Annotated in this window: 83 protein-coding genes (2 of these 83 cut by a window edge); 29 read left to right on the top strand and 54 right to left on the bottom strand. The window is 59.8% G+C overall.

Features of this window, described 5'->3' with window-relative positions:
- The 3 genes from Enr13x_RS00655 to Enr13x_RS00645 all read right to left on the bottom strand — a co-directional run.
- Positions 1–1,159, bottom strand: partial view of a glycosyltransferase gene (locus Enr13x_RS00655; protein WP_145384171.1) — the 5' portion only. It extends 179 nt beyond the left edge of the window; only the first 1,159 of its 1,338 coding nucleotides appear in the window; it begins with the start codon at positions 1,157–1,159; the stop codon falls past the left edge of the window.
- Between the two features lie 224 nt (positions 1,160–1,383).
- Positions 1,384–4,104 carry a DEAD/DEAH box helicase gene (locus tag Enr13x_RS00650; protein WP_145384170.1) on the bottom strand — a complete coding sequence of 907 codons (2,721 nt, stop codon included), beginning with the start codon at positions 4,102–4,104 and terminating at the stop codon, positions 1,384–1,386.
- Positions 4,105–4,446: 342 nt separating this feature from the next.
- A complete protein-coding gene (locus tag Enr13x_RS00645) occupies positions 4,447–6,771 on the bottom strand; it encodes an FAD-dependent oxidoreductase (protein WP_231744022.1) in 2,325 nt (774 codons plus the stop codon).
- A gap of 465 nt (positions 6,772–7,236) precedes the next feature.
- On the opposite strand from Enr13x_RS00645, the gene accD reads away from it, so the two are divergent.
- The 3 genes from accD to speA all read left to right on the top strand — a co-directional run bounded on the left by accD (position 7,237) and on the right by speA (position 11,150).
- On the top strand, positions 7,237–8,073 hold the full coding sequence (accD, locus tag Enr13x_RS00640) for an acetyl-CoA carboxylase, carboxyltransferase subunit beta (RefSeq protein WP_231744021.1): 837 nt from the start codon (positions 7,237–7,239) through the stop codon (positions 8,071–8,073).
- A gap of 7 nt (positions 8,074–8,080) precedes the next feature.
- Entirely contained in the window at positions 8,081–9,007 is a 927-nt protein-coding gene (locus tag Enr13x_RS00635) for a serine/threonine protein kinase (RefSeq protein WP_145384167.1), read from the top strand.
- 94 nt (positions 9,008–9,101) lie between these two features.
- Entirely contained in the window at positions 9,102–11,150 is a 2,049-nt protein-coding gene (speA, locus tag Enr13x_RS00630; protein WP_145384166.1) for a biosynthetic arginine decarboxylase, read from the top strand.
- 108 nt (positions 11,151–11,258) lie between these two features.
- Here the strand turns inward: speA and mtaB are convergent, their stop codons facing one another.
- Both mtaB and Enr13x_RS00620 read right to left on the bottom strand, forming a co-directional pair.
- Positions 11,259–12,563 (bottom strand): tRNA (N(6)-L-threonylcarbamoyladenosine(37)-C(2))-methylthiotransferase MtaB, encoded by a 1,305-nt coding sequence (gene mtaB / locus Enr13x_RS00625; RefSeq protein ID WP_145384165.1) that lies wholly within the window; start codon positions 12,561–12,563, stop codon positions 11,259–11,261.
- A gap of 3 nt (positions 12,564–12,566) precedes the next feature.
- Positions 12,567–12,902: an ATP-dependent Clp protease adaptor ClpS gene (locus Enr13x_RS00620; RefSeq protein ID WP_145384164.1), complete on the bottom strand. Its 336-nt coding sequence runs from the start codon at positions 12,900–12,902 to the stop codon at positions 12,567–12,569.
- 209 nt (positions 12,903–13,111) lie between these two features.
- Between Enr13x_RS00620 and Enr13x_RS00615 the strand changes: the two genes are divergently transcribed.
- Both Enr13x_RS00615 and serS read left to right on the top strand, forming a co-directional pair.
- Positions 13,112–14,482 (top strand): dipeptidase, encoded by a 1,371-nt coding sequence (locus Enr13x_RS00615; protein WP_145392033.1) that lies wholly within the window; start codon positions 13,112–13,114, stop codon positions 14,480–14,482.
- A 163-nt stretch (positions 14,483–14,645) separates the two neighbouring features.
- Complete coding sequence (gene serS, locus Enr13x_RS00610) at positions 14,646–15,920, top strand: serine--tRNA ligase (RefSeq protein ID WP_145384163.1); 1,275 nt, start codon at positions 14,646–14,648, stop codon at positions 15,918–15,920.
- A gap of 332 nt (positions 15,921–16,252) precedes the next feature.
- On the opposite strand, the gene Enr13x_RS00605 is transcribed toward serS, so the two are convergent.
- The gene (locus Enr13x_RS00605; RefSeq protein WP_145384162.1) at positions 16,253–16,876 is read right to left on the bottom strand and encodes a response regulator transcription factor; all 624 of its coding nucleotides are present in this window, start codon (positions 16,874–16,876) and stop codon (positions 16,253–16,255) included.
- Positions 16,877–17,016: 140 nt separating this feature from the next.
- Here Enr13x_RS00605 and Enr13x_RS00600 point away from each other — a divergent pair, with 140 nt between their 5' ends.
- Together Enr13x_RS00600 and Enr13x_RS00595 are read left to right on the top strand one after the other, a co-directional pair.
- Positions 17,017–17,592: an ECF-type sigma factor gene (locus Enr13x_RS00600; RefSeq protein WP_145384161.1), complete on the top strand. Its 576-nt coding sequence runs from the start codon at positions 17,017–17,019 to the stop codon at positions 17,590–17,592.
- Complete coding sequence (locus Enr13x_RS00595; RefSeq protein WP_145384160.1) at positions 17,589–19,874, top strand: serine/threonine-protein kinase; 2,286 nt, start codon at positions 17,589–17,591, stop codon at positions 19,872–19,874. Before Enr13x_RS00600 ends, Enr13x_RS00595 begins: the two co-directional genes overlap by 4 nt.
- Here the strand turns inward: Enr13x_RS00595 and Enr13x_RS00590 are convergent.
- Entirely contained in the window at positions 19,807–20,859 is a 1,053-nt protein-coding gene (locus Enr13x_RS00590) for an alpha/beta hydrolase (protein ID WP_145384159.1), read from the bottom strand. The two genes, Enr13x_RS00595 and Enr13x_RS00590, sit on opposite strands and share 68 nt — an antisense overlap.
- Before the next feature lie 125 nt (positions 20,860–20,984).
- Between Enr13x_RS00590 and Enr13x_RS00585 the strand changes: the two genes are divergently transcribed.
- Positions 20,985–21,443 carry an FxsA family protein gene (locus Enr13x_RS00585; protein ID WP_145384158.1) on the top strand — a complete coding sequence of 153 codons (459 nt, stop codon included), beginning with the start codon at positions 20,985–20,987 and terminating at the stop codon, positions 21,441–21,443.
- Positions 21,444–21,958: 515 nt separating this feature from the next.
- Here Enr13x_RS00585 and Enr13x_RS00580 read toward each other — a convergent pair.
- From Enr13x_RS00580 to Enr13x_RS00510, 16 genes are all read right to left on the bottom strand, one after another.
- Positions 21,959–22,420, bottom strand: a complete 462-nt coding sequence (locus Enr13x_RS00580) for a hypothetical protein (RefSeq protein WP_145384157.1) — start codon at positions 22,418–22,420, stop codon at positions 21,959–21,961.
- 593 nt (positions 22,421–23,013) lie between these two features.
- The gene (locus Enr13x_RS00575; RefSeq protein ID WP_197455678.1) at positions 23,014–23,874 is read right to left on the bottom strand and encodes a tetratricopeptide repeat protein; all 861 of its coding nucleotides are present in this window, start codon (positions 23,872–23,874) and stop codon (positions 23,014–23,016) included.
- A 108-nt stretch (positions 23,875–23,982) separates the two neighbouring features.
- Positions 23,983–24,504, bottom strand: coding sequence for a hypothetical protein (locus Enr13x_RS00570; protein WP_145384155.1), 522 nt, complete (start codon positions 24,502–24,504; stop codon positions 23,983–23,985).
- Positions 24,501–25,883: a hypothetical protein gene (locus Enr13x_RS00565; protein WP_145384154.1), complete on the bottom strand. Its 1,383-nt coding sequence runs from the start codon at positions 25,881–25,883 to the stop codon at positions 24,501–24,503. The genes Enr13x_RS00570 and Enr13x_RS00565 overlap by 4 nt, the downstream gene beginning before the upstream one ends.
- Positions 25,880–26,467 (bottom strand): hypothetical protein, encoded by a 588-nt coding sequence (locus Enr13x_RS00560; RefSeq protein WP_145384153.1) that lies wholly within the window; start codon positions 26,465–26,467, stop codon positions 25,880–25,882. Before Enr13x_RS00560 ends, Enr13x_RS00565 begins: the two co-directional genes overlap by 4 nt.
- 36 nt (positions 26,468–26,503) lie before the next feature.
- Positions 26,504–27,463 (bottom strand): hypothetical protein, encoded by a 960-nt coding sequence (locus tag Enr13x_RS00555; protein ID WP_145384152.1) that lies wholly within the window; start codon positions 27,461–27,463, stop codon positions 26,504–26,506.
- Positions 27,453–28,028 carry a type II secretion system protein gene (locus Enr13x_RS00550; RefSeq protein ID WP_197455677.1) on the bottom strand — a complete coding sequence of 192 codons (576 nt, stop codon included), beginning with the start codon at positions 28,026–28,028 and terminating at the stop codon, positions 27,453–27,455. Before Enr13x_RS00550 ends, Enr13x_RS00555 begins: the two co-directional genes overlap by 11 nt.
- Positions 28,029–28,144: 116 nt before the next feature.
- The gene (locus Enr13x_RS00545) at positions 28,145–28,519 is read right to left on the bottom strand and encodes a type II secretion system protein (RefSeq protein WP_145384150.1); all 375 of its coding nucleotides are present in this window, start codon (positions 28,517–28,519) and stop codon (positions 28,145–28,147) included.
- A complete protein-coding gene (locus Enr13x_RS00540; RefSeq protein WP_261344165.1) occupies positions 28,516–29,055 on the bottom strand; it encodes a type II secretion system protein in 540 nt (179 codons plus the stop codon). The genes Enr13x_RS00545 and Enr13x_RS00540 overlap by 4 nt, the downstream gene beginning before the upstream one ends.
- 161 nt (positions 29,056–29,216) lie before the next feature.
- Entirely contained in the window at positions 29,217–29,615 is a 399-nt protein-coding gene (gspG, locus tag Enr13x_RS00535) for a type II secretion system major pseudopilin GspG (protein WP_145384148.1), read from the bottom strand.
- A 94-nt stretch (positions 29,616–29,709) separates the two neighbouring features.
- Complete coding sequence (locus Enr13x_RS00530; RefSeq protein ID WP_145384147.1) at positions 29,710–30,915, bottom strand: type II secretion system F family protein; 1,206 nt, start codon at positions 30,913–30,915, stop codon at positions 29,710–29,712.
- A 5-nt stretch (positions 30,916–30,920) separates the two neighbouring features.
- Positions 30,921–32,561 (bottom strand): GspE/PulE family protein, encoded by a 1,641-nt coding sequence (locus Enr13x_RS00525; RefSeq protein WP_145384146.1) that lies wholly within the window; start codon positions 32,559–32,561, stop codon positions 30,921–30,923.
- Entirely contained in the window at positions 32,558–32,725 is a 168-nt protein-coding gene (locus Enr13x_RS37565; protein ID WP_197455675.1) for a hypothetical protein, read from the bottom strand. The genes Enr13x_RS00525 and Enr13x_RS37565 overlap by 4 nt, the downstream gene beginning before the upstream one ends.
- Positions 32,722–32,958: a hypothetical protein gene (locus tag Enr13x_RS00520; RefSeq protein WP_145384145.1), complete on the bottom strand. Its 237-nt coding sequence runs from the start codon at positions 32,956–32,958 to the stop codon at positions 32,722–32,724. The genes Enr13x_RS37565 and Enr13x_RS00520 overlap by 4 nt, the downstream gene beginning before the upstream one ends.
- 8 nt (positions 32,959–32,966) lie before the next feature.
- Positions 32,967–35,516 carry a secretin N-terminal domain-containing protein gene (locus tag Enr13x_RS00515; RefSeq protein ID WP_145384144.1) on the bottom strand — a complete coding sequence of 850 codons (2,550 nt, stop codon included), beginning with the start codon at positions 35,514–35,516 and terminating at the stop codon, positions 32,967–32,969.
- A 384-nt stretch (positions 35,517–35,900) separates the two neighbouring features.
- On the bottom strand, positions 35,901–37,238 hold the full coding sequence (locus Enr13x_RS00510) for a trypsin-like peptidase domain-containing protein (protein WP_231744020.1): 1,338 nt from the start codon (positions 37,236–37,238) through the stop codon (positions 35,901–35,903).
- A gap of 257 nt (positions 37,239–37,495) precedes the next feature.
- Between Enr13x_RS00510 and metG the strand changes: the two genes are divergently transcribed.
- The gene (gene metG, locus Enr13x_RS00505) at positions 37,496–39,541 is read left to right on the top strand and encodes a methionine--tRNA ligase (RefSeq protein ID WP_145384143.1); all 2,046 of its coding nucleotides are present in this window, start codon (positions 37,496–37,498) and stop codon (positions 39,539–39,541) included.
- 336 nt (positions 39,542–39,877) lie between these two features.
- On the opposite strand, the gene Enr13x_RS00500 is transcribed toward metG, so the two are convergent.
- From Enr13x_RS00500 to hpf, 7 genes are all read right to left on the bottom strand, one after another.
- Positions 39,878–40,849, bottom strand: a complete 972-nt coding sequence (locus tag Enr13x_RS00500; protein WP_197455674.1) for a DUF6807 domain-containing protein — start codon at positions 40,847–40,849, stop codon at positions 39,878–39,880.
- A gap of 1,083 nt (positions 40,850–41,932) precedes the next feature.
- Positions 41,933–43,537: an Rne/Rng family ribonuclease gene (locus tag Enr13x_RS00495; protein ID WP_145384141.1), complete on the bottom strand. Its 1,605-nt coding sequence runs from the start codon at positions 43,535–43,537 to the stop codon at positions 41,933–41,935.
- Positions 43,534–44,331, bottom strand: coding sequence for a TIGR03936 family radical SAM-associated protein (locus Enr13x_RS00490; RefSeq protein ID WP_145384140.1), 798 nt, complete (start codon positions 44,329–44,331; stop codon positions 43,534–43,536). Before Enr13x_RS00490 ends, Enr13x_RS00495 begins: the two co-directional genes overlap by 4 nt.
- A gap of 23 nt (positions 44,332–44,354) precedes the next feature.
- Positions 44,355–46,100 carry a phosphoenolpyruvate--protein phosphotransferase gene (gene ptsP, locus Enr13x_RS00485; RefSeq protein ID WP_145384139.1) on the bottom strand — a complete coding sequence of 582 codons (1,746 nt, stop codon included), beginning with the start codon at positions 46,098–46,100 and terminating at the stop codon, positions 44,355–44,357.
- A 335-nt stretch (positions 46,101–46,435) separates the two neighbouring features.
- On the bottom strand, positions 46,436–46,783 hold the full coding sequence (locus Enr13x_RS00480) for an HPr family phosphocarrier protein (RefSeq protein WP_145384138.1): 348 nt from the start codon (positions 46,781–46,783) through the stop codon (positions 46,436–46,438).
- Positions 46,784–46,867: 84 nt separating this feature from the next.
- Positions 46,868–47,347, bottom strand: a complete 480-nt coding sequence (locus tag Enr13x_RS00475) for a PTS sugar transporter subunit IIA (RefSeq protein WP_145384137.1) — start codon at positions 47,345–47,347, stop codon at positions 46,868–46,870.
- A 60-nt stretch (positions 47,348–47,407) separates the two neighbouring features.
- Complete coding sequence (gene hpf / locus Enr13x_RS00470; protein ID WP_145384136.1) at positions 47,408–47,746, bottom strand: ribosome hibernation-promoting factor, HPF/YfiA family; 339 nt, start codon at positions 47,744–47,746, stop codon at positions 47,408–47,410.
- 619 nt (positions 47,747–48,365) lie between these two features.
- Here hpf and Enr13x_RS00465 point away from each other — a divergent pair.
- Positions 48,366–48,647 (top strand): hypothetical protein, encoded by a 282-nt coding sequence (locus Enr13x_RS00465; protein WP_095742342.1) that lies wholly within the window; start codon positions 48,366–48,368, stop codon positions 48,645–48,647.
- 29 nt (positions 48,648–48,676) lie between these two features.
- On the top strand, positions 48,677–49,699 hold the full coding sequence (locus Enr13x_RS00460; RefSeq protein ID WP_145384135.1) for an agmatine deiminase family protein: 1,023 nt from the start codon (positions 48,677–48,679) through the stop codon (positions 49,697–49,699).
- A 205-nt stretch (positions 49,700–49,904) separates the two neighbouring features.
- On the opposite strand, the gene Enr13x_RS00455 is transcribed toward Enr13x_RS00460, so the two are convergent.
- Both Enr13x_RS00455 and Enr13x_RS00450 read right to left on the bottom strand, forming a co-directional pair.
- Positions 49,905–50,261 carry a cupin domain-containing protein gene (locus Enr13x_RS00455; RefSeq protein WP_145384134.1) on the bottom strand — a complete coding sequence of 119 codons (357 nt, stop codon included), beginning with the start codon at positions 50,259–50,261 and terminating at the stop codon, positions 49,905–49,907.
- On the bottom strand, positions 50,262–53,477 hold the full coding sequence (locus tag Enr13x_RS00450; RefSeq protein ID WP_145384133.1) for an alpha/beta hydrolase family protein: 3,216 nt from the start codon (positions 53,475–53,477) through the stop codon (positions 50,262–50,264).
- A gap of 599 nt (positions 53,478–54,076) precedes the next feature.
- Here Enr13x_RS00450 and Enr13x_RS00445 point away from each other — a divergent pair.
- From Enr13x_RS00445 to Enr13x_RS00435, 3 genes are all read left to right on the top strand, one after another.
- Positions 54,077–55,390: an NAD(P)/FAD-dependent oxidoreductase gene (locus tag Enr13x_RS00445; protein ID WP_145384132.1), complete on the top strand. Its 1,314-nt coding sequence runs from the start codon at positions 54,077–54,079 to the stop codon at positions 55,388–55,390.
- A gap of 433 nt (positions 55,391–55,823) precedes the next feature.
- On the top strand, positions 55,824–56,294 hold the full coding sequence (locus Enr13x_RS00440) for a CBS domain-containing protein (RefSeq protein WP_145384131.1): 471 nt from the start codon (positions 55,824–55,826) through the stop codon (positions 56,292–56,294).
- A gap of 4 nt (positions 56,295–56,298) precedes the next feature.
- Complete coding sequence (locus Enr13x_RS00435) at positions 56,299–56,784, top strand: CBS domain-containing protein (protein ID WP_145384130.1); 486 nt, start codon at positions 56,299–56,301, stop codon at positions 56,782–56,784.
- A gap of 120 nt (positions 56,785–56,904) precedes the next feature.
- On the opposite strand, the gene Enr13x_RS00430 is transcribed toward Enr13x_RS00435, so the two are convergent.
- Positions 56,905–58,263 (bottom strand): outer membrane protein assembly factor BamB family protein, encoded by a 1,359-nt coding sequence (locus tag Enr13x_RS00430; RefSeq protein ID WP_231744019.1) that lies wholly within the window; start codon positions 58,261–58,263, stop codon positions 56,905–56,907.
- Between the two features lie 244 nt (positions 58,264–58,507).
- Here Enr13x_RS00430 and Enr13x_RS00425 point away from each other — a divergent pair, with 244 nt between their 5' ends.
- The 3 genes from Enr13x_RS00425 (at position 58,508) to Enr13x_RS00415 (ending at position 63,202) form a co-directional block, all read left to right on the top strand.
- A complete protein-coding gene (locus Enr13x_RS00425; protein WP_197455673.1) occupies positions 58,508–59,644 on the top strand; it encodes a phosphatidate phosphatase App1 family protein in 1,137 nt (378 codons plus the stop codon).
- 111 nt (positions 59,645–59,755) lie between these two features.
- On the top strand, positions 59,756–60,223 hold the full coding sequence (locus tag Enr13x_RS00420) for a TFIIB-type zinc ribbon-containing protein (RefSeq protein ID WP_145384127.1): 468 nt from the start codon (positions 59,756–59,758) through the stop codon (positions 60,221–60,223).
- Positions 60,224–60,646: 423 nt separating this feature from the next.
- Positions 60,647–63,202: a sodium-translocating pyrophosphatase gene (locus Enr13x_RS00415; protein WP_197455672.1), complete on the top strand. Its 2,556-nt coding sequence runs from the start codon at positions 60,647–60,649 to the stop codon at positions 63,200–63,202.
- Between the two features lie 651 nt (positions 63,203–63,853).
- On the opposite strand, the gene Enr13x_RS00410 is transcribed toward Enr13x_RS00415, so the two are convergent.
- The 4 genes from Enr13x_RS00410 to Enr13x_RS00395 form a co-directional block, all read right to left on the bottom strand.
- Positions 63,854–64,744: a sugar phosphate isomerase/epimerase family protein gene (locus Enr13x_RS00410; RefSeq protein WP_145384126.1), complete on the bottom strand. Its 891-nt coding sequence runs from the start codon at positions 64,742–64,744 to the stop codon at positions 63,854–63,856.
- Positions 64,745–64,752: 8 nt separating this feature from the next.
- The gene (locus Enr13x_RS00405; RefSeq protein WP_145384125.1) at positions 64,753–65,781 is read right to left on the bottom strand and encodes a zinc-binding dehydrogenase; all 1,029 of its coding nucleotides are present in this window, start codon (positions 65,779–65,781) and stop codon (positions 64,753–64,755) included.
- A gap of 66 nt (positions 65,782–65,847) precedes the next feature.
- Positions 65,848–66,540 (bottom strand): orotidine 5'-phosphate decarboxylase / HUMPS family protein, encoded by a 693-nt coding sequence (locus Enr13x_RS00400; protein WP_145384124.1) that lies wholly within the window; start codon positions 66,538–66,540, stop codon positions 65,848–65,850.
- 252 nt (positions 66,541–66,792) lie between these two features.
- Entirely contained in the window at positions 66,793–67,413 is a 621-nt protein-coding gene (locus Enr13x_RS00395) for a 3-keto-disaccharide hydrolase (RefSeq protein WP_390621091.1), read from the bottom strand.
- 383 nt (positions 67,414–67,796) lie between these two features.
- Between Enr13x_RS00395 and Enr13x_RS00390 the strand changes: the two genes are divergently transcribed.
- Positions 67,797–69,038 (top strand): glycoside hydrolase family 71/99-like protein, encoded by a 1,242-nt coding sequence (locus tag Enr13x_RS00390; RefSeq protein ID WP_145384122.1) that lies wholly within the window; start codon positions 67,797–67,799, stop codon positions 69,036–69,038.
- A 261-nt stretch (positions 69,039–69,299) separates the two neighbouring features.
- On the opposite strand, the gene Enr13x_RS00385 is transcribed toward Enr13x_RS00390, so the two are convergent.
- A complete protein-coding gene (locus tag Enr13x_RS00385; RefSeq protein WP_145384121.1) occupies positions 69,300–70,706 on the bottom strand; it encodes a sulfatase in 1,407 nt (468 codons plus the stop codon).
- A 543-nt stretch (positions 70,707–71,249) separates the two neighbouring features.
- On the opposite strand from Enr13x_RS00385, the gene Enr13x_RS00380 reads away from it, so the two are divergent.
- From Enr13x_RS00380 to Enr13x_RS00370, 3 genes are all read left to right on the top strand, one after another.
- Positions 71,250–73,067: a heavy metal translocating P-type ATPase gene (locus Enr13x_RS00380; RefSeq protein ID WP_145392030.1), complete on the top strand. Its 1,818-nt coding sequence runs from the start codon at positions 71,250–71,252 to the stop codon at positions 73,065–73,067.
- Between the two features lie 256 nt (positions 73,068–73,323).
- Complete coding sequence (locus Enr13x_RS00375) at positions 73,324–78,558, top strand: PAS domain S-box protein (protein WP_145384120.1); 5,235 nt, start codon at positions 73,324–73,326, stop codon at positions 78,556–78,558.
- Positions 78,559–78,789: 231 nt separating this feature from the next.
- The gene (locus Enr13x_RS00370; RefSeq protein ID WP_145384119.1) at positions 78,790–79,764 is read left to right on the top strand and encodes an exopolyphosphatase; all 975 of its coding nucleotides are present in this window, start codon (positions 78,790–78,792) and stop codon (positions 79,762–79,764) included.
- A 1,159-nt stretch (positions 79,765–80,923) separates the two neighbouring features.
- Here the strand turns inward: Enr13x_RS00370 and Enr13x_RS00365 are convergent.
- The 4 genes from Enr13x_RS00365 to Enr13x_RS00350 all read right to left on the bottom strand — a co-directional run bounded on the left by Enr13x_RS00365 (position 80,924) and on the right by Enr13x_RS00350 (position 85,303).
- The gene (locus tag Enr13x_RS00365) at positions 80,924–81,391 is read right to left on the bottom strand and encodes a hypothetical protein (RefSeq protein ID WP_145384118.1); all 468 of its coding nucleotides are present in this window, start codon (positions 81,389–81,391) and stop codon (positions 80,924–80,926) included.
- Between the two features lie 708 nt (positions 81,392–82,099).
- Entirely contained in the window at positions 82,100–82,360 is a 261-nt protein-coding gene (locus tag Enr13x_RS00360) for a hypothetical protein (RefSeq protein ID WP_145384117.1), read from the bottom strand.
- A 1,196-nt stretch (positions 82,361–83,556) separates the two neighbouring features.
- Entirely contained in the window at positions 83,557–83,943 is a 387-nt protein-coding gene (locus Enr13x_RS00355; protein WP_145384116.1) for a hypothetical protein, read from the bottom strand.
- Positions 83,944–84,652: 709 nt separating this feature from the next.
- Complete coding sequence (locus Enr13x_RS00350) at positions 84,653–85,303, bottom strand: hypothetical protein (protein ID WP_145384115.1); 651 nt, start codon at positions 85,301–85,303, stop codon at positions 84,653–84,655.
- 5 nt (positions 85,304–85,308) lie between these two features.
- Here Enr13x_RS00350 and Enr13x_RS00345 point away from each other — a divergent pair, with 5 nt between their 5' ends.
- Together Enr13x_RS00345 and Enr13x_RS00340 are read left to right on the top strand one after the other, a co-directional pair.
- Positions 85,309–85,650 (top strand): hypothetical protein, encoded by a 342-nt coding sequence (locus tag Enr13x_RS00345; RefSeq protein WP_145384114.1) that lies wholly within the window; start codon positions 85,309–85,311, stop codon positions 85,648–85,650.
- 19 nt (positions 85,651–85,669) lie between these two features.
- Positions 85,670–87,262 (top strand): sulfatase family protein, encoded by a 1,593-nt coding sequence (locus Enr13x_RS00340; RefSeq protein ID WP_145384113.1) that lies wholly within the window; start codon positions 85,670–85,672, stop codon positions 87,260–87,262.
- 336 nt (positions 87,263–87,598) lie between these two features.
- Here the strand turns inward: Enr13x_RS00340 and Enr13x_RS00335 are convergent, their stop codons facing one another.
- The 6 genes from Enr13x_RS00335 to Enr13x_RS00310 all read right to left on the bottom strand — a co-directional run bounded on the left by Enr13x_RS00335 (position 87,599) and on the right by Enr13x_RS00310 (position 97,066).
- The gene (locus Enr13x_RS00335) at positions 87,599–88,390 is read right to left on the bottom strand and encodes a hypothetical protein (RefSeq protein WP_145384112.1); all 792 of its coding nucleotides are present in this window, start codon (positions 88,388–88,390) and stop codon (positions 87,599–87,601) included.
- Between the two features lie 411 nt (positions 88,391–88,801).
- The gene (locus Enr13x_RS00330) at positions 88,802–90,205 is read right to left on the bottom strand and encodes an aminotransferase class III-fold pyridoxal phosphate-dependent enzyme (RefSeq protein WP_145384111.1); all 1,404 of its coding nucleotides are present in this window, start codon (positions 90,203–90,205) and stop codon (positions 88,802–88,804) included.
- Positions 90,206–91,237: 1,032 nt separating this feature from the next.
- Positions 91,238–91,981, bottom strand: coding sequence for a uracil-DNA glycosylase family protein (locus Enr13x_RS00325; RefSeq protein ID WP_145384110.1), 744 nt, complete (start codon positions 91,979–91,981; stop codon positions 91,238–91,240).
- A gap of 4 nt (positions 91,982–91,985) precedes the next feature.
- Positions 91,986–92,705, bottom strand: coding sequence for a hypothetical protein (locus Enr13x_RS00320; RefSeq protein ID WP_145384109.1), 720 nt, complete (start codon positions 92,703–92,705; stop codon positions 91,986–91,988).
- Positions 92,706–92,932: 227 nt separating this feature from the next.
- Positions 92,933–94,327, bottom strand: a complete 1,395-nt coding sequence (locus Enr13x_RS00315) for a DUF1501 domain-containing protein (protein WP_145384108.1) — start codon at positions 94,325–94,327, stop codon at positions 92,933–92,935.
- A 45-nt stretch (positions 94,328–94,372) separates the two neighbouring features.
- Positions 94,373–97,066 carry a PSD1 and planctomycete cytochrome C domain-containing protein gene (locus Enr13x_RS00310; protein WP_231744018.1) on the bottom strand — a complete coding sequence of 898 codons (2,694 nt, stop codon included), beginning with the start codon at positions 97,064–97,066 and terminating at the stop codon, positions 94,373–94,375.
- A 307-nt stretch (positions 97,067–97,373) separates the two neighbouring features.
- Between Enr13x_RS00310 and Enr13x_RS00305 the strand changes: the two genes are divergently transcribed.
- Positions 97,374–98,039 carry a carbonic anhydrase gene (locus Enr13x_RS00305; protein WP_145384107.1) on the top strand — a complete coding sequence of 222 codons (666 nt, stop codon included), beginning with the start codon at positions 97,374–97,376 and terminating at the stop codon, positions 98,037–98,039.
- Between the two features lie 235 nt (positions 98,040–98,274).
- On the opposite strand, the gene Enr13x_RS00300 is transcribed toward Enr13x_RS00305, so the two are convergent.
- Positions 98,275–99,633, bottom strand: coding sequence for a sigma-54-dependent transcriptional regulator (locus Enr13x_RS00300; RefSeq protein WP_145384106.1), 1,359 nt, complete (start codon positions 99,631–99,633; stop codon positions 98,275–98,277).
- Positions 99,634–99,996: 363 nt separating this feature from the next.
- Here Enr13x_RS00300 and Enr13x_RS00295 point away from each other — a divergent pair, with 363 nt between their 5' ends.
- Entirely contained in the window at positions 99,997–101,994 is a 1,998-nt protein-coding gene (locus Enr13x_RS00295; RefSeq protein ID WP_145384105.1) for a SulP family inorganic anion transporter, read from the top strand.
- 52 nt (positions 101,995–102,046) lie between these two features.
- A complete protein-coding gene (locus Enr13x_RS00290) occupies positions 102,047–103,891 on the top strand; it encodes a chloride channel protein (protein ID WP_145384104.1) in 1,845 nt (614 codons plus the stop codon).
- 279 nt (positions 103,892–104,170) lie between these two features.
- Here the strand turns inward: Enr13x_RS00290 and Enr13x_RS00285 are convergent, their stop codons facing one another.
- Together Enr13x_RS00285 and Enr13x_RS00280 are read right to left on the bottom strand one after the other, a co-directional pair.
- Positions 104,171–104,785 (bottom strand): Uma2 family endonuclease, encoded by a 615-nt coding sequence (locus Enr13x_RS00285; RefSeq protein ID WP_145384103.1) that lies wholly within the window; start codon positions 104,783–104,785, stop codon positions 104,171–104,173.
- 144 nt (positions 104,786–104,929) lie between these two features.
- A complete protein-coding gene (locus tag Enr13x_RS00280) occupies positions 104,930–106,009 on the bottom strand; it encodes a class I fructose-bisphosphate aldolase (protein WP_145384102.1) in 1,080 nt (359 codons plus the stop codon).
- 330 nt (positions 106,010–106,339) lie between these two features.
- Between Enr13x_RS00280 and Enr13x_RS00275 the strand changes: the two genes are divergently transcribed.
- From Enr13x_RS00275 to Enr13x_RS00265, 3 genes are all read left to right on the top strand, one after another.
- Positions 106,340–109,867 (top strand): choice-of-anchor Q domain-containing protein, encoded by a 3,528-nt coding sequence (locus tag Enr13x_RS00275; RefSeq protein ID WP_145384101.1) that lies wholly within the window; start codon positions 106,340–106,342, stop codon positions 109,865–109,867.
- Between the two features lie 193 nt (positions 109,868–110,060).
- On the top strand, positions 110,061–113,036 hold the full coding sequence (locus Enr13x_RS00270) for a DUF1553 domain-containing protein (protein ID WP_145384100.1): 2,976 nt from the start codon (positions 110,061–110,063) through the stop codon (positions 113,034–113,036).
- On the top strand, positions 113,033–114,484 hold the full coding sequence (locus tag Enr13x_RS00265; protein ID WP_197455670.1) for a DUF1501 domain-containing protein: 1,452 nt from the start codon (positions 113,033–113,035) through the stop codon (positions 114,482–114,484). Before Enr13x_RS00270 ends, Enr13x_RS00265 begins: the two co-directional genes overlap by 4 nt.
- A gap of 38 nt (positions 114,485–114,522) precedes the next feature.
- On the opposite strand, the gene Enr13x_RS00260 is transcribed toward Enr13x_RS00265, so the two are convergent.
- From Enr13x_RS00260 to Enr13x_RS00255, 3 genes are all read right to left on the bottom strand, one after another.
- Positions 114,523–114,741, bottom strand: coding sequence for a cold shock domain-containing protein (locus tag Enr13x_RS00260; protein WP_315856984.1), 219 nt, complete (start codon positions 114,739–114,741; stop codon positions 114,523–114,525).
- A 116-nt stretch (positions 114,742–114,857) separates the two neighbouring features.
- On the bottom strand, positions 114,858–114,980 hold the full coding sequence (locus Enr13x_RS39290; RefSeq protein WP_261344164.1) for a hypothetical protein: 123 nt from the start codon (positions 114,978–114,980) through the stop codon (positions 114,858–114,860).
- 121 nt (positions 114,981–115,101) lie between these two features.
- A protein-coding gene (locus tag Enr13x_RS00255) for a BON domain-containing protein (protein WP_095736653.1) crosses the window boundary here: on the bottom strand, positions 115,102–115,343 show its 3' portion. Its footprint extends 1 nt past the window's final position; only the last 242 of its 243 coding nucleotides appear in the window; its start codon straddles the right edge of the window (only 2 of its three bases are visible, at positions 115,342–115,343); the stop codon is at positions 115,102–115,104.

Genomic DNA, 115,343 nt, shown 5'->3' with positions numbered 1-115,343 from the left:
GGGCGGCGTCACCGTTGTCGGCGAGCAGTCCTGTTTTGCCCGGAATCACATAGTCGGGAATGCCACCGGCATCGAATCCGATCACGGGAGTACCGCACGCCATCGCCTCCAGCCCGGTCAACGGAAGATTGTCTTCGGTCGATGGTAGGACAAAAACATCGGCCGCGCTGTACACCAAGCGGCGCGTGCGATCGTCTTGAACGTTGCCAATCTGAATCATCTCCGGCAACGTTTTGGTCGCATCGGAGAGTGTGCCGCTGCCAAACACCAAGCCGCGGACGTTGCGATCGGATCCCACACGTTCCAAAGCCGCGAGCAATTCGGTCGCGCCCTTTCGGCGGCTGGCCAAATTCATCGCACCAAAGCCGATGATGAACGCGTCGGACTCAATGCCGAGGGCTTCACGGGCAAATTGTTTCTGCATCGGATAGAGTTTGTCAGTCGGCATACCATAGGGAATTCGGGTGAACGATTTCGCTTGGTCCAACAACGGACTGGATTGTGCCAACCCCAACAACCAACGGCTCGGCGCGACGATGTGTAGATTGATCTTTTGCAAGGCGCGGCGTTTGGTTTCAAACGAACGAAAACTGACATCGGTTTGCCCCGATCGTTTGACTTGGGGGCAGTTTCCACACCCGACGCGAAACCGTTGGCAGCCGCCGGAGAAGTGGCAACCACCGGTCAGCGCGTTCATGTCGTGGAGCGTCCAGACCACGGGTTGGCCCGGGTCCAGCGATCCGAAGAAACTGGGAAAGTCGATGAACTTGGAGATCCAGTGCAGATGGATGAGGTGCGACCGGGTTTGGCCATCTGCGGCGGGGTGATCCAGTGGCGGCCAGGGGGTGTACGGCTGACCGTGCGGGGAAGTAAAGATTTCGGGTCCATCTTTGGCGCCACGTGTGGCGCGCTTCCATGACTGTCGATGCACTCGAAACCGGACGCGGTCGAGGGCGTTTTCCAGTGTCCCTTGGCGTGCCCATTGCGTGCTGTAGAAATCGTCCGTGTCAATTTCGGCACGCTGCGAATCGGTGAAGGACTGACCGGCCAAGTATTGAAACCGGCTTTTGATTCCGCGGTTGCGGAGCGCGGCGTGCAATTGTCGCGCAGCCGTGGCAGCTCCGCCACGAAGAAAGCTGTTGAAATGACTGACAATCACTAGATCCCACCGGAAAACGAAGCTGAAAAGAGCGTCGGACTCTTTTCACTTCAATCGCCGTGACGACGGCAAACGATCAGTGGTCTGCCGGTGGATTCAGCTGGTCGGGTTTGGCAAACTATCGCGGTCGGGATGAACGGATCGTAGAGATTAGCGGGGCCGGAGAACGGCACACCGGTTCACCCCCGTTGTAAGGACCTGTCAGGGAACAAGCATGACGATTGTTACGAATCGAGCAATTTTGCCAGCGTCGTGGCGAGCCCACGGAGGGCATCGGTGTCCGGCAGTGTGATCGTCAATTGTGGCCGTCCCTGTTCATCTTTGTCGACACACTGTGACAAACGATCGGTCAGGGTGTCGACCGTTTCATCGCTGGGTGCTTTGTCGCCAACCGATGGGATCAGTTCGCCGGCCAACGAGAGTGCGGCGGTGATCAGGCCGCTGGTCGCGGCGGCGACTTTTTCTCGTTTGGCTTGCAAGGCCTGAGCCTCGGCCTCGACCCGCCGCTGTTGGCTTTCATCCACCGGCGCCGCGGGCAAGGGGTCCAAGATGACTTCCAGTCGGCGTCGCAGGTCTTCCATCCCGCTGACCATCGCGACCTCGGACACGTCGCTGTCCATATCGATCGATGCATCGGCGAGTTCCTGCTTGGACGCCAGCGTCTCCAGCAATCGCTCTTCGATCGTGTCGCCGACGGTGACCAACTTGTAAATATGGACGGGGTTCTTTTGTCCCATCCGATAGGCACGTGCGATGCGCTGCTCCAGAACGGCAGGGTTCCAGGGCAGATCGACGTTGATGACCGTGTTGGCCGCTTGCAGGTTCAATCCCGTCGACCCGGCGTTGGTCATACAAATCACGCGGCACTGCGGATCGCTCTGGAAACGCGACACCAATTCGCCGCGTTTCTTTTGCGGCACTTGGCCGTCCAGGCGGACGTAGTCGCAACCCATCGTGTCCAACCGCCGTTCGATGCGGTCCAACATGCGTCGCCATTCGCTGAACAACACGATCTTTCGCGTCGGGTCTTCGATCAAGCCGTCGAGCAGTTCGGTCAATCGTTCCAGTTTGCTGCTGTACTCGGTTTCCTCTTGGTCGATCAGATACGTGCTGTCACAGGACATCCGCGCCATCAGCAACGATTTTTGCATCCGCAGCAAGTCCATCTCGGTCATGAACTTTTTGTGGACGATTTGGGCCACGATGGCGAGGTGGGAATCGTTGATCTCTTTTTGTTCGGCCGTCGGTTCGATGCGGATCACTTCGTCGATCCGTTCGGGAAGCTGTTTGGCGACCTCGCTGCGGGTGCGGCGGAGCAGGATCGGTTTGAGTGACTCGCGCAGTTGGTCCAATCGGTGGTAGCCCAGCGTCTTGCCGCGTTCATCGACCACGTGATGTTTGTGAAAAAATTCGTACGCCGGTCCCAAGCGATCTTCGTCCACGAACCGCGTGACGGTGAACAGGTCCCCGAGACGGTTCTCCAGTGGCGTCCCCGACAGCACCAATCGGAACGGGCTTTCCAATTGTCGGATCACGTTGCTGGTTTTTGATTCCCAATTCTTGATCCGTTGACCTTCGTCCAAAATGATCAGATCCCAGGGCACCTCTTCGATCGCGGTCAAGTCGCGGAGGACTTGTTCGTAGTTGCAGATCGTGAAGAACGCGTCGCTGCGATATTGCTCGTAGCGTTCGGCGCCGGTGCCCAGCACGATTTGCGTCGACCGGTCACTGAAGCGTCGGATTTCGTTTCGCCACTGCGTCTTGAGTGAGGCCGGGGAAACGATCAGCACGCGTTTGATGTCGGCCAGTTGGGACAACAGTTCGGCGACGCCGATGCCTTGAATGGTTTTGCCCAGTCCCATGTCATCGGCCAGAATCGCGCGTCCGGCGCCGGCGGCGAACGCGATTCCGTCCAGCTGGTAGGGCAGCAGGGTGGCGTCGAGCAGTTCGGTTCGCAGCGGGTGATTCTCGGTTTCCCGGCGAATCAACTCACAGGCTTGACGAACACGCTGTTGCGTCAACTGGCGTTGAATGAACGCTTCGGCATCGGGATAGATCGTGACGTCCAGCCCGGCGTTTTCCAGCGCCGCAATTCGCGTCATCGCGTCCGACGCGTCGGTGATCGGGGTCGTGTCCGCGTCGCCGACGATCTCTTCCATTTTGGGGTCGACCTTCGCGGGCATGTGAAACAGCAGTCCACGATGTTCCCCGTAGCAAATGGCGAGCGATAGTTTTTTGCGGCGATAAGGCGAACGCAGCTTGGCGGCGGAGAAACGTTTTTGAACCTTGGTCTGGACGTGCACGACATGTTTGCATGTTTGCAGTTTGTTGGTTCGAAAATCGGGACACGTGCAATAGGACTGACCCGGATCGAACCCCCGCAGTGCGACGCGATAGGTTCTGCCGGATCGTTCGCTGGTGACCAGGTAATCCGTCCACGGCTTGGTGGTGTTGGTGGACCGCACTTTCATGCGTTCTTCGGCGGCTCGTTTGACCCGGTCGGCGATCGCTCGCTGATTCAGCTCCTCCGGCGTCAGGTGCTCCAATGGAACCGATTCGTCGGGCGGTTGGGCCAGCCCGAGATCGCTTTTGGATTGCAACAGATGGTCCAGTGCGGCGCCGACGTGAAGACAGGGGGTCTCGCACTGGTTGCAGTTGACCAGCAATTGCCGACGGCGACCCGATTGCAGCGTGATCGTTGCGATCGCCACCCCGTTGTCGACTTCGGGATCCGAGAATCGGACGCGGAACAGATCCCCACCCAGAAAAACATCGTCGTGGTTGAGTTCAAGATACTGTGCCCCCTGGCGGATCAGGGTGGCGCCTTCGTCACCGAGCAATTGACAGGCCTGGGAAAACGTCAACGACCCGAGTCGTTGGTGGAAGACGTTGCCTGGTTTGCGGCGGACACCCGTTGGTGCCGAGCGGGTCTTCGTTTGACTCATCTGCCTTCCGTCCTTTGGTTCCGTGGTCGATTGACGCAGCACGGGAATTAGAACGGGATCGGATTAGGCTGGCAAGTTCGAAAGTGGGGTAAGCATCCTGCTTGCCACCCCCAACGGCGCAGCCGGCGAACAAGAGTGGGGTAAGCATCTTGCTTGCCACCCTCGACGGCGCAGCCGGCGAACAAGAGTGGGGCAAGCATCTTGCTTGCCACCCTCGACGGCGCAGCCGGCGAACAAGAGTGGGGTAAGCATCTTGCTTGCCACCCCCGACGGCGAACCCGGGAGGCGGAGCCTCCGAGACCGTTTGTTCCCAGGCAGAGCCCGGGAACAAGAGTCGGCACCTCACTCCACTGGAAGCATCTGGACGGCATCCAGGTGCACCAGTCCATCGGCTTGTTCGGTCAAGATCACGACGTTGATCTCATCGTCTTTTTCGACGTCGATGGTCGCGACCGCCGCGAACTGGCGGTCCTCGGTACCCCGGTAGTTCACGTTCTCGCGGACCACACGATCACCGATCCGGATCTCAACCGGTGCAGCGGTGGCGCGGTTGTTGAAACGCTCATCGGCCGGGGCGCAACCGACCCGGATTTGAAAGCGGCCGCTTTGGGGAGCCTTGACGGTGTAGATGGCTTGGGCCCCCGATCCCGGGCCGGCGTACTTGTAGCTGTAGGCGACATAGCGATCGTTTCGACCGCCGCCGCTGGTCCATTTCCCTTTCAGCTCTGCCTCGCGGTCGTCGATCACGATGCCATCCAAGGACGCCGGATCCTGGCCGGTCATCGGGCCGAATTTGGATGCCCGTGGGAGCGCCCCTGCGTCGATCGTGATCGGGGCCGAGGGTGTGCTGCGGCGTGCCTTGCCGGGCAATTCCAACAATTCCAGCAGCTCATCGAGGTGGTCTTGGTAGACCTCGCGTGGCGTGCAATCGCGGAGCGCGCAGATCGACGCCGCTTTGCCGACGACTTCGCCCATCATGCCACAGGTCTTCATCACGCGGACGGTGCCGAGGGCTTCGTGAGTGACGCTGACGTTTCGTCCGGCCATGAACAGGTTGTCGATGTTTCGGCTGTAGAAACAACGATACGGGACGGGGTAGCCGTACGATCGATCGACGCGGCGGTCATGAACGGCGATGCTGATGAACGGGTTGTCGGGGTATTTTTTGGCGTATTGTTCCTTGGGGTAGTGGAGGTCGATCGACCACGTACTGGGGACACAGCCGTCGGGGAAGTCACGTTTGGCGACGATGTCATCCTGGGTCAGGACGACGTCACCGAGCAACCGATTGCTCTCGCGTGGCCCGCCGACGTAGGCCACCCAGCTGAGGATGGCGGTCTTGTGATCGGCGGCGCCGTCACGGTTCTTCATGGCGTTGAACGCGCCATACACGGCGCGCAGATTCCAGTCCCGGATGCCTTCGGCGTCACCGATCGCGTCCTTGTCAAAACCGCTTTCCCAGAACCACTGGCCGTGGTGGTCGCGGGGATAGGGAAAGTCTTGCATTTCCAAATCCAGCGCCCACGGGGTTTCGGGGAATGACTGCGGCGAATCGGTTTCATCCCAACGCCACATGTTGCTCATGCCCATTCGGCCGTCGGGCGCCATGTCGCTATCGGCACCGACGAATTGCCCCAACCAACCGTGGCCCGTGCAGTCGACGAAGCGGTCCCCGAGCATGCGAACGACCGCGCCGGTTTTGGTGTTGAGCGCATCGACCGAAACGATGTGATTGTCTTGGACGACGGCATCGAACGCGTGGTGGTTGAGCCACAAGTCGATCTGGGGCTCGGCACGGACGGTGCGTTCTTTCAGATCATCGCCGAACTCTTCGTAGCGGCCCGGTGACTTGGTCGCGTTGTCGGCGAATTCTTCGATGATCTCGCCGATCCGCGGGAACTTGCCGCGACGGATGTTGCCCATCGCCCAGACACGTACTTCGCTGGATCCGTTACCGCCCAAGACGCCACGGTCTTGGATCAAAGCGACGCGGCAGCCCATCCGTGCGGCGCTGAGCGCCGAGCCCATGCCGGCGTAACCGCCACCGACGACCACCAAGTCATAAGGCCCCCGTTCGAGCGGCTCGTCGGGCAGCCCCAATTGTTTCCGTCGCCAATCCGACAAGACCGAATCGGCCGGTGGCGGAGGATCGCCGTCCAGCTGCGTCGTCAGATAGAGGCAGTCGCAGCGGCCGTCGAATCCGGTCAAGTCTTTCAGCCGCAGTTGCGTTTTCCCTTCCGCCAATTCGATCGTTCCGCCGTCTTGCCAGCCCCACGTCGCCCCCTCGGTGCCGAAGGTTTCACCGAGCGTCTGGCCGCCGATCTGAATTTGGAATTTGCCCGGCTGCCCGGCGGCGTCCCAGCGAGCCACCCAATCGAAGGTGCGGACCCAGACGCGATAGGCCCCCGGTTGTTTCACGTCGATCTGCGTCACGGCGTCGTCGACCGGCGTGCCCAGTCCGTGGGCGAGCAGGTAGGGAGATCCCATCTGCTGGATGAACTGGGTGTCCAATTTCCAGCCGCCGAGATCGTCAAAACTCTCGGTTTCGACAAAGATCTCGGCCGCGGGGGCCGAATTCAACACGAAGTGCGGCGTGCAAACCGCCGCCAGCACGGCCAACGGTGCCAGGAAGCCCCGGAATCGTGATTCAGAGAGATTGCCAATCATGGTTGTGATTTCGAACCAGCAGGAGGGAGAAAGGGTAACGCTGTAAAGCATATTTTAGCGGCAGGGCGCGAGCCCTCCGGTGTTTGGGCAACGATGACGAACCGGAGGGCTTGCGCCGTGCCGCTAAAACCGAAAGAAACAGAGGAAAAAATGCTTCACCGCGGTGGGGGAACGTGACTCGGGCAGAGTACTCCGATCGTGGAGCAAACGCCCAATTTGGACATCCATTCTCGCAGATTTCAGCGTTTCGCTCGCCCTGAGAAATCGTACCGCCCCAGGGCAGCCTGCCCGAACGCAATGTCGGATTTCAATTAGGGGCTGAGAAAAACGGCGTCATCAGCTAAACTACGTGGCCGGGCAGGCCGACGAACAGCCTGCGCGGTACATCATTCCAGTGCAAGCCGATCACCCGAAACGCTTCGATTCTTTCGCATGGACACCCTCGAATCTCAGCCTCATTCTACCATGCCCGAACCTAGCGATCTCCCTCAGGAGCCACCCAAGAAACGGGGCGTTCCCGAAGGCTTGTGGTTGAAGTGTCCCGGTTGTGGGACCAGCGTCTACAAAAAAGAAGTCGAACAGCGACTCAACGTCTGCCCCAAGTGCGACCACCACTTTTATGTGTCGGCCGCCGATCGCATCGTCCAGGTCGTCGACGACGGCACGTTCGAGGCGATGAACGAGCACCTGCAACCGACCGATCCGCTGGAGTTTTCTGACCGCCGGCGCTACGCCGAACGGCTGGTCGGGGAACAGAAGCGAACGGGTTTGTCCGACGCCGCGATCACCGGAACCGGAATGATTCGCGCCCGCCGTGTCGCGCTGGCCGTGACCGACAGCGCATTCATCATGGGCAGCATGGGATCGGTCGTGGGTGAACGTTTGGCGCGGTTGATCGAACATGCGACCACGCAAGACTTGCCGCTGATCATCATCAGCGCCAGCGGTGGGGGGGCACGGATGCACGAAGGTATTTTATCGCTGATGCAAATGGCCAAGGTCAGCGCCGCACTGGCCCGCTATGACAAAGCGGGAGGCTTGTTCATCAGCGTGCTGACCAACCCCACGATGGGCGGTGTCGCCGCCAGTTTCGCCTCCCTGGGAGACCTGGTGTTTGCCGAACCCAAAGCCCTGATCGGGTTCGCCGGCCCGCGAACCATCAAGGCGACCATCGGAATCGAATTGCCCGAAGGTTTCCAGACCAGTGAGTTTTTACTCGAGCATGGCTACATCGATCGAATCGTTCATCGCAAACACCTGAAAACTGAAATCGCCCGCGCGATCGACTATTGCGGAAAGTAGGTCATCCATGGGGATTTTTGATTCCGTCAAATCGATGCTCGGCGGCAGCGGTGGCAGCAGCGGCGGGCGGATCGACATTCAGAAACGCTTCACGCTGGAACGGACTGCGTTCACCGGCACGATGGCGAAATTTGTCGTCGCCAAGGACCACGCGCATGGCGGCCGATTGGTCGGGATCAAAATCCTGGACCCGGAGAAGGTGGAATTGTTCGAAAGCCGGTTTCGCCACCTGAAAAAACCGTCCGAGGGCGAAATCGCCCTGAAAATGCATCACCCCAACGTCGTCGAAACCTACGAAATCGGCGTTTCGACCAAGGGCGACCCGATCCTGATCATGGAGTTCGTCGCCGGGCCAAGCATGCAAAACATCATCGTTCAAAAGCAGGAACATCATGTCGCCGGCAAACGATTGATGCTGATCCGTTCGATGTGTGAAGCGCTCAAGTATGTGCACAACCAGGGCTACATCCACCGTGACATCTGCCCGCGAAACTTCATCCTGCTGCCGGAGTCGACGGACGTCAAACTGATCGATTTCGGACTGACGCTGCCGGCCACTCCGCCGTTCATGGTGCCCGGCAACCGCACCGGGACGCCGCTGTACATGTCGCCCGAAATCGTGCGGCGACGGCCGACCGATAAACGCGTCGATCTGTTCTCCCTGGGCGTCACGTTCTACTGCTTGATCGCTTTCTGCCATCCCTGGCAGGGGGATGTTGTCAGTGGGCGGGCCGCCCTGCATCACGACACCTCGCCCCCCAAACCGCTGGCCGACGTCTGCCCCAACGTCGACCCCTCCCTGGCACGCGGCGTGATGCAATTGATGCAACCCAAAGTCGAGGAGCGGACGCCGACCATCGAGCACTTCATTCAGCGGATCGCGAAGGTGGAAAGTGCGTACAAAGATGGGGCGCCAAGTCCCCAGCTGGGCTGACAGACCCGCCCGACTCTACTACGCTCTGTGGTTGAAACCTTTCCACTCACGTCTCGGTCGACCGATCGAGACATTCGTTTGAGGCAATCAAGCATTGAAGCAAGCTCGTCAGGATCGCTGGACGGTCCAAGATTCGGTGGCAGAATACGGTGTCGATCGCTGGGGAGACGGATATTTCAGTATCTCCGAGCAAGGCACGGTGGTCGTCTCGCCTTCGCGTGATGAACATACGTCAATCGATCTAAAGGCGCTCGTCGACCAGCTCGGCGAACGCGGCCTCAGCCTGCCCATTCTGCTCCGCTTCAACGGCATCCTCCGCGACCGATTGCATCATCTGCACGATTGCTTTGCCCAGGCGATCGAAGAAAACGGCTACCAAAACCGCTATCGCTGTGTGTTCCCGATCAAGGTCAACCAACAGCGCGAAGTCGTCCAACAAATCGTCGCCGAAGGTGCCGCATTGGGTTTCGGAGTCGAAGCGGGCAGCAAGCCCGAATTGCTCGCCGCGATCGCGATGAGCGACGCCTCGGTCCCGATCGTTTGCAACGGCTTCAAAGACGAAGAGTACATCCGCTTGGCGATGATGGCCCAGCGGCTCGGGCGGACCGTTTTTCCCGTGGTCGAAAAAGCCAGCGAACTGGACCTGATCTTCCGCGTCGCCTCGGCCGTGGGCGTCCGCCCGACGATCGGGATGCGGGTCAAACTGGCCACCCGTGGCAGCGGTCGCTGGCAGGCCAGCGGCGGCTACCGCAGCAAATTTGGGCTGACCGTCGCGGAGGTCCTGGCATCGTTGGACCGCATGATCGAGCTGGGATTTGAGGACTGTTTTCAACTGTTGCATTTTCACGTCGGCAGCCAGATCGGAAACATCCGTCAGCTGAAGTCGGCGATCCTGGAAGCGGCCCAGATCTACGTCGACCTGCAACGCCGCGGTGCCGCGATGGGGTATCTGGACGTCGGCGGCGGATTGGGCGTCGATTACGACGGCACCCAGACCGACAGCCAATCGAGTATGAACTACACGATTCAAGAATACGCCAACGACGTCGTCTACCACGTACAAAGCGTTTGCAATGAAGCCGGCGTGCCCCACCCGCAACTGATTTCCGAAAGCGGCCGCGCGGTTGCCGCCCACCACAGCATCCTGGTGATGGAAACCCTGGGCGTGACCAAACAGGGCAACGCAGATCTGCCGCCCTGGGCCGCGTCGCAACAGCCTGCGGAAAACGATTCGGCGGGACCTCCGGACGATTACGAACAACCGGTGCGTGATCTATGGGATGCCTACACCAATCTGACCGCCGACAACATGATGGAAAAGTTCCATGATGCGCAGCTGACGTTGGACATCTGCATGAACCTGTTTAGCGGCGGGTACCTGCCGCTGGAACAGCGTGTCGCGGCGGAGAATCTGTACTTCGCGTTGTGCCATCGTGTCCGCGAGTTGGCCGAGGCCGAAGGCAACGTGCCGGCCGAATTGGAACATCTCGATCGGATGCTGTCGGACATTTACTTCGTCAATTTCTCGCTATTTCAATCCATGCCCGATGCCTGGGCGATCGACCAGTTGTTCCCGATCATGCCGATCCATCGGCTGGGTGAACGCCCGACGCGTCACGCGGTGCTGGGCGACATCACCTGCGACAGCGACGGCAAAGTGGATTCGTTCGTGTCCGAGCAAGATTGCTGTGACACCCTGCGACTGCACGTGCCCGAAGACGGCAAATCGTATCAATTGGCGGTCTTCATGGTGGGCGCCTATCAAGAAATCCTCGGCGACTTGCACAACCTGTTCGGCGACACCCACGCGGTGCATGTCGAGTGCGAGGGATCGGCGGTGAAGATCCGTTCGATCGTCAAGGGCGACACCGTCTCGGAAGTGCTCAGCTACGTTCAATACGACGACCGCGAACTGCTTGATCGCATCGGCCAGTCGGTCGAAGACGCGATCTCGGACGAGCGGATCGATCACCAACAAGCCGGCCGAATCGTTGCCGCCTTCGAAAAAGCCCTCGCCGGATACACCTACCTGGAACCGACCAGCAAGGGTGCCCCGATGGAAGACTTCGAAGTCCCGGTGGATTTCGTCGACACGCAAGAGGACCAGCCGTCGACGTTGCAGCGACAGGATTCGACGACGTAGGGCATGCGGTGCATGCCTGGCGTCACGCACAGCGTGACCTACAGTGCATGCCTTGCGTCACGCACAGCGTGACCTACAGTGCATGCCTTACGTCACGCACAGCGTGACCTACAGAGAAACGAGCACCCGCTCCGCGTCGGCGTGGCTGACTTCGGCGGCCACCAAGTCCCCGGTCGTGATGCGGGGATCTTCACTGACCCATTCGGCCGGCGCGTAGCGGCAGGTCGTCCCGCGTAACAACCGCGATTCACTTTCGCTGCCGTCCAGCCTGACCAGGGCGCGATCGGATTCGACCAGCACTTGAACGGATTCACCGACCAGGCTGGCAAAGTAGTCGCGGCGAAGTTCGGACTCGAGTTCGGCGAGTTGGTGAACACGCTGGTTTTTCAAATCGCCGGGCAATTGGTCCGGCATCTCGGCGGCGGGTGTGCCGCGGCGAGCGCTGAAAGGAAAGGCGTGGATTTTGGAGAATCCGGCGGCGCGACAGGTTGCCAGCGTCTGCCGGAATTCGGCTTCGGTTTCACCGGGAAATCCGACGATGATGTCGGTCGTGATCGCCGGTTTGTTGAGCGCCTCGTTGAGCATCCGGCAACGGTCCAAAAACATCCGCGTGCCCCAGCGTCGACGCATCCGACGCAGCACCGAGTCGCTGCCCGATTGCAGGCACAGATGCACGTGGGGGACCAAGCGATCGGGATACTCGGTCATCACACCGATCAGGCTGCGCGTCACCTCGGTCGCTTCGATGCTGGACAGCCGGATCCGGAAATCGCCGGGCAGTTGGCAGAGTTGTCGAACCAGATCCGACAGCCGCGTCCAGTCCTCGCGCGGTTTGTTGCGATTCCAATCGACACCGTAGTGCCCCAGGTGAATCCCGGTCAGAACGACTTCGCGATGTCCCGCGTCGGTCAACCGGCGGACCTCGTCGACGATGTGTTCGAGCGGCCGCGAAGTCAGTTTGGGTCGCACGTGGGGGATGATGCAGTAGCTGCAGCGAAGCAAACAACCGTCTTGCACTTTGACGTAGGCACGGTGCCGGCCGGAAAATCCGTCCAGCCCGGTGGGAACGTCGACGACGCCGAACCGCGACATCAGATCGGGCAGTTCCCGTTTGTCGGTGACGACTTCGGCCACCCCGGGCAGCTTGGCGACTTCCTCGGGCGCCCGCGTCGCGTAACAGCCCATCACGACGATCCGGGCATCGGGATTTTCCCGGGCCATGCGGCGTATCACTTGGCGGCTCTTGACGTCACCTTGATTGGTCACCGTGCAGGTGTTGACGATGCAAACGTCCGCCCGGTCTCCCTGGGCGCAGTCTTCAAACCCGACGCGCTGCAACCCCTGTCGGACGAGTTCGGTTTCGTATTGGTTGACTTTGCAACCGAGCGTGGTGACGCGTAACTTTGCCGACATGCTTCAGCCGGCCGGTTCGATGGTCGCGCTCATGCTGCCTTTGCAACGCGGGATCAAATCATCTTTGCCGTAGGCGTGAATCTGGTCGCGTTTCAATTCGGCGTGTTCCATGGTGGTGGTCAGGCAAACGGCTTTGCCGTGGCTGTCGACTTGGGTCGCGATTTGGAAACCTTTTTCGACCGGGTGGCGAAACAGTTTTCGCATCATCATCACGACGTATTGGTAGCTGTGATCGGAGTCATCCCAGAGGACGACGTTGTAGCGAGGCTGTTTCTTGGGTTTGGTTTGTTGCTCTTGTTCGACCGCCGGATCGGCAACCGCGACTTGCTTGTCTGACATTTTCGAAAACTGCTCCGTCGTGTGAACGCTGGGCGAACGGTCACGCCCTCTGTTGCTACGATTACACGGCCCCTATTGTAGCGCGGCTGCAGAACCGAAGGCAGACCCGATTTTGATGCTTTTTCCCGATTTTCCCCCACAATCACTGAGTCGTTCCCGTGTCTCCATCCCGTGAAAATGCGGCCACCGGGCCGCTCGACGACGCGTCACTGGACCAATTGATTGAATCCCTGGATTCGGACCGCAAGGCGCTTTTAGACGACCTTATGGAGTGGTTAAGGATCCCCAGCATCAGTAGCGACAGCCGGCGGCTGGGGGAAGTCCGCGCGGCGTGTGATTGGGTCAGCGGAAAATTGCAACGCGCCGGGCTGTCGGTGGAGACCATCGCGACCGCGGGGCATCCGATGGTGGTTGCCCAGACCGCACCGGTCGAGGGAGCACCGGTGGTGCTGGTCTATGGGCACTACGACGTCCAGCCCGCCGAGCCGCTGGAGGACTGGATCAGCGGCCCGTTCGAGCCGACCGTTCGCGAGGGAAATCTATTTGCCCGCGGCGCGACCGACGACAAGGGGCAGGTTCTGACACACATCCAAAGCGTTTGTCGCTGGCTGTCAGCCGGTCACGCGTTGCCGCTGCAGATCAAGTTTCTGATCGAAGGCGAAGAGGAAGTCGGCAGCGAAAACCTGGAACGGATGCTGCCGGATCTGGCCGACAAACTGGCCTGTGATTGCGTCGTCATCAGCGACAGCAGCCAGTACGCCGACGGACAGCCGGCGATCACCTACGGGTTGCGGGGCATCGCCACCTACGAATTGACCGTCGACGGCCCCGGCCAAGATCTGCACAGCGGATCGTTCGGCGGTGCGGTGATGAACCCCGCCATCGCGCTGTGCAAGATGCTGTCCTCCATGGTCGACGAAAACGGCGTGATCCAAATCCCCGGCTACTACGATCGCGTTCAACCGCTGACCGACCAGGAGCGGCGGCAATGGCGTGAGCTTCCGCAATCCGATGCAGCGTTTGCCGAAAGTGTCGGGGTCAAGCAACTGTTCGGCGAACAAGGCTACACGACCGACGAGCGACGCTGGGCACGACCGACGTTCGACATCAACGGGCTGACCTCGGGCCATCAAGGCGAAGGCGTCAAGACGATCATCCCCGCCAAAGCGTCCGCGAAAATCAGTTTTCGGTTGGTCGCCGACCAAGATCCCAAGGAATTGACCGGCCAGTTGAATGACCACTTCAGCGCCAACACTCCGCCCGGAGTGACGTGGGAATTGGAAACCGATCACGGGGCTCCGGGCATGCTGGCCAACATCGACACGCCGTTTGCCAAAGCCGCCGAACTTGCCATTGATGCCGCCTTCGGCACCAAACCGGTGTTCATCCGCGAAGGCGGCTCGATTCCGATCGTCACGCGGTTCCAAGAAGCTTTGGGCTGCGATTGTCTGTTGCTCGGCTGGGGACTTTCCGACGACAACACCCATAGCCCCAATGAAAAATTTCGTGTCCAGGATTACCATCGCGGCATCCAAGCCTCCGCCCGACTCTGGAATGAAATCGCCAAACAAGTGGGATAGGCTTCCAATGAAGCAACCCTCCCTGGCAGGGAGGGTCGAGCGAAGCGAGGGGAGGGTCGATCAGGCGTCATCGAATGATTTTCAGCCTCGATCAACATTCACCCGCCACTGAGACGACGACAACACTTTCGAATTCACTTTTCCCCACCTACCTCAACTCATCATGCTTGACCGGAAATTCATCCTCCAAAACGTCGAACTGGTCCGCGAGAACTGTGAGCGACGCGGCGTGCCCTGTGATGTCGATCGCATCGTCGAACTGGACGCCCAGCGGGTCACTCAACTGCAACTCGCCCAAGACCTCAACCGCCAAGCCAACGAAGTCAGCAAGCAGATTCCCAAGGCATCCGATAACGCCCAGCGACAAGAACTGATCGCCAAGGGCCGCGAGCTGCGAGAACAAAAGGATGCCGCCCAAAAACAATGCGACGAGTTGGAAGACCAGATCCTGGCGATCCAAACGCTGATCCCCAACCTGACCCACCCCGACGCGCCGACCGGTGGCGAAGACGATGCCAAAGAATTGTCGCGGGGCGCGACGCCGAAACCGGAGTTCGATTTCCAACCGCTGGACCATCTCCAGCTCGGTGAAAAACACGACCTGTTCGATTTCGAAGGCGGAGCACGGGTCGCCGGTGCGGGGTTCTACTTTCTACGAAATGCCGCGGTCCGCTTGGACCTGGCGCTGCAACAGTTCGCCATCGCCTTCCTTTCCGATCGCGGTTTCACGCCGGTGTCCACGCCCGACCTGGCGCTGACCAGCGTGCTGCAGGGAACCGGGTTCAACCCGCGCGGCCCCGAGACCCAAATTTACAGCATCGAGAACACGGAATTGAACCTGGTCGCCACCGCAGAGATCACACTCGGCGGCATGATGGCTGATCAAACGCTGACCGACACCGAGTTGCCGATCAAGTTATGCGGGCTCAGTCACTGTTTCCGTACCGAAGCCGGAGCGGCCGGTCGCGCGTCCAAGGGCCTGTACCGCGTGCATCAATTCACCAAAGTCGAAATGTTCGCCTTCGCCTTGCCCGAGCAAAGCGATGCGATGCATGAAGAGATGCGGGCGCTGGAGTGTGAATTGTTCGATGCCTTGGAAGTCCCCTACCGGGTCGTCGATACCGCCAGCGGCGATCTGGGTGGTCCGGCTTATCGCAAGTATGATCTGGAAGCCTGGATGCCGGGACGAGGCGACGCCGGCGAGTGGGGCGAGGTGACCAGCACCAGCAACTGCACCGACTATCAGGCGCGTCGATTGAACACGCGTTACAAGGTGACCGGAGAGAAGGGCACCAAGTTCCTGCACACCCTCAACGGCACCGCCGTCGCCACCGGACGCGCGATGATCGCGGTGATCGAAAACCATCAACGCGCCGACGGCAGCATCGCAGTTCCCAAGGTCCTGCAACCCTGGATGGGTTGCGACGTGATCGGGTAAACAAAACGCTTGGTTCTGATTCGATCGAATCGAGACGCCTGGGATGCACCCCATGCGATTACCTTTGCTGTTGAAGGGGTTAGCGGAACGGCGCGAGCGGGCTGTCGATTGAGTCGGGATCTGCTGAGTCAATGGTGAGCCGCTGGCCGTCAGGCCTCGGGCGGGCGTCGCAATGCCCGGCCGCTTACGCGTCGCGGCTCACAAAAACGACAGACCGCGAGCCGTCCGGTTTCAGCTTGGAAGCACGTTGAAAGACCCGAGGGCTCGCGCCCTGCCGTTAAAGAAAATGCTGAGAATCGGATGTCTGGAATCGTCGGCACATCCCGCAGCATTCAGTGACCGCCGCGGCGACGCTCGGTCTCGACCACCATCCGTACGAGCTGTGCGAGGGACTTCGTGCCGGTCTTTCGGAAGATATGATGACGGCGTGCCTCGACGGTTCGAATGCTCAGCCCCAATCGATTCGCGATCGTTTTGTTCGGGTGCCCTTGGACCAGCAGATCAAAGACTTCGCGTTCCTTGCAAGTCAGTCTTGCCAAACGCTTCCCAACGGCGGCATGCTTTGCATCGATCCGCCGAACGCGTCTTTCACATGCCAGAGCATGCTGGATGGAATCCCACAACGCCTGCTCGCTGACCGGTTTTTCCAGCACGTTGATCGCACCTTGCGTCATCGCCTGCACCGCGAACGGGATTTCTGCAAATGCGGAAACGAAAATGATGGGTAGGGAAGTGCCCTCGGCAACGAGTCGATTTTGCAGCTCGTTTCCGCTGATTCCCAGCAACCGAAATTCTGCGACGATGCACCCCGGTGTCTGGCGCGTGTATGCTTCAAGAAAATCCTCGGCGCTTGTGTAGTGCCGGAAATCGATGTTCATTTGATCCGCGATCCGGCCGACGATCCGCCGGGCCGACGGATCAGGGTCGATCAGAAAGAGAGTGGTCGTTTCCGGCATCAAACGTATTCCCTGAATGAATGAGATCGTTGTGGGACGCAATGGGGCGTCAAAGAGGGCGAGCTTGGGTTGACGTCGTTAACGCGACAGACTCACACCAAATGGGTCATCTGTTCACGAAAATTTTTCGAAAAGCCCCTATGACAACGCCGACCCCGCCCCACACCGAACTTCTCCGACGCGTTTCCGGCGGTGAGCGACGGGCGGCCGACGAGCTGCTGGAGTTGGTCTATGAGGATTTTCGCTCGATGGCGGCAGCCTATTTGCGGCACGAATCCAACGACGTGACGCTGCAGCCGACGGCACTCGTCCACGAAGCGTTTTTGCGGCTGATCGATCAAAAACGGGTCCAATGGCAGGGCCGCACGCATTTTCTGGCGATCGGCGCGAAAGCCATGCGCCGCATCCTCGTCGACAACGCTCGTCGCCGAAATCGCAAGAAACGAGGCGGTTCGGCCACAAGAATTTCTTTCGAGGAGCAGCTGTTTCTTTCGCCCGATCACGATCACGACTTGATCGCCGTGGACCAGCTGTTGGCCGAGCTGCAAGAGATCGATCCGCGACAATCGCAAATCGTCGAGCTGCGGTTCTTTGGCGGAATGACGAGTTCAGAGGTCGCCCAGTACCTGGGCATTTCCAAATCGACGGTCGATCGCGAGTGGCGCGTCGTCCGCGCCTGGCTTCGTCAGCAACTCAACGAGGACGACAAGGCGTGACGCCGAACCAATACGGTCGAGTCAAAGAACTGTTTCTCCGAGTGGTCGACCTGGACCGCGGCGAACGTGAACGCGTCTTGGAAAACGCCTGCGCCGACGATCCCGAACTCCGCGCAGCGGTTGATTCGTTGCTTGAGCACGACGATTCGCGGACCATCATTCGATCCGCCGAAACCACCGTCGCAGATTTTTCCCCCACAGTGCTGACCGCCCCAAGGAGGAATTTGTTTGGCGCCGGCGTCGAGCATTGGTGGCAGTTCACGCATGGTCTCGGCCGGCAAGGTCAGTTGGCCCTCGGCGGACTGATTTCCTGTTTGCTGCTCGCGCTGATCGGCTTTCTCGTCCAACGGTACATCGGACAGTTGCGGAAGGAGGTCCGCCGCGAAACCCTGAATGAAATCGTCGACAGCAACGTCCTTGCACTGAAAATGTGGCTGGATCACGAAGTCGAAAAAGCTGAATCCTGGGCCCGCAGCAACCGCCTTCGCCAGTCCGTTGGCGAACTGATCCGCATCACAGACGATGCGGACGATCTTTCCCAAACCCCTCTCGCTGCGCCGATCCATTTCAAAATCCGCAGCGAAATCACGGCCTTGGCCGGACGTGAGGAACACTTCGCCATTTGGGATCGGCGTTACCGACTGATCGCCGATTCCATCTCAGGGGGCGACCGCATCGGTCACAACGCAACGCCGTGGGGATCCAGCATTCTTGCTTCCGTGTTCGAAGGACGCTCGGAGCTTTTTCCACTGGAGAAGGATCGTTCGATCACCCCGCTGGACGAGAGCACCGCCGTCATTCCACATCTCGCGATCGTGACGCCACTTCGCAACGCCGACGGCCGAGTCATTGCCGCGCTGCAGATTCACGACTCCACAAGCCGGGAGAAAGCGATGCGAATCACGCAAGCGTTCCGACTGGGCGAATCGGGTGAAACCTACGTCTTCGACCGCGACGGACAAGTGCTGTCCGCCAGTCGATTCGATCGACAACTCGAGCAAGCCGGGTTGATCCCAACCACAGCGGACACAAGTGTTCGACACATCTACCTACACGACCCCGGCGGAGACACCACGGCTGGCTATCAGTTCGAAGGCCCCGCTGCGGCGCTTCCACTGACAAAGATGGCTCGCATGTGTCTCTCCGGTAACGACGGCAGTGACGTCGACGGGTATCGTGACTTTCGCGGCGTCACGGTCGTCGGCGCTTGGCGCTGGCTCGATGATCTCCAGGTCGGCGTTGCGACCGAGTTTGATGCCGATGAAGTCGATCCGTCAGCAGGCGTCACACGGGTCTTTGCCTTGGCGGTGATGGTCCAATCCGGACTCTGCTTGTGCATCGCAATCGGATCGTACTATTCCATCAATCGCCTCCGCCATCGCTTCGGCGAAGACCAAAAACTGGGACAATACCGATTGGAAAAACAGATCGGTGAGGGAGGGATGGGAAAGGTCTTCAAAGCGCAGCACGAGCTGCTGAAACGCCCCACAGCCATCAAGTTGCTCAAACCCCAATTCAGCGACTCCGACAGCATTGCCAGATTTCAGCGTGAAGCACGATCGGCGAGCCAACTGGAGCACTTCAACACCGTCCGCGTTCTAGACTATGGCGTTTCCGAGGAACGGATCTTTTATCTGGTGATGGAATACATCGACGGTCTAACGCTCTCCCATCTCGTCGAGCTTGAAACCGTGATCGAGCCGTCCCGCGCTGTCTTTCTGCTGCGGCAGGTGCTCTATTCGCTTCGCGAAGCCCACAATGCCGGACTCGTGCATCGGGATCTGAAACCGGGCAACGTGATGATTTGTATTCGCGGGGGGACTTCCGATGTCGTGAAGGTGCTCGACTTCGGTCTTGCGAAACCGATCCACACCACCACATCACAATTGATCACAGAAAGCCATTTGGTGGCGGGAACACCGCAGTATCTGGCGCCTGAGCGGCTTCACGATCAGGGGACCAATGATCCCAGATCCGATCTGTTTTCGTTCGGCGCCGTGGCGTTCTTTCTGTTGACCGGACGCAACGCAGTCGACGGGCAATCCATCGCCGAGATCCTCCACCAGCTTGCCAATGTTCCGCCCTCACGGCCAAGCGAATACACAACCCAATCGATCCCAGCCGCACTCGACGATTTGGTCTTTCGCTGTTTGTCAAAAGACCCGAATGATCGCCCGGAATCGGCCCAACAACTCATCGATCAACTCGACGGTATCACTGACATACCCGTCTGGTCGGAGTCGCAGGCCGACCGGTGGTGGGCCAAGTACCGTCAATTGTAGTCGTGTCGGTCAGCAGGCCTTCGAGCGTTTCGGAGTTCAAATCGACTTGACGCGCCAACCGCAATGCCGGTGAGAAGTGGTTGACCTTGCGGCTCATCCAACCGGCCAGATGATCCGCCACGTCCTCCGCGTCGACATCTTGGATCAAATCATGACGTCCACCGGGCCAACGGACAAACTCCGCCCGCTCGCGCATCCGTAGCGCCAAGTTGCGGCACGCGGCCTGATCGATCAATTCGTCTTCATCCCCCTGCAACACCAACGTCGGTGTCTCGATCGCGGCCGCGTGATCCAACGCGAAACGCCCTTGTGCCAACAACTGGGTCGCCAGGTACAACGAGATCTGACTGTGCTGCAACGGGTCGGTGCGGAAACGCTCTGCCGCGTCGTGGTCACGCGTCAATTGTTCTGCACGGGCCGGTTTGGAAAGCCGGATCCAACGAAACAGTTGCCCCGTGCCCCAAGCGGCGAAGATCTTGGGTCGATCCAGGAAACTCGGCGGCATCAGCATCGGCGCGACCAACACCAATCCCGACAGTTCCGGCGTTTCGACCGCATCAAACTCCGCGCTCCGCAGCGCGTAATTGACCGCCACGTTGCCTCCCATGCTGTGGCCGATCACGACCTGGTGCTGGACGCCAAAGGACTGCCACAGCAACTGACGCGACGACGCGATCAATTGCAACAGCGAATCGTAACTCTTGACGATTCCGCGTCGTCCCGGCGAGCGACCGTGCCCCGGCAGATCGAAAGCGAAAACCGCCCAGCCGCGCCGCAGCATCCGCTTGGCAAAGGACGCGTATCGTCCGCCGTGGTCCCCCAATCCGTGCACCAGGATCATCACGCCGCGCTCCGAGCCGTCGCCGCGATGCCAGAGCCGTGCGTACAAACCGTCCGCGTCGGGGACCGTTAAAGATTGGGCGATCACGATCGTCACCTGATTGATTTTGGCGGGGGGGTGTTGCGAAATGGCCAGATCTGGCACGAAATTCGCGTCCTGCTGAATTCCGTAAGGGACTTTTGTCAGGATGGCACTCCGACGGACCGGATTGAAACAGGTTCATCCGGAACACCGTCGTCCAATTTTTCCGCCCTTTTTAGGCGATCGAGATGCTGCTTCGACTTCTTCTGCTGTTCATCACCGTCCCGCTGGTGGAGCTGTACCTGCTGTTGCAGCTGGCCGATGTCACGGGCGCCGGCCCGACATTCTTGCTGGTCATCGTTACCGGCATTATCGGCTCTTGGCTGGCCAAACGTGAGGGCCTGATCGCGTGGCAAAAGTTTCAATTGGCGTTGGCCGAAGGCCGGATGCCCAGCCGCGAGATTCAAGACGGACTGATGATCGTGTTTTCCGCCGCACTGCTGCTGACGCCCGGCTTGCTGACCGATATCGTCGGCTTCGCGATGCTGGTCCCGGTCGGACGCAATCTGATTCGCAAGTTCGTGCTTTCCCGCATGTTCCGCGGCTTCGGGTCGGTGCAGGTCCACACCACCACAAGCTTTGAACGCACACCTCTGCACCCCTTCGATGACAGCAAAACCATCGAAGGCAGAGCCACCCGCCGCTAGCAAATGGGATAGGCTTCCAGCCCGTCAGCTGCCTCTATCGGGGACATGCCTCTATCGGGGACAGACCCCGAGCTTCCCGTCATGGGTCAGACCACGGATGGCAAGGCGTCCCCACGGATCCCCGACTGCATCACATCCGTGGGTACGCACTGCCATCCGTGGGTTTCTTCTACCTCGATCAAAACCCCCCGGGGGAAGAGGTTTGCTGCGACCCTAACAAACACCCGGGGTCTGTCCCCGGCTGAATGTGCTATCAAACACCTGGGGTCTGTCCCCGAAACACCAATGAACAATCAAACACCGTGGGGTCTGTCCCCAAACACCCTCCGTCATGGGTCAGACCACGGATGGCAAGGCGTCCCCGCGGATCCCCGACTGCATCACATCCGTGGGTACGCACTGCCATCCGTGGGTTTCTTCTACCTCGATCAAAAACCCCCGGGGGAAGAGGTTTGCTGCGACCCTAACAAACACCCGGGGTCTGTCCCCGGCTGGACGGGGACGTGTTCCGATGATCACGGGATAAGCCCTTGCGTCGCAAGCACGATCAACAACGCAGCCAAACCGATGGCACCAAGATTGACAATGGTTGCAAACCTCTTGCGTCTCACCCAGTAGAGAATCGACGAGCACAGCCAACAACAGCCGAGCAAACCGAATATCGCTGAGGCGGTTGCGCCCTTGGTGAGTTCAGCGTTCCAAGATCCGTGTCGATCCGCAATTTCCATTGTCTCGACCAAGATCAGTACTGCGGTGGCAATGCACGCGGTTGCAAACGTGGCCGTGATGAGCAACAGCCAGACCGACCGGGTGCCACGGATCGGACCAGTTTCATCGGCGTGACACGTTGGTTCGTATGGATTCAAGCTCACAACGGTATGTTCAATGCCATGAGAGGATTCACGGCAATCGGAAGCATGATCACCAAAAATGCGATGAGGATTCGGTGCATGGCCCAGGATCCGGCCATCAAGCAACGTTCATCATAGGCGTGGATGTCGGATCTGTGGATGCGGAACCAATCGGCGAAGGTCATCGCTCACTTGGTCGCCGCGATTGTATCACCCAGGAATAGCCAGAGTGGATAAGCGCTTTCTCGAAAACGGCCCCATCGGAGTCTGTCCCCAAGTGAACAATCAAACACCGTGGGGTCTGTCCCCAAACACCCTCCGTCATGGGTCAGACCACGGATGGCAAGGCGTCCCCACGGATCCCCGACTGCATCACATCCGTGGGTACGCACTGCCATCCGTGGGTTTCTTCTCCATAACACCCCGGGGTCTGTCCCCGGTTGAACACCAAGTGAACAATCAAACACCCCGGGGTCTGTCCCCGGTTGAACAATAAAAGCCTGCGGGGTCTGTCCCCGGGTCGACAAAGAAACATTGCGGGGTCTGTCCCCAAACACCCCGGGGTCTGTCCCCGAGTGGACGAAAGCTACCCGGGGTCTGTCCCCGCGAAAGCTACCGTCCCCGCGAAAGCTACCTGGTGAACAATCAAACACCCGGGGTCTGTCCCCAAACACCCGGGGTCTGTCCCCGTGTGGACAAATGTTTTGGTGTGCGGACGATTAGGGTTTGTCGGTCAGGTCTTCGACGTAGCTTTCTTCCAAGGTTGACGCGTCGACCGCGGGCGGCGACGGCGGGGTCAAATCCATGGTCGGATCATTCCCGTACGGGTCGTTCGGCGGATCTGTGTGCGGCGGGGCATCGGGCAGATCGTCAAATCCGAACGGTTCGGCGATCGGCTCTTCCGCCGAGGCCGGCATGACGGGTGTCAAGTCGATGATCTTGGTCCGCAGGGCCCCGGAATCCGCCTCGGTTTTACGGTCGACCATCGCCTCCAGATCCGGTGTGCCCGGGCCGCGATCCAACACATCGTTTTGCGAAAGCGCCAGCTGCGTGTCCGCCCAGCGTCGCCAATCGGGGCGTGTTTCGATCAGCGCCAAATCCTGGAGCTGCTGAACCAGCACGTCATCGTGCTCGCCCAGCCGGACCCGCAACCGGACCAAATTGCCGAGATAAAGCGGATTGGCGCGATCCATCGCGTTGGCGGTGTAGTAGAGCTCGATCGCTTCACCGGTGCGTCCGGCCGCTTCGAGCGCCAAAGCCAAATTGTAGACCACCGCCGGATCGCCGGGCAAATAGTCTCGCGCCTGCTCAAACGCCATCACGGCCTGATACAAGTTGCCTTGCTCGTAATGCATCAGCCCCAGGTTGTTGTGCGCCGGACCATACGTCTCATCCGCCTCCACCGCTTCGCGAAATTGTTTCGCCGCCTTGTCGAGATGCTGCTTCTGCAGAGATCGGATGCCCGCGTACGTCAAACGATTGGCACGCTCGGTGTCCCGTTTGGTCTGAACCTTGACCACCGATCGATTCTTACTTTGCAGAGACGAGCATCCGACGGGCAGCAGACAGACGAAGAACATGGCGACGCAACCACATCGCGTCATCCTCAGCGCAGCAGACACCGGACCTAGCCGCGATCGATCACTACGAACTCCATTTCGATGCATTCCAATTCCACCAACGCACGTTCACGTGTCGCTTTTCGGTGAAAAGATGATCTGGGTCAAGGTCAGCTGAGAATTCCAGGTTTCGCGCGAGCCGGATTGTCGGGGATCAAACAGCTGCAAATCCCTCACCAAGCTGCCGGTCGATTCATCCTTGAGCGCGTCACAAAAGGCGACGATCTGGGGAACCGTGGCCGCGTTGAGTTTGATTTCGACCCGCCGGAGCTTGAAATCGGTCTGCCCGATCCGCTGCGGCTGGTTGGGCGTTTGGTTTGACAGCAAATCGGAGGACAGATTGGCTTGCTGCAGCGCCGCGTTGATGCGATCCAGGATTTGGTTGGGTTCTTCCAACTCCAGCGCCGCGACACGGGGCGCGTCGGCGACCCGTTCGATCTCGTCCAGCTTTTGTCGCAGCTCGCGCAAATCTTGGCGATCCAACTGCAACCGACTCGCCGCCGACCACGTGTTCAACACGCTCGACGCCGCGTACAGCCCCAGCAGCACAATGGCTGCGCCGACCAGCATTCGTTTCGTCGTTGCGTTCATGAATCGACACCTTCCTCTACCCGATTGGCGGGCGCGTTCCAAACGGCCGAGAGGGTCGATTGGTAGGTCGGTATCGGCTCGTCCTTGCTGGGATCGATCTGCTCGGCGGCCGGTGGCGTGACGTCGAACCCGATCGTTTCGAGCGACTTGGCGATGGTCCCGATTTGGACGGCGTCGACCGCGCGAACGGTGACGGAGCAGACGCCATCGACGATCTTCAAATCCATCAACCGCAGCCGCACGCCGCCGACACGTTGCGCGTGTTCCAGACCGCGGTACAGATCCCTCAGCACACGCGTGGCGGGAACCGGCAAGCGGATCGCATCGCCGCGACCGCGGGAGCCGAGCGTCTTGCTGTGTTCGCCCCGGACGGTTCGCATCAGCATCACGGGAACGCGCCGCCCCGGATAAGCTTCGGCAAACACGGCGCGTTGTTGTCGCCGAACCGTCTCGGATTCAGCGGCCAACCGGTTGCCGCGATACCCGGCTGCGATCGCGAGGATCAAACAGCAACACGTTGCCGCCCAGGCGAGCTTGCGCAAGGGACCGGCAACGGCGAACAACGGATCGCTCGGTGCCAAGTCACCGCGTCGCAAATCCGGCCAACGCCCCCAGCGCCCTCCCAAGGCAAGTCCGGCACCCTCGGCGGCAAGCCGCAGGGCCGCTCGATCACACCATTGGACTCGGCCACGCAATGGAAACGGCAATTCGCTTCGGCCGACAATGACGGTCCTTTCCGAGGCGTCGACTCGATCCGCGACGGTGGCTTGATGCCGACGCAGTTCATCATCGCCGTCATGGAACTGCCGCCACCGATAAACCCCGCCGCCGTCGACCGACAACGATTCAGCCGACAACGATTCAGCCGATGTCGCGGCGAAGATCAACAAGGTGAACGGTGACTTTTCGGCATCGCTGCGCCAGAAGGCTCTGGCGATCAGAAACGCCACCGGCAAAATCGAAACGACTTCGATCCCCGCCGCTTGCAGGGCATCGACCGTCGCTTGATGCCGACGGGTTTCGATCGCCACCGCCGCGATTTGCCTGGACGCGGCACGAACAAAATAGTCCGCGACCATCGATTCGGCGTCGAGCGGAAAATGGCGTTCCAGTTCGAACGTGACGGCGCTACGGTCTTTGGGGTCGATCGAATCGGGCAATTCATCACAGACGAAAAAGCACTCGTTGCCGGGCATACCGAGCACGCAGCGTTTCTCGGCTCCCTTGACCGAATCACATAGTTGGGCAAACCGCTCGGCGACAACGTCCGGCGGTGTTTCGGCGGCGAGTTGGGTTTGTTCAACGCCGACTTGAAGGAACCATCCCGATTCGGTGCGCACCACCAATCCACCGCCATCGATGCAGAACCGATCGGTCATCGGGACGGTCTCCGGTTCGGCCGATCGGGCCTGCCGCCGCCGCTGGACTGAAAGGATGATTTCAATCGCAGGGTCGACTCCGTGCCGCGAACCTCCAGCGTGACCTTTTCTGAATCGATCTTTCGCACCAACACGCCTGGCGGCGACAGTTCAACGACTTCGCCCGCAGCACGGATGTCGGTCTTGCCGGACGCATCGGTCAAAATCGCAACGCTCTGATCGGAGTCGATGATCGTTCCCGAGAGCGTCCAATCCAAACGCGCGGCTTTGACCGCCGGCGGATTGCGAACGACCACCGGTTTGGGATCCGGTTTGGGTTGGGGTTTCGGCGGAGGTGGCTTGGGGGGATCGTAGAGCGGCTGTTGCAGTTTCAAAGCCAAGTCGACCCGCGCTGCCTGTTGGACGGTCGCGGGTTGCGGTGGGTCAACCGGCAGGTTGATGCCGCGCTTCGATCCGCGTGTGCTGTCGGATTGCCGCGCGGGTGGATCGATGCCGGCGAGCGACCAGACGACACCCGCCGCTGCAACGGCCAAGAAGCCTGCAGTCGACGCGGTGATCAATCGTCGTTGTGCGGTCAAATCCATCCGTCAGCAATCTCTCTCATTGAACTGCGACGTCTCTCAAAATGAAAAGCGTTCGTTGATCGCCAGACCGTCGTCGGTCGTTCGCATCACCGAAAAGGTCCGCATGCTTCCACGGGCAACCGCAGACGCATCGATCCAAAGCGAAAAGTGCGTGCTGGTCTCGGACAACATTCTAAGCAGCCGAAGCCGTTCGGTTTCAGTTTTCGCTTCTTGCTGGACCAAAATCGCCAGCGACGTCACGGGATTGTCTTTATATCGGCTGGCCAGCCGGCGGGCTCCAGCATCGGATAACACGCAACCCGCGGCCGCTCGGATCGATGTCTCCGAGGCTCGGCGTAGATTCAGCCCGCCGCCGCCCCAACACGTGATTTCACCGCTCACCGACGGCAGCGCGGCGTCGGATCCCAGACTCGCCGAAAGCCTGGACAGGTCAAACACCTCACCCCAGCTTCGAAAGGCTCGCGGGATTTCCGTCATCGTCTGATCCGATTCGTCGTCGGATCCGCCTTCGGCCGCCGATTCCATCAACGCAGCGGTCATCGGGCGGGTGGCGGGCAACAGACGCACCGCCCGAGCGGCGACCGGCCCGAGCACCTCGCCGAGCGTCGTCTCGGTCCGCCGCCGGCCGGTCATGTGGTACACCTGGTTCAAATTCAACTTGGCGTCTTCATCGGCCAAGACGACGTCAAAGGTCACGCCGCCGATCGTCACCGCACCGCGAATCTGTCTGGGAAACGGGCTCGCCGTCCCCGTCGATTTTTGGATCGCATCGGCCTGTTCTTCCCGTTGATCAAAGACCCTGCCGGCTTGCGGCAACAGGACGCGTTCAATCGACTCGGCACCAAGCCGCTGTTGCAAACGAACCTGCGCGTCGGCCGCGGCGAGCGCACGGCGCAGGCTGAGCTTGGACAGCGTCGCCAGCACGGTGACCATCAACACCAGTACGGCCAGCACCGCCAGCAACACGTATCCCGAGCGTCGACGTTCAGTCCGCATGATGATCGATCACCTCGTCAAACAAGACTCGACCTTGCGCGTCTCGCCCGGCGATGCGAAAGCGACTGGGCATCGGCAGCAGCCCACCGGTCATGTCGGGAATGGGGGCTTCGGCATCGAACTCGTCATACGTTTCGAATTCGAACGCACCGAAATCAACCCAGCACACGTCGCGTTGGCGGCCGATGTGGCGAATCAGTAAACGTCTTGATCCGATCATCGCCCGTTCGTAGCGGACCGTGCCGGGCACCTGCTGTGGCGAGACGTATCCTGACAAAATTAATGTGTCGGCGCCGGCGGCGATGCCTCGCGCGTTGATCAAATCGTTGCGCAAACGATCGGCCAGGAGTCCGGCGGCGACATAATCGAATTGCTCGCGATGCAATTGAGTGGACTGCGTCGAGACCGAGGCCACGATGCCCAACAAGCCGACCATCATCAACGCCGCCAGCACCAGCGCGACGATCATCTCGATCAACGTGAATGCATCGGCGGCGGAGCGATGTACGACGTCCTTTCTAGGTCGTCGTCGGGCGTCCAGCGGACGACGGCCCGGAAGGGCCATCGCACTCGAAAAACCGGTCGTCCTAAGCTGGACGGTTCCTAAAGCCTGCACACCAACCCGTATTCCCACGCCATCCGGCAGGCATTCCTTTAACGATCTTTGTTGACGCCGCATCCTCATGGAACGCCCGCCGGTTTGACCAGATCGACCGAGACCAATGACGTCGATGCGGCATCGATTTCCATGATTTCAAAACGCACGACCTGCATCTCAACTGTGGCCAAGGAAGTGCTACCGATCAGCGACGTCTGCCAAACCCAATCACGCTTGCCGGCCACCGCGCCCCGCGTGCCGATCGGCAAACCGCCTTGCTGTGCCGAAAGTTCGTGCACCAATCGATCGGCGACTCGGGTGGCTTCCAGTCGCTTCTCGGCCATCGACAGTTGTTTGCGGTGCCGCGAGAACGCGAGCATTGACCCGACCAGCACCGACCCCATCAGCGCCAACGCGACAATGACTTCCAACAGCGTGAATGCAGGTCGCCGGTTCATCGCATCCCCAGCGCCAAATCAACCGCCATGTCATTGAAGTCCTCCACGACTTGTCCGCTTCCCCCGACCAAGAAAACCCAGCGCCGCGTTTCAGCGGTGGTCAAACGCAGCGCGTAGCTGGGCGACGATCCGTCACGGTTTGCGATCACTTGCGATCCTTGTCGAGACGCCGAGACGGGGCCGAAGCGAATCGCATCGATGGAAACTTGACGCGGCAACGTAAACATTCTCGATTGATCACCCGAGGGATCAACGGTCAGTCGTCCACGTCCACGGTCGATGACTCCGGCGACTTGTCGGCGCTGGTCGCGTGCCGAGCGCCGCAGCGCGGTATCAAATTGCTCGACGACTTCGACGGCACGCCCCAAACGTTGTCGAGCGATCACACCGCGGACCGACAGCGTCGCCAGCGAAGCAAGCACCGCCATCAGCACCAAGACGACGATGAGTTCGATCAAGGAGAAGCCACGGTTTGCGCTTCTCAGTTCTGGCTCCCCTCGCCCCGCTTCGGCATTGATATCTACACAACACACCATGGCTCCCTTCTCCCCCGGCTTTGCGGGGGAGAAGGGCTGGGGATGAGGGGGCCAGCGGTCTGACCCAGCCCCTGAAAGAAGTCCGCTGATATTCGCACGCGCCGCGCCACCAGCGGCAAATCGCTGCGATCCATTCTGGATCCGACACGGCATATGATCGCTCATTCTTCCAACATCGTGCTGGAGAAATCGGCGTCCTCTCCGTCGCCTCCCTCACGTCCATCGGCGCCCAAGCTGACCACTTCGACGCCTTCTTCGCCGACGAAGTAAAGATACGGGTTCTTCCAAGGATCGACGGGCATCTTGGTCAAGAAACCTTCGGGCCAGGTCTCGGTCTCTTCTTTTAAAATCTCCAGTCCTTCGTCTTCGGTCGGATAACGTCCCTGATCAATGCGAAACGTTTCCAGCGCGTTGATGATCGTCGCGATCTCTGCTTTGACCGCGTTCTTGCGCGAGTTGATCAAATAGCCACGCGTGCGAACGGCGACCAGTCCGGCCAACATGCCCAGGATCACCATCACCACGATCAACTCGACGAGTGAGAATCCGCGTCGTTTCATGTTGCCGGAAATCACCCTCCCAGGGGGAGGGTTGCTCTTTAGGTTGATGCGAAAAGGCTGATGTAATGAACTCGTTTGAGAGGGCAATCGTCGCTCACAAAACATTTCCAGCCTCCAGAATCGGAAGGATCGTGGCCAACAACAAAAATCCAACCATGGCGGCCAAGACAAGGATCAGGACCGGTTCGATCAACGAGGTCAGTCGTGCCGACGCCGTTTTGACTTGTTCATCATAGTCTTCGGCGAGACGGAAGAGCATCTCGTCGAGTTTTCCCGACTCCTGGCCGATGGAGAACACCCGCACCGCCAGCGGGGGAAACGCACCACTGCGTTGCAAGGCATCGGCAAGCTCTTCGCCGGCGGAAATCCGGCTGCCGCATTCATGCAGCGCCGATCGGAACACGGTGTTGCGGGTCGAACGCTCGGCCAGATCGAACGCACGCGTCAATTCGACACCGCTACGCGAGAGCGTTCCGATGATCATCGCGATCCGGGACACACCTTGTTTGACCAGCATCGGACCGAGAATCGGCACGCGCAACACCAGTCGATCAAACACCTGCCTGCCCCGTCGGCTTTGAAAGGCCAGCGTCAACGCGACCACGCCAGCGACCAGCCCCATGATCCAGAACCAGCGATTGTCGACCAGTAGACTGCTGAGCGCCTTGGCAACCCGCGTCGGAAACGGAAGTTCGTCGAGGGTCTCTTCCAAGTTTTCCAGCAGGGGCGGCAAGACACTGGTCATCAAAAACACCCCGGCCGCGGTTCCAAAGCAAACCAAAAAGATCGGATACACCAGCGCGGTCGTGACCGCATCGGTGAACTGGGATTGGCGTTGTTTGAATTCGGCCAGCTGTGAAAGCACTTCCTCCAGCGTCCCGGCGTTTTCACCGACTTCGACCATCTGCACCGAGGCCTCGTCGAACAGATCGGGACGGCCGCCGAGCGCCTGGGCAAACGATTCCCCCGCAGCGACTCGATCGCGGACGGCCAGCAACGCCGCGCGAAATGCCCCGTGATTCTGCTCGACGATCGTATCAAGCGCATCGAGCATCGGAATGCCGGCGTGCAACAGCATCGACAACTCCGACACGGCGGTCGCCCAATGACTCTTCGATCCGATCAACGAAAACCGCGGCAGACGGAACTTCGATTCGCGGTGTTTGCAGGCGGAGATCTTGCGCACGTGAATGCCGCGGCCACGCAGCGAATCACGGGCTTCCCGCGCGGTATCGGCGCTGACCGTTCCCTGGACGGATTTGCGAGCCGCGTCGATACCGGAATAGGAAAAGACAGCCATCGGGCTCACAGCGTCGTTACACGGAGGACTTCATCGAGTGTCGTGATGCCTTGATGGACTTTCAACAAGCCGTCCATCGACAACAAGTGCATGCCCGATTGTAAACCGGCTGCGCGGATCGCCGACGCATTGGCACGCGATTGCACCAGTTCACGGCAGGCGTCATCGATGACCAACAGTTCAAACAGTCCGACGCGGCCGCGGAATCCCGTCCCGCGACAGGCATCACATCCGACCGGTTCAAACACGCCGACCAAATCCGATTGCGCCAAACCATGAGACTCCAATAGCGACACGGGCACATCTGGCAACGCCTCGCCGCTGCGTCGCGGACGTTTACAGTCGACGCACAACTTGCGGACCAGTCGCTGGGCCAGCGAGGCGACCAGCGAACTGCTGACCAGATAGGGTTCGATCCCCAAGTCCAACAGACGCGTCACGGCGCTGGCGGCATCGTTGGTGTGCAGCGTGCTGAACACCAGGTGACCGGTCAACGAGGCTTGGATCGCCATGATCGCGGTTTCGGCATCGCGGATCTCGCCGACCATGATGATGTCGGGGTCTTGCCGCAGCACGCTCCGCATGCCCGAGGCGAACGTCATCCCCTTTTTCTCATTGATCTGGGTTTGGCTGATCCCGTCCAACTGATACTCGATCGGGTCTTCCAGCGTCAGGATATTCAATTCTTCGCTGTCGAGTTCCTGCAATGCGCCATAGAGCGTCGTGCTTTTGCCGCTGCCGGTCGGCCCGGTGACCAAGATCAGCCCGTGATCGCGAGCGATCAGCGATGCGAAGCGGCCGAAATCGTGGGCCGGCATGCCGAGTTCAGCCAGCGTGTACAGCCGCGCGCTCTTGTCCAACAACCGGATCACGATGCGTTCGTTGTGGCTGGTCGGCAGCGACGCGATCCGCAAGTCGACCGTGCGATCACCGAGCTGCACCGTCGCGCGCCCGTCCTGCGGCAAACGTTTCTCGGCGATGTTCATTTTGCCCAGGACCTTGATCCGAGACAGCACCTCTTCTTGGACGGTTTTGGGGATTTCAAACGTATCAAACAGGACACCGTCGATTCGTTTCCGCACCATCAACCGGTCTTCGTACGGTTGGATGTGGACGTCCGACGCGCCCGATTTGACCGCATCAAACAGGATGTGATTGACCAGGCGGATGATCGGCGCCCGGCCTTCGGTATCCAGCAGGTCTTCCTTGGGCCCCAAGCCGGCCAACTGGCCCAACAGTTCGTCACGATCGAGCGAATCGATCACACTCTGCGTTCGACTGGATTGACCGGAGTAGGCTGCGTTGATCGCGCGCGCGATGGCGGTGGTCGTCGCCGGCAACGGGCGCACACGCATTGGCCGGAGCCCGCCTTCGGGTCGTTGAGCGAGCGCGCGGGCGATGATATCTAAGTGTTCGTAACCGGCCATCGAGTCGATCGCCAACCAGACGTCGTCGTCCTGCTTGCCGCGAAACCCCATCACGCCATGCTCGCGGGCATGCGCGATCGGAATGCGACTCAAGAAGATCTCCGAGGGCTGCAGCTTGGACAGGTCTTCGGAGACCGGCATCTGAAGCCGCGCGGCGAGTTGCTCGGTCGCCTGCCGGGTGGCGGATTCGTGACGATCATGGCTGAGCGTCTCGGTCATGTCGCTTCCGTCGGCAGGTTTTCAAGGTCCATCAAATCTTTGCCACGTCCCGACGCTTGCTTCATTTTGCGCAACAGACGCAATGAAACGTGTCCTCCGATGATGACCAACGGTACCGAATGTGCGAGCAGCAACTCGATCAGGGCGAACGGGCGGGCGGTCATGGAGACGGGGAGGGGTGAGTGATCCCGTGACGTCGAAGCAGTTTGTCCACCTCCGATTGCCTTCGCTTGCGATGGTTTCGTCGGATGAAGTGATCCATGGCTTCGGGAGACGCTTCCAAGACTTCGAACGCTTGCCGCTGCAACTGGACAAACAAACGCATGTTCTCTTCGGGGGTTCGCCGCCAGGCCATCTTGCGGCGATAGGCTTCGGCGGCAGATTCGTGATCACTCATGGCATTCATTACGGCGACGGGTAGACCACCTGCGGCTGGCCGATCACTTCGTATTCCTCCACCGGATCACTCCCTTGCATCGGTGACGACAAATGCTCCGATCCGATCGGGTCCAATCCCGCGGGCGTCGGACAGGGAACCAGCAAGGGTCCACTAACAGGATAGTCGGCCGGCAGTTGGGCGTCTTGGGTTTCGAGGTCGGACAGGAACTGCAAATCCCGGAATTGCGAATCGCGGAGGATCTTGGGCCGAATGAACAAAAAGAATGACGTCGTCGTCTGTTCTTCGCTGCGCAAACTGGTCAGTTCCCGGATCACGGGGATCTTTTCCAGCCACGGGACGCCGGTGAACGAATTGCCTTCGAGGGTTCGCTTCAGCCCCCCCACGACGATCGTTTTGCCATCGGGAATCGTGACGACACTGCCGACCCGGTCGATCTGTCGCGGCGGCGGCAGGTCGCCGCCGGTCGAACCGATAAACGTGCTGAATTCGACATCAAATTCCAACTGCAGATGATCGTCTTCGTTGATGTGTGGCGTGACGGAAATCGTCGTGCCCGCTTCTTGGTTGCCGCCCAGCCCCGTCAGTGTGGTCGTTTCTCCCTGGCTGAATGCCTGGAACGGGATGCTGGAAATGCTGTTCAGCGTTCCGGTTTGGTTGTCGTTGACCAAGACCTTGGGCGAGGACAAGACGCGACCGCGCGTATGGCGGCTGAGCGCCTGAACGATCACGTCGGCGACTTCGGGGTCCACCAAGACGCCGTTGAACCCCAGCGCTGGATTGATCGTCAGCGCCCCGTTGGTCGGATCGACTTCGCTGAGTCCAAACGACGTGAATTCGAACAGCCGCTTGGATCCCTCCCGATCGCCGCCGCTGATCTCCACCCCCAGCGAAAAATTGTCACTCGTGTCGATCGCCAGAATGTCGGCTTGAATCAACACTTGCGGACGACGCTGGTCGAGTGAACGAATCAGTTTTTCATACAACGACTGAACGTTTGAGGGTGCGAACACGATCAAGCTGTTGGTCGCGACGTCGGCCGACACCCGGGCGCCACCGGGCAAGGTCGCCACCGCGGCGCCTCCTCCAGCGCCATACCCGCCCATGCCGAACCCGCCGGCGCCGAATCCGGCGACCGAACCGAGTGCGGCGTTCTGGTTGGGGACGCGGCTGGTAGTCATGTTGTTGCTCAAATTTTGACCCGCCACGCCGAACGATCCGCCGCCGAGTTCGTCGAGTCGTTGCCGCGCACGTGATCGCCCGCCTTGAAACAGGTTGTTCGCGCCGCCTCCCGCGGCTCCCATCGGATTGCCGCCGAAACCCATCGCGGGACTGATTCCACCCATGGTCGCGCCGCCGAGCGTCCCAAACGCTCCCGCGCCCAAACCCCCGGCTTGGGCGACGCCGCTGCCGGCGGCCTCTTGCAGCGCCAGCAACGAATAAAGCACATCCATCGCGGTCGCGTTTTTGAGCTTGTAAAACCGAATCGGACTCTCGTCGGAATCCACCGGTTGGTCGAGTTCCTTCAGCAATGTTTCGATCTGCTGGTGAACCTCCGCGCCGGCACGCACCACCAACAGGTTGCCTTCTTCATCGATCGTCGTTTCGATCGACTTTGACGCGGTCCCCCGATTGCTCTCGCCAGACGTTTCAACGAATCCTTTGATCAGATTGTCCAGTCGAGACGCGCCGATGTATTCCAACCGATAAACGCGAGTCAAAAACTCCGTGCCGGAATCCAAGCGTTCCAGCAGCCCGATCGCCGCAGCGACCAAATCCTTGCGACCCGCCACGACCACGCGGCGGCCGGTCTTGTCAACCAACAACTTCAGTTTCTTGTCCGAGACGCCTTTCGTTGTGGTGTCGGATGGTTGGATCGTTTGGTATTGATCGATCAACATCGATGGCGGTCGACGCCGCGTCTGGTAAAACTCGATCGTCCCCTCGGCGTCGGGTCGATCGATCATCGCCAACAACTCCGCGACCAACCGTACGTCGGCGGCATAACCGGACACGATCAAGATGCCTTGTTCGCCGAGTGCGACGATGTTGGATCCCGTCTTGCTGAGGAAAGGTTTCAGCGACGTTGATGCCGTGGTGACGTCGATGTGTTTGATCGGCAACACCTGAGTCACCGCGGCGGCGGGGCCGTTGCGACGGGAGATTTCCGCGGCGTCGCCGGCCGGCGCGCTGCTGACGATGTCGGCGATGTCGACAACGCGTTTCCAACCCGGTACCTCGGAATCGACGACGGCCAGGTTGGCTTCGCGAAGCAGGCTGCCCAACAACGTGGGCAGGACTTTCTTGGGCAGTTTGGCCGGCGTGTAAACCGTCACGTCCCGGCGGGCAATCTCCGCGGCGTGCAAAAAGCGGATCCCCAACTGCTTGCTCATCAAGTCCAACAGGGTCGTGACGCGGACGGTCCCGGACAGATTCAGTTCGACGATCTCGTCGCCCTCGTCAACTTGCCCCTGCACCACTTCAGTGCTCGCCACGACGAAGGCCAACGCTATAGCGAGCGGCAAACAGCTGCGTCGAAACGGATTGCTAGCATTCATAAGGCGTGGTGGAGGAGAGGGCGCCGGACCGATGTCATCGTGTGCAGTAGGCAAAACAGGGGTGCGGCGTCAATTCGGATCGTTGAATGGACGGCGGGAAGCGACAGCGGTTTGATCCCTGCAGGCAGCGCTGTGAGACATTTGTAGCGGTAGGGCGCGAGCCCTCCGGTGTTTTGGCAAAGATGACGAACCGGAGGGCTCGCGCCCTGCCGCTAAAACCTCAAGAAACACAGGGAACAAGGCTTCACCGCGTTGCCGTCCGGGGTCGAAGATGACCGCGGGTTTGTTTCCCGGGGGACAGAGTTCTTGAGAACACTCACGGATACCGTCGTGGGTGACATCCGTGGGGACGCTTTGCCATCCGTGGGCCGTGTTCTACCTTCACTACCGCGCGTGGCGGCTGATCACTTCCATCAGTTCAGCGGTCGGCTGCTGGATGTTCATTACGCGTTGCCCGCCGGGAGCGTTTGGATCGCGGAGGATGATGATCATTTCCGTCGCGGCAGGCTGGCTGGGATGAGCCTGACCGGCGTGCGATTGCGGGGCATCCAGTGAGGCCAATCGCGTCTGGGGCTGGCCGAGGTTGCCGGTGGGTCGCTGCGCGGGCGCGGCCAGCGGAGCCGGTGGCTGGGTTTGGTAGAGGTGTGCCAACTGGACGCGATCGAGTTGCCATTTGACGCTTCCCGGTCCGGTGTAGATTCCCACATCGCCCTTGTAGTCGGCGGCGTTGCAGACACCGATCAATTGGCCCATGGCGTCAAACAGCCCGCCGCCGCTGCGTCCGTCGACCGGGGCGCCGGCGATTTCGATGTTCGAGGCGCCCACGTGTTGGTTGTACTTGTTGATCCCGGTGATCGCGGTGTCGCGACGTGAGGGATCGTCGCCGTGGTCGCAGCCGAAGCTGAACGCCGTTTGGCCGCTCTGCGGCGGGTTGGCCGGGTTGGCGATCTGGATCGGTTGGACTTCGAATCCCGGCCGCATCACGACCAGTGCGATGTCACGGTTGTCGGCATCGTAGTCGATGACTTGGCCGGGGACCGTTTTGACTTGCCCGGCGACGAACAATTGGACTTCGACTTTGGATTGCAGTTTGGTTTCACGGAACAGGTGCCCGCACGTCAGCACCAGGGCTTCGTCACCGTGGCGATCAATGATCGTTCCGGTTCCGACGCCGAACCCGTTGCCGTCGTGGACCCTTAGTCGCACCGTCGCGGCGCGGGCGCGCTGGACGGCGTCGGCCATCGTCAGACTGGGCATCGCTTCGCCACGGGCGTCGCCGATGGCAGCGGATCGTGTGCCGGCGAGGCGGGTCTGGGGTGCGTTGAGGACCGATTGGCGATGGAGATTGGCGTTGGTTTGAAACAGCGGACCGGCCGGATCAATCGCCAAGGCTTGTTGGAGTTTTTCCGCGGACTGCGTTCCGACCAATCGCGTCAATTCGCGGCCGACCGACAGGACGACATAGGTCGGCACTTGACGAATGCCGTGGCGTCGCGCCAGTTCAGGCTCGGAACTGACATTGACGTGTCGAATCACGGCTCCGTTCCGCTCCAGTTGCCGCAGCGTCGGACCCATCGCCTGACAGTGACCGCAGTGGTCCGAGGAGAACGCGAGCAGCATGTTGGCCGGCGGAGATCCGTCCACAGCGGCGGAGGTGCCCGTGGCAAGTAAAAACGCCGAAACGAGGGCCGGGTATAGCCGGCCGAACAAATGCGTGTTCAAAGTGTCTCTCCCTAGACAAGTGCCCGGATCGGCCGATCCTTCGGCCGAATGGTTGTCGCCCCCCGTCACAAATGAGTTCTCACTTGAGACAAACTGACGACAAAGGGACTTTCCGAAATCGGCCGCCGGGGCGACAACCCCAAACGGAACCCTTCCCCCTGGGAAACCCCGTGAAACATTCGGGATTACGTGTTTCACGACGATCTGTACAATCCGCCCCTGAATCCCCCCGTTTCGACACGCCCATTATTCAAATCATGACCCGACGCATCTTGGTCACCAGCGCCCTGCCCTACGCCAACGGGCCGATCCACATCGGTCACCTGGTGGAATACATTCAAACGGATATCTGGGTGCGTTTTCAGCGTCTGATCGGCAACCGCTGCGTCTACATCTGTGCCGACGACACGCACGGCACCGCGATCATGATCCGTGCGAAAAAGGAAGGCCGCAGCGAAGAGGAACTGATCGCCGACATGAGCGCTCAGCATCAACGCGATTTCGCCGATTTCCACGTCAACTTTGACCACTACGGCAGCACCAACAGCGACGCCAATCGCGAGCTGTGCCACCTGTTTTGGCAAGCCCTTCGCGACGCCGATCTGGTCACCGAAAAGAGCATCCAACAGCTTTACGACCCCGAAGCCGAGACCTTTTTGGCCGATCGCTTTGTCCGCGGAACCTGTCCGGTCAGCGGCCACAAGAACCAGCCGGGGGACAATTGCCAATGCGGGGCGACGTATTCTCCGATCGATTTGATCGATCCCAAAAGCACGCTCAGCGGTGCCACGCCCGAAGTCCGCTCGGCCGTCCACCTGTTCGTCACCCTGGAAAAACTGCGTTCGTTCCTGATCGAGTGGATCGACAACGGGGACGCGCTGCAAAAAGAAACCGCCAACTATTTGAAGGGTTTCTTTTTGGCCGAAGACAAGGAGCTGCGGGACTGGGACATCAGCCGGCCCGGGCCGTATTTCGGTTTCGAGATCCCCGACTCACCGGGCAACTACTGGTACGTCTGGTTCGATGCGCCGATCGGTTACGTTTCCAGCACCAAGGAATGGTGTGCAGCCAACGGGGAATCGTTCGACGATTGGTGGCGCAGCGAGTCGACCGAGATTCACCATTTCATCGGCAAAGACATCACGTATTTCCACACGTTGTTCTGGCCGGGCATGTTGCACACCGCAGGCCTGCAGTTGCCGACCAAGGTCCACATCCACGGATTCTTGAACGTCGGCGGCGAAAAAATGAGCAAGTCGACGGGAACGTTGATCAGCGCGGAAACCTATCGCAAACATTCCCAGCCGGACTATTTGCGTTATTTCTACGCGACCAAATTGACACAGCGTGTCGAGGACTTGGATTTGGGCATCGACGAGTTCGTTGAAAAGGTCAACAGTGATCTGGTCGGCAAGGTCGTCAATCTGGCCAGCCGGGTCGGCAAGTTTGCCAAAAACACCGGGCTGGCGGAAACCTATCCCGACGACGGGGGTTTGTTCGAAAACGCCGCCAAGGTCGGTGATTCGATCGCCGAGGCCTACGAACTCGGTGACTACAGCCGCGCGATGCGGTTGATCATGGAACTGGCCGATGCCGCCAACCCCTTCGTCGAGCACGCCAAGCCGTGGGAGATGAAGAAAGATCCCGAGCGGCAAGACGAACTGCGCGATGTGGTCACCGTCGCACTGAACCTGTTTCGACAACTGACGATTTATCTGGCTCCCGTGTTGCCGACGCTGGCCGAAAAATGCGACGCGCTGCTCGGCGAGCCGATCACGTCGTGGGACCAAAGTAAAACGCCACTGTTGGGCACAGCGGTGGCGAAGTTTCAACGCATGATGGAACGCATTCAACCCGAGGATTTGCAAAAGATGATTGAAGAGAGCAAACAAGCCGCTGCCGCAGAAGCCGCCGAAGAGAATCGACCGACGTTTGACGATTCCGATCAGCCGCTCAAAGACGAACCGATCGCCGACGAAATCACGATCGACGACTTTGTCAAAGTCGACTTTCGCGTCGCGCGGGTGTTGACGGCCGAGCACGTGCCGGAAGCGAACAAGTTGCTCAAGTTGACGCTGGGGCTGGGCGGCGACGAGACCCGTCAGGTGTTCGCCGGCATCAAAGCGGCGTACGAGCCGGAGAGTCTGGTCGGGCGTTTGGTCGTGATGGTCGCCAATCTAAAGCCGCGCAAGATGCGGTTCGGGTTGAGCGAAGGCATGGTGTGCGCCAGCGGCCCCGGCGGCGAAGACGTGTTCCTGCTCTCGCCCGACGAAGGCGCCCTGCCCGGACAGCGCGTGCATTGATGTTGGGAGGGCGGAGGCTGGACTCCGAACGGGGTCGCAGCGCGTAGCCGGAGGTGAGCGAAGCGACACCTCCGGGTATCTTGCGCACGAGAGACGCGACCCCGGAGGGTGTCGTAGCGAATCATGTCAGGGCCCTCGAACCCGGTGGGCCGCTCCTGTAAACAGATACCGCGATCAGGTCGACTTGAGACGCACTCTCCGTCGCCGCTGGCGGACGGAGTTGCTGCGACCCCGTCCGGGGTCGACGGACTTCGCAGGCGAGCTTTCCGGAGGTGTCGCTGCGCTTACCTCCGGCTACTTGCTTTGATCCCTCCGGGATCGATTGTTTCCAGCCGCTCACTCCTGCGCGAACGCCTTGTACGCCTGGGCGACCTTGGCCGATTCGGCGTCGCCGGTGTGGAACAGGAATCGATAACGAAACGTCATCGTCTCGCCGGCCTTGAGCGTCATGTCGCCGGTGCCGTCGGGCTTGTTTTCGAAGTGATTGACGCCGAAGGGATTCGCCGCAACGAGTCCGTAATCGCGTGCGTGCCACCACGTCGGGTGACGCGGGTTGCTGGGATGGTCGAACATCGCGATGCCGGTCATTTGGCCTTCGATCTCTCCCCAATAGTCGACCCAGGCGGCGCGTTTGCCCCACATCGCTTTTCCTTCGACACCTTCGCTGTTGATCGAGTGACCGCCGGCGGTGTGATTGCCGCGCTTGGGATCGGCTTTCAAGCGCAGCCGCGGATGCGTCCGCATGCCCATCGTGCCTTCTTTGGTGTCGCCGATGACGAGGTCACCGGAAGACGCGATCCAGGTGACTTCGTAATCGATGGTGCGGGCGTCACCGTCGGCGCCAAAGGTCAGCGTGCGTTGATCGCTGCAAACCGTCTCGCCGTCGGAGCTCTTCCAATCATTCTGAGCGATGATCTTGTTGCCTTCGATCTTCAGCGAGGTTTGCACCTGAGTGCCGACGTCTTTGTTTGTTTTCCCTTCGGCGTCTTCCATCCAGAACCGAATGCCGCCGACCTCGTCGTGCGTGTACCAAATCGATTTATGGTGCGGGTGGTCGCTGGCCTCGTTGTCGACGTCCTTGACCATTGGGTAGTTGCGGGTCATCGGTTTTTGTCCGGGACCATACACCGGGTACAAGATCGGCTTGGCGTAGCCGCTGTATCGATATTCGGTAAACGGTTGTCCGTCGATGGTGACAACCGCTTTGGTGCCGTCATCGGTGATCTGGATGTCGGCGGCTTGGGTAGGGGCGACGAGACAGAAGGTCGGAATCAATGCCAAGCAGGCAAACAGGATTCGGTCGGTCATGTTGCGGTGGGGAGCGAGGGTGGGATGTGGAAGGACAGCCCCCATAGTTTAGTAGAAGATTCGCCGGGCTGTGGAGAAGTGGGGTAAGCATCCTGCTTGCCACCCTCGCCGGCTCCGCCGGCGGGCTTGGGCGGCGGAGCCACGCGCCGACTGCGGCCAGGAGGCAGGAGCCTCCTGCACAGCGCGTTCCCAGGCGGGAGCCTGGGAACGAGTTGCAAAGTGGGGTAAGCATCCTGCTTGCCACCCTCGCCGGCTCCGCCGGCGGGCTTGGGCGGCGGAGCCACGCGCCGACTGCGGCCAGGAGGCGGGAGCCTCCTGCACAGCGCGTTCCCAGGCGGGAGCCTGGGAACGAGTTGCAAAGTGGGGTAAGCATCTTGCTTGCCACCCTCGCCGGCTCCGCCGGCGGGCTTGGGCGGCGGAGCCACGCGCCGACTGCGGCCAGGAGGCAGGAGCCTCCTGCACAGCGCGTTCCCAGGCGGGAGCCTGGGAACGAGTTGCAAAGTGGGGTAAGCATCTTGCTTGCCACCCTCGCCGGCTCCGCCGGCGGGCTTGGACGGCGGAGCCACGCGCCGACTGCGGCCAGGAGGCGGGAGCCTCCTGCACAGCGCGTTCCCAGGCAGGAGCCTGGGAACGAGTTGCGAAGTGGGGTAAGCATCTTGCTTGCCACCCTCGCCGGCTCCGCCGGCGGGCTTGGGCGGCGGAGCCTCGCGCCGACTGCGGCCAGGAGGCAGGAGCCTCCTGCACAGCGCGTTCCCAGGCAGAGCCTGGGAACGAGTTGCAAAGTGGGGTAAGCATCTTGCTTGCCACCCTCGCCGGCTCCGCCGGCGGGCTTGGGCGGCGGAGCCTCGCGCCGACTGCGGCCAGGAGGCAGGAGCCTCCTGCACAGCGCGTTCCCAGGCAGAGCCTGGGAACGAGTTGCAAAGTGGGGTAAGCATCTTGCTTGCCACCCTCGCCGGCTCCGCCGGCGGGCTTGGACGGCGGAGCCACGCGCCGACTGCGGCCAGGAGGCGGGAGCCTCCTGCACAGCGCGTTCCCAGGCGGGAGCCTGGGAACGAGTTGGCGAGTTGGGATGACCGGCAGGGCTTAGGAGTCGATTTCGACGCGTTCACCTTGGGCGTCTCGGCAATCCATTTCCAGGTGCTCGGGGTACAGGCCTTCGCTGCCGAGGATCTGGACGGTCATGCCGCCGGTGTCTTCCATTTCCATCACGCTGCGGCGTTTCTGGTTGTTCAGGTGCGCCGCGACGGCATCGTTGACGCGAACGGTGACACGTTGGATGTGTTCGTTCTTGACGGCCAGGGCGAGCATCCGGACGACTTCGATCGACATGCTTTCGGCGGTCTTGACCAATCCGCGACCTTCGCAACACGGGCAATCTTGATAGATGCTGCGTTTCAAACTGGGGCGGATCCGTTGACGTGTCATCTCGATCAAGCCGAACGGGCTGGTTCGCAAGATCTTGGTGCGGGCGCGGTCGCCGGACATCGCATCACGCAGCGCCCGTTCGACTTTCCGCCGATGGCTTTCTTTGCGCATGTCGATGAAGTCGTTGACGATCACGCCGCCCAGGTCACGCAATCGCAACTGACGGGCGATCTCTTTGGCGGCGGCCAGGTTCAACCGAAACGCGTTGTCTTCGGCCGATTTTTCGCCGCGGAAGTTGCCGCTGTTGACATCGATCGCGACCAACGCTTCGGTCGGATCGATGACGATCGAACCGCCGTTGGGAAGTTTGACTTGGCGTTGGTGAATCTTGACGATCTCTTGTTCCAGGTTGTACTTGTGGAACAAGGGTGAAGCGCCGTCATAGAGTTTCAGCCGATCGACGACGCGGGGCATGACCATTTTCAAGAAGTCACGTGCGTTTTCGAAAGCCTCTTTTTCGTCGATCACGATCTGGTCGATGTCATCGTTGTAGATGTCACGGATCGTTTTGATGATCAGATCGCTCTCTTCGTACAGCACCCCGGGTTGGTTGCCGCTTTTGACGCGACGGACGATCGTCTTCCACAACCGGATCAGATAGTCCATGTCGCGGCCGAGTTCTTTCTCGCTGCGACCGGCACCGGCGGTGCGGACGATGAATCCGAGCCCCTTGGGCGGACCAAGCGACAGCAGACAGCGACGGAGCCGTTTGCGGTCGTCGTCGTCTTCGATCTTGCGACTGACACCGACGCGTTCGAGCGCGGGCATCAACACCAGGTAGCGTCCGGGGATGGAGATGTACGTGCTGAGCGTGGGGCCCTTGGTGCCGATGCCTTCCTTAATGACTTGGACCAGGACTTCGTCGCCGCGTTTAAAGATTTCTTGGATCGGTGGTTTGATCCGCGGCCGACCGCCTTTGAAAGCTCGTTTGGAACCGCGTCCGGATTCGCGGGCCCGTTTGGCGGCCGCTTCGGCCATCTCGTCCGATTCCCGTTTGATCTCTTCGGGGTCATAACCGCCTTGTCGAAAGTATTCCGGTTCGACATCGCTGATGTGCAGGAAACCGTTGCGTCCGACGCCGAAGTCGACGAAGGCGGCTTGGATACTGGGTTCCAGGTTGACAATTTTTCCGCGGTAGATGTTTCCCGCAAAGGCTTCGACACTTTTGCGTTCGACGTACAGCTCTTCCAGTTTTCCATCATCCAGGATGGCGATGCGGCTCTCTTCGGGTTGGAGCACGTTCATCAACATTTCGCGTTTCATTTGGGCACCTCGTCGGTGGGTTCGCCGCAGTGCGGCGTTTGGTTTGCGATTGCTAAAAATTCGGGATCGGTGGTCGGAAACTCGCGTTTCAAAACCACGTCTGTTCGGGTGATGTGCGACCCGTGCGCGATCCAATCGGAACAGCCGATCAGATCTAGCACGTCGGTCGGTTTGAGGGTCGCCGCGTCACTGGCGGCCATCGAAAGTTCAAGGTTGTCGTTGAAGGTCAACGACAGGATTTGTTCGGCAACGTTGAAGGTCACCGGTTTGTTTTTGCGATTCACCGTGACGGTGTCTTTGGCCAACAGCGCCTCGAGATCGGATCGGACGCGGTCGTCGTCGATCGGGTCGGCGCCCAATTCCGGGTCCGGCCGCGTGATCACATAGTCGGTGCGTTCCAGCTTGGCCTTGCCACTGTCCTCGGGTAGCAACTGCACGCTCTTGATGACCAGCCCGGGTTGATCATCGTGGTCCAGGCGGCGGAACAATTCCGGCGCCGAGAGCCGTTCGGCCAGATCGAGTTCGACGACTTCGTCCAGGCCGCTGATGCCGAGTGCGAGAGCGGACGGAAAACCGATGCGTGGTTTGGGATGAAACCCTTCGGTCATCGACAGCTGGAGCTGGGCGCGGCGGACCAGTCGTTCCCAGAGCCGCGCCAGATCACGGTGACTGGTCCAGCGCAACAGCCCCGTTTTCGAAAATCGAACCCGGTAGCGCAACCGCAGCGGCGGATCCGCCGTCGCCTGGTCGGGCGCGCCGTGGGTCGTGGTGGTGTTGGATGGGGGAGAAGACATGGATGAGGGAGTGGGGGGCGTGTTCAGGTCACGATCAGTTCCGGAACGTATTCGCCGAGCCGGTCCAGCAAATACAGATCGACGTCACGGGCGGCTTCGAGCTGCATGACGCGTTCGGCCATCTGTTCGCACTGGCCGATCGACACGCTGCGGATGGCTTTCTTGACGCGTAACAGCGACGACGGCGGCACACTCAGGTGCCGGACGCCCATGCCCATCAACAACAGCGCCCGGGCGGGATTGCTGCTCATTTCACCGCAGATCGAAAGGGGACAGTCGTGCTCTTTGGCGACTTCGACACAACGCGCGATCAGCCGCAACACGGCGGGGTCACTGGATTGATACAGGTCGGCGACATATTCGTTGCTGCGATCCACGGCCAGTGTGTACTGGGCCAGATCGTTGGTGCCGATCGACAGAAAATCGACTTCTTCGACGAATCGATCCAGCATCATCACCGCCGCGGGGACTTCGACCATCATTCCGACGGGAATATTGCTGCGGTGTGGCGTGCCCGATTCTTTCAAGTCCTCGGCAACGACGTTGAGCAACATCCGGGCTTGCCGGAACTCGGCCAGCGTGGTGATCAGCGGGAACATCACACTGATGTCGCCGTGCACCGCGGCCCGCAAGATGGCCCGCAACTGGGGGCGGAACAGATCCAGATTCCGCAGCGACAGGCGAATGCTTCGTAGGCCCAAGAAGGGATTGTGTTCGTATTCGGCCAGGGGCCGATGGCCCATCTTGTCGGCGCCCAAATCCAGGGTGCGGATGACGACCGGCCGGCCTTCCATTTCTCGGACGACCTGGCTGTAGGCTTGATAGTGGTCTTCTTCGCTCGGTTCCTCGCGGCTGGACAGGTACAAAAATTCGGTGCGATAAAGACCGATCCCGTCGGCCCCGCGTTCGATGCAAGTCGTCGTTTCGTGGGGAAATTCGATGTTGGCGCTCAACCGCAGCGGCGTCCCGTCGATGGTTTCGGCGGGCAGATCGCGGAGCTCGGAAAGTTTGGCGGTCAACGACCGGCGTGCTTTCAGACGTTTCTTGTAGCTGGCCAGCGTCTCCGGATCGGGATCCAGAATGACGCGTCCGCGGTCGCCATCGACGATGACCTTGATCCGATTGCCGACGCGATCGAGAAAATTTCCGATCCCGACGACCGCCGGCAGCTCCAACCCTTTGGCGACGATCGCGGTGTGGCCGCCGGGGCCACCGGTTTCGGTGCAAAACCCGCGGACGTAGCGTCGATCCAGGTTGGCGGTTTCGCTGGGGGTCAAGACATGGGACAGAATGATGACGGTTTCATCCAGATCAACCAGCCGGCTTTCCGAGACCGCGCCGAGGCAGAACAGCAATTGTTTTTCGATATCCAGGACATCTTCGGCGCGGTCGGCCAGCAGCGGGTTGTCCAGCTTGCGGAGTGCTTCGGCGTAGTTGTGCAGGACTCGGCTGACGGCATAGGCGGCCGACTGGTGCTCCTGTTCGATGCGTCGCCGCAATTCGGCTTGCAGCCGCGGGTCGTGCAGCATCTGCAACTGGGCGGCAAAGATGTCTCCGGTGTGTTCGCCGGCGACGGCGGAGGTTTCCAGGCGATTGGATTCCAATCGCGTCGAGACGCGGTCGACGGCATCGCGCAACCGAGCGAACTCCGCTTCCACTTCATCAGCGGCGAGCAGAGAACGCGGGATTCGATAACCGGCAGCATCCAGCACTAGTGCTGGGCCGATCGCGACCCCGGGTGAAACAGGGATGCCTTGAAGTTCGACCATCGTGGTTCGAGGGCGCGGTGCTGATCTGCCGATGGCTTCAGGGCGGCGCGATCCTGGAACGGCAGACCGCTGCAGTCAACGTCGCCGCCGGGGGGCGGTGACATTGGCAAACGTTCTGTCGCGATCGTGCGCACCTGGCAGCGAGGCTCGGGCAGTTCAATCCGATCCATCGAGAGGTAGTTGTGTACGGGGCGTGAAGACCGCCACGTGGCGGCGATCTTCGAGCAGGAATGTAGGGGTATCGGGCGCTCTGAACGCGACGCCCTGCCGGCCGGCATCGATCAAAATCGAGCCGCAAGGGTAGGTCGCCAGAGCCGGGGTGCCTTCGTTTCGGTTCAAGCAGGCGAGGTCGGATCGGTTTCTCTGACTTCACTCGACTCGGCACCGGTCGGGGCCGAGTCGTTGTCGCCAGCTTCGTCAAATCCGCGTTGAAAAAACTGCTCGATCGAATCGATTGCGTTTTCGGCGTCGTTGCCTTCAGCGGTCAAGGTCAACTCGGTGCCGAGTGCGGCGCCGAGCGTGAGTAGTGATAAGATGCTTTTGCAGTCCACCATTTCGCCGCCACGTCCGATCAAGATCACGGACTCGAACTGGTTGGCCATCCGCACCAACAGATCTGCCGGGCGTGCGTGCAGCCCTTGCGGATTGGAAACAACGACGGTGCGGCAAAGCGCTTTTGACATGCAAAAAGCGGGTCTGTATCGGGTGTTTAAAACGGGGGGGAGATTTCGTGCAACGGTCGTCAACGAGCCGGACACTCAAATCCATCAGCCGGTGGCAAACTGGTTGTCGTCGGCTTCTTGCAATAACTGGGTGATGTCCTCGGCTGACTTACTCTGTTTGAGGAAGCGGCAGAACGTTTCGTCGCGGAGCTGACGAGAAATGTTCTCCAAGGCCCGGAGGTGATCGCCGGGGCGTTCCGGAGGGCTGATCAACAGAAAAAACAGCTGAACGCGTTCTCCATCGAGCGAGTCAAAGTCAACGCCTTCTTCGCTGACTCCGACGGTACCGACCAGCTTTTGCACGCTGGGGTGTTTGGTGTGCGGAACCGCGACGCCTCGACCGATGCCGGTCGAACCGAGTTCCTCACGCTTCATAATCGCCGCGACGATGTCGTCGCGCTGTTCGGCGTCAATCTCGCCCGACTCAAGCAAACATTGAACGAGCTCTTCGATGGCTTGCTCTTTTGTCTTGGCCTTGAGTTCGGCCTTGATCGACGCCGTACTGATGAAATCTGCAAACTTCATGGGGTGTGAATTTTCAATGAGTGTATCGGCAAACACGAGGGTCACGACTGTCGAAGCCGATTACTCGTCATTTGCCGGGGTTTCAATGTGTTTGTGTCCGGTGGCGCGGTGGCCAGTCTTTTTTTCCTTGATCCGGCGAAGCTGCTGCTCCACCTTCGGAATCGCCATGTCCAAGGCTGCGATCACCGTCGTGGCTTCCGCCGTGGCGACGCATTCTCCGGCATGCTCAATGGAAACTTGGATTTCGACCGCAGGCTTATCGGTGTTTTCCAGGTCAACGGTGACTTCAATCGCGTTGATTCGGTCATAGAGACGCCTTAATTTGACGGCCTTCTCTTGGATCAACTCCTGGTCACCTGGCTGAAGACTGCCGTGGCGAGCTGAAACACTTACCTGCATCGTTGCTTCTCTCCGATCGATGTAATCCGACTCCGTCGCTGCCCGACTGGACGCGGCACGATGCCCAGGTCCTGTTTTCTCCTGCAGACAAAGCAATGCGCGGCCGCCGGATCGTCAGAAATCCGGCACGTCGTGACGACAGAGTGCTCCTGTTAAAACGCAAGCATACGCGACAGAACCGTCCACGGGTAGCGATCATTTTTGCAGATAGTCCGTTTGGGTGGTAACCCAGGGTGGGTTCCGGCAGGCCATCCGGCCCCCAGCCTGACCCCCCTGCCTCTGCAATACTATCCATTTGTTCCTCTCATTCGTCCGGGCTCCACCGCAGCATCCAGACTGTCCCCCTCTCCGCCCGAAGGCCCCGGTGAGGGGCGGCGGCTAGAGCGTGTCTTGCCAAGCGTTCACCCGGCAATAGAACGAATTTTCTCCCGTCCGGACAATTTAAATTCGCCTTTCCCGGCCAATCGGGGGCCGCCTCAGGGAAGGGTCTGAGCGGAAAACCGTCCGATGCCCGCGGGACGGGAGTGGCGATCCTGTGCCGATATTGCTAACTTACCAGGCCAAAATCCACGTCGGCGGTTGCCGATTTTCCATCTCCCCCTTTAGCCCCTGACCATCCATGGCCCGTAAGGTCGTCAGCCGAGCCGAAAAAGCTGCCGAAGCGGAAGCTGCCGAAAAGGCACTCGCTTCGAAAAAGAAGAAATCCAGCAAGCGAACCAAGGCGGCTGAAAACGTCAGGATGCGTCTTTACTGGGGCGTCTTCAGCCAAAACCTCAAACGTGTCGCCGTCTTCGATTTCGATAAAAAAGGCGAAGCCGACAAACGCGCCAAAGAGCTGAGCAAGGGCGGCAAGTCGCCCCACTTTGTCCAAAAGGTCAAAGAAGAAATCAAAGTCGAGTGACCCGACTCGGCGAGACGGATGATAGCGCGATGAAACGGGTTCCCGCCGAGTGGGAACGGCAAGCTGCCGTTTGGATTGCCTGGCCACACAACGGCGACACTTGGCCGGACCGGTTCGCTCCGATCCCGGATTGTTTTCGCCGAATCATCGGTTTGATCGCCGCGGCCGTCCCCGTCCATGTGATCGGCCCGGCAGCGCTGCGTGAGACTGCGGACCTGGCAGGCATGGACAACGTCACGTGGTTTGACATCCAGACCAATGACAGCTGGATCCGCGACTACGGCCCGACCTTCGTCGTCGACGGCTCCCGCTGTGGCCAGGCGATCGATTGGGGCTACAACGCCTGGGGCGGCAAGTATCCGCCCTGGGATGCCGACAACGCCGCGACCGCGCAAATCATCCAGCACGCCGGCTGGGAACGAATCGCCGGTCGCTTGACCCTCGAAGGCGGGGCGCTGGAGTGGGACGGCGGCGGGCGACTGTTAACGACCACGGAGTGTTTGGTCACCGAGACACGCAATCCCGGTTGGTCCAAGCAAGCGGTCGAAGAACAGCTGCAGGACTTGGCCGGGGCACGTGAAATCGTGTGGGTCGATGGCGGCGGATTGATCGGCGACGACACCGACGGTCACATCGACCAGCTGGCTCGCTTCATCGATCCCGAAACCGTCGTCGTCGCAGTCAGTGACGATCCCGACGATCCGAATCACGACGGACTGGAGCGCAACGAGCAGCTGTTGCGCGATTGGGCACAACAGACGTCGCCCACGGTGACCGTTGACCGCTTGCCGATTCCCCCGGCCCGATTCATCGACGGCCAACGCGTCCCGGAAAGCTATTGCAACTTTCTGCGGTTGGGGCCGAACCGATTGCTGGTACCTACGTTCCGCGCCGAACAACACGATGCACACGCCATCGCGTTACTCGGCCGGCTGGCCCGACAGCAATCGCCAGGCATCGAAGTGATCGGCGTGGACTGCCACGATCTGATCTGGGGCCTCGGCGCCCTGCACTGCGCCAGCTGCAATCAACCGGCGGTTGAACAGGACTGACACGGAGTCATTGGACGGACTGGTGAGTTTCCCATCGGGCAACGTCATTTTTTGACCACTGAATCTTTTGACCAAAAACGCGGCGAACTCCGTTCGCATTCCGCAGTCCTGGCGAATCATGATCGCCCCGGATCATTCTGCCATTCCTCTCGGTCACTCGCCCGAGCGACGAGCGTCGATTTCCAGCGTGACCGCTTCACCGCCCTCAATCGTCGCGGCCAAAGAACACGGCCAACCAAACCGTCGGTTCTTGATCGGATGTCCATTCGACCCGATGTTTTCGATGGGCCGGGATCAACAGATGGTCGCCGGGCTTAAGCGTCAACGGTTCGGGATCGTCATCAAACGACAGCCTGGCTTCTCCGGCCAGCACCGCGACCCATTCGTGTTCGTCTTGGTCGTACCAAAAGCCATCGGCGCTGGATTGTCCGGTGGAAACGATCCGCTCGATCCGCACGTTCGACGACGACGCGAGCACGTCGACGTACTCCTTTGCGGTCGAAGCCGGCAGGTCGGTGAACAGGTTCTTGGGACCACCGTCATGCATCACACCATCGTTCATCTATTCAGCGGGCTCCAACAATTCGAGTCCCAGTTCCTCGCCTTTCTTGACGGCTGGAACGCCGACGGCCATCCATTCGGGTTCGGCAGCCTGTTTCAAATAGTGGTCAAAGAATTGTTGCATCCGAATCGCAAAATCACGACGGTTCGGCTGGCCGTCAACGCCGTGTGAGTTGCCGTTGTAATTGAGCATCCAGGCAGGTTTCTCCAAGCGACGCAACGCAACAAACAACTCGATTCCCTGATACCACGGTACCGCTCCGTCGTTGTCGTTGTGCAAGATCAGCAGCGGCGTGTTGATTTTGTCGGCAAAGAATAGCGGGGAGTTGGCGATGTAGTGGTCGCGGGCGGCCCACAAGTCCTTGCCGATCCGGCTTTGTGTCCGTTCGTACTGGAACATGCGACTGCGCCCGCTACTCCAGCGGATTCCCCCGTAGGCGCTGGTCATGTTGCTGACCGGCGCACCCGATTCGGCGCACGCGAACCGATCGGTTTGGGTCACCAGATAAGCCGTTTGATAGCCGCCCCAACTGTGTCCCTGCATGCCGATTCGTTCTTCGTCGATGAACCCCTGGGCGACGACGTGGCTGACGCCCGACAGGATCGCGTCGGCCGCGCTCTGGCCGGGCCGGCCGATTTTGTAGGGGATATCGGGGACGAAGACGACGTAACCACGGCTGACGTAAAAGCTGATGTTGATGCTTGATCGCCCCGCGGCGGGTGTGTGATAGCGATGCAGTCGATCGGAACTGCGTTCGTAAAAATACACCAGCATCGGATACTTTTTCTGAGGGTCAAAGCCATCGGGACGATACAAAATGCCGTCAAGCGGTCCGCCATCGGTCGCTTTCCACCGGACCAGTTCCGCCTTGCCCCAAACATAATCGTGTTGCTGTGGATTGATGTCGCTGATGCGATCGATCGTTTCAAAGTCCAGGGTGCTGGCCCACAGGTCCGGGCACATTTCGAAGGTGCTGCGGGTAAAGATCACAGCATCGGATGACTCGGCTTTCTTCAGTGACGCAAGTTGCTCATCCAGCATGATCAGTTGACGCGGCGGTGGAATTTCCCTCCGACCTCGGCCGTTCTGCGCCGGCTTTTGCCACCCGTCGCGGTTGAGCGTCAGGCTGTAGAACCCGCTGGATTTAGTTGCTTCGTTGAATGCACTGAGCACGATCGCGTCATCGGTCGCGATAAAACGCTCTTTGGCGTCCAGCCGCAGGTAGCGAAAACGGATCTTGTTCTCGCGGCCACGTGTCAAACGAACCGCGGGATGTTGAGCCGTCGGATCGACTTGCCAAATGTCAAATCGATCGTAGACCAACAAGGCTTTGTCGTCTTGGGTCCAGCCCGCGGTCCCGTAGGCGCCCGGCAAACTGGGCCGATCATGCAGTTCGTCGTCCAGCCGTTGCTTGATCGTCGACGTCACGTTGACCGGTTGACTGTCCTTGGCGGTGGATTGGGTCACCCATTTCCGCCGCTCGGCATCAAACCAGTAAATGAACTTGGCCGACGGCGACAGCCTGGCATTCCAGCGAACACGTTGCTGCACCAGGTCGCGTTTTCCCGAATCGAGGTTGACCAGATAGGTGTCGTGATAACCCGGTGATTCCCAGGACAAGACCTTGCGATATCCCACATCGGTCACCGCAATGGCCCGGTTAGATTTTGATCGGACGTCGATGTCGACGATCGGGATTTGACGTGTGGCCAGTTGGACGATTCGTTTGGATTTCAGGTGATAGGCCGCCCGGTAATCACGTTTGCGCTCGGCTTCGGCCTGCAGCAATTGCTGGGGCTGCAAGTAAGGATCTTGCCAGTGCCAGACGTCCAGTTTCACCTGTTCATCCGCGTCGTCGGCGTCATCCTGCTCGGCAACATGCTTGCCCTCTTGTTCCGCTTTGGCGCGTTCTCGTTCTTCGATCACCGAGTCGGGAATCGGAGCGGTGTCAAAATACAACCGGCGATCATCTTCGGAAAAGCGTTGGCCAGAATTTGTCGCCACCCACCATCCGGCCGGAATACCGTCTGAGCCTTCAACGGCAATCTCGGCGGCTGTTTTTTGGCCTCGGCTCCACAGAAAGACCGACCAGCGAGGCGATGGGGCATCGTAGTCGTCTTTATTGGTTAGAAACGCCAGTCGTGTCCCGTCTTCGTTGAAAGCGAGGTTTTTGTACTGGCCAACACCGGCGATGATCTGCGTCCGCTTGAGTGATTTCAGATCGACCCGATGCACTCCGTCGACGGACAGATCTGGCGCTGCGTTTCCATCGACTTGGGTGGGCGTTGCATCAGGCTTGGAATCGGGCTCCACCACTTTGACCGACGTCACCATTGCCATGTTGGTGCCATCTTTCGAAAAAACAAAACGGGTCACGTGGGGATACGTTTGCTGGAATCCGGAATCCAGTTTTCGAAGCACCAGAGTGGTTCCTTCCGCTTTGTTTTTGTCGTCGTCTTCGTCCGATTCGGCGCCGCGCGGTGTTTCCTTTGCCTCGGTCTTCTCCTTGCTTTTCGTCGGAGGATTTTTTGTCGCGATTGCCTGTTCTTCGGCGGTCGGTTGCAGCGACTCTCGTTTCTTGAGCTTCAGCTTCTTTTCGGGGCGTGCTAATCCGGTGGGTGTGACCCGATACGTTTCCCGAACCTCGGATTGTTTCTCTGTGACGAGATTGCTCTCGATCGGCTTGTCCATCTGATAGCCGATCCAGTCCCCGTTTTCTTCGGGCAACTGAAACGATGCGACTCGGTCGATCGTGACGACATCGCCACTGGCCAATTCCAGGATCTGAAGTTTGGCTTTCGGCATCGCATCGGGTTCGGTTTTCTTTTTTGTCAGTTCCTTGACCAACTGTTTCTCTGGCGAAATCAGAAAAACCGCGAATCGACTGTCATGGCTGAATCTTTCACCGCGGCCGCGTGGAATCCGATACTCCTTGGCTGTCGTCGTGCTGCGAACACACAACGTCGATTCGCCGTCCATTTTTCCACTGTCAATTTGGTACATCGCCCACGTTCCATCGCGGGAGATTTGCGATGACGTCAGCGTGTTCCAGACGTCGTAGTCACGATGCTCTAAGGGACGCCGCGCGATGGCCGGTCGCTCGGCGGCGATCGGGCTGGTCGCGGTGGCCAACCCTAGACAAGCAAACAGGCAGCAGAGAAAGATCTGACTTGGTGTTGAGAGCGTGGCAGACAAAGCCGGCTTGGCAAGATTCATGGTCGGTCAAGGCTGTGGATCGGGCAGTATTTAATACCATCGCAATCAGCCTAATCGGAGACCGGGCGTCACGGTGCGCGGCGGCCGAGAAAGCCAGCCGATCACAGCAAAAATCGTTCACTCGCGTTGGCAACCAAGATCAAACGGTTGCCCTCTCACCCACTCGGGTTGGCGCTTCTGCCAAGATTTTTAGGATGGCGGCGTCGGAGAGGGTTTCCCAGATGGCGTATCCGAACACAAACGTTTCCCGGCAACGCGGACAGCGAATTGTTTTCCCGATCAATGCGGCGTCGCCCCGCAACCGGTGCCCGTTTGGGCATTGGCACAGCATTCGTTCTTTTTTCCCGTCCATCACCTGACTCCCCGCGGAACACACCGTCACCGAAATGCACTCGATCGCATCGCGTTTGATCGCACCACAAGAGGAGAGACGCATGGGCGGCGGATTTATTTGGCCGAATTCAAAATTTTTCCGTTCCCACGTGCGTCGCCCCGTGCGACACGAGGTTTTTTGCCCCCTGGACCGGGACGTTGACCGGAATCAACAATCCCCTGGTCAGGCCATTACCTCTCGCTGATCCACCTACCGGCAAACCGCAATGAGTCGTCCCAATCAAAGAGTCGTGATCGTCGGGGGTGGGTTTGCCGGAATTGAGGCCGCCAAGCGATTGGGCAGGTGTGATTGCGTGGATGTCACCATCGTCGACAAAAGCAATCATCATGTCTTTCAACCCCTGCTGTACCAGGTCGCAATGGCAGGTCTGGATCCCTCGGACATCGCGTCACCGATTCGTTCGATCTTGTCGTCCTATCGCAACGTGCGCACCTTGCTGGCAAAGGTGACCGGAGTGGACGTCCAGCAGCGGTTGGTCTACAGCGACGCGGGAACGTTCGAGTTTGATTATCTGCTCGTCGCTTGTGGCGCCGTGCACAGCTATTTCGGCAATGACCAGTGGGAACCGCACGCACCGGGTTTGAAATCGCTGCCCCAAGCGACCGAAATTCGCCGTCGTGTGTTGCTGGCCTTTGAACAGGCCGAGCGGACCGATGATCCGGCGGAACGGGACCACTGGATGACGTTCGTGATCGTCGGCGGCGGTCCGACGGGTGTTGAATTGGCCGGGGCGATCGCCGAGATGGCTCGTTACACCCTCAAGCGTGACTTTCGATCGATCGACTCAAGTTCGGCGCGTGTCATTCTGGTCCAGGCAGGCGAGCGAATCTTGGAACAGTTCCCCGACGATCTGTCCGAGTACAGCAAGCAGGCGCTGGAAAGCATTGGTGTGGAAGTACGCCTGGGAGACCAGGTCACGGAGGTGACCGATCGCGGTGTTCAAATCGCTGATCATTTTTTGCAGGCCAGGACCGTGATTTGGGCGGCCGGCGTTCAGGCGAGTCCGCTGGGAGAATCTCTCGGCGTGCCGACCGATCGCAGCGGCCGCGTCATGGTCGAACCCGATTTATCGATCCCGGGCCATCCGAACGTCTTCGTCGCCGGCGACATGGCATCGGCCAAGGACGAAGACGGCAAGGGATTGCCCGGATTGGCGCCCGTTGCGATTCAACAAGGCCGCTACCTTGGCGAATTGATCAGCCGCCAGGCCCAATGCTACATGATCGACCGTCCCGCCCCCGAGCGCTCTCGATTCCATTACCTCGATAAAGGACAGATGGCGACGATCGGCCGACGCCGCGCGGTCGCACAGAGTGGTCGATTCAAACTGACCGGACGGTTGGCTTGGATGGCTTGGCTGTTGATCCACATCGCCTACTTGAATGGATTTCGCAATCGGACCTTCGTGTTCCTTTCCTGGGCGTGGTCGTACCTGACGTTCGCTCGCGGGGCACGCCTGATCGTGCCAAAAAACTGGCGGCTCACGAAAACCTCCGACCCGGCAAAGACACGGGCATAGGTCGCTGCTTCGCCCACTCGTTCCAAGGCTCCGCCTTGGAACGAGTGGACGGTGTGGCTCTGCCACACGCGGTTCACGCTCGGGAGGCGGGAGCCTCCGAGGCAGTGTGTTCCCAGGCGGAGCCCGGGTACAAGGGAGAAGCCTATACACCGACGATTGCGGACCTCTTTTCCGCTCTCGATTCGGCGGATCGTTTCAGGATTTCGCGATTCGGGCATCGATCTTGCACCTGCGCCCGCTGGTTCGGCGCGCTACCGTAGCGGATGACTTTACCCACGTCGCCGGAGCAGGCGGTCGTCCTGGTCACTCGGTTGGTGCACACTTCCGCAACGACCGTGACACCGTCGCACACCACGAGCGCCCGCGGTCCCTGTTCGGCGGGCGTCAAACAGTTGCCAGATTGGGCGAAACATTACGAAACAAGGAGAAGCGAATGGGATTTCGTGACGAATTGGACCAGGACACCGTTGGGAACCTTCCCCTGCGGGACGCAATCGTCGTGCAGCATGACACGACGGCCCTGGACGCGGTCAAATTGATGCGCGAAAAGTCACTCGGATGCGCGGTCATTGTCGACCCGGGCGGCACCCCGACGGGGCTGTTCAGCGAGCAGTCGCTCGTCGACATGCTTGCGCGCGACCTCTCGCTTGCCGATCATCCGGTGAGCGATTTTACCGACGCCGGTTTAATGGTGGTCCGATCGAGCGATCCGTTGTCGCGTGTTTGGGACGCGGTGGAGCGAGAGGGTCTGCGATTTGTTTTTGTGACCGACGACGAGGGCCGATTGATCGGCGTGACCGGACAACGTGGAATCGCGGAGTACCTCGCCGAGCGATTCCCGCAACAGGTCTTGGTGCAACGACTCGGCAATACACCCTGGATGCAGCAACGCGAAGGAGCCTAACACCGTGAACGGTACGCCCCCATCCGATCCCAACGATTTTGAAGATCCCCTCAGCAATTACGAACCGACGCAATACCGCAGCGAGTTGCATCGCGTGTTGGCCGAAGAGGCGATCGATGACATGCAATCGACGCCCAGTGCTCAGGTAACGGTCGACACCTCGATTCGCGGGGCGACGAAGATGCTGAGCGAATTGAAGGTATCCAGTTTGCTCGTCGTCAAAGGCGAGACGTTGGTCGGGATCTTCACCGCGCGTGACGTCTTGGAAAAGGTCGCGGAGAATTATGCTGAACTGGCCGATCAACCAGTCGGTGAAGTGATGTCAGCGGATCCGACGGTGGTTTATGAAACCGACCCGGTGGGGATGGCGTTGGCGGGGATCGCCGTTGCCGGACACCGCCACGTCCCCGTCTTGAAGGTCGACGGGTCGGTGCTGGGAATCGTCAGCCCGAAACGCGTTCTGCGTCATCTCAGTCCGTATTTGAATTGACCAACACGAATCCAACTTGTTAGCGGAACGGCGCGAGCCGTCCGGTCGCGCTTCAAAAACACCGTGAAAGACCGGAGGGCTTGCGCCCTGCCGCTAACATCAACGCGGAACGCGGTCGCGTTATGGCGTGGCGATGCAGTAAAGTTTCGAGGCGGTGCGGAAGTAGACGGCGGCGTCGGCGATCGCCGGTGTCGACCAAGTCATTTCGTCGATCTCGTTGGTGCCGAGCACGTTCAACTCATCGCCCGACGCCAACACATAGGTCGCTCCACTGGTGTCAACGCAGTACACTCGATCTGAATCGGTCCAAGGGGAAGACCAAAACGCTCGGGCTCGGGGCACGCGGGAGCGATACACGGTGCTGCCCGTCTCGGTATCGACACAGTGGATCACTCCGCTGCGTCGTTCCAGCAGGTACAGGTTTCCGTTGCAGTAGGCCGGCGACGCCATTTGAATGCCCGATCGCTCGATCTTCCAGGCCACATGCTCGGTTTGTGACCGGCCGGCGGGCGGGGTGATGTCGCCGCTGCCGCCCGGCTTGATCGCGAACAGGAATCCGCCGCCGTCGTCGGCACCACCCCGGTTGCGGTATTCCGTTCCGACGTACAGCCGATCGCCGACCGCCAAAGGGGTCGCCGAGCTGCGGCCTTTCTCCATGTCCAGTTCCCACAACAGTGTTCCCGTTTGGGGATCATATGATCGGTAGTGCATGCCGCCGACGATCAGCTCGTCGCGACGGCTGTTGCTCCAGAGGATCGGGGAGCTGTATTGTGATTTTTCCTGGCGATCGACGCGCCAGACTTCGTCACCGGTTTGGGCGTCGATCGCGACCAGAAACGATTGCTGTTCGTTGTCCACCTGCAGAAACAGTTTGTCGTCGAACAAGACCGGCGAGCTGGACGTTCCCCAACCGGCGCGCATCGGGTAGCTGCCCAGGTCCTTCTCCCAAACCTTGTTGCCTGCCATGTCAAAACAGTACAGCCCGGTCATGCCGAAGTAGGCGTAGACGTGCCGGCCATCGGTCGCGGGTGTTTCGGTGGCATAGGTGTTCGAGCTGTGCCGCCCCATCGTCGGTCGGCCCTCGCGGGCGGTTTGTCGCCAAATCTCTTTCCCGGTTGTGGCGTCAAGACAGATCACCTGCCAGCGATACGTCACGCCGGTCAAGTCGTCACGGCGACTGCCCCCGCCACCGCTGTATTTCTCCGGTCCGGTGGATGCGGATTCGGTCACGGGAACGGCGGCGGTCAAGAAAACTTGATTCCCCCACACCACCGGACAGGACCAGCCCTCGCCGGGGACTTCAACCGACCAGCGGACGTTGTCCGTTTCGCTCCAGCGTTGGGGGTGCTGCGTGCGGGCGATCCCGTCCATCTGGTCCCCCCGAAACTGCGACCACCGGTCGGCCGCCGCGTGGTTGCCAAGGGTGGCCGCCGTCAAGATCGTCAGGCAGCCGATTACGAGTTTCGTCGCAGGTATCATGTTTGAGCCCATTCCACTTTCCATTCCGACTACGGTTTTGGTGCAAGCACCTGCAAGTGTAGAGCATCGTCCAGGCCATGGTCCCCTGTGGTGTCCAATTCTAAAAGGTGCATGCAAACTTTAAAATGTGCATGCTCCATCTCGTTTGAGGGGCTCTTTCGGTATGGTGAGGGCCCGTAGGCTCGCGCCAAACGGCTCACTGATTCGCGTCGCCATGGTCTCAATATTTTCGACGGAGCCCCCCATGCTAAATCCTGCCAAAAGCCTTGCGTGGGTCGTCCCGCTGGCGGTGACGATGACATGGGTGATCGGTCGCGAACCGGAACCCGACGCGCTGCCGCCTTCGAGCCTCAAATCCGACGAGGAGATTTTGTTTTATCCGAGCTACGGGCGATTTGACGAACAGGATCAGGTGTGGCGGTTTGAGGTGCACGGCAAGGTGTTCGAACCCGAAGACGGCTCGTTCAAACGGAGGTTGCTGATTGCGGCGTTAAAACGCTCGGTGCGTGGCAAGGTCGAGATCGACAAGGACGCGTTTCGGGAAGATCGAATCCGACCATTCTTGGTGGACAATGAACGCGGCAAATCGGTCACCATCGACGTCATCGGTACGCAATTCGCCGCGGGCGTCTCAGGGCCGAATGGCCATTTTCATCGTTCCTTGACGTCCGACGCCGCCGCCTTGGGCCTCGGCGGGGAACCGATCGGCGGACAGCGAAATCGCGTCTTGACCGTCAAAGCGGTTCTGCCCGCCCGTGATTCCAGGTCCTTTGACGGACGCATTCATTTGATCGCCCCGCGCGGTGTTTCGGTGATCTCCGACATCGACGATACGATCAAGCACTCACAGGTGACCAGCAAGTCTGAATTGCTGAAAAACACGTTCACGCGAGCCTTTCGAGCGGTGGAGGGCATGCCCGAACTGTACGCGGATTTGGCTGACACGGGCGTTGCGTTTCACTATGTCTCGGGCAGCCCTTGGCAACTGTATCAGCCGTTGGCGGCGTTCTTTTCTGAACAGGGATTTCCAAGCGGCACCTTTCACCTGAAGCACTTTCGATTGACCGATTCCAGTGGACTCGGATTGCTCTCCTCCCAGCGGGAAACGAAACTCGCCGCAATCGTGCCGCTGTTGACTTCGTTTCCCGATCGCCGATTCATTCTGCTCGGCGACAGCGGAGAACACGACCCGGAAATTTACGGTCAACTGGCGCGTGATTACCCCGACCAGATCGCCGGCATCTTCATCCGCAATGTGACGTCGGCCGATCCGACCGACGGGCGATTTCAGACCGCATTGACGGGTGTACCGAGCGATCGCTGGATCTTGTTTCAGGACGTGGCGCAGATCAAGCAGCGCGTCGCTGACCTGGCACGGTAACGTCTCTCGATCACGCGTCCCGCCACGTTGACCTCGGTCGTGATATACTTCAACGGGCCCTGTTCCGATGGGCCGGACCGCAACCGAGTAATCGACGACAGAGGCAGATCAATGGCAATGACATGTCCGCGCGATGGATCAAGCTTGGCGAGCGAAACCTATGAAGGCGATGTCGTCGTGGATCGCTGCCCGACGTGCCGGGGAATTTGGCTTGACGCGGGCGAACTCAAGACGATTCAAGAGACGATCGAGCGAGATTACTCGAATCAGCTAAGACAGATCAATGTGGTCGCGCGTGCCTACGAGCTGGCTCGACAAAAGTCTCGGCCGGAGATTCGCTGTCCGAAGTGCCAGGGCGCCCTGGAACCGCGCGAATACGCGTACTGTTCGCAAATTCTGATCGATCGTTGCTCCGGGTGCGGCGGGGTATGGCTTGACGAGGGCGAACTGGCGGCATTGGAACAGTTCTTTGAACAAGCCGCTGCCGAAGAAAAGGACGCGTTGGAAGCCGAAACTCGGGTGAAGCAATCACCTCTGCAACGCGGCTTTCTAGCCAGCTTGTGGAAGCACCTTGGGTGAAGCGTCGTCTGATCCGAATGCGATCCAACGGACCGCATCCGCTTGCATGTTCGAGCCCGAGTGGCGTCTGTCGCCGGTGATCGTGTGGCACAGTTCTTGCATCGCCCCACCCCGGTTCACCCTGCCGTCTTGATCGGCGACCCGCGCTGCCGCATCAGCGGACGGGGTGCCCGCCAATGCCAGGGATTCGTTGTTGCAACCTTCTTCAGCGATGACGCAAGCGCAATCAAACGGGGATTCGATGTTCGATCAAAAGGACGCGGTCTTTTTATCACCAAGGGCCGTTCAACGCCCGAGTCGATCTTCCGTTTGTGTTAGATTCTCCCTTAATCTTGGCGCTGAGCATTCTCCTGCTTTCAGTCCATCACTCGACGTCGTACGCGCACGTTCGGGATCCGAGCTTGTCAAAAAGGAACACACACCATGCTGGATTTCATTGTTCTGTTCACAGGTAGCGTGATGACGGCTGCTCTGTTTCGGGCGTGCTCCCGCGACACACCTTTCCGCACGCTTTTCCGCACACTTTCGATTGTTCTGGCGATCTCGTTGGCGTGCTGTCCGATGACGGCGTTGGCGTTGCAAGATGACGAAGCCTCCGCCGTGGAAACGGCAACCGCGTCGACAGACGAAGCACCGTCCGCAGAAGCACCATCCGCGGAAGCAGGGCCGGCCGATGACGCGAATCCCGAATCAACCTCCATGACACCCGCCGTGAACGTCGAGGGTCCCTCCGGTGCCGGCATCCCATGGATCTCCTACTTGATTCCCTTGCTCGGTGTGGCCGGTCTCGTCTTCACCTATTGGAAAACCACCTGGGTCTCGAAACAGGAAGTCGGCGGCGAAAAGATGGCACGCATTGCGGCCAACATTTCCGAAGGTGCGATGTCGTTCTTGAAGGCGGAGTACTCGATCCTGGCGGTGTTCGTGATCGGGGTGGCCATCTTGTTGGGATACGCCGGCAGCACCCAAGGCGAATCTTCGTCACCGTTGGTCGCGCTCTCGTTTGCCTCCGGGGCGATCTGTTCGGCCTTGGCGGGATTCATCGGCATGACGGTGGCCACCAAAGCCAACGTGCGGACGACCAACGCGGCAAAGACCAGCCTCGGAACCGCCCTGGAAGTCGCCTTTGCCGGCGGCAGCGTGATGGGCATGGGCGTGGTCGGGCTGGGCGTGCTGGGTTTGAGCATCTTGTTTGTCGTTTACGCCGGCATGTTTGGTCTGGATACCCAAGCCAGCCTGACCCGCGTCATCACGGTGCTGACGGGATTCTCCTTCGGTGCGTCCTCGATCGCGTTGTTTGCCCGGGTCGGCGGTGGGATTTACACCAAAGCCGCCGACGTCGGTGCGGACTTGGTCGGCAAGGTCGAAGCGGGGATTCCCGAAGACCATCCGTTGAACCCGGCCACGATCGCGGACAACGTCGGCGACAATGTCGGTGACGTGGCCGGCATGGGTGCGGACCTGTTCGAATCCTACGTCGGTTCGATCATCGGCACGATGGTGTTGGGCGGTGCGTTTTTCACCGTCTTCAATGCCGGGGGGCTGGATGATTTTGGCGGGCTGTCGGCTGTCTTGTTACCGCTCGTCCTGGCCGGCGTCGGGATCCTGACTTCGATCGCCGGGACATTTTTCGTCAAAGTCAAAGAAGGCGGCAATCCACATCACGCGCTCAATTACGGAGAATTCGGCTCGGCGGCAATCCTCCTGTTGCTGACCTATGTGATCATCAAATTCATGCTGCCGGCCACCTGGACCGTTGGCGAAGGGGCCGAAGCGTTTGTTTACACCAGCAGCGGCGTGTTCTTCGCCATTCTGTTTGGTCTGGCCGCGGGTTTGGGGATCGGAAAGATCACGGAGTATTACACCGGCACGGGCACGGGCCCGGTCACGTCGATCGTGCGTCAGTCGGTCACCGGACCGGCGACGACCATCATCTCCGGATTGGGTGTGGGCATGATCTCGACCGCGATTCCGATCCTGATCATCGCCGCCGCCATCATCGGTGCGTATTCGATGGCCGGTCTGTACGGGATCGCGATCGCTGCGGTCGGCATGCTGTCCAACACCGGTATCCAATTGGCCGTCGACGCCTACGGCCCGATCTCGGACAACGCCGGTGGGATCGCGGAAATGGCAGAACTGCCCGCCGAGGTTCGGGGCCGCACCGATAAACTGGACGCGGTCGGCAACACCACCGCGGCGATCGGCAAGGGATTCGCAATCGGCTCGGCTGCACTGACCGCGTTGGCCCTGTTCGCCGCCTTCATCACCGCGTACAACGCGTCGCACCTCGAAACGCCGATCGTCGCGATCAGCATTACCAACCCGTTCGTCATGGCGTCGCTGTTCGTCGGGGGGATGTTGCCGTTCCTGTTCTCGGCGCTGTCGATGAATGCCGTCGGTCGTGCCGCGATGCGGATGATCGAAGAGGTTCGCCGACAATTCAAGGACATCCCTGAATTGAAGGCGGCTTTGAAAGTCATGAATGACAACGACGGGAAAGCATTCGAAGACTGGTCACAGGCCGACCAGGAAACGTTCCAAGCAGCCGATGGCAAGGCGGAATATGGCAAGTGCGTCGCGATCTCCACACGGGCTTCGATTCGCGAAATGATCGTTCCCGGTTTGGTCGCCGTGCTGGTCCCCGTCGGTTTCGGTTTCTTGCCCAAGCTGGCCGGTCTGCCGGGCAATACCAACGCCCTGATGCTGGGCGGGTTGCTCGCCGGAGTGACCGTCAGCGGCGTCTTGATGGCGCTGTTCCAATCTAACGCCGGCGGCGCCTGGGACAACGCCAAGAAGATGATCGAAGAAGGTTACGAAGTGAACGGCCAGATGTTGGTCAAGGGAAGCGAAGCCCACAAGGCAGCCGTCGTCGGTGACACCGTCGGCGACCCCTTCAAAGACACCTCAGGTCCTTCGCTCAACATCCTGCTGAAACTGATGAGCGTGGTCGCTCTGGTGATCGCCTCGCTGATCTGAGCGTTTCTCCGGGTACGATGGCCCTTCCGGGCCGTCGTCCGCGGGATTCAGTACGATGGCCTAGAAAGGACGTCGTACAACGTCCCCACCTCGTTCCAAGGCTCTGCCTTGGAACGCAGTGTCGAGAAGGCTCTGCCTTGCCGGTCCGCCGGCGGGGGACGTCGACTGTCTAAGTGGCGGAGTTGATCGTAGCAGAAGTCGCCAAGATTTTCGCAGCGCCGGCCCTCTCTGGCGTTTGCTTGCTGCGCAAACGCCGTCTCTCCCAGAGGGAGAGAATCTAAATCGCTTGCCAAATCCTGGAGTCAAAGAACCGACGTCCCGAGCTGGCGTTCAATTGCGTTCCCAGGCGGAGCCCTACGGCGCGAACGATTTGTTTCCTGTGTTTTAGGAGGTGTTAGCGGCAGGGCGCAAGCGGGCTGTCTGTTTCATGAGCCGCGACGCGTAAGCGGCCGGGCATCCTGGCGCCCGCCCGAGGCCTTACGGCCAGCGGCTCACCATTGCCTCGACCAATTCCACTCAATCGACAGCCGCGAGCTCTCCAGTTCCTTGTTATTACCAACACACCGGAGGGCTCGGCCCTGCCGCTAACAAATCGTTCACGGCGTAGGCGGAGCCCAGGAACACGAGAACACGTGACCGACTGTTGGATGATCAGCCGCTGGGCCAATACCGGGCAATCTTCTTGCGCAGAAAATCAGCGCTGCGACGCAATTGATCGATCCCATCGACGCCGTCTTCGATGCTGATCCAGCTGTCGAATCCCTTGCCGGCTAGTTCGCTGAAGATCGCATCGTAGTCGTTCAATCCCTTGCCGATTTCGCCATGGCTGAGGCGTTTGGCGTAGCCGACCGCCCCGCCTTCTTCACGGCGCAAATCCTCCAGCGTTCCCTCCAACAAGTAGCGGTCGCTGGCGTGCATCGTGACGACGCGATCGGAAACGCGCTTGAGCAATTCGATCGGATCGTCGCCGGCCAGAAACGCGTTGCTGGGATCGTAGTTGACCCCGAAATTGGGATGGTCGATCGCGGCGACCAGATCACAAAAGACGTTCATCGCCTGGGCGAACTCGGGGTATTCCCAAAAGTCGTCCTTGTAGTGGTTTTCCAGAATCAACGTGATGCCACGCTCTTGGGCGAGCGGCAGACAGGCACCGATGCTGTCCGCGGCCAGCCGAACGCCCTGGTCCACGGTCAGCTCCGGCCGGCGCTGGCCGCTGAGCACGCGACAGTAATTTCCGCCGAGCGCATGCGTCATCTCGATCCAGCGTTTTTGTTTCGCGATCTCGGCGTCACGAAAGGCGGCGTCGGGGTGCGTGAAGTCGGGTGAACAGCAAAGCATGGGAATGGTCATGCCCAGGTCTTCAACCTGTTTGCGCAGCACGGGCCAATTCGCGGGGTCGGCCATCTCCAGAAAACCGGCGTAAAACTCCAGGCCGTCGATGTCCAACGTGGTCGCCAGCTCGAACCACTCGACCAGCTTCATCGAGCCGTCTTTGCAAAGCGCCTGCATGTAGGCTTTGGGGAACGCAGCAAGTTTCGGCATGATGATTCTCAAACGGGTTTCAAAACAGATTTGACGACTTCGCCTCGGTGCATCTTTTCAAACGCTTCGTGCCACTGATCGATCGGCCAGACGCCGCCGATGATCGGTTGGACGTCCAATTGACCGCTGGTCAGCAACGCCAGCACCCGTTCCCAAATCGGCCAGTTGTGACTGAAGCTGCCTTGCAGCGTGACGTTTTTTTGAACCAACGGATCCAGATTAAAGCCGAGCGGCTGCGGCCCCCAGCCGACCTTGCTGATCCAACCGGCCGGTCGAACCACATCGATCGCAATCTTCAACGTCGCACTGGCGCCGGCCGCATCGATCACTCCGTCGCAACCCAGGCCGTCGCGCTGGCGTGCCCAACCGCTCGCATCGCCGACGATGCCTTCGCACCCGTAATGCTGTTGGGCGATCTCCAGCCGCCGTCGATCCGATTCCAAACCGACCAGGGCGACTTCTGCACCGCACAGGCGAGCCATCGCGGCGCACAGGATACCGATCGTTCCCGGCCCCAGCACGATGACCCGATCGCCCGGTTCGATCCGAGCGTTTCGAACGACGGCGTTGTAGGCCACACAGCAGGGTTCGGTCAAACAAGCGTGTTCAAACGCCAAGCGATCCGGCACGTTGTGCAGGATCCGGGCGGGGACGCGAACATACTTCGTCATCGCGCCATCGACACCGTACCCAAACCCTTTGCGGGACGGATCCAGATTGTACAAACCGCGACGGGTCATCGGGTTTTGCTGGTCGATGATCGCCGCGGTTTCGCTGACGACGCGATCCCCTTCTTTCCATCCCTGGACCGCCGATCCGATTTCGGCAATGTGCCCGCCGAATTCATGTCCCAGCACGACCGGATAGTTGACCGGCCAGGAATGATTGGCGGTCCATTGGTGCAGATCGCTGCCGCAGACGCCGACGTTGGCGACTTCCAACAAGACATCTTCGGGGCCGATCGACGGTCGATCGATCTCCCTCAGCTCGACCGATTCCGGTTCGGGGGCAAAGTTGACGACGGCGGCTGATTTCATGGTTTGTCTTTTCTGAAGTGGGAGTCGCTTCCAGGCGATTGGGACCGAGAGGACGAGCCGGGAAACCTATCCCACGGTTTGTGCATGGACCGCATCGCAAATCAATTTGAGCGAAGCTTCTAGATCCCCGTCGGCCGTTTTGAAGGCGTCGGCGTCGATCGTCAACGGGGCACCCAAGACGACCAGCGGGGCCCCGTACTTGGGGCACTCGATGGCTTGTTCGAGTGACAGTCCGCCGACGGCCTGGACGGGAATCTTGACCGCGCCGACCACCTCACGAAGCTGATCGAGTGGGCTGGGCATCCGCATCCCGCGTGCCGCGATGCCGCGTCGCTCGTCGTAGCCGATGTGGTGGATGACGAAGTCACAGCCCAGGTCTTCGAGCCACTTCGCGCCGGCCACCATGTCTTCGCAAACCATGTTGTCGCCCATCACCTTGCAGCCAAAGTCCGCCCCGGCTTTGACGACGCAACGAATGGTTTCTTCGTGGGCGCGAGCCATCACGACGACATGGGTCGCGCCGGCCTTGGCCATCATCTCGGCTTCCAGGTAGCCGCCGTCCATCGTCTTCAGGTCCGCCACGATCGGCGTCTCGGGAAACGCCTCCCGCAACGCTCGCACCCCGTGCAACCCTTCGGCCAAGATCAGCGGCGTGCCGGCTTCCAACCAATCGACCCCGGCCCGCATGGCCAGATGAGCCGTTTCGAGCGCTTCGTCGATGTTGGTCAGGTCGAGAGAGATTTGGACGATGGATCGCATGGGAGGGGGGAGGGGAGAGTGGAGGGGATGAAGTGGGATAGGCTTCCAGCCTGTCAACTCGTTCCCAGGCTCTGCCTGGGAACAAGTGAGGTTTGTTAGCGGCAGGGCGCGAGCCCTCCGGTGTTCAACTCGTTCCCTGGCTCTGCCTGGGAACGCAACGCACCGCCGGCTCTGCCGGCCGGCTGGTTGATTCGGGAGGCGGAGCCTCCGAGACAGTGTGTCCCCAGGCGGAGCCTGGGAACAAGGGTTGTCCTACGGCAGTTCCATCACTTCGACTTTGCGAATGTGAACCTTGCTGCCCGGATCGTGTTGTTGGAACGCGAAGTGGCCTTGTTTGAAGGTCAGATCAAAATCCAGGAACTCGTACAATTCGTTTCCATCGACGGTGACCTTGATCCGCGTCATGTTGCGGCCCCGCCAGACATCGTCGCGGACTTCCAAGTCATAGGTGAACCAGGTTCCCGGTTGGACGTGCTGCTGGTAGACGTGGCACATCCCGTAGATCGATCCGGTGCGAATCGGATCGGTGTGGGTGCTGTCGATTTGGGCTTCGTAACCATCGGTGAATCCCGGCTTCCGCGTGGTGCGGAAGTACAGACCGGAATTGCCGCCGTCGTTGATTTTGATTTCGGCGCGATAGCGAAAGTTCTTGTAGGGACCGGTCGTGTTGACCAGCATCGACGGCGGTCCCGAACCGGCGATCGCGCCGTCTTCGACCTGCCAAACACTCTTTTCATTGCCGACCTTTTCCCAGCCGTCGAGCGTCTCGCCATCGAACAAAGACACCCATTTGCCGTCTTCGGCCGGGGCAGTCGATCCGATCAAACAAAGCGACAACGCGGCGAAGCCGCAGAACAAACGACGAGCAATCATCATGGTGGGATCCCAAAAGTGTAAAACAGTCGGTTCGTGCCTGAATCCGCGTTGGAATCGCGGACAGGCCAAGTTCAGTGAACAACGAGGGAGCAACACTTTAACCGCGCCCCGCGCCGGCGGCTATCATGCAACCGTGAGTGGATGACGGAATCAGGTCCATCGGCGGCATGGAATTGGCTTGGCTGCAACCGTCTTGCGACGGACAGGACTGTCGCCAGAAATCACAAGACTTTAAAAGTCACCCTCCTTGCCAGCGAGGGGAGGGTCCGTGAAGTTGCTGAAACACCAATGCTTGCCAAAAGGGTTGATGCAAGATCATGTCTGCACCATCGATGAGCCTGGAAGCCGGTCTTATCTGGTTGAACCCCGAGAAACTTCTGATGCGAATGCTAACTTATTTGATTGTTTGTTTGTCTCTCGCCACCCAGGTGCCGGCGCAGAACGTCGTCGACCGAACCACGTTGACCGGCAAGGTGATGTGTGGCTACCAGGGCTGGTTCAACTGCGAGGGCGACGGTGCCAACCTCGGCTGGACGCACTGGGCGAAGCGACGCAACCAGCCCTTTGGACCGGGCAATGTGACGGTGGACCTGTGGCCGGACCTGTCGGAGTACGCAGCCGAGGAACGTTTCGCCACCGGTTTCCGGCATGCCGACGGTCGCGTGGCGGAGGTCTTCAGCAGTGCCAACCGCGACACCGTGATGCGTCACTTTCAATGGATGCAAGACTACGGAATCGATGGCGCATTTGTGCAGCGATTTGCCAACGGACTGGCGAGCCCCACTTTACTGCGGCACAAAAACAGTGTGCTCTCGCACAGTCGCGAGGGGGCCAACCGCGCCGGTCGTGCCTTTGCCGTGATGTACGACTTGTCGGGTCTCCGCGCGGGCGAAGTCTCCCGCGTCCGCGATGACTGGACGAGGTTGCAATCGGAAATGAAAATCGCCGACGACCCCGCCTACCTGCACCATGAACATCATCCGGTGGTCGCGGTTTGGGGAATCGGTTTCAGCGACGATCGCGACTACTCGTTGGCCGAATGCCTGGAGCTGGTACAATGGCTCAAATCCGACGGTTGCACCGTCATGCTCGGGGTACCGTCGTTCTGGCGCGAGAAAAAACGCGATGCCGTCGACGACCCATTGTTGCATGAGATTCTGGAATCGGCGGATATTGTCAGTCCCTGGAGTATCGGACGGTATCGAACACCGTCGGAAGCGACACGTCATGCGACAACGGTTTGGAGCGGCGACCGCCAATGGTGCGATGCACGACAGATTGATTTTCTGCCGGTCGTGTTTCCGGGCTTCAGTTGGCACAACTTGACCGGTGACAAACTCGATGCGATTCCGCGATTGAAGGGGCAATTTTTGTGGTCGCAAATGACCGCGGCCAAACGCGCCGGGTGCGAGATGATTTACGTCGCGATGTTCGACGAAGTCGATGAAGGCACGGCGATCTTCAAGTGCACGAACGATCCACCGCATGGGAACGATGCTCAGTTTCTGACCTACGAAGGGCTGCCGAGCGACCACTATCTGAAATTGGTCGGCCGCGGCGGCAAGCTGTTGCGGGGAGACGTGCCGGTCACCGAAACGTTCGAAGTCTCCCCGAATCCATGAACCCCAATCCGATCGAGCGTCAATTGAAAGCTCTGACGTACGTTGCTCGCCGGGGCAACAACCGTGCAATGGGACCCATAAGACACATAGGACTTATGGGGCCTACATGTCCTATTGGTCCTATGTGTCCTATCGAGCGGGCCCCTTCGACGCAGCGGTAGGAACAACCGACGCCTCGAAACGATTTCGGCACAGCGCGGCAGTGTTGGACACCGCATTGCCCGCGGATCATTGCCCCCAAACGGGTTTCACGTCAGGCAATCACTTGCCCTTGTGTTCGTTGAGCGTTTCGGCCAACTGCTCCGACACCTTTGGGCGCAGCGATCGGATGTCGTGGTTTTCGCTGGGGTCGCTGGTGTGATCGTAGAGCATGCTGCCGACGAATTTATTCTTGTCAGTGTACTCACTGTAGCGCAGTTGATCCGTGCGGATCGTGTCACCGGTCCCGAAACGTCCGATGGCGAACGGTTTGCCGGGTCGGCTGGGGTCTGTCATCAGCGGAGCGAAACTGGTGCCTTGCACGTGATCGGGAATTGGCAGGCCGGTCAAATCGCAAAGCGAAGGATAGATGTCGATGAATTCCGTCAGTGCGGCGGTCCGCGTGCCGGGTTGCACCTCCTTTTGCTGGGGCGCTGCGACGATCAGCGGTGCATGCATCGAGGTTTCGAAACAGGAATGTTTGTTCCACATGCCGTGTTCGCCGAGTTGCCAGCCGTGATCTCCCCAGAGCACGATGATGGTGTTGTCGGCCAGTTGCAATCGATCAAGACTGCGCAGCAGCTTGCCGACATTGGCATCGGCGAAACTGACGCAGGCATAATAGCCGTGGATCAGCTTTCGGGCCGTCTGGCGATCGACGGGTTTCGACGGATGGATTCCCGCGTAAGCTCGCAGCTCACCGGAATTGTGGACCGCGCGGGGTGGCAAATCAGTCGGCAACGCGTAGTTGTCGGGGACGTCGATCTTGTCGAAGTCATACAAGTCGAAATACTTCTGCGGCGCATTGAACGGCAAGTGAGGTTTCAGCAAACCGACGGCCAGGAAGAACGGCTGGTCGGGCGACCGCGCGAATCCTTCCAGGTGTTGGATCGCCTGATTGATGCAGTCGCCGTCGGGATGATCGGCATCGTTGGAATCGGATGCTTCGAATGCCGGTCCGCGATGTTTATTCTTGTTTGGCCAATTGCGTTTGTTTTCCGCGATCGCCTCCCGCATCGCTTCGACGTTCTGGTAACCCGACTTCTTCGAGCGCCACGCCGGACCGCTCCAGCCGTCGGCGTGGTCCTTGATCTGGTGCAGGATCTTGCCCAGGCTGATCGTGGTGTAGCCGTTGTTTTTGAAGTGGGTGTGCAGCGGCAGCATGCCCGGCGCGTCTTTTTCCGCCCAGGCCAAGTGCGTGACGAAGCGTTGGGGCGCCGGGCGAATGCTGGTGAACAACGACGCGCGTGACGCACCACAGGTCGGCACCATACAATACGCGCGCTCGAACAACACACCGCGGCTCGCCAAGGCGTCGATGTTGGGAGTGTGCATCATCGTCTTGCCGTAACAGGCCAGCTGCGGCCGCAGGTCATCGATCGCGATGAATAACACGTTCGGCCGATCCGCCGCCGAGAGCGAAGCAAACATGAATATCAAGGCGAGAACAATCCCGGAATGCTTGATCATCGATGGGTCCCTGTTCAAACGAAATACATACAACGACCAATGGCACGGGCAGACGTGTTGGTGTCAACGTTTCAGTGGTGGTTCAATGCGAAGCACTTTACCACGAATTCGATGAAAAAGTTGATCAGCGCGGGTCGGAGGTAGAAAAGCTCATGGGGACAGACCCCACACCCGATTTGAAACGGCCCACCGATAGCAGCGCGTACCCACGGATGTAACACAGTCAGCGATCCGTGGGTTCGCGCTGCCATCGGTGGGTTCATCCGTCGCCCGAGCCTGGAGAACGTCGGTTGAGTCCAGATTGAGCAGGCGTCCCACATTCAGCAGAACTGCACCGCTGGAAAGTATCGCGCGCGGCGCCAATAACTGTTTCGCATGTTCGACTGACAATTGGCTGACTTGGTATGCCAGTTGCACTTTTTGGCCGGTTTCGAACCTTCACCTCGCTCCCTAGGATTTCCGGTGGCATCCAAGACCGAAGCCAAGCAGGCCACACCGACCTGGAAGTCGCTGGAAACGCTGATCGCGGGGTTTGCGATCGCGATGATCACGCTGCATTTGGTCCTGCGTTTTGGCACCAGCAGCGCGCCAACGATCGTCGCACTCCCGCTGTGGGGTGTGCTGGTGTTGGGGGGCATCCCGCTGGTCTGGGATTTGTTGTTGAAGATGTTTCGGCGGGAGTTCGGTTCGGACCTGTTGGCCGGGATCTCGATCGTGACCTCGGCGCTGTTGGAAGAGTATCTGGCGGGATCGCTTGTCGTGCTGATGCTCTCCGGTGGCGAAGCGTTGGAAGCCTATGCGGTGCGGAGCGCCTCGTCGGTGCTGCGTGCCCTCAGCCAACGGATGCCCTCGGTGGCGCACCGGAAACGGGGCGCGGAGGTCGAGGACATCGCGTTGGACGAGTTGGCGATCGATGACATCGTCGCCGTCTTTCCGCACGAAATCTGCCCGATCGACGGGACGGTGATCGAAGGGCACGGGGTGATGGACGAATCGTACCTGACCGGTGAACCTTACATGATGTCCAAGACACCGGGTTCGGCGGTACTGTCCGGGGCGATCAACGGCGAATCGGCGCTGATCATCCGAGCCGAAAAGTTGGCGGTCGATTCGCGCTACGCCAAGATCATGGAGGTGATGGAGGCGTCCGAAACGCAGAAACCCAAGATGCGACGGTTGGCCGACAAGCTGGGCGCCTGGTACACGCCCTTGGCCGTGGCCATCGGTGTGGCGGCCTGGATCGCAACGGGCAACCCGGTGCGGTTTTTGGCGGTGATGGTGGTCGCCACACCTTGCCCGCTGTTGATCGGGATTCCGGTTGCGATCATCGGCTCGATCTCCCTGGCCGCACGCCGCGCGATCATCGTGCGCGACCCCTCGTCACTGGAGATGGCGGATACCTGCCGAACGTTAATCTTTGACAAGACCGGCACGCTGACCTACGGCGAACCGAAGTTGGTCCAACGGATTTGCGCCGATCAAAGTCGCGATCAAGAGATTTTGGGCATCGTCGGCAGCCTGGAACGGTTTTCGAAGCATCCGCTGGCACAAGCCATTGTCGCCGCCGCCAGCGAGGCCAAGCTCGCGCCGCACAGCGTGTCGGAAATCAACGAGCCGCCGGGTCAGGGGTTGCGCGGCATCGTGTCCGGTCGAAACATTGAAGTCACCAGCCGCAAAAAGTTACTGGCCCAGCAACCCGAGCTGCTGAATCAGCTGCCACCGCAGGCGGGCGGACTGGAATGCGTGATTCTGGTGGATGATGTTTATGCCGCGACCTATCAATTTCGCGACACCCCGCGACGCGACGGCGCTTCCTTCATCAAACACTTGGGACCGCGACATTCCATCCGGCGGACGATGATGGTGTCCGGGGACCGCGAATCGGAGGTCCGATACTTGGCCGAACAAGTCGGCATTGAAGACGTTTCTTTCAGCCAAAGTCCGGAACAGAAACTGGACATCGTCAATGCCGAGACGGCCAAGGCGAATTCCATTTTTGTCGGCGACGGGATCAACGATGCGCCCGCCTTGATGGCCGCAACGGTGGGCATCGCCTTCGGTCAAAACAGCGACGTCACGACCGAAGCGGCCGACGTCGTGGTCCTGGATAGCTCGCTGCAAAAGATCGACGAATTCCTGCACATCAGTCGGCGGATGCGGCGAATCGCACTGCAGAGCGCGATCGGGGGCATGGCGCTGAGCATCGTGGGGATGATGTTGGCGGCCGCCGGATACCTGTCGCCGGTCGCCGGCGCGATTTGCCAGGAAGTCATCGACGTCGCCGCCGTGCTCAACGCGCTGCGCGTCGCGCTGCCGCCCAAGTCGATGATCGATTTTGAACCGTCCGAGAGCGAGCACTGAGATCCGATCCCGCCGGCGGGTCGGATGCGATCGGTTGTCGATTCACACGCGCGATGCGTAAATTGACAGGGGTTGGCCGCCTCCATAAACTTGACCAGCCAACCTCCGCGAGTCCCTTGTCGGGGTTCGGTCCCCCTACCCGTGCCGACGATATCGTGTCCGCGTCCGACCGATCGGACAGGGTGTCGGTGAATCAACGCCCGTCGGTTTCCATGGAAAACACGATGGTCGGTCGCGACCTCAATCAAGTCTCCAAATGGATTCCAGCGAAGCGCCCCAAGAATTGGAACTCCAAAGCGACCTGACCGGTTGCGCGGTCCCGATCGTGGGTCTGGGAGCATCGGCGGGGGGCTTGACCGCCCTGGAGACACTATTCGAGCAATTGCCGATCGACACCGGCGCTGCCTTTGTGGTCGTCCAGCATTTGTCGCCGGACCACGAAAGCCACATGAGCGAATTGCTCGGCCGCCGCACCAAGATGGCCACGGTTCAATTGTCCGAGGCGATCGAGCCCGCACCGAACACCGTGTACCTGCTGCCCCCGGCGAAACACGTCGTCCTGCAAGACGGGCAACTTCAACTTCGCGACCGGGAAGACGACGGCGAGCTGAATCTGCCGATCGACAAGTTCTTTCACTCCTTGGCCGAACAGAACGATCGCCAACTCGCCGCGATGATTCTTTCGGGCACCGGCAGCGACGGCAGCGAGGGAATTGTGGGGGTCAATCGCGTCGGCGGATTGGTACTGTCACAAGACGAGGACAGCGCTCAATTCAATAGCATGCCGCTCAACGCGATCAAGACCCAAGCGGTGCACGTGGTCGCCCCGGTCGTGGAACTGGCCGAAGCCCTGGTCTCCTTCCTGGCCGGCGTCTCGATCGAAGACGTCATCTCACATTGCTCACCGTTCATCGAACGCAATGACCTGGAATCGGTCTACCAGCGGTTGGAACAAGCATGCGGCGTGGATTTTGAACAATACAAGCTCGGCACGTTCACCCGGCGTTTGTCGCGACGGATGCTGCTGTCCAAAATCGACCAGCTCGATCAGTACATCCAACGGCTCGACCGCGATCCGGCCGAACTGTCGCGGTTGGCCGATGACCTGATGATCGGCGTCACGCGGTTCTTTCGCGATCCCGACGGTTATCAGCGGTTGGCCAATCGTTGCATTCGACCGGCCGTCGCGGCGAAGTCCTCCGGAGACGAATTTCGAGCCTGGATCGCCGGTTGCGCGACCGGCCAAGAAGCCTACAGCGTCGCGATGTTGATCCATCACGAATGCGAAAAGTCAGGTGTCGAGCTGGGGATCAAAATTTTTGCCACCGATCTGCACCCCGAAGCGATCCGCTTCGCCCAGCGAGGACAGTTTCCCGCGGAATCGCTGCCGGAGATCCCGTCGGAGTTTCGCGACAAGTACCTGGTGCGGAAAGCCGATGGTTTTGAAATCTGCAAAGACGTTCGCAACTCCATCGTCTTCGCCCGGCACGATGTGCTGCAGGATGCGCCCTTCACCGGCATGGACCTGGTCACCTGTCGCAACCTGTTGATCTATCTGGTCGATGACGCGCAGCGACGCGTGCTGAACATGTTCGCCCACGCGCTCAAAGCGCGGGGCGTATTGTGGCTGGGCCCCAGCGAAACCCCCGGCGACCTGGTCGAAGACTTTGCGATCCTCGACAAACATTGGCGGATCTTTCAAAAGGACCGTGACTCACGGTTACCGCTCGACCTGAAATTACGCAAACGACCGCTCCACAACGCCAAGTTGTCGTATCGGCCGCGTTCGTCCCGTGCGCCTTCGCCCGCTTTGGTGGCGTCCTACGATCGCATCCTGGAACAATACGCACCGCCGGGCATTTTGGTCGACGACGACCTGCGACCGCTGCAAATCTTCGGCGATCTGTCGCGATTCACCACCCCGCGACCGGGACGCTTGACCGGTACCGTCGACGACATCCTGGTCGAACCGCTGCGGCTGCCCATCGCCCTGGCCATCGAACGGATGAAGGCCGATCAATTGCAGGTGATCTCCGAGCGTGCGGTGCTCGACCGCGATCCCATCGAGATCCGAATCAGTGCCTATCTCCACGCCACGCAAGCGGAAACCCATTATCTGATCAGCTTTGGCAGCAGCGACGCACCCACCGGACCAACCTCCACCGGCGAGCCGACTCGCGGGCCGATTGCCGCTGCGGCACCATCGCAACCAGCGGATCCCTCGGCAACCACGGATTCGACGCCTGCGGACGCGTCGAACCTGGCGTTCAACGCCGAACGCATTCGCATGCTGGAGATGGAACTGGAATTCACCCGCGAGAACCTGCAAGCGACGATCGAAGAAGTCGAAACGACGAATGAAGAACTGCAGTCCAGCAACGAAGAGCTGACCAGCAGCAACGAGGAGTTGCAGAGCACGAATGAGGAATTGCACAGCGTCAACGAAGAACTGCATACCAGCAACGCCGAAAGCAGCCGACGCTTGCAATTGCTGACCGAAACCACCCGTGACCTGGAAACGGTCATGTTGGAAAGCGACGTGGGCATTGTCTTGGTGGACAATGAATTGAACATCCGTCGCGTCACCCCGGCGGCCGCCGATATCTTGCTGATCCGCCGCAAGGATGCCGAAGGCGAACGGCTGGTCGATTATGCCCATGCGCTCGAGGGGGTCGATTTGGTGGAATTGGTCAGTCAGGTCAGCCGAGAACACCAAACGATCGAACGAGAAACGATCGACCGCCGCGACGATCCGATTCTGTTGCGGGCTTCGCCCTACCGCGAACGCAGCGGCGTGGTGTTGACGATGACGAATTTGCGAACCGTCAAAGAAACGTCGGACAAGCTCCGCAAACTGACGTCGATCGTCCAGGACAGCACCGATGCGATCATCGGCGTCGAACTCGATCTACGGGTCACCAGTTGGAACCGCGGCGCCACACGTCTGTTCGGTCACGAATTCGATGTGTCGCGCAACAGCGAATTGTGCGACGTCTTGCCGTCGGAGATCTGTGACGTTTGCCAGACGCTGATTCGCCAGTTGGTTCGCAAGGGTGAAGTCGCCGCGAAAGAGATTGCGACGGACATCATGGACAAACGACGGACGCTGCAGATTCGCGTCACGCCCGTCCTGGATGAATTCGAACGTGTCTCCTCGGCCGCGATCACGCTGTCCGACATCACAACCATGCGACGGGCCGAACAACAGTTGCGGTTGCGGACCCGCGCGATCGATGCGGCCAGCAACGGCATTCTGATCGTCGACGCACAAAAAGACGACATGCCGATCGTGTATGCCAATCAGGGGTTCCAACAACTGACCGGATTCGATCCCACAGATGTCAAGGGACGCAATTGCCGGTTCCTGCAAGGCCCCGAAACCGATCCGGCCGACATTCAACAGATCCGCGACGCGATCAAGAACCAGGAAAGTTGCCGCATCACACTGTTGAATTATCGCCGCGATAACACGCAGTTCTACAACGAGTTGGTGATCACGCCGATTTTTGATGCCGATGGACAATTGACACATTACGTCGGGGTGCAAAGTGATGTGACCGACATGGTCGAAGCGAGTCAGTCCTTGAAACGGAGCGAGCTGGAGTATCGCAGCACGTTCGAGAACGCCGCCATCGGAATCGCGCACGTCGGGCTGGAGGGTGAATGGTTGCGGGCCAACGAAAAGATCTCCCAGATTCTCGGCTACAGCTGGGATGAACTGAAAACGATGTCGTTTCAGGATCTGACGCATCCCGAGGATCTGGACAAAGACCTGTTGCTGTTCATGCAAATGAAACGTGGCGAGATCCCCGGATACTCGATGGAGAAACGCTACATTCACAAAGACGGCCACACGATCTGGGCGAACTTGACCACCTCGATTCGTCGCGATGTCGACAACACCGCCGAATGTTGTATCTCGTTGATCGAAGATATCACCGATCGAAAGCTGACCGAACAGAAACTCGCTGCATCGCGGGCGATCATCACCGAAGTGATCGAGAAGAGCCAAGACCCGTTCATCAGTTTCGACGAACACGGTGTGATCCAGGTCGCCAACCAGGCGGCGTTGAACTTTTCCGGCCAGGAATCGGGCTTGCTCGATCGCAGCTTCACCACCCTGTTCGGCGACCAAGCCGAGCCGCCGCTGTTGGCTGCCGTGGAGCGTGTCCGTCAATCGCAGCGGGCCGAGACGACCGAGTACTATTCGCGGCGGCTGAATCGCTGGTATGACGCCCGGGTGTTTCCGGTCGAAAGCGGCGCGGCGGTCTACATGACCGATGTGACCGGCCGAAAAGAAACCGAATCGTATCTGGAAGCCGCCCGCATCGCGGCCGAAGAAGCGAGTCAGGCCAAAAGCCAGTTCTTGACCAACATGAGTCACGAAATCCGCTCGCCGATGTCCGCGATCCTGGGCTTTGCCGATCTGTCGCTGCGTGACATCCGAGAGGGCAACGATGTCGATCCGGACAACCTGGAAACCGTGATCCGCAACGGCCGCTTCCTGCTACGGATCATCAACGACATCCTGGATCTTTCCAAAGTCGAAGCCGGCAAGTTGGAAGTCCGCCGGTCGCGATTCAAACTGCTCCCCATGCTCGCCGATATCAATGAGTTGATGCGTCACCGCAGCGAATCATCGGGCGTCCCGCTGACGATCGAGTTTGACGGTGCCATCCCCAGTCGGTTGCGAAGTGATCGCTCGCGGGTGGAACAGATCCTCGTCAACTTGATCGGCAACGCGCTGAAATTTACACCCGAAGGCAGCGTGCGGATCGTGATTTCCATGGATGAGCAACACTTTATCCAGTTCCGAGTGATCGACACCGGCATCGGCATTTCCGAAAGCAATTTCGAGCGGTTGTTTCAGACCTTTAGCCAAGTCCATGATCGCAAGATCGTCGGCGTCGAAGGCACCGGGTTGGGGTTGGTGATCAGCAAACGTCTGGCGAACTTGCTCGGTGGCGACATCACGGCGACCAGCGTCGAAGGGGAGGGCAGCGAGTTCGCATTGCGGTTGCCGGTCGAGGAGTCGACCGAGATGATCGAACCGACGGCTGACGATTTAAAGCCACGTCGGACCGACATCAACGATTTACCGCGAATCAACGCACGCGTCCTGGTCGCCGACGATGCCCGAGACGTCCGACTGGTGACGACCCGTTTGCTGTCTCGCGCCGGCGCGGATGTCGTGGAAGTCGTCAACGGCGCCGAAGCGGTCAAAGCCGTCCGCCAGGCCGAAGCGGAAAACAAGCCGTTCGCCTGCGTGCTGATGGACATGCAGATGCCCGAACTGGACGGCCGCGAAGCGACGCAACAGATTCGTGACCAAGGCTACACCGTGCCCGTGATCGCGCTGACCGCCGGAGCGACCAACGATGAAATCAATGATGCCCTCGCGGCCGGATGCAGCGAATTCATGGCCAAACCCGTCGACGCCGGCGGCCTGATCAACCGCGTCGCGGCACTGACCAGCGCGGCACGGCACTGACCAGCGCGGCACGGCACTGACCAGCGCGTCGCGGCACTGACCAGCGCGTCGCGGTGAGGGGAAACCCGCTGCATTGATCCAGGCAATCGCTGCAATTCCTTCCTGCCTAAATTCATCGTTGCCCAGCCGTTTCACGTTCTAGACTTTCCCGTCGCTGTGCCACCGATCCAGGTGCAAAGATTGTCGCGCAGCGGGAAATTCTCTCACAACACCTGTCTCGGACTTGGGCACATGACCAACACAACACAACGCTACCGCTTGCTGACTCGAAGTGACTTTGACGGACTCGTCTGCGCGCTGCTGCTGAAAGAACTCGACATCCTCGGCGAGATCAAATTCGTTCACCCGAAGGACATGCAAGACGGCGAGATCGAGGTGACCGAAAATGACATCTTGACCAACCTGCCTTACGTGCCGGGTTGTCACCTCTGCTTCGATCACCACAGCAGTGAAGAGATTCGTAACGAAGGCGAACAATCCGACAACTACGTGCTGTCCACCAGCGCCGACTCCGCCGCACGCGTCGTCTATGACTATTTCGGCGGCCCCGAGCGATTCCCGAAAATCAGCGCAGCGATGATGGACGCGGTCGACAAAGCCGATGCCGCAAAGTTCTCGGCCGACGAAATTCTAAACCCTCAAGGCTGGGCACTGCTTTCGTTCCTGATGGATGCACGCACCGGACTGGGACGATTCCGCAGCTTCCGCGTGTCCAACTACCAACTGATGATGGATCTGATCGATTGTTGCCGCGATCTGGATATCGAAGACATCCTGCTGTTGCCCGATGTCCGCGAGCGTGTCGAACTGTACGAGGAACATCGCGAGCTTGCCCAAGAACAGCTTGGGCGCTGCGCCACCGTCCATGACAACTTGGTCGTGTTGGATTTGCGCGACGAAGAAACGATCTATGCGACCAACCGATTCGTGATCTATTCGGTCTTCCCACAATGCAACATTTCGATCCACGTGCTGTGGGGCAAACAGCAACAGAACACGGTGTTCACGATCGGAAAATCGATCCTGGACCGATCCTGTCGCACCGACGTCGGTGAACTCTGTTACCAATACGGCGGCGGCGGCCACGAAGCCGCTGGAACCTGCCAGGTCGAACACGAAGCGGCCGAGCGCGTCTTGCAAGAGTTGATCACACGGATCAACGCCGACCAACACGCCGGCGCCGACACCACACCGCTGGAAGTCTAACAACACGCAGACGGGGCTGAAGCTTCCCGCCTGTCAAGCCGCACGGATGCGGCCTCGCAGCGCCACCTATCGGCGGCGAGTCGTCGGTTGGCGGCCAGACGAAGTGTTCGGCGGACTCGGCACGTCCCCGCTTTCCATCCCGAAGGACGTCGATTCTTTTGCTGCGGATTTTGGCAACCCATTTAGCTTCTCTCCCTCTGGGGGTTCTGCGTGGATTTTAGTGGCTAATCGCTCAGGACCCAGGTTTTTCGAGGCATTGCTGCGATGTCCGAATGGGGAGAGCGAGGACAAACGCTCGGTTCAAACGACCCGCCGCCGACACGGGGGCCGGCGGAGGGCACGAAAAGCCGGGGGCGATCGCTCGGGGCAACTCGTTTTCCCAATCAGCCGAACGCAGAAAGAAGGTAGGAAAATTTCGGGTAGGAAAACGGATGCCTGAAAGACGAGACAACCGGCAAACACCGTGCTCGCTTTTCCTACCCCAAATTTTCCTACCTCCATCTCCAACCGATGCATCACCCGCGGGTCACCATCAGAACGGTGCTCCTCTTTGCATTGAGAAAGTTGCCAAGGATGCCAACGCAATCTCTCGCAGGGTCGCACTTCAGAGCGCCGGGCCACGCCGAACGACCTGCCCATTCGCCAACCGTCCGCTTCACAACTCACTTGCACGCAGTTCATCGGCGTCGCGGTGCAAGCCGCGTTTTGATCTCACGGGTGCACTTCAGACATCCAAAGGCGTTCGACGCCCAAGGATCGGCGCGACGTGCGTTCGGTCGGAGTCGTCTTTCAGTCAAAGAAAAACACCCTCGACCACACGACGCGAGTGACGTTGGAGTCGTGCGCCGGTAAATCAATCGAAGGGCCACAAGAGATCAAGACGGCTGTCGCACCAAAACGCTGACAACCTGCGGCCAGAAGATCAAAGAAGCTGGCGTCAGCCTTACGGCCCTGAGTCCCACGCTGGCCTCAGTCCACCGTAACCGCGCATCAACCGTCGAAGCGGAAAGCAATTCGATTACGTTCAACGGTACGGATCACGCGGTGGCGCAAGGTCGACACTAATCTCAGACAAACCCAACACCGCCGCGTGTCGTACCTTCGATGGTGATGCGACCGTGGGTGGGTTCAATCGTGAAGAGGCCGACATGACCAAGGCTCATTCGCCTCGACCGAAACGATGGGTAGTGCGTATCAAGTCTAGCCATTGTTCTATAGGAAGCGTGTCGATGCGAATCGGTGGAACACCGGGACGGAAGAGGATTGCCATCGGGTATTTTGTGTGACCGACGTGCTGAAACACTTTGCGGATGTCGTCGCCCTCCCAGTCATCGTATTTCAGCGTGCGAGCAACGAAACTGCCATCCGCATGTAGTCTCAGAAGTCGCAGATCGTGAAATTCCTCCAGCAAGTAGTCATCCGGAACAGCGTATGTCGGATGACAGTAAAGCAACACGACGTTTTCGTCACTGACCTGTTGTTCCATCTCGACCCATGTGAATGGCGTCCAGTGTATCGGCGGAGGCATCGTCGACTCAGTCTGTTGTGATGTTGAACAACCAGCAAATAGAGCCACAAACGTCACGGAGGCGACACGAAGGCCGATGATCAACGAAGCATCGAGCATCGGGTCAGTCGGTGAGGGGCTGTCTGGCATGCGAGTTCAGATTTCAAATCGACGACGTCCGGTGGTCACCGCGTCGGCGAACGACATTGTGCTTTCGGGTTGACGTCGACTCCGTGCCGACGTGTGGAACGGATGGTTCGCACGCCCGTTCGCAAAAACAGGCCGATCCATCGCAGCTGTTTGCCAATGTAATCGATTGGAATCGCGTTCTGGAATTTTATCCCTCCTTGCTGTACCGATGTCATTGTGGAGTCGGGATGAAGCCCGGAGGGCTGGCACAATGCTTGCCGGTGGTGTCAGCCACCGGTATCGGAAGAACGGATTTGTTGAGGCCTGAAAGGCCGGCACAATCGGTCTCCCATTCCACTCGACGCCCGGATATTGTGTCGACCCGCTGGGCCTTGGGTATTCCTTTGAATCCACCTCCGGTGGCTGACGCCACCGGCAGACACTCTACCGGCCCTCCGGGCCTAAAAGTCGTACTCAGCACCGCGGTACTCGTACTCGATCGACAGACGCCGGTTTGCCTCCTTCAGCCGAATCGACCGCGCACCGATCGAACCGTGACATCACGAGCGATCAATAGGAAATAGAGGGCTGATGAAATTCGTTGAGCGTCGTTGATCGCATTGTTATCGCGTCTGTTCACGGATGCAATCCTCGCAGGGTCTGTTCCCTTGGATGAGGGCACACCGCTTGCGACACTAGCTATCTAACGGCATCCATCGCTGGATAAACCAGCAACGGAATCCAAACCAGAAGTCCAACCAGTGCACCTCCCAAGAATGCTTGCCGCCCCCAAATCAGTAGCCCAATTGGCCCACCAATCAATGGGCCGGGCAGAAGCAATGTTGGAAGAGCGATTACAGCAGGCGGATTCTCCAAGTCCATTCCGATGATCGCGATGACGATGGCCCAAAGAATCGTATAGCTCGTCAATTCGAACAGGCTGAACTTGCGTTGCGGCAACACGTCTTCCGGGGAGTTAATGGTGAGCCGACTATTCGCGCGAACGAATTGCGATCGATCCGCGCATGCGGAGGAACGGGGATCGATCGGGCGTCTGAATTATGTCGGCCTTCGGTGGGCCGGCCAGAAAAGCTGATTAGAGCGGATCCTGCCAGACGGTGCCCGTTTCTCAGACCCAGGCGAATTCAAGCTGAGTCGCGGAATCGTTCTCCGACCCGCCTCGTTTGCCCACCGGCACGCACCACCAAACCTGGCCACCGACGCGGCGTCCAAGCGATCCCGAAGGGATCAAAACGAGTAGCCGGAGGTCAGCGCAGCGCCACCTCCGGAACACGCCCCCAATCACCCCCTCGCCCCCGACAGGGTCGCAGCGAATTCCGGCACGCCGCCGAGCGCAGCCTCCGGCTAGATGCCCCCGAGACCAACCGGGAACTCGGAAGCGATCACTGGGAGCAACTCGTTTTCCCAACCAGCCGAATGCAGAAAGTAGGTAGGAAAATAGCTGACTGAAAGAAGAGAAACTCGAGCGACGACCGTGCTCTCTTTTCCTACCCCGAATTTTCCTACCTCCATCTCCAACCGATGCATCACCCGCGGGTCACCATCAGAACGGTGCTCCTCTTCGCGTGGAGGAAGTTGGCAAGGATGCACCACGCGGCGCCCGGCCACGTCGAACGACCTGCCCCTCCGCAAACCGTCCGCTTCTGGAGTCACTTGCACGCGGTTCCTCGGCGTCGCGGTGCAAGCCGCGTTTTGATCTCAGTGGTGCACTTCAGACATCCAAAGGCGCTCGACTCCCAAGGATCGGCGTGAGCGTGTGTTCGGTCGGATTCGTCTTTCAATCAAAGAAAACCACCTTCGACCACACGACGCAAGTGACGGGGGAGTCATGCGCCCGTGGATTACTCAATGGGCCACGAGAGATCAAGACGCTTGTCGCACCAAAACGCTGACGACCTACGGCCAGAGGATTCAAGAAACTGGCGTTAGCCTTACGGCTGTGGAGTCCCAGGCAGCCTCAGCCCACCGTGACCGCACGTCAACCGTCGAAGCGGATAACAATTCGATTCAGTTCCACGGCAACGATCACGTGGTCGCCGCGAACGACTCTCCACTTCAATTGACTCAACACGGCGACTTATGGTCACCCGCTGGTTCGCCGTTGCATCGAAGTCTCTCAATACGCTCTCCATCCGTCAACGACGGTCAGGATCTCCAGCCAACGATTTCAGATTTGCCGCACAAAGTCCTGCCAATTCTCCAATTGAGTGTTCACGAAAGATGCAACCCGGAATGGTCACTGCCCGCGAGTCCGTCATGAGCTGCGTGGGGATGGCGTCATGTGTGACGATCCCGGATCGGCCGATAATGTCTAACGAATGTGCCACTACATTCGCATTGCTTGAATCAAGAAGTGAAATCAGTTCGTCGCGAAATTCAGTTGCATAGTCTGTCGCGATTCGGTAGCCAAGTTCAAACGCCTCAGGTTGTTGATCCGAGAGCACCGGGTCGAGGTATGCAAAGTCCGAAGCCTCCCAAATACGTACGGCGCGTTCGAGGATTGTCTCCGTATCACAACGCATTGTTTGTTGGTGAACGTCCACCGTTCACCGCGGCACGGCGAACGACATTGTATTTTCGATTGACGCCGACTCCGTGCCTGCGTGTGCGGGCGGATGGTTCGCGCGTCCGGCCACGACGACAGCGCGTGCCAGCGTCGCTCTGTGCCAATGTACTCCATCGGAATCGCCGTGGAAATTTCACGCCCCTTGCTGTACCGATGTCTTTGTGGAGTCGCGATGAAGCCCGGAGGGCTGGCACAATGCTTGCCGGTGGTGTCAGCCACCGGTATCGAAAGAACGGATTTGCTGAGGCCTGGAAGGCCGGCACAATGGGTTTCCCGGTCCACTCCAAGCCCGGGCATTGTGTCGGCCCTCCGGGCCTAAGACACTTCGCTCTCCCGGCAAACCTGAATCCAACCATCGGAGTCAGCGATGTCACGATCAACAGTTGGCATCGACAGGCGTCGGTTTGTCTTCCTCGGCCGAGTCGATCGCGCACCTATCGAACGATGACGTTCAGCAGCGTGGGCGACCGGCATTGGTCTGTTTGCCATCCAATCGAGTACGAGTACCGTTTCACTGAGTACGAGTACGATTCAGCAGCATGAACGACTAATGATTGCCGGTTCGGCCGGGGTAAAAGGGTCCTACTCCTCGGTCGATCCGAGGGACATCTCCTATCAGCCAATCGTACGGGTAGCGGGCGGAGTGATCAAGCATCGTGCTCGATCTAGGCAAATACGTAGGCTTGAATGCGATCGATCGACCATTGGGTTTGATCGACCGTTCGGAGCGGTGGGATCTGGGTCAGATAGTCTTCGGGTAAACCCCGATCACGCAGGAATGCCTCGGTCCGCTTGTAGTCGGCATCGCGAAATCGTTCGGCCCGCTGATACAGTCGGACTCCTAAAATCGTATCGGCGATTCGCGTGATCACGGTTTGCCAGTGTTCTTGATCGACACGGTCAACTTGATCGACATTGTCAGCGACGCTCTCGGTCGGCCGATCGGTTTGGAATTCCAAAGCATCGATCACACTTTGCCGCCACGAACGGTCCGTATCGCCGGCCGAACCCTGTTCGATTTCGATTTGGACCAAGTCATTGATTTCATAGAAGATGGCATCCGCCGCGGCGTCAAACATCGCCGCGGACGACTCGATGGTTTCACGGCCCAGCAGCGCCGATGTGACCCGCTCGAGCAACCACAGTCGCTGACCGGCATCCCACTGGTCGAACCACTGCACGCCGTAGGCCCACGCTTGCTCGCCGTCTCGCAACTCCGCGACATGATGATCGACCATCATCCCGATCGCCCCCCGTACCAGATCCGCTTCGGCACCCCGCAGAGTTCGCAGTCCGTTTGTCGTCGGCCAAGGCATGTCGGATGATTCGCTCTGCTGACAAAGTGCAACGGGTCATGTCGGATTCGATTTTAGCCGCTTTCCCCGCGCGGATCATCGCACCGCTTGCCGATTGCGAAATCCCAAGTCGGTTTGAAAAGCTGCACCCGACCGATGTTACAATGGAGGGCGTCATCAAGGAATTCAAAATGAGCGCGACGTTGAAACTGTCTGTACCCGAGTACGAGCAAATGATTGCTCGAGGTGCATTTGCTGATCTCGATCGCAAGATCGAATTCATACTTCATGACCAACATTCGACCGTGAGCCCAGCCGTTCATCCGTCTCTACAACTTTCGCTTTCGGATCTGTTTCTGAAAGACTAAGGATCAAGGAACCTGCAACATGTATCGAATCGTCCGCTTCGCTTTGGCGACGGCCATCGGCTGCGTCGCGCTATCGTGTAGCGCCGCCGAGCGGCCGAACATTGTGATGGCGTTTGCCGATGACTGGGGGAAATACGCCAGCGCCTACGCGACGCTCCAGCCCGGCGGCCCGTCCGATGTGATCTCGACGCCCAACTTTGACGCCATCGCCGCCGACGGCATCCTGTTCACCAGGGCCTATGTGAGTGCGCCGTCGTGCACCCCCTGTCGCAGCTCGCTGCTGTCCGGCCAGCACTTTTGGCGCTGCGGTCGGGCGTCGATCTTGCAGGGCGCGATCTGGGATTTTTCGAACCCCGCCTACCCGCTGATCCTGGAACGATCCGGCTATCGCATCGGTCACACCTACAAAGTCTGGTCGCCGGGATCGCCCGCCGATGCGCCTCATGGTGCCAAACGTACGTCATTCAACGAACACGGCCGCAAATTCAACGGGTTCTCTCAAAACGCGATGAAGGCCAAGGACCATGAAGCGGGCAAGGCGGCTTTGCTGGATGAAGTTCGCAACAACGTTCGTTCCTTCCTGGATGCCGACGGTGACGGGGCGATCGATGGAGACGCGCCTTTTTGCTATTGGTTCGGTCCGACAAACTGCCACCGCAAGTGGATCGCCGGCAGCGGCAAAACACTGTGGGGAATCGACCCGGATGACTTGAAGGGAAAGCTGCCGCCGTATCTGCCGGACGTCGATGTCGTCCGCGAAGACTTTTCCGATTACCTGGGAGAAGCCCAAGCGTTTGACGCATCGTTAGGCGTGATCCTGGAGGAACTGCGGCGGGTCGGACAGCTGGACAATACGATTTTGGTGGTCAGCGGCGACCACGGCATCCCCGGCGTCACCCGCGGCAAATGCAATCTGTACGACTTGGGGACCAGCGTTCCGCTGGCGATCCGCTGGCCCAAGGGCATCCGGCATCCCGGCCGTGTGGTCGACGACTTCGTCTCGCTGCCCGACTTGGCACCGACGTTCTTGGAAGCCGCCGGCCAGACGGTTCCGGATGCGATGACGGCGAAATCACTGTTGAAGATTTTTGCGAGTGAACAAGACGGACAGGTCGACCCGACTCGTGATGCCGTCTTCACCGGTCGCGAACGGCACGTCGCCAAAGCACGCGCGGGTAACAAACCGTATCCGCAACGCGCGATTCGCACGGACCGGTACTTGTACATCATCAATTTCGCGCCCGACCGTTGGCCGATGGGGGACGCCGCGGGCTTCGGCAGAGCAGACGGCCCGATGCCGTCGCTGGAATTGCTTCGCGAGAACACGTTCAGCGCCTTCGGCGATCTCGATGCGAGCCCCACCAAAGCCTGGGTGGTCCTGCATCGTGAACAGGATCCCGCCGCATTTGACTTCGCAATGGGCAAGCGTCCCCGGTTCGAACTGTACGACATCCATGCCGACCCGCATTGCATGGTGAACCTGGCGGCGGATGCGACACACGATGCCACTCGCACAACGTTGCATGAGCGTCTGATGTCGGAGTTAACACAGACCGGTGACCCGCGGGTTAGCGACGACGTCGTGTTTGAACGATCGCCGTTTACGGATTAGGTGTCCATTGAAAATGAAGCGTTCCGCCAGGGGAAGGCAGATTGATTCATGTGCTGTTTCTCGTTTCTGATTTTTTGACCGACCAATTTTTTGACCGACCTTCTTGCCCATCTCATCGCGCCGAACGACGCCGATCGATTGCAGGGACGTCAATGAATCGGTCGAGCGGAACTGAATATCCGCAGCCGGTGTTCGTGGCGATTAGCGAGAAGTGTCCTGAAACAATTTGTTTCGACGGTGCATCACAGTCGGTGAACCCCGCGAGTCACCGTTCGACCCTCCCCTCGCTGCGCTCGACCCTCCCTGCCAGGGAGGGTTATTTCTTATTTTGGGGCCTCAGCCCACTTTGGTCAGAAGCAGGACGAGTTTTCGTTTTTGGCTGAGCCGGACCATGGCATTGGGCGAAAGTTCGACGCGGTTCTTGGCTTTGGCAAGGTCAACGCACAACAATTTCCCGGCGTCTTGAGAATCCTGGTTATCGGACAGGGGCGCGGCATGAACCATCATGCAGCGATCACCCTTGCGAAGCAGGTAGATGGCCTCCGAAATGACATCCTGGGGGTCGGCCAGCGGTTGAAAATCAAACCGTTCGCTGACCAACTCGAGCTGTCGGTCTCCGATCAAAACGGAGAACTGTTTCAGGAACGCCTCGTCGATGGAATCCTTGGTGACGATTTGGCGATCCTGCGCCACCGGCGGTACGTCCTGAATCTCTGACGCGACGTCGGGTTCCGCGGGCGGGGAGACCGTTTGGGTCGCAGCCTTGCTCTCTTCCTTGGCCTTCTCTTTTTCCGCCAGCCGTTCCAATTGCGGCAGATAGGTTTCGAATTTCCCGATAATCTCGCGCGCCTTGTCCTGCTTTCGCTGCAAACGCCTGACCTGTCGATCGCGATCTTTGGCTTTGGCGTCGACTTCCTTTTCGGGATCCTGACGCAGGATCCGCTGCCGGCTTTCGCGGTATTTTTCGTAGGCTTCGTTCAGTTTTGCGTGCGAATCGGCCCACTGTCGCTCGAGAAAAAAAGCCCGCGCGTCCATGATCGCCGGCGCCGAGCGGCTGCCGCGCAATTCACCGTACAGGTCTTGCAGATCGTCGACCGTCATCGGCCGGGCTTTCGTCTTGTCGTTCAAGCCACTTCACCGCCAAGAGGAAACAGATGCGAGGAGAACGAAAGTTTAACAACCTTTGGTCCTGGCGTGTCAATCTTTCGGGTCGGCCAGGGCGGGCAGTCAGGTACCCATGGCACGGGTAGACGTGTTGGTGTACAGGCTTCAGCCGTCCACTTTCGCTGCGTCGCAGCGACCGGGAATCGCCTCAAGAGACCGTCCAGCTTAGGGCTAGCGCGAAACGCGACAAATCCGAACGATCTGACCGAATGGGTAAGAGGTGGTCGGCGGAAGGGTGTACGACGTCCTTTCTAGGTCGTCGCGCAGAGCCCCACGGGCGACGGCCCGGAAGGGCCATCGTACATCAGAAATGCGATCGCCTTAAGCTGGACGGTCTCTCAAGGCGAGACACCAACGAATCCCTGTAGTGAAGCGTTACGGCAACGTCGCGAGTCCCCGGTCGAGCAGTTCGATCGCGTGATCGATGTGTGCTTTCGTCGTGGTCGCCGGCGGCGGCAGAAACCGGATGCGGGTCGGATCACCGCCGCAAACGAAGCCCAGCAAACCGATGTCAAACAAGTGCATCATCAACTTCTTGGCAAAGTCGAAACTGCCGTCACCGGGAGTGAATGCCACCATCATGCCTTCGCCATACGGGCCGCTGACCCGATCGGGATACTTTGTCGCCAGGGCGGCGAGCGCGTCTTGAAAATAAGTCGCCAGCTGGACGTTCTGGCCCGAGGGGCCGAAACAGTGGTTGCTTTCCAAACGGTCGAGCATTTCGATCCCGGTGGCGATCGACGCGGTGGCGCCGGTGAAGGTCTGGCTGAGGATCGGGCCGGTCGGTTTCATTTCGCTGCTGTACAACGTCGCGCAGACCTGCGTGATCTTTCCGACGGTCACGATGTCGGCGAACTCGTCGAGTCCGTAGTGCTGGAACGCGAAGGGGCGACTGGTCCTGGAGAAGCTTTGGACTTCATCAAAGATGATCGGCACGCCGGCGTCTTTGAGCGGCTGACAGAGCGCGGTAAAGAACTCGTGGCTGCCGGGATAATAGCCGCCTTCGCCCGCGATCGGTTCGGCCCAAAATGCGGCATAACGTCCGGGATGACGTTTCAACAATCGATGCAGTTCATCGACGGCCCAACGCGTGCTTCGTTCGGGATTGGCGGGATCGCGAAAGGGCAGGTAATCGACCGGGAAGGTGAGCGGTAATCCCATGCGATAGTTCGGTCGGTCGGTCAGGGTCGCCATCGCGAAGGTGCGTCCGGCGAAGGCGTTGTCGAAGGCGAGGACACGATCGGCGGGCGTCTTGTGATGCATCGCGATCTTGAGCGCGTTCTCATTGGCCATCGCACCGCTGGTCGAAAGCAGACAATGCGGCAGCGCCGCGCCGGAGGCCTGGGCCAACGCGGTCAGCTTTTCCATCATCACGACGCTGGCGGGGTTTTGTTGCAAGTTGCCTTGCATCACCGTGTCTTCGATCGCCGCATCGATCGCCGCGGCAACCATTCCGGGGTCACTGTGGCCGGCGCCATGGACACCGATGCCGCAAATAAAATCCAACTTGACGCTGCCGTCGGCGAGTTCCACGTAGGGACCGCGGCCGAGACCGGAGGACAGGTAGGGCCAGATCGGTGGTCCGCCGCGCACGGCCGACAAGCGATCGATCAGGTCGGCGAACGTGGATTTCAAGGACTCGGCCGAGGGCCGCACCGACAATCGACTCGCATGATCACCGATCGCTTCGGCGACCAAGCGTTTGGCCTGGGCGAGACGGGGGTCGTTTCGAAGGGCGTCTGCGACCGTTTCGGTCGATTCGTTGGCGGTTTGGCTCACGAGGGTCAGCTCGGCAATGGTTGTCGGCGGAAGATGTTAGCAAGGCACGTTGGCAGTAATGTAACCAAAGCCGGCCGACAGGTTCAGGCGCGGGTCGATCGCTGCGGTGAATCGGCACAAGGTGCGGGCAGACGAGCAATCGTGGGTGTCCAGCCTGAGGTGGCTGTCCAAGTGAAAGCGACCGCTTTTCCGGGTACGATGGCCCTTCCGGGCCGTCGTCCGCTGGACTCCCGACGACGACCTAAAAAGGACGTCGTACAACCGTCCGCTTTTCGAGTACGACGGCTCTTCCGGGCCGTCGTCCGCTGGACTCCCGACGACGACCTAAAAAGGACGTCGTACAACGATCCGCTTTTCGAGTACGACGGCCCTTCCGGGCCGACGTCCGCTGGACTCTCCGCGACGACCTAAAAAGGACGTCGTACAACCGTCCGCTTTTCGAGTACGACGGCCCTTCCGGGCCGTCGTCCGCTGGACTCCCGACGACGACCTAAAAAGGACGTCGTACAACGATCCGCTTTTCGAGTACGACAGCCCTTCCGGGCCGTCGTCCGCTGGACTCCCGACGACGACCTAAAAAGGACGTCGTACAACGATCCGCTTTTCGAGTACGACGGCCCTTCCGGGCCGTCGTCCGCTGGACTCCCGACGACGACCTAAAAAGGACGTCGTACAACGATCCGCTTTTCGAGTACGACGGCTCTTCCGGGCCGTCGTCCGCTGGACTCCCGACGACGACCTAGAAAGGACGTCGTACAACGATCCGCTTTTCGAGTACGACGGCCCTTCCGGGCCGTCGTCCGCTGGACTCTCCGCGACGACCTAGAAAGGATGTCGTACAACCGTCCGCTGACCGCATCACACTCAATCCACCCGATCGTTTTCTACAGCGGGACGGTCCGTCAAGGCGTTCTGCATCGACGAGGATCGGTGACTCAGGTGACAGAGTCTCTCGTCACGTCGACCCTCCCCTCGCTGCGCTCGACCCTCGCTGCCAGCGAGGGTGACTTACAGAGTGGACGCTGCCGGCGGCTACCAGACCCCGGCTTTTTGCAATTGCTTGGTCACCTTGCCCGCCCAATCGTTGTTCGAGGCCGGTGACGCGGGGCTGGGGTGAAGAATGCGAGTCACTTTCCCGCGGCAGTCTTCGATCTGGACGACCCGCTTGAGACAGGCTTCGGCATAGACACCGACACCGACCAGGTGATCCGGATCGAGCGCGCGGATCACGGTCAGCAAGTGGGCATCGCAGATCGCACTGAGCCGTTCCCGTTCCTCCGGCAGCAATTTGTCGGGTGTGCGGTTGCGCGCCGATTCTTCCATGAAAACCAGCGGACAATAATTGAGCACAAAGTGGTCTTCAAAGAAGGCTTCCGGGGTTTCGAATCGCTCTTGGAACAGGCCCCACAAACGGCGCCCGCTGACTTCGCTTCGCTGGCAATCGAATCCTTCGACCGGACGTTTTTCGTGTTCGATCGGGGGTTTGCCGACGGGCTCGTGAATCTGCATCCAGTCGCGGACCGCGGCGACTTCACCGAACGGGACTCCCGTTTGGGCCATTCCCCAGGGGCCCGGGTTCATCCCCAACAGGACAACCTTGACGTCGCCGCTGACCCGTCCCAGGTAGGCCTCGTGCGATTTCCGGGCGTAGGCGAGCGGATTGTAGACGTGGGTGACCGGCTCGGCGAAGGAAAGCAGGTCGACCGAATCGGAGAGTTCCCGTGCGGCCCGGATGAGCGTCTTGACGTTGCTGTTGGTCACGTTGCTGTTGGTCATGGCATCAGACCGCCAAGTACTCTTCGATCGCTTCGGTCAACACGTCGACCACCGGTTGCTTTCCCGTCCATCGCTGGATGGATTCGAGCAGGATGCCGATCCGTACTTCTTCGCGGCCGAGGACGTTGTATCCGAGCGAGCGGATCTGATCGAGGTCGTTTTCCGGGTTGGCAAAATCGACCACCAGCGTCGCGTCCTGGCAGCGAGGCCACTGAGCAACGTCGACCGTTTCGGCGATCGCGATCAATCTGGCGTGCTCGATCGCCTCGGTCGACGCCCAAGCGATCGGAGAATGCGCTTGTTCCGAAGCGATCTGGGAGGGAAAACTCGGATCGGGCGTCCCGATCCAAAGCAGCGGTCCGATTTCCGAGTTTTCCGAATCGAGCGTTTCGAAGTGCTTGCGGATTTCGCGCTCCAGCCATGTCGAGAGAACGTTTTCGGTGTGCCACCGGCTCTCCGAAGCGTTCCCCCGCCAATAAAGATCCGACCGCTCGGCACCCTCGTCCAAACGCGTCACCAGGTTCTGGTCCAACAGCAGTCCGCGAAAGCCGAGCACCTCGGCCCCCGCGATCGCTTCGTCGATCCGCTGGGCCGGCACGTCACAGGAGAAGACCCGCCAGCCGAGGTCCATCGAGGCGAAGGCGCGCTCGAGCGCAAACTGGGCCGGGTTTCCGGCAATGGGATGCCCGAGGACCAAAACGACGGGCTCGGTGATGCCGTCCATGACGCAGGCGGATTCGCGAGAAGGGTGGATGCGGGTGTGATCGACGCGGTCTGTAGTCTGACCGGCAGGCATGCGACTTGACAAGTCGGGGTGCCTGCCCACTCCGCTACCCCCACCGAGTGGGCAGGTGTCCGGACAAAGTGGCGTCAGCTTCCAGCTTGCGTTTCACGAGTGAAACGAGGCGGCAAGCTGGAAGCTTACCCCAATTCTAAACCTTGACAAAGCCGCTACGCGACGATGTCCGTCGCCACGTTCCCGTAGACGTCGGTCAGGCGGAAATCGCGTCCGGCATAACGATAGGTCAGCCGCGTGTGGTCCAGACCCAACAGGTGCAACACGGTGGCGTGCCAGTCATGGACATGGCACTTGTTTTCCACCGCTTCGAATCCGTGTTCGTCGGTCGCCCCGTAGCTGAAACCGCCCTTGGTTCCTCCGCCGGCCATCCACAACGTGTATCCCTTGTTGTTGTGGTTGCGGCCGTTTCCGTTTTGGGCCGACGGCGTCCGTCCGAACTCGCCGCCCCACATCACCAACGTGTCTTTGAGCATGTCGCGTTGTTTCAGATCGGCCAGCAGCGCCGCGATCGGTTGATCACAGGCCTCGGCCCGGGCGGCGTGGTCTTCGGTCAAACGGTTGTGCTGGTCCCAATTGCCGTGCGTGACTTCGATGAACCGCACGCCGGCTTCGGCAAACCGACGGGCCAGCAAGCACTGTCGCCCGAACGTCTGGGTCGGTCCGGAATCCGCGCCGTACATCGCAATCGTGCGTTGGTCTTCGCCCGACAGATCCATCAGCTCCGGCATCGCGTCTTGCATTCGAAACGCCAACTCATAGGACTGGATCACCCCTTCGACGTTCGCCCCGTCTCCGGCCGGCATTTGGCTGCGATTGAGTGATTGGATGAAGTCGAGTTGTCGCCGCTGTTGATCGGTCGTTCGTTTCGGGTTGCTGATGTCCGGCACCGCCTGGCCGCCGCCGGAAGCAAACCGCGCCGCTTGGGCAAAGCGATTGCCCGACCCGCCGACTTTGGTGCCGCCGTAGATCGCCGGCAAGAACGCGCTGCTGTAGTTGCGCGAACTGCCCGCGGGGGGACTGAGCGAGACGAATCCGGGCAGACTTTCGTTTTCGGTGCCCAGACCGTATAGCGTCCAGGCACCCAACGAGGGCCGCACGAACTGCGCCGTCCCGGTGTGCATCTGCGTCATCGCGCCCGGGTGCACCGGTTGATCACAATGCATCGACCGAATCAAACACATTTCATCGGCGTGCTTGGCGACCTCGGGGAACAGATCCGAGATCCACAATCCGCTTTCGCCGCGTTGACGGAATTGCCACGGTGACTTGAGCAACGCGCCGCCGTACTTGCCACGTTTTCCATCGTCGGACGCCAAGGCCGGTTTGTAGTCGAAGGTATCGACGTGCGAGGGACCGCCTTGCATGCACAGAAAAATCACCCGCTTCGCTTTCGCCGGGAAGTGCGATGGCTTGGGCGACAGCGGGTTGGCCGCGATATCCGCCCCTGCCCCCAGGGCGGACGTGCGGGACAGGGATGTCAGCCCGGCAAGCGCCAAGTAACCAAACCCGGCCGAAGTGTGTTTGAGCAGATCGCGACGTGTGTACATTGGATTTCCGAGGTGATTGACAAGTGGGACAGGCTTTCACGGGTCCTAATTCAAATATCGAAATTCGGCGGCCGCGAAGAGCGACTGACAAAACGCGGCCAGCGATGATTTGGGCAACAGGCCCGACGAACGGAGAAAACGATGCGAGGCGCTGCGTTCGGCGGCCGACGGCGGACGTCCGTACGCCAACACGAACGCCATTTCGACACGTTCTTTCGTCGATCGCCCTTCATCGATCAGCCGCTCGGCAAACGCTTCGCTGAGCCGCATGGTGAGCGGATTGTTCAACATGTAGAGTGCCTGATTGGGCGTGTTGGATGTTTCGCGGGTGCCGATCACCATGCTCGGATCGGCAAAGTCAAACACTTCCAACGATCGCGGCACGAAGTCACGCACCACGGGCAAATAAACACTGCGGTGATTGTCCGCGACGTCATCCAGTGAACCTTCCTCATAGGCCTTGGCGGCGAGTTCCGCCATCTGTTGGTTGCCGATCGCCGATCGCAACTGGTTTCGGGCCAACGCTTGCTCGCGTGGATTGCCGCTTCGCATCCGGTCGAAGATCGGGCCCAATCGGCCGCGCCGGCTGGTCAACGTGGTTTGCATGCTGCGGCGGATGGCATCGCGGGGATCGCCCAGTTGTCCGTCTCGGACACGGCTGTAACCGGCTTGGGCAACCTTGGATCCCGTCGGCCGCTCGGTTTCCAGTTGATTCGCGATCACGAGCATCGCGTCGCGCAGCGATTCGGCGTTCAGCCGTTTCACGTTGGCCCGCCACAGCAACCGATTGTCCGGGTCCGCTTCGTGGCTGGCGACGTCAAAGCTGCTCTGCATTCGGTAGGCCCGCGTCTGCATCATTTGACGAATCATGGTTTTGACGGACCAGCCCGATTGGACGAATTCGATCGCCAGGTGATCGAGCAGTTCGGGGTGCGAAGGGGCCGTCCCGGTCATGCCAAAATCTTCGGTCGTCGGCACGATTCCCTGGCCGAAGACGTGTTGCCAAATCCGGTTGACCATCACGCGTGCGGCCAGTGTGTTGTCGTCGCTGCCGATCCAGCGCGCCAATTCCAGTCGTCCGCTGGTGCCGGGCTTGGGTGAAAACGACACGTCGCTGAGGGCGGCGGGCAAGTCGCGTTGGATGCGTCCGGCCGGCTGATCGATTTCGCCGCGCACCAACAACGGGGCATCCCCCACGGTGTCGGCGTCTTGAACGCCCATGCAATAGCTTCGCGGTTGCCCGTTTTCGTCGACGACTCCCAGCTTGGCCGACAGCGTGCCGAGTTCGTTGGTCAGCCGAATCCGCATCTGTTGGGCCGAGGCGCCCGGGCGGGTGCTCGTCGCACTCTCCCCGCGACGAAGCCCGACCAGATCGGCTTGTCGATCACGGATGTCTTGATGCAACTGTTGCAGTTCTTCGGGGGAGTAAGACCGACCGACCGGATCGGGTTCATCGGTCGGCAACAAGATCAGGCTGCTCATGCGGCGTTGCTGCGGACCGCCGAAGCTGCCGTATTGCGACGGCGGTGTGCCGAAGAATGTTTTGGTGCTGCGAAAGATTCCGGCCATCGCGTAATAATCGGTTTGGCGAATCGGATCGAATTTGTGATCGTGACAGCGGGCACAGGCGACCGAGGTTCCGAGGAACACCCGCGTGGTGGCATCGATCTGTTCGTCGGCCACATCGGCGGCAAACTGGGCGCCGCTCTGCTCGTTGACGTTCTTGGTGCCGATCGCCAGGAAGCCGGTGGCCACCAGGTGTTCGGACCATTCGTCGTCGTCGGCCGCCGGCAACAGATCACCGGCGATTTGTTCTTGGACGAACTCGTCGTACGGTTTGTCTGCGTTGACCGAATCGATGACATAGTCGCGGTAGCGCCAGGCGTTCGGGTAGGTCATATTCACTTCGCGTCCGGTCGATTCGCCGTAACGGACGACGTCCAACCAGTGACGCCCCCAATGCTCGCCGAACTGGTCCGAATCCAACAATCGATCCACGACGCGGGCGACGGCGGCGTCGGGGTTTTTGTCGTAGGCGGCGGTGAACCACTGCAGTTGTTCGGGGGTGGGCGGCAATCCGATCAGATCAAAACACAGTCGTCGCAACACGATCGGGGCCGGCGCGTCGCCGGCGGGCTGCAATCCGGCGTCGTCGAGTGCTTTCCAGAGGAAACGATCGATCGTCGCCTTGGACCAGGCCGCGTGCTGTGCGTCGGGTTCGGGCGGTTGGCTGCGTCGCGGTGTTTGATAGGCCCAAAAGGTGCGTTTGGCTTGGGCGATCATCTCGTCATCGATCGTCTGCGTCGGGGCTTGGACCGGTGTGACGACACGCGGGTCCGGCGCCCCGTCCAGGATCCAGGTTCGAAAATCGGCGATCTCGGCATCGGTCAGTTTTCGCTTGGGCGGCATCACGAAATCGGTGTGCGTGATCGCGCCGAAAAACAGACTCGCGTCCAGATCGCCGGGTACGATCGCCGGGCCGCTGTCGCCGCCGTCGATCATCGCCGCCTGGGTGTCTAAGCGTAGCCCCCCCTTGCTCTGTCCGGCTTGTTTGCTGTGACAGCCATAGCACTCGCGGACCAGCACGGGTCGGATCTTGGTTTCAAAAAACTTCGCTTGCTCGGGCGTCAACGGCGCCGCGGCAACGTCGTCGGCGGCGGCGGCAAAACCGGCCACCCCCACCAGCGAGGCGGCGCTGACGAAAAAAACGACAGATCGTGAAATTCGCTGGAAAAACACCGGATTTCTCCCGGGACAAGCGAGCGTGAAGAGTGACGAGCGACGGTAGTGTTCCAACACGCGACGGGCCGCAAAGTTTCGCGTTTCGTTGCTGGCGGATCGGTTGGCGGATCGAATCGATCGCAGATCACCAGGGGTTTCCTACGAACCTAGTGCACCGCAAGCACGAAAATCTTACAGCCGGCAAGCGAATTGTTTCCGATAGGATTACAGACGACAGGACCGATGCTTCTTTGATAAACTCGGTCACCCGCTTCTCCGGCACCTTTTCAGGCGGTCTATCCACTTCCGCACCAGGATTTTGACGATGCAAAAATTAGTCGATGGAATTCACCGATTTCAGCGTGAACTGTTCAGCCAAGACCAACAGTTATTCGAAACGTTGGTCGAAGGACAGAGCCCGCTGGCGTTGTTCGTGACCTGTTCGGATTCGCGGATCGATCCGAGCCGGCTGACCCAAACCCGACCCGGCGAGCTGTTCATTCAGCGGACCGCGGGCAACATCGTGCCTCCCTACGGCAGCGTTCACGGTGGTGAAGCGGCGACGATCGAGTACGCGGTCAGCGTTTTGAAAGTCCGCGACATCGTGATCTGCGGACACTCCCATTGCGGAGCGATGGCGGGATTGTTGGACCCCGAATCGATCGAAAAACTGCCCGCGGTCAAAGCCTACCTGGAGCACGCCGAAGCGACGCGACGGATCGTCGAAGAGAACTACAACCATCTGACCGACCCGGAAAAGCGGCTGACGTTGACCGTCGAAGAAAACGTCTTGGTTCAACTGGAAAGTCTGCGGACGCATCCTTCGGTCGCCGCCGCGATCGGACGCGGGCAGTTGAAGCTGCACGGTTGGGTGTACAAGTTCGAAACCGGTGAAGTGTTTGCGTATGACCCCGACGAGGCTCAGTTCAAACCGCTGCAAGACATCACGCTGCCGGTCGACGCACAAGTCCGCACGCTTCCGCCGATCTAGCATGACGTCCGAGGGACATCGGACGGCACACGTCGATGGTAGCGGACGGGCGCAAACTCTCCGGTCTTGGCGGTCATCGGAGGGCTTGCGGCCTGTCGGTTTGATGGGATTTGTTGAAGCAATGGTGAGCCGCTGGCCGTAAGGCCTCGGGCGGGCGCCTGAATGCCCGGCCGCTTACGCGTCGCGGCTCACTTAATCGACAGGCCGGTTGCGTTGTGCCACTGACATTGGCCACTCAGTGCAGCCCGTAGCGACTCATTTTGTAGTGCAGCGTGCGGACGCTGACGCCGAGTGTGCGGGCGGTTTGTTCGCGATGGAAGCCGCACGCGACCAGCGCCACCTTGATGGCCTCCTTCTCGGCCGACTCGGTCGCTTCGGCCAAGGTCTGGACCTGCGATGATCCGACGGCTGGGACGACGGTCAATTCCGACGGCAGACTGTCCGCGTCGATGCGGTCGCCGACGTGGGTGACCACCAACCGCTCGACGACGTTGCGCAACTGGCGGACGTTGCCCGGCCAGCTGGCCGCCACCAATGCTTCCAACGCGTCGTCGGTGAACTGTTTGGCCGGCCGTTTGTGCCGCTGGCAAAAATGCTGGACGAAGTGCTCGACCAACAACGGAATGTCGTCGCGACGCTTCCGCAGCGGCGGGATCACCAACGGGACGATGTTCAGACGGTAATACAGGTCGTCGCGAAAGACCCCCTCGTCGATCAGCGACAGCGGGTCCTTGTTGGTCGCCGAGACGATGCGGGCATCGGAGCTCAACAGCGCTTCGCCGCCCACCCGCTGGAATTGTCCGGTTTCCAGGACGCGGAGCAAATCGACTTGGCTCTTGGTCGGAATCTCGGTGATTTCGTCCAAAAACAGGGTGCCGCCGCGGGCCTGTTCAAAGCAGCCCGGTTTTTGCCGTGAGGCACCGGTGAACGATCCCTTCTCGTGGCCGAACAGTTCGCTTTCCAGCAGCGACTCCGGGAGCGCCCCCAGGTTCACGGCGACAAATTCTCCGCCGGATCGACTGCTCAGATCATGCAAGGCGCGGGCGACCAGTTCCTTGCCGGTGCCGCTTTCGCCTTGGATGAAGACGGTCGCGTCGGTGTCGGCGACCTGCCGCAGTTGCTGAAACAACTCCTGCATGATCGTGCAATTGCCGATGATTTCGGAGATCGCCCCCGCGTCGGCCAGCCGGTCGCGAAGGACCCTGTTTTCGCTCTGCAAACGGCCATGGTCCAAGGCCCGGCCGACTTGCTGGCGAATCAGATTCAAATCGACGGGTTTGGTGATGAAGTCAAACGCGCCGCGCCGCATCGCATCGACGGCCGTCTCGACCGTGCCGTGCGCCGTGATCACCAACGTGTTGGTTTCCGGACAGCGCTGTTGAATCCACGACACCAAATCCAACCCGTCGCGGTCGCCGGGCAAGCGGACATCGGCGATCACCACCTGGTATTCCGATCGCTCCAATTTGTCCAGCGCTTGATTGACGTCGCCGGCCGTGTCGATGACGTCTCCCGATTTGGCAAGACCTTTCGCCAAACCGCTACGGATGTGCGGCTCATCGTCAACGATCAGGATTCGGACGGGTTCTGTCATGGGACGTTGTTGGGGAATTCAAACCGATCGGAGACTGCAACGGATTGCATGCCGCGTGCAACCGCTTGCACGTTTATCGGGCGAGCACGAGACGGCAAGGCGCCAAAACACGGCGAATCAGGCCAACCGTCGTGGTTGGCACGAACCCTGCTTTGCATTTGCGATGCCGATCACCCGCCGAAACCGGCCCGCTCTGGACGCTCGAGGACGTTCGGTTTCACCGACCACGACACCCCACGCCCGGGGATCCGGCACCCGGCATCGTTGGCGACTTGGAATATGCGCGGCACGCCATGCCGGCACAAGCCCCGAGCCGCGTCGTCCTGGTCCTGTTTCCTGCAATCCCCCCACCCCAAGACGCTGATGTCCGCCCCTCTGATCGACGAACCACCCCGCGGCAATCTGGCGGGATTTCGACGTTATTTCAAACAAGACATTGTCTCCGGGCTGCTGGTCTTTCTGATCGCCCTGCCGTTGTGCTTGGGGATCTCGTTGGCCTGCGGTTACCCGCCGATCGCGGGAATCTTCACGGCGATCATCGGGGCGATCGTGACGACCTTCATCAGCAATAGTGAGCTGACGATCAAGGGTCCCGCGGCGGGGCTGATCGTGATCGCCATCGGATGCATCGAAGACTTCGGCGGCGACGGACTGATCGGCGGTTGGACCGACGCCGACTTGAGTGCCTACAAGGCGGCACTGGCCGTCGGCGTGGCCGCCGCGATCCTGCAGATCCTGTTCGGGATCTTTCGGGCCGGGATTCTGGGCGAGTTCTTTCCGATCTCGGCCGTCCACGGCATGCTCGCCGCGATCGGGATCATCATCGTGATCAAACAATTTCCCGTCGCCCTGGGTGTGACCGGAGCCAGCGGGGGACCGTTGGAGATGCTGCGGCAGTTTCCCGACTATGTGATCCAAGCCAATCCGGCGATCGCGACGATCGGTGTGGTCAGTTTGCTGATCATGTTCTGTTGGCCGTTGGCGGGGCGGCGTGTTGCGATCCTGAAAAAAGTCCCCTCACCGATGGTCGTCCTGTTGGTCGCGATTCCGATGGGCATGGGGTTTGATTTGTTGCACGAGCACGCCTACTCGTTGGCCAACCACGAATACCAGCTCGGCGAGCAATACTTGGTCAAGATGCCCGACCGGGCGTTCGGCATGTTCGACGACATCACGCTGCCGGACTTTTCGGCGCTGTCACAATTCAAAGCCTGGAAGTGGGCGATGATGTTCTTCATCATCGGCAGTTTGGAATCGTTGCTCAGCGCCAAGGCGATCGATCTGTTGGATCCGTGGAAACGCAAGACCAACATGGATCGTGACATCGTCGCCGTCGGCGTGGCCAATCTGTGTGCGGCGAGCATCGGAGGATTGCCGATGATCTCCGAAATCGTGCGTTCCAAAGCCAACATCGACAACGGTGCACGGACGCGATTTGCCGATTTCTGGCACGGCATCTTTCTGCTCTGCTGCGTCGCGTTGATCCCCACCGTGCTGCACCGGATCCCGTTGGCGGCGCTGGCGGCGATGCTCGTCTACACCGGGTATCGCTTGGCCCACCCGGCGGAGTTCGTGCATGTGTGGCGGATCGGCAAAGAGCAACTGGCGATTTTTGTCACGACGATGTTCATGGTGTTGGCGACGGACCTGTTGATCGGCGTGGCCGCCGGCATCCTGCTCAAAATGATCATCCACGTCTCCAACGGCGTCCCGCTGGGGTCGCTCTTTAAACCCTATCTGGAGGTCGAGGAGGTCGATGAGCAAACGAGCCAGATCATCGCCCGCCAATCGGCAGTGTTCAGCAACTGGATTCCCTTCAAGCGGCAGATCGAAGACATCGGATTGGTCCAACGCCGCAACCTGATCGTGGATCTGTCGGACGCCAAATTGGTCGACCACAGCGTGATGGAGAAATTGGTCGAGCTGGAACGGGATTTCGAGCAGGAAGGCTTGAGTTTCCAGGTCCGCGGTTTAGATTTTTTGAAACCGCTCGCGGACAATCCACACGCGGCACGAAAACGCAGTCTGCCGCGAATGCGGCGGGTCACCGTGACGGCGTCGGAGTCGCTCGAAGACACGCTGATCGAACACTTCACCGCCTGCGGGGCCTGTGGCTACACCTCGATCCCCTGCCGGGGAGCGGGGCGCCAGGGGCTGGGGTCGGGATTGACCAAGCAGGACCAGGTGCGATTGGAATTGGTGGTCTCCGCCGCCGTTTGCGAGTCGATGCTGGACATGTTGCGGCGTGAATTCGTGGACCGACATTCGATCACGATTTGCGTCGAGAACGTCGAGGTCCTTCGCGCAGACGATTTTTTGCCCGACGATAGGGCTCCAGCCGAGGCGGTCGCCCTCGATTGAATCGGCTCGGATCGCCACCGACTCGCCATTCGCTCAGGGAAACCGCTTTCAAGTGAAACGTCTGCAGAAACTGCTAAAGCGTTTTGAGCTGCATTCGCTGGGAAAATGGATCTTGCTCGCCTCGTTGATCGGCGTCGTCGCCGGGCTCGGTGCGATCGCGTTTGATGTGCTCGGTCAGTTCGTCGTCCGCTACTCGGTGACCGAGTTTGCCGGCTATCAACCGCTCGATGCGGCGGGCGAGCACAATCGTTTTGAACACCGGTCGGATTTTTTTTCGCCCTGGATGATCGTCGCCGTGATGGCGGTCGGCGGCTTGCTGTCGGGGACGTTGGTTTATGCGTTTGCCCCCGAAGCCGAGGGTGCCGGGACGGATGCCGCCATCGATGCGTTCCACAACAAACGCGGCAAGATCCGCGCGCGGATTCCGTTCATCAAAACGCTCGCCTCGGCGATCACCTTGGGCACCGGTGGTTCGGGCGGTCGTGAGGGACCGATCGCGTTGATCGGGGCCGGGTTCGGTTCCTGGTTGGCGACGCGGTTAAAACTTTCCAACCGCGAACGACGCGTCTTGTTGGCCGCCGGGATGGGCGCGGGCATCGGAGCGATCTTTCGCGCGCCGCTGGCCGGCGCCGTGTTCGCCGGCGAAATCCTCTACAGCGACGCCGATCTGGAAGCCGACGTGATCGTCCCGGCGGCAACCGCTTCGGTGATCGCCTACAGCGTGTATGTCCAATCCCTGCCGGTCGAGTCGCGTTTCATTCCCTTGTTCGGCGCCGATTTGGAACACACCTTCGTCTCGCCACTGCAGTTGCCGGCCTACGTGGCCCTGGCCGTGGTGTTGTTTGTGGTCGGGGCAATCTACGTCAAAACACTGTTCGCCAGCCAAGCGGCGTTCGGGCGTTTGCCGATCATCCCGCACGTGCGTCCGGCCATCGGCGCCGCCCTGGCCGGAACCCTCGGCGTCGGCCTGTACCTCTGGTTTGGTCGTGACCCCAACCTGCTCGGTTCGCTGGGCACCGGCTATGGCGTGCTGCAGATCGCGCTGACGGCGGCCGACCAGTTGGGCATCGCCTGCGTGCTGCTGGTCGCGATGGCCAAGATTTGCACCACCGCGCTGACGATCGGTTCGGGTGGCTCCGGCGGGGTCTTCGGACCCTCGATGGTGATCGGCGGTTGCACCGGGGCGGCCGTCGGATTGTCCCTGCAGCAGGTTTGGCCAAACTTGTTTACCGAACCCGAAGCCTTCGCCGTGGTCGGCATGGCCGGTTTTTTCTCCGGCATCGCACGGGCGCCCATCTCGACCATCATCATGGTCCGCGCGCTGACCGGCGATTACGGCCTGCTGCTGCCGACGATGTTGGTTTCCACGCTGACGTTCATGTTCAGCCAGCACTTCCGGCTCTATCACAACCAGCCCGCGACCCGCATGGAATCGATGGCACACCGCGGCGACTTCATCGTCGACGTGCTGGAAGGATTGATCGTCGGCGACCTGTATCAAAAAGAACGCAAGCTGATTCTGATTCCCGAAGGCATGACGCTCGATAGCATCGTGCATCGTTTGGCGTACACCAATCAAGACTACTTTCCCGTCGTCGATGCGAATCAAAAAATGGTCGGCATCTTCAGTGACGACGACGTGCGTGCCTACTTGTACGACGACACGCTGTGGAACCTGGCGGTCGCCCGCGACATCATGGTGGACAACTTTTTGTTCCTCACGCCCGAGGACGATCTCAACACCGCGCTGCGCCGCTTCACGTCGCACAACCTGGACGAATTGCCGGTCCTGGACCCCGAACGGCCGGGCGTCTTTCTGGGCATGTTGCGCCGCAAAGAAACCATCGCCGCCTACAACCAACGGCTGATGGAGCTGAAGCAGTCCAGCGAAGATTAGTGCTTTGTCAACTTTTTACGCGAGGGTGTCGCGCAAAAAGGGGTCAGGTACAAAGGGCACGGGCATACGTGTTGGTGTGCAGACTTTAGCTGCCCACTGTCGCTGCGTCGCAGCGAATGGGAATCGCCTAAAGGCTAAACCCCAACGGTTGATGCATCCCGTGTTACTTGTGCCCGTGCCAGCCGCGGCACCCTCAGTTTAAAAGTAAACGAACCACGAGCAGCGGATTCGCGACGACGTCGTTGCGACGGTTCCCATTTTTGACCAACCCCCGCTTCTTCAAGCCTCATCCGGGACGAACAAGCTGGCGATCTGGAGCTTGGCGTCCGGGAGGCAGAGCGGTTCGATCGCGGCTGACATTTCGTAGGTTTGAATCGACCGATATCGATTGTCCTGCGGATCTCGATGCACCGTCACGGTGCGGCCGGTGATGTCGATCTGCCAGTACTCGGGGATGGCTGCTTCCGCATAAAGCTCCATCTTTTCGGTCCGATCAAATCGAACGCTGCTCTTGCTGACCTCGATTAATAAGTGGATTTCGTTGGGATTGGGGTGTCGCTCCTGATAGCGTCGACGCGTCGCCCAAACGATGTCCGGTTCGGGGCAACTGTTCTGCTCGGCCAGCAAAATCGGTTTCTCGATACGTACGGTGAACCGACGGTCGACCCGCTCGAAACTCCATTCGCTGAGAAAATCGATCGGATCGGCGTGTTCCGGCCCCTGCGGATTCATGTGCACCATCCTCCCGCGAATCAGCTCGGTTTGCCCGACGGTGTCCTCAAACGCCTCCGACGCGACCAATGTTTCGTATTGCCCGATCGTGATCGGCAACGTCACCGGTGCCGACCGCGTGGGCAGGGGCTCACTCGAATTTGATGGAAGTGCGTTATCCATACAAATAGTTTAGCAAGTAGGTCATGCTATGCATGACACATTCAATGGAACCCTCCATTTTATGACCACTCAATCTTTTGCCCCCACCCCCTCATGATTCTCATGAGGGTTTCGGGTGGATGGCATGCACAGCATGCCCTACGCTCACGCAACCGTGATGTCGGGATCCAGGTAGACATCTTGGATGGCGTTGAACAATTCGATGCCTTCGCCCATCGGACGTTGGAACGTCTTGCGGCCGCTGATCAATCCCATCCCGCCGGCTCGTTTGTTGATCACGGCGGTGCGGACGGCTTGTTGAAAATCATTCGCGCCGGATCCGCCGCCCGAGTTGATCAGACCACAACGTCCCATGTAGCAATTGAGCACTTGGTAGCGTGTCAGGTCGATCGGGTTGTCGCTGGAAAGTCCGTCGTAGATCCGATCGTCGTACTTGCCGTATTTGTTGCCGCCTTGGTTGAGCGCCCGGTAGCCGCCGTTGTTGGTGGGTTGTTTCTGTTTGATGAAATCGGCGTTGATCGTCGATCCCAAATGATTCGCTTGCCCGGTCAAGTCGGCCGAGGCTTCATAGTTCACGCCATCGACGGTGAAGGCAGAGTTCCGCAGGTAGCACCACAGCATCGTGAACATGCCCAGCTCGTGGGCTTGGGCAAAGGCATCGGAGATCTCTCGGATTTGTCGCGTCGACTCGGCCGAACCGAAATACACCGTCGCACCGACGCCCACGCATCCCATGTTCCAAGCGTCGCGGACGCGGGCAAAAGGAACCTGGTCATAGGTGGCCGGATAGCTCATCAATTCGTTGTGATTGAGTTTCAAAATCATCGGAATGCGGTGCGCGTACTTTCGCGCGATCCCGCCGAGCACACCGAAAGTCGATGCGACTCCGTTGCAGCCCGCTTCGACTGCCAATTGCGCGATGTTGGCCGGGTCAAAGTAAATCGGATTGGGCGCAAACGAGGCACCACCGGAGTGTTCCACGCCTTGATCGACGGGCAAGATCGACAGATAGCCCGTTCGCGCCAACCGACCGTGATTGAACAACGACTGCATCGCACACATGACACGTGGGCTGCGATCGGAGTGGGCCCAGACCTCATCGACGAAATCGGGACCCGGCAGATGCAACTGCGCCGCGGGAATGGTTTCGCATTGATGGCTCAACAGGGCTTCGCCATCGCTACCGAGCAGATCGAGCACATTGGTCTTGGTTTTGGTTGTCATCACGGATCATCCATTTCAAAAAAGTTGGGCGGTATTGCACAGCCGATGCGCGGCTGCGTCACAAGACAGACCGTGCGACGGTGATTTCCACCGAAGCAAACAGGACTCCGATCGCAATCGCAATCGATTTGGGACTCGGACTTGTCCGTTTGTGGCGCGCCTTGGTTTGTTCGCAAGTTTTGGGCCAGCGAGACTCTGCAACAACGAACTTCACAGATTCCGCCGAACCGTGAAAACCGCCAGACGGTGGAACCTGGGGATTCCTTGATTCATACTGTGCGTCCGATCAGGCAGTGAGATCTTCACAGCACCTCAACGATAAGGCGGAACATGCGGCGAAAACACCGATCGACAGGCTTCCACGGACGGCGCACCGTTGCAGTTGAGCCGCTGGAGAACCGCCATTTGCTTTCGGGCGACCTGTGGGCGCGTGTCGGCAGCGATTCCCAGGATGGCAATGCATCGGCGGACAGCGCGTTCTATCACGTCGACCATGCGGGGCTGCTTCGAGCGGTGGAGAGTGCTCCGATCGCAGGCAGCCTCGGCCCGGTAGAACCGCCATCCTTGCGACCCGATCGCGTGCCGGGACGTGCCAGGTTGCCGATCGCCGGTGACGTGTTGCAAGAGTTTCGATGGGTGCGTCATTTGGTCCAGGCGGATCACGATGCCGGCGGGTTTTCAGAGGTCGGGACGTTCAGCGGCGAGGGTGGAGGGTTCCGCGTCGAGCTTGTCGTCGGCCCGTCAACCTTGCTGGCACACGGACAGTCGATCGATGATTCGTCCACTCGGTTCCAAATCCTGCCGACCCTTTCGGCATCGTCCGACGGTCTTTCGCAAGTTCGCTTGGCGTGGACGGACCAACCGGCTGGTGTGATGCCGCCACCGAGCATTGAATCTGTCGCCGCCGAAGCCGCCGCGTTACAGCCCGACGCAACGATCCCACCAGCGGCAGTGACTGCCTGTTCGTCTTTTGAAAATTTCGACACCGCCTTCCTATACAATTTGCCGATCGGATGGACCACCAGTTTCTCTGGCGGCAACGCCTGGCAAACGTTTGATTTATTCAGCGATTCTCTGCCGAATCACGCGGTCGTGCCCACGCCTCCGTTTCCCAGTGACAACACGCTGACCTCACCGGTGTTCACACTGAGTCCTTCCAGCACCCAGTTGTCATTTCGCACGGCGTACGAGATGCAGCCGACGTCCCACGGCGGTGTCTTGGAGATTTCAATCGATGGATCACCGTTTGTCGATGTTTTGGATGCCGGCGGCCGATTCGTGACCGGCGGATACGATGCGACACTCGCAGCGGCCAACAATCCGTTGTCTGGCCGCCAAACGTGGACGGGACAATTCCGGGATTACAAGGACACGGTGGTTGATCTGCCGTCGGTCGCGGTGGGCCAGCCGATCCAACTGCGATGGCGGATGGCCACCAACGGTGATTTTTTTAACGGGGGCTGGCGGGTCGACACGATCTCTCTTTGCGCTCCCCAAGCCTCGATGGATTACGGCGATGCACCGGATCCGAGCTATCCGACCTTGCAGTCCAGCAACGGCGCGTCTCATGTGGTCGGCGGTCCACTGTACTTGGGCAGCGCGGTGGATGCGGAACTTGACGGTCAACCCGATCCGGCTGCGATGGGCGATGATCAGAGCGGCAGCGATGATGACGACGGAGTCCTGTTGCCGCCCTACTTACGCCCCGGACAGACCGCCGATGTGACCGTGATCGCCTCGGTCGCGGGAGGCCGTCTGAATGCCTGGGTCGACTTCAACGACGACGGAGATTGGTCGGATACGGGGGAACAGATCTTTAGCGACCGTATCCTCAACGCGGGCCCAAACCAACTCAGTTTTTTCGTGCCGCACCACGCCACCGGTTCCGCGACAACGCAGCTTCGATTCCGAGTCAGCACGCAAGCGAATCTTTCGTTTGACGGAGCCGCGGACGATGGCGAGGTGGAGGACTACGCCCTTGCCACGGCGATCCAGGTCCTTCAGGTGGACACGCTGGACCGTCTGGACGACGGCAACGTCAGCCCCGGCAACGTTTCGCTACGCGAAGCGATTCGGATGTCCAATCAACAGTTCGGATATGATCTGATCACGTTTTCGCCCGCGCTGGCCGGGGGCACCATCGTTGCCATTGAAAACGGATTCACGGTCACCGATGACGTCAGCATCGTCGGCTTGGGGGCCGACCAATTGACACTCAGCGGAAACAATCAAGTGAGGGTCTTTGATCTTTCATCGAATGCCGACGTCACCATCAGTGACGTGACGATCGCCGACGGACGTGTGATCGGATCAGGCAGAACCGGAGGTGGCATTCGTTCGCTCGGCAATCTGCGGCTGCAACGAAGCGTGGTCCGCAACAGCGTCTCCGACAGCGGCGGCGGGATCTATCAAGTCAACGGAACGCTTGTTGTCTCGGATTCGACGATCAGCCAAAACACGTCACAATCAGGTGATGGTGGCGGGATCCGAGCTGACGATGCGGTGGTCGTGATCGAACGCAGCGACGTTTCGGACAACGTTGCGACGACAAGCATCACGGGATATCGCGCGTATGGCGGCGGCATTGCGATGCGGTCCGGCGATTTGACGATTACCGATTCGACGCTCGATGGCAATCAAGCCAACGGCTCCGGCGGAGGCTTCATCGCCGACAGTTCCCTTCAGATGGCGGGCAGCACGATCTCGAACAATACAGCCGTGCTCGATGGCGGTGGATTCGCCTGGGGATCCCCAACGGAAACTGCCGAAATCGTCAATTCAACGATCTCCGGCAACAACGTGACCAACGGCATCGGGGGCGCCATCACGGCATTTGGTGGTCCGATGAATGTGAGCCACAGCACGATCACGAACAATTCCAGCGGATTTGTCGGCGGAATCGTGACGATCTTGGGGAGTCCGACGGCTCCCGTTGTGACGCTTGCATCCAGCATCGTGGCGGGAAATCAGCAGGTCGATCTCCACAACCAATCCGGTAGTGGCATGATTCTCAGCGGCGGATACAACTTGATCGGCATCAGCCAAACCGATGCCGTGTTCGACCAACCGGGCGACCAAATCTGGGTTCAAGATCCCGGCTTGGCGCCGTTGCAGGACAATGGCGGGCCGACCAAGACGCACGCGCCCTATAACAACAGCCCGGCACTCAATCAGGGCGACCCGGCTGCCTCCGCGGGCATCGCAGCGGTGCCCTTGCACGATCAACGCGGTAACGGATACACCCGGGTGGACGACGGACGGATCGACATCGGCGCCTTCGAAGGTTTCCAAGCTCGAGCGCCGCAGGTTGAACACATCACCATCGGCTCCCGATCGGTCCTCAGCTACGTTGCGATCTTCTTTGACTCACCCATTGATGTGACCTCGCCCTCGGCATTCAAAATCACCAATCGCGACACCCACCAGATTCTCGATTCGGTACGCTACTCGGTACACACGCAACCGGGCCCCAACGGCAACGTCTCGACCGTCAGCCTGTTGTTTGACCCCGGCGTGTCGGTCGACACCATGCTCAACAGTCAGAACTCCCTTGCCGACGGGAATTACCTGCTGGAAATCGATCCTGCCTTGATCAAATCGCAAGAGTTTGACTTGTTCATGGAAAGTCCATTGACGTTCGGTGATGAAGAGGCCGACCGGTTCTTTCGGCTGTTCGGGGATCGAGATGGTGACCGTGACGTTGATGGACAAGACTATCAACGTTTCGGACAGACGTTTATGAAGTCGGTCGGCGAACCCGGCTATGACATACAATTCGACAGCGACGGAGACGGCGACGTGGACGCCCAAGACTACGGGCGTTTCGGGCTTCGAATGCTAAAACGATTGCCATTTTAGCGTTCTGTCCAGAAACGACCTGAGGGTCGAAGCGGAAGTCACCTAAAGGAACACAGGGAAAAAATGCTTCGCAGCGTTGCCCGCCGTGGCGTTCGGATTTGCCACCCCGGGTGAATCCAGAGTAGACTGGACTTCCCCCCGCGGTCCTTTGTCACACGTCCGCCCACTTCCAAGTCTTGGCACCCTCCCACCTATGCCAGATCGATCGCGAAGCATTGGCCACCCCCTGGCCCTGTTTTTCACTGCCCAGTTTCTCGCTCCGATGCCGAACCCGTGGTGCGCCCTGATCGCGTGCTTCATCTCGGTCGCGTGGTTGGCAGCCGGCTCGGGCGTTTCGACCGCCGCCGAGGGACAAGACGAATCCTTGCCGATCGAAACGGACGCTGAAAAGGTCCAGTGGTTCGAAACGAAGATCCGCCCGGCGTTGATCGAGCACTGCCTGGAGTGCCATTCAACGGAGACCGAAGCGAGCGGTGGGCTGGTGCTGGATTCACGCGACGGCTGGCAGAGCGGCGGCGATCTCGGCCCCGCGATTGTCCCCGGTGACGCCGCGGCAAGTCGCTTGATCGAAGCGATCGCGTACGACGATCCGGCACTGGAAATGCCCCCGGACGGGAAACTGGACGACGTGACGATCGCGGCGTTTCGGCGGTGGGTCCAGGACGGTGCCGTGGATCCTCGACAACCGAGCCGATCGAGCGGGGAGCCGACGCGGCAAACCGGGCTTCCCGTCGAACGTGCCCACGAACACTGGGCGTATCGGAGAATCGCGCCTTCTGATGCGTCGATCGATGCCTGGATCGACCGAGACCTGGCACGGCACGGACTGACCGCGGCGCCTCCGGCCGAGCCACGGGCGCTGGTGCGACGATTGACGTTCGACCTGCACGGGTTGCCGCCGTCGCCGCAGACCCTCGATGCCTTCTTGGCCGACCCGTCACCACGGGCCTATGAGCGGCTGGTGGATCGATTGCTGGCATCCCCACACTTCGCCGAACACTTTGCACGACGCTGGATGGACGTGGTGCGATATGCCGAATCGATCACGCTGCGCGGGTTCATTCTGCCCGAAGCGTGGCGGTACCGTGACTACCTGATCTGGTCCTATGCCAACGATCGACCCTTTGATCAGATGATTCGCGATCAGATCGCCGGTGACCTGCTGGCTTGCGACGACATCACCGAAACCCAACAGCGGGCGATCGCAACCGGATTCTTGGCACTGGGCAATTCGAACTTGGAAGACCAGGACAAGACGAAACTTGAATTCGATCACATCGACGAGCAACTCGAAACGATCGGACGCGCTTTCCTGGCGCAAACGATCGGCTGTGCCCGCTGTCATGATCACAAGTTTGATCCGATCCCGACGCGCGACTATTACGCGTTGGCGGGGATCATGAGATCGACCACTCCGCTGAAACACGCCAACCTGTCCAAGTGGATCGAAAAACCGCTGCCGTTGGATCCGGCTGACGAAGCGCACTATCGCTCATTGCAGACCCGGGCGGATGCCGTTGCGGCCGAATTAAAAACGTTGCAATCGCTGGAAAAAGGCGGCCCCGGCAACGACAAGCGTGTGGTTTCCGTTGACACGTTGGCGGGCGTCGTGGTGGACGACGCGGACGCGAGCGACGTGGGCACCTGGACCGAGTCGACGTTCGTCAAACCCTATGTCGGTGCGGGCTACCGCCATGACGGCACCACGGGACAAGGCAGCAAGTCGGTGACCTTCGACCCGGTCGATCTGCCCACCGGACGCTACGAAGTCCGCCTGTCGTACACGTCTCATGACAATCGAGCCACGAACGTCGTGGTCAAGGTGTTCAGCGCGAACGAATCGACCACGGTTCGGGTGAACCAACGCCGCCGCCCGCCGATCGACGGACTGTGGATTTCGCTGGGCGTTTTTCCGTTTGAAAAGGAAGGCCAATCGTTTGTCATCGTCTCCAACGAAAACGCCGACGGTTGCGTGATCGTCGACGCGGTTCAATTCTTGCCGGTCGACGGTCAACCGTCGGTGGCGAAGGGGTCGGCGGACGCGCCGGCTGGCGCAACAACCGATGACGTCGACCTGGAAGCCGTCGCGGCACGACGCAAAACACTCTCCGCCGAATTGAAACGGTTGCAATCCGAACTGAATCGACGGCCGAAGTATCTGACGGTCTCTGAAAGTGAACCACGCGAGGAAATCGCGGTCCGTGTTCGCGGCAACGTGCACCAGCTGGGCGACACCGTCCGCCGCGGTTTTCTCAGCGCCGTCGGGCCGGCGCAGCGCTATGCCGACCGCATCGGCAGCCGCGGCAGCGGTCGCGTCGAGCTTGCCGAGTGGATTGCCGATCCGAGCAACCCGCTGACGGCGCGGGTGTATGCCAACCGCGTTTGGTCGTGGCTGATGGGTGAAGGCTTGGTCGCGACCGAAAACAATTTTGGCACGACGGGCGAGCCCCCTTCGCACCCGGAACTGTTGGATGCGTTGGCCGCCGAGCTGATCGATCACGACTGGTCGACCAAATCACTGGTCCGAACGATCGTCTGCAGTGAAGCCTATCGCCGTGCCGTGACGGACGACGCGCGGCGGATCGCGGTCGACCCGAACAATCGGCTGTACGCATCGGGCAGCGTCAAACGCATTCCGGTAGAAGCCCTTCGCGATGCGATGCTGTGCGTCAGTGGTGAAATCGAACATCGCACCGGAGGCTCGACGATCCGCCCCGGCACCTCGTCGGACTACAACTACAAACACGACTCGAAACGGCGAAGTCTCTATTTGCCGGTGTTTCGCAATTCGCTTCCACCGTTGTTCGGACTGTTTGATTTTGCCGACTCCAGCGTGTCGGTGGGCCAGCGGGGTCAAAGCACGGTCGCACCCCAATCGCTGGCGATGATGAATCACACATGGATCATCGACCGCGCCCGACAGGCCGGCAAGCGATGGCTGCACGCGTCCGCCGACGGTCCGGCCGCGTCAAGCTCGGCCAAGTCAAGCTCAACCAAATCGATCGTCGAGCAACTCTACCTCGCCTGCTACGGCCGGCGGCCGGATGCGGATGAAATGCAACTGTGTCTCGAATACCTCGGCGGTGAAGACGCAGCGCCGAGTGAAGATCGGCTCGCCGACCTGATTCAATCCCTGTTCGCCTCCATCGACTTTCGGTATTTGGAATGAATGACGACATGACACCCGACGGGGAATTGATCGCGCGACGCATGATGCTGCAGCAATCGGCCTGCGGTTTTGGTGCTTTGGCTTGCGGCGCGATGGCCGCCGATGCGTTCACAGCGCCGACGTCTCTGGCGGCCGGTCCAGTGCCACCGCCGGGTGCACATCGAATGCCGCGGGCCAAACGGATCATTTTTTTGTTCATGCAGGGCGGTGTCAGCCAAGTCGACTCGTTCGATCACAAGCCGGCGCTACAAACCCACGACGGCAAGAAGATGCCGTTTGACGACGCCCGCGAATTTGCCCGCTCGGGCCAGCGCGGCATCGAACAACGGTTGATGAAGTCGCCTTGGGGATTCAAACCGTATGGCCAGTGCGGGCGTTACGTTTCGGATCTGTTTCCCGAGACGGCGCGGCACGTCGACGACCTGTGCTTCATCCATTCGATGCATACCGACGGGGTCGCACACGGACCGGCGACGCTGTTTCTGCATTGCGGCTCGACCAACTTCGTCCGCCCTTCGGTCGGCTCCTGGATCTATTACGGGCTGGGCACTGAAAACGCCGCGTTGCCGGGATTCGTCTCGATCGCACCCTCGATCGGCAACGGCGGGCCGCGAAACTATGGCAGTGCGTTTTTGCCCGCGCGATATCAGGGGACACCGATCGGCACCGCCGGTCGCAGCGATTTGGAGATCGACAACTTGGTCCGCCAAGACGCATCGATCGAGCGTCAGAAGGCTCAACTTGACTTGATCGATCAGCTGAATCGGCGACAGATCCGGCGACGCGGGATTCACAACAGTGAATTCGAAGCGATGCAGCAGTCCTACCAACTCGCCTGGCGGATGCAGCAGGTCGCACCGGACATTTTAGATTTGACCAGCGAATCGGCGACGACGCTTTCCGAGTATGGAATCGATGATCCCACGACCCAAGACTACGGCAGAAAGTGTCTGTTGGCGCGACGGCTGTGCGAGGCCGGCGTACGATTCGTGCAGGTCAACTACGGCGACAACTCGGCCAACCCCGCATGGGACCAGCACTCCAATCTGCCCAAACATGCGACACACGCCAAGGCGGTGGATCGACCGATTGCCGCGTTGCTGGCGGATCTCAAACGACGGGGCCTGTTAGAAGACACCATCGTTTGGTGGGGCGGTGAATTCGGTCGCACGCCGTACTCGCAAAGCAACGGCACCGGCCGCGACCACAATCCAGGCGGCTTTACGGTCTGGCTTGCCGGTGGCGGCTTTCGTCCGGGAATGGCTTACGGCGAAACCGATGAATTCGGATTCGCCAGCATTCAGAACAAGGTCCACATGCATGATCTGCACGCGACGCTGCTGCACCAGCTAGGTCTTGATCACGAGCAATTGACGTATCGTCACGCCGGTAGAGACTTTCGTCTGACCGACGTTTACGGCCGCGTGATTGATGAGATCATCAGTTGAGACGAAACCCATGTCGAGTTTCGTCGCGTGATCGCGTGTCAGTTTCCGACCAGCTGAACGTTTTCGGCTCGGGGTCCCTTGGGGCCCTGTCCGACCGTGTACGTCACTTCTTGACCTTCACGAAGGTCATTGAATTCGACGCCTTCGACAGACGAACTGTGGAAGAACATGTCGTTGTTGCTACCGTCGGTCGAGATGAATCCGAAACCTTTGTCGGTCACGCGTTTAATCTTGCCTTTTTCCATTTCCGTATCCATTGCTAAAAAACAGTTGTGCCTCGATGTGTTGCGAGAAACGTTCGCGCAACCTTGGAGACACGTGATCGTGATGCTTCGTTCCGGTGAAGGGGCGAAGCGTTTGTTTGGTTTGATGTTTATGACGAGGGTGAGTCGTTGGGATCGACGACATCGGTTGCGTCGGGTGCGAGCTCTGGTCCGGCGGACTTGCGTTCGTTGCGACGCTGTCGTTTCTCTTCCGCCTTGCGTTTCTTTTCCATCTCGCGTTGTCGTTTGGCGAAGGTGTTTTGATTTTTCGTGATTTGATCGACTCCTCTGAAACAAGTAGTGTGACGCAGGTCCCCGGCAGGCGAGGACGTTGCGGCCGAACGAGCGTGGCTTTTAAGCCGTCTTGGGTCGCACTTCGACTTTGATCCGGTCGATGACGCGAGAGATTCCTTCGACGGACGAAACCGCCCTGAGAATCTGCTTGCGCTCGACTTCGTTTTTGATCGTACCGTTGAGCGTGACTTCGCCGCTGCGCACATCACCGCTCACTTTGGGTGAACTGGAACATTTCTTAGACAACCGACTCTGAACGTTTTTGAGCAGCGTTTTGTCTGGGATTCGATTACCGAGGGCCA

The sequence above is a fragment of the Stieleria neptunia genome, assembly GCF_007754155.1.
Classification (GTDB): domain Bacteria; phylum Planctomycetota; class Planctomycetia; order Pirellulales; family Pirellulaceae; genus Stieleria; species Stieleria neptunia.
This window is presented reverse-complemented; position numbering and strand designations above follow the sequence as displayed.

Bases quoted from the DNA above. Each gene is read 5' to 3' on its own strand.
- Enr13x_RS00650 (WP_145384170.1), bottom strand. From the start codon at position 4,104: ATGAGTCAAACGAAGACCCGCTCGGCACCAACGGGTGTCCGCCGCAAA.
- Enr13x_RS00645 (WP_231744022.1), bottom strand. From the start codon at position 6,771: ATGATTGGCAATCTCTCTGAATCACGATTCCGGGGCTTCCTGGCACCG.
- accD (WP_231744021.1), top strand. From the start codon at position 7,237: ATGCCCGAACCTAGCGATCTCCCTCAGGAGCCACCCAAGAAACGGGGC.
- Enr13x_RS00635 (WP_145384167.1), top strand. From the start codon at position 8,081: ATGGGGATTTTTGATTCCGTCAAATCGATGCTCGGCGGCAGCGGTGGC.
- mtaB (WP_145384165.1), bottom strand. From the start codon at position 12,563: ATGTCGGCAAAGTTACGCGTCACCACGCTCGGTTGCAAAGTCAACCAA.
- Enr13x_RS00620 (WP_145384164.1), bottom strand. From the start codon at position 12,902: ATGTCAGACAAGCAAGTCGCGGTTGCCGATCCGGCGGTCGAACAAGAG.
- serS (WP_145384163.1), top strand. From the start codon at position 14,646: ATGCTTGACCGGAAATTCATCCTCCAAAACGTCGAACTGGTCCGCGAG.
- Enr13x_RS00605 (WP_145384162.1), bottom strand. From the start codon at position 16,876: ATGCCGGAAACGACCACTCTCTTTCTGATCGACCCTGATCCGTCGGCC.
- Enr13x_RS00600 (WP_145384161.1), top strand. From the start codon at position 17,017: ATGACAACGCCGACCCCGCCCCACACCGAACTTCTCCGACGCGTTTCC.
- Enr13x_RS00585 (WP_145384158.1), top strand. From the start codon at position 20,985: ATGCTGCTTCGACTTCTTCTGCTGTTCATCACCGTCCCGCTGGTGGAG.
- Enr13x_RS00575 (WP_197455678.1), bottom strand. From the start codon at position 23,874: ATGTTCTTCGTCTGTCTGCTGCCCGTCGGATGCTCGTCTCTGCAAAGT.
- Enr13x_RS00570 (WP_145384155.1), bottom strand. From the start codon at position 24,504: ATGAACGCAACGACGAAACGAATGCTGGTCGGCGCAGCCATTGTGCTG.
- Enr13x_RS00565 (WP_145384154.1), bottom strand. From the start codon at position 25,883: ATGACCGATCGGTTCTGCATCGATGGCGGTGGATTGGTGGTGCGCACC.
- Enr13x_RS00560 (WP_145384153.1), bottom strand. From the start codon at position 26,467: ATGGATTTGACCGCACAACGACGATTGATCACCGCGTCGACTGCAGGC.
- Enr13x_RS00555 (WP_145384152.1), bottom strand. From the start codon at position 27,463: ATGCGGACTGAACGTCGACGCTCGGGATACGTGTTGCTGGCGGTGCTG.
- Enr13x_RS00550 (WP_197455677.1), bottom strand. From the start codon at position 28,028: ATGGCCCTTCCGGGCCGTCGTCCGCTGGACGCCCGACGACGACCTAGA.
- Enr13x_RS00545 (WP_145384150.1), bottom strand. From the start codon at position 28,519: ATGAACCGGCGACCTGCATTCACGCTGTTGGAAGTCATTGTCGCGTTG.
- Enr13x_RS00540 (WP_261344165.1), bottom strand. From the start codon at position 29,055: ATGGTGTGTTGTGTAGATATCAATGCCGAAGCGGGGCGAGGGGAGCCA.
- gspG (WP_145384148.1), bottom strand. From the start codon at position 29,615: ATGAAACGACGCGGATTCTCACTCGTCGAGTTGATCGTGGTGATGGTG.
- Enr13x_RS00530 (WP_145384147.1), bottom strand. From the start codon at position 30,915: ATGGCTGTCTTTTCCTATTCCGGTATCGACGCGGCTCGCAAATCCGTC.
- Enr13x_RS00525 (WP_145384146.1), bottom strand. From the start codon at position 32,561: ATGACCGAGACGCTCAGCCATGATCGTCACGAATCCGCCACCCGGCAG.
- Enr13x_RS37565 (WP_197455675.1), bottom strand. From the start codon at position 32,725: ATGACCGCCCGCCCGTTCGCCCTGATCGAGTTGCTGCTCGCACATTCG.
- Enr13x_RS00520 (WP_145384145.1), bottom strand. From the start codon at position 32,958: ATGAGTGATCACGAATCTGCCGCCGAAGCCTATCGCCGCAAGATGGCC.
- Enr13x_RS00515 (WP_145384144.1), bottom strand. From the start codon at position 35,516: ATGAATGCTAGCAATCCGTTTCGACGCAGCTGTTTGCCGCTCGCTATA.
- metG (WP_145384143.1), top strand. From the start codon at position 37,496: ATGACCCGACGCATCTTGGTCACCAGCGCCCTGCCCTACGCCAACGGG.
- Enr13x_RS00500 (WP_197455674.1), bottom strand. From the start codon at position 40,849: ATGACCGACCGAATCCTGTTTGCCTGCTTGGCATTGATTCCGACCTTC.
- Enr13x_RS00495 (WP_145384141.1), bottom strand. From the start codon at position 43,537: ATGAAACGCGAAATGTTGATGAACGTGCTCCAACCCGAAGAGAGCCGC.
- Enr13x_RS00490 (WP_145384140.1), bottom strand. From the start codon at position 44,331: ATGTCTTCTCCCCCATCCAACACCACCACGACCCACGGCGCGCCCGAC.
- ptsP (WP_145384139.1), bottom strand. From the start codon at position 46,100: ATGGTCGAACTTCAAGGCATCCCTGTTTCACCCGGGGTCGCGATCGGC.
- Enr13x_RS00480 (WP_145384138.1), bottom strand. From the start codon at position 46,783: ATGTCAAAAGCGCTTTGCCGCACCGTCGTTGTTTCCAATCCGCAAGGG.
- Enr13x_RS00475 (WP_145384137.1), bottom strand. From the start codon at position 47,347: ATGAAGTTTGCAGATTTCATCAGTACGGCGTCGATCAAGGCCGAACTC.
- hpf (WP_145384136.1), bottom strand. From the start codon at position 47,746: ATGCAGGTAAGTGTTTCAGCTCGCCACGGCAGTCTTCAGCCAGGTGAC.
- Enr13x_RS00465 (WP_095742342.1), top strand. From the start codon at position 48,366: ATGGCCCGTAAGGTCGTCAGCCGAGCCGAAAAAGCTGCCGAAGCGGAA.
- Enr13x_RS00460 (WP_145384135.1), top strand. From the start codon at position 48,677: ATGAAACGGGTTCCCGCCGAGTGGGAACGGCAAGCTGCCGTTTGGATT.
- Enr13x_RS00455 (WP_145384134.1), bottom strand. From the start codon at position 50,261: ATGAACGATGGTGTGATGCATGACGGTGGTCCCAAGAACCTGTTCACC.
- Enr13x_RS00450 (WP_145384133.1), bottom strand. From the start codon at position 53,477: ATGAATCTTGCCAAGCCGGCTTTGTCTGCCACGCTCTCAACACCAAGT.
- Enr13x_RS00445 (WP_145384132.1), top strand. From the start codon at position 54,077: ATGAGTCGTCCCAATCAAAGAGTCGTGATCGTCGGGGGTGGGTTTGCC.
- Enr13x_RS00440 (WP_145384131.1), top strand. From the start codon at position 55,824: ATGGGATTTCGTGACGAATTGGACCAGGACACCGTTGGGAACCTTCCC.
- Enr13x_RS00430 (WP_231744019.1), bottom strand. From the start codon at position 58,263: ATGATACCTGCGACGAAACTCGTAATCGGCTGCCTGACGATCTTGACG.
- Enr13x_RS00425 (WP_197455673.1), top strand. From the start codon at position 58,508: ATGCTAAATCCTGCCAAAAGCCTTGCGTGGGTCGTCCCGCTGGCGGTG.
- Enr13x_RS00420 (WP_145384127.1), top strand. From the start codon at position 59,756: ATGGCAATGACATGTCCGCGCGATGGATCAAGCTTGGCGAGCGAAACC.
- Enr13x_RS00415 (WP_197455672.1), top strand. From the start codon at position 60,647: ATGCTGGATTTCATTGTTCTGTTCACAGGTAGCGTGATGACGGCTGCT.
- Enr13x_RS00410 (WP_145384126.1), bottom strand. From the start codon at position 64,744: ATGCCGAAACTTGCTGCGTTCCCCAAAGCCTACATGCAGGCGCTTTGC.
- Enr13x_RS00405 (WP_145384125.1), bottom strand. From the start codon at position 65,781: ATGAAATCAGCCGCCGTCGTCAACTTTGCCCCCGAACCGGAATCGGTC.
- Enr13x_RS00400 (WP_145384124.1), bottom strand. From the start codon at position 66,540: ATGCGATCCATCGTCCAAATCTCTCTCGACCTGACCAACATCGACGAA.
- Enr13x_RS00395 (WP_390621091.1), bottom strand. From the start codon at position 67,413: ATGATTGCTCGTCGTTTGTTCTGCGGCTTCGCCGCGTTGTCGCTTTGT.
- Enr13x_RS00390 (WP_145384122.1), top strand. From the start codon at position 67,797: ATGCGAATGCTAACTTATTTGATTGTTTGTTTGTCTCTCGCCACCCAG.
- Enr13x_RS00385 (WP_145384121.1), bottom strand. From the start codon at position 70,706: ATGATCAAGCATTCCGGGATTGTTCTCGCCTTGATATTCATGTTTGCT.
- Enr13x_RS00380 (WP_145392030.1), top strand. From the start codon at position 71,250: ATGATCACGCTGCATTTGGTCCTGCGTTTTGGCACCAGCAGCGCGCCA.
- Enr13x_RS00375 (WP_145384120.1), top strand. From the start codon at position 73,324: ATGGATTCCAGCGAAGCGCCCCAAGAATTGGAACTCCAAAGCGACCTG.
- Enr13x_RS00370 (WP_145384119.1), top strand. From the start codon at position 78,790: ATGACCAACACAACACAACGCTACCGCTTGCTGACTCGAAGTGACTTT.
- Enr13x_RS00365 (WP_145384118.1), bottom strand. From the start codon at position 81,391: ATGCTCGATGCTTCGTTGATCATCGGCCTTCGTGTCGCCTCCGTGACG.
- Enr13x_RS00355 (WP_145384116.1), bottom strand. From the start codon at position 83,943: ATGCGTTGTGATACGGAGACAATCCTCGAACGCGCCGTACGTATTTGG.
- Enr13x_RS00350 (WP_145384115.1), bottom strand. From the start codon at position 85,303: ATGCCTTGGCCGACGACAAACGGACTGCGAACTCTGCGGGGTGCCGAA.
- Enr13x_RS00345 (WP_145384114.1), top strand. From the start codon at position 85,309: ATGATTCGCTCTGCTGACAAAGTGCAACGGGTCATGTCGGATTCGATT.
- Enr13x_RS00340 (WP_145384113.1), top strand. From the start codon at position 85,670: ATGTATCGAATCGTCCGCTTCGCTTTGGCGACGGCCATCGGCTGCGTC.
- Enr13x_RS00325 (WP_145384110.1), bottom strand. From the start codon at position 91,981: ATGACCAACAGCAACGTGACCAACAGCAACGTCAAGACGCTCATCCGG.
- Enr13x_RS00320 (WP_145384109.1), bottom strand. From the start codon at position 92,705: ATGGACGGCATCACCGAGCCCGTCGTTTTGGTCCTCGGGCATCCCATT.
- Enr13x_RS00315 (WP_145384108.1), bottom strand. From the start codon at position 94,327: ATGTACACACGTCGCGATCTGCTCAAACACACTTCGGCCGGGTTTGGT.
- Enr13x_RS00305 (WP_145384107.1), top strand. From the start codon at position 97,374: ATGCAAAAATTAGTCGATGGAATTCACCGATTTCAGCGTGAACTGTTC.
- Enr13x_RS00300 (WP_145384106.1), bottom strand. From the start codon at position 99,633: ATGACAGAACCCGTCCGAATCCTGATCGTTGACGATGAGCCGCACATC.
- Enr13x_RS00295 (WP_145384105.1), top strand. From the start codon at position 99,997: ATGTCCGCCCCTCTGATCGACGAACCACCCCGCGGCAATCTGGCGGGA.
- Enr13x_RS00285 (WP_145384103.1), bottom strand. From the start codon at position 104,785: ATGGATAACGCACTTCCATCAAATTCGAGTGAGCCCCTGCCCACGCGG.
- Enr13x_RS00280 (WP_145384102.1), bottom strand. From the start codon at position 106,009: ATGACAACCAAAACCAAGACCAATGTGCTCGATCTGCTCGGTAGCGAT.
- Enr13x_RS00275 (WP_145384101.1), top strand. From the start codon at position 106,340: ATGCGGCGAAAACACCGATCGACAGGCTTCCACGGACGGCGCACCGTT.
- Enr13x_RS00270 (WP_145384100.1), top strand. From the start codon at position 110,061: ATGCCAGATCGATCGCGAAGCATTGGCCACCCCCTGGCCCTGTTTTTC.
- Enr13x_RS00265 (WP_197455670.1), top strand. From the start codon at position 113,033: ATGAATGACGACATGACACCCGACGGGGAATTGATCGCGCGACGCATG.
- Enr13x_RS00260 (WP_315856984.1), bottom strand. From the start codon at position 114,741: ATGGATACGGAAATGGAAAAAGGCAAGATTAAACGCGTGACCGACAAA.
- Enr13x_RS39290 (WP_261344164.1), bottom strand. From the start codon at position 114,980: ATGGAAAAGAAACGCAAGGCGGAAGAGAAACGACAGCGTCGCAACGAA.